Origin of the sequence: Pigmentiphaga sp. NML080357 (assembly GCF_002188465.1) — a bacterium.
Taxonomy (GTDB): Bacteria; Pseudomonadota; Gammaproteobacteria; order Burkholderiales; family Burkholderiaceae_B; genus Pigmentiphaga.
The window spans coordinates 1-109,793 of sequence record NZ_NINW01000020.1; the positions used below are offsets into that span (position 1 = coordinate 1).

Consider the following 109,793-nt stretch of genomic DNA (forward strand, 5'->3'; position numbering starts at 1 on the left):
GCCAGCTTCCACCCGTTTGATGGCTTCGATGATCTGGCTGTCCGTGAATCGTGACTTCTTCATGCTGTAGAACTCCTCAACGAGAAAATTCTACTTCTGGATGCAACGCTTTTGCGGGGGGATTACCGTTGCCGGTCACCTTCACCCCGATCGGGCTCTTGATGCCGGTAGCCAGCATATCGATGCGATTGCGGATAGGGGGAATCCAGATATTGGACAGGCCCGGGATCTTCACGGCACGATCCAGCTCTTCCACGAGCTTCTCGGGCGTCATGCCTGGACGCCATTGTTCCCTGGGCTTGAGCTTAACCGTGGTCTCGAACATCTCCAGGGGCGCCGGATCGGTCGCAGTTTCGGCCCGTCCTGCCTTGCCGAACACCTTGTCCACTTCAGGTACGGTCTTGATCATGCGGTTGCTCAGCTGCAGCAACTCCGTGGCGCGCTGCGCCGAGAGTCCCGGCAGGGCCGAGGGCATGTAGAGCAGGTCCCCTTCGTCCAACCTCGGCAGAAACTCACCGCCGAGCCGCGCCAAGGGCCAGGCCGTGGTCGCCAAGGCCAGCACGGCGATCAGCAGCGTCGCCTTGGGCCGGCGCAGTACCCACTCCAGTGCTGGCCGGTAGGCTGCAATCAGGATGCGGGTGATGGGGTTCTTCTGCTCATCCGGGATACGCCCGCGAATCCAGTAGCCCATGAGTACGGGAATCAGCGTCACTGACAGCCCTGCGGCCGCGGCCATCGCGTAGGTCTTGGTGAACGCCAGCGGGCCGAACAGCCGGCCTTCCTGCGCTTCTAGGGTGAAGACCGGGATGAACGAGAGCGTGATGATGAGCAGCGAGAAGAAGAGCGCAGGACCGACTTCCTCCGCGGCCTGTGTGATCACGTCCCACCGTTCCTTGCCCTGCAGCCGTTGATCTGGGTGCGCGTGCTGCCAAGCCTCCAGCTTCTTGTGGGCGTTCTCGATCATCACCACCGCTGCATCCACCATCGCCCCCACGGCGATGGCAATCCCCCCCAGCGACATGATGTTGGCGTTGATGCCCTGGTAGCGCATGACCAAGAACGCCGTCATCACGCCCAGAGGTAGCGAGATGATGGCCACCAGCGCAGAACGAAGATGCCAAAGGAACAGTGCGCAGACCAGCGCCACCACCAGAAACTCTTCGCCTAGCTTGGTCGTGAGATTGCGAATGGCCCGCTCGATCAGCGCGCTGCGGTCGTAGGTGGTGACGATCTCGACGCCCGGCGGCAGGCTGCCCTGCAGCTCCGCGAGCTTGGCCTTGACGGCAGCGATCGTCTCCTGGGCATTCTTGCCGGAGCGCAGCACCACCACGCCGCCGGCGACCTCGCCTTCTCCGTCGAGTTCGGCAATGCCACGCCGCATCTCCGGGCCTATCTGGAGCGTCGCAACATCCCCCAGCCGCACCGGCACACCGCCGCGTGCCGTCAAGGGGATCTCCCGGAACTCGTCCAGGGTCTTGAGGTAGCCGCTCGCGCGGACCATGTACTCCGCGCCTGACAATTCCAGGACGGAGCCGCCGGTCTCCTGGTTGGCCGCCATCAGGGCATCGCGGACTTGAGCCTGACTGAGGCCATAGGACGCCAACTTGATCGGGTCGAGCACGACCTGGTACTGCTTGACCATGCCCCCCACCGATGCCACCTCGGCCACGTTGGGCAGGCTCTTGAGTTCGAACTTGAGGAACCAGTCCTGCAACGCACGCAGTTGCGCCAGATCGTTCTTGCCCGTGCGATCCACGAGCGCGTACTGGAAGATCCAGCCGACGCCTGTGGCGTCCGGACCCAGGGCCGGCTTCGCCGTGGCGGGCAATCGGCCCTGGACCTGGTTCAGGTATTCCAGTACCCGTGAGCGGGCCCAGTACAGGTCGGTTCCGTCCTCGAACAAGACATAGACGAACGAGTCGCCAAAGAACGAGAAGCCGCGCACGGTCTTGGCCCCTGGCACCGACAGCATGGTGGTGGCCAACGGGTAGGTGACCTGGTTCTCGACGATCTGCGGCGCCTGTCCTGGGTAGTTGGTGCGAATGATGACCTGCACGTCTGACAAGTCCGGCAGCGCATCCACGGGCGTGCTGCGAACGCCCCACACGCCCCATGCCGTGAGCATGGCGGTGGCCAGCAGCACCAGGAAGCGATTGGCCACCGACCATCGAATCAGCTTGGCGATCATGGCTGCACCTTTTCGATGGCGGTGATCACGTAGTCCTCACCTTGCTTGGAGAAGGTGAATTGCACCTGCTGCCGAACCGAAAGACCCGCGGCGAGCTGCGGGCTGCTCATCTTGAAGCCCATGGTCATGGCCGGCCATTGGAGGGCTGGCACGGCCTCGTGCGCCAGCGTCAGCTCGGTGGGCGACATCTCCTCGATCACGCCGCGCACCACGAAAGCGTTGGTGGCCGCGGCCGGTGGCGACGAGGTGTCGTGCCCGTTGTGCGGCGATGCAGGCGCGGACGCCGCGGCACCTGCAGGCAGCACGCCCCGCAGGCTGGCTTCCGAATCGATCAGGAACTGCGCCGAGGCCACCACCTGCTGTCCCGCCGCGAGCCCGCCGTTGACCACCAGTTGATCGCCTACCTCCGCGCCCACCTGGACCTCCACGGGATGGAACTTGCCGGGTCCATCGACCACATAGGCCAGTGCGCGCTTGCCGGTGCGGATGACCGCTTCGCTGGGAACAAGCAGCGCGGGCTGTTCGTTGCCTTTGAGCGCGATCTGGCCGGACATGCCGGCCTTCAGGCGCTGGCCGGGATTGGCCATTTCAAGCCGCACTCGCACCGTACGGGTGTCGCGGTTGGCTTCGGGCAGGATGCTCACGATGCGCGCCTGGAGCACTTCACCGGGAAACGCCGCCAGCCGGACCTGCGCCGTTTGGCCGACCTGCAATGGTCCGCTTTGTGCTTCGGGGACGGCCGCTTCGATCCACACCGTGGCCAAGCCATTCACCCGGGCCAGGCTTTCCCCGGCGGAAACCGTCATGCCCTGGCGCACCATCAGTTCGGCCACCAAGCCGCCTTGAGGTGTTGTGACCGTGTACAGCCCCTTGGGCTCGCCTGTGCGCTCCACCTGGGCGATCAGGGCTTGCGGCATGCCGAGCAGCAGCAGCCGTTGGCGGGCAGCTGCGGTCAACGGTGCGTCGCCCATCGCGCGAACCGAGAGAAACTCGCGCTGTGCGGCGATCCACTCCGGCAGCAATAGGTCAGCCAGCGGTGCCCCTGCTGCGATCACGTCGCCCGCAGCCCGTGCGTAGACACGCTCGACGAAGCCAGCGGTCCGCGCCTGCACGATGCTGACGTCGCGGTCGTTGAGCAGCACGGTGCCCACGACGTTCACATCTGCGCCGATCTTGCCTTGCAGGACTTCGGCTGTACGCAGCCCTAGGGCTTGCACCGCTTGCGCCGACACGCTGAGGCCCGTGCTGTCTTGCGTGTCTTCATCCGCGTACTTCGGCATCAACGGCATGTCCATGTAGGGCGACTTGCCGGGCTTGTCGAACTTCTGGGTCGGCACCATCGGGTCGTACCAATACAGCACCTTGCGCTCGGTCGGAGCGCTTGCAACGGTGACGTTGGCAGCGGGGGAGCCGCTGAGGTGGCCGGCGCGCCATTGGGCGACGCCCCATCCAACGGCAATACCGGCAGCAACCAGCGTCAAGCCGGCAAGGATGTTTCTCGAAGAGGTATTCATGGCGAGGGTCTCCACTCAGTCCGCGATCAGGCTGTTCAGTCGGGCGACGAGGCTGTCGCGCTGCGCTCCAAGGTCGATCAGACGCATGCGCGTCTCCAGCACCTGGGCGCGTGCACTGAGCACGGCGCTCAGGTCCCCCTTGGCGGATCGGTAGTTGCTCAATGCAAGCGCCGCTCGGTTCCGTACCAGTTGCAAGCCGGCGGTCTGCAGGCGGTCGATCTGGCTGTTCAACGCTTGGAGTTCGGCGGCGCTGTCGTCCAGCTCCTGCAAATGCCGCCGCGCCACGTCTTCGCGTTCGGCGTCCAGACGTTCCAACTCGTGCCGTTTTGCCTCGATCATGGGCACTTGGCGTCGATCCTTCTGCCAAGGCAGATCGAATGTCACCTGAAATGACACCATGTCGCCCCATCGGCGATCACGCCGGCTATAGGCTATCTCCCAGGCCCAATCGCCGCGGGTCTCTGATTGGGCTTCGCGGGACTCGGCCCGGGCCATGCTTTGCATCGCCGGATAGAGTTCAAGCTCCGCGTGATTCGCCAGTTCTGTGCGCAGTTGCGCGACGGGGCGAGTGAGCGGGCCTGGATCGCCTTGCAGTGCTTCGTCGGCCCTGGAGCCCACCCAGCGCCGCAATGCGGCCCTGGCCTTGGCCCGGTCCCGCTGTAGATCGTCACGGCGGTCCGTGAGTGTCAGCGCCTCCTGTTGCGCGACCAACAGGTCGCCAGCCTGGGCCGTGCCGCCGGCGACGCGAGCGGGGAGACTGTCTTGCAGGCGCTGGTTCTCCGCGAGCAGTTCCGTCAGCAGTATCTCCCGTTGCTCCACCGCCTGCGCGGCGATCCACGCCAGGCTGAGTTCCTGGCGGATCTGCAATCGCTGCAAAACCAGCGCCGCGCGCTCTCGATCCACACGCGCCTGCGCACTGGCGACCTGGGCGTCGCGCTTGGCCCTGTTGGGCACTTCCTGCATGAGCGCCAGGCGCTGCATCGTCATGGATTCGCGCGTCATGCTCCAGCGATCCATGCCGCTGATGGGATAGTTTTCGATGCCGAGCGAGAGCTTGGGATCGGGCAGCGAGCCTGCTGCCTTCTGCACGGATTCGGCGACGTTGACCTGCAACTGCTGCGCGCTTATGCGCGGGCTCTGCTGCTCCGCGATAAGGCGTGCCTCAGCAAAATCGAGGGCGTAGGCTACAGGCGAAACAAGCGCACTGCCCGCCAACGCGATGCTGATAGCTTTCAGACAATGCAATCGCATCGAGGCCGGCGTTGTGCCTCGGCCGTGCGCCGACGTGCGACCCTCGGGGGCGCCAAAAAAGGGAGTAAACATGGTTGTCCTCGGAATTGGTGTTCACGAAATCACGTGGTCTGCCGCATCGGTGCGCGGCGAGCACGGACACATAAATCAATTCCGCAGGACTTGGAACGTGAGGTAGATCGGCGGAAAGCCCGCGCGGGGATTGGGAGGAATATAGGTAACGTGCCGCCTGAGGGCTACCCGGTCGAGAACCAACCCGGGCAGCGAGTTGGCGAGCCACATCACGTGCGCTGCGAGAAACTGAATGTCCAGCCCCTGCCATGAAAGCGCCGACTCCCGATCGCCACTGCAATGAGCGTGGCACAACTGTGGCGCTTCGCTGTCCATGGAATCAGGCATGCCGGTGCAATCCGACATTGGCAACTTGTCAGCCTGCTGCATCGAGATCGTGGCACGCATTTGCGTGGTTTCCACAGATGCCCTCGGGTCTGGCTTGGGACAGACGTACATCGCCATCGCAACCTGCGAGAAAAGCAAGGTTACGACTAGGCCGCTGGTAATCCAGCGGCTCCATCTTGCGAGAAGGCGCCTTAAGCCGATCATGCGGACATACTATTGGAAGTTGTGGGGAGTTGAATTGATCAAGGTCAGTTTCCAGGATGAATTGATGCGTCTGGACGGCGCCTTGGCCCGAACCGGCACCCACTGCATATCCACCGGCAAGAGCGGGCACCGCACGTGGTTGTCATGCTTTACGCGCCTCGGCAACTCGCAAGGCTCTAAGCTCAAATCGATCAGCTACAAGATTCGTCTGTCCCGAGAGTCGCTGCAGGTGCGTAATGACCTCGTAGGGGCCATCGGCTATTGGACGCGTGCAGATTCCGCACTGGCTAGCGGTTTCGATGCGTGATCGCGAAGAAATCCCTACGCCATATCCAGCTGCGACCCAGAGCAACAACATCTCAAAAGAACTGACATGCTGGACATTCGGCCTTTCCGTTGATGACATGGAGGACAGGTACTGGTCCAGCGAAGGAGAATATTCGGCCTTCCATCGAAACACGGAGTGCTCCTTAAGTTCATCTATTCTGATTGACTGCTGCCGGAGCAGTGGGTATCGCAGCGGCGTGGCAAGAGCTGTCGCCTCAAACCAAAGAGAAAGACTCTTCAGCGAAGAATCGCTCACCTGCTTCAGAGAAAGGCCGACGTCGAAGCGCCGTTTGTAGAGGCCTGTAATGAGATCGCTCGTCGTAACCTCATTAAATTCCATAGAAACATCGGGCTCCTCCGCGCGCTGCAGGGCAAGCAATGCAGCTAGGTTCGAAGAGGCCACACCAGGCGCTATGGCGAGCCTGAGCTGTGGGCGTGGGCTGGTGGCGTCGTGCATGAGAGGCCCCAAGAAGCGATAAGACAAGGATGGAAAGTCTTCATGATAGCTAGTTTGAGTTAAACTTAACGCGGTTAAAGTGTCGGGGCTGTTCGACGCTTCCAAGGATGGAGAAGCGAACTGTCCGACGAGGCCGTCCCCCAGGCACTACCACTTTCGACGCCGAGCCAGCGTTGGCATTCGGAGCGGCCGTTCGTGTCGCCCGCCTGACGCAAGGTATTGCTCAGGAAGAACTGGCTGCGAAAGCAGGGATCGAGCGATCGCACATGGGCAAAATAGAGCGTGGGGAGCACATGCCCACTCTCGCTCTGATCTTAAGAATCGCCGCCGGACTCAAGCTTAGTGCTGCGGAACTCGTCAGCGCAGCAGAACGCAATCTTCGTGCCGCGGCGCACGATTCAGATAGGCATTGACGCTTTAGTCATCCGGAGGTCCTCGCAGACGTTCGATGAAGCGATCCAGCGAAACCGATGAGTTGCTGCTTTCTGGCCGAAGCAGATAGGTTGTGATTACCGCCGTGTCCTGCGCCAGAGGGCGAATCACCACGTCCGGCCTCTGGCTGATGGGAATCTTGGTCGCTGTCATGAAACCAATCCCATAGCCTGCGCCGACCAGCGTTAGCATCATGTCCAGCGACGACACTTCTTCGACAACGTTGAGCCTGTGTTCCAGAACCTGTAGCAGCCGATTTAGTTCTCGGCAGTAGCCTTCGCAGGCCAGTTTGTCGCACAGAACCAGTGGGTGACCCTGAAGTTCGTTGAGCGGAACTTGCTTGTGCGCAAGAAGCGAGTGCCGCGCTGGCACGGCGATCACAATCGGGTCTCGCCAGATCGGTTCAGCCACGATGCCTTCGCCAACATCCGCCGCGTGTGCAAATCCGATCGTGAAGTCGCCAGACCGTAGGCCCCGTATCTGCTCGGTCAGCGGTACCTCGGAGAGACGTATCTCGACCTCGGGCTCTTCCGCGCGGCAACGAGCTAGGAACGCCGATAGTCGTGGGTCCATCGCACCATCGGAAATTGCAATGCGCAGGCTGCCCCTCAGGCCCGCGGCAATGGCTCTGGCATTCTCACGCGCTTGCTCCAGGACAGTGAAGAGTCGGCGGGTGTCCTGCAAGAATGCCGCCCCCGCCACGGTCAGCCGTGTGCCCCTGCGGTCGCGGTCAAACAGCGTGACCCCAAGCTCATCTTCCAATTCCTTGATCGCGCGAGACAAGGGGGGTTGCTCTATGTGCAGCCTCTCGGCCGCCCGCGTGAAATGCAACTCCTCTGCCAAGACGACAAAGCATCGTAGATGACGCAACTCCATAAATCGGGCTCCTCGCAGGTTCTCCTTCGCGCCAGATGTCCCGTGGACGAATCACGGTGGATGGGGAGACTGGATCCATTCCAGGGAAGTTGATGCGCTTGACATCGCAAAAACTGGCATCTGAGCGCTCGTGGTTGCTCGTGACGCGTCCAAAGCGCGCGCGCCCAATCAGGGCGCGCGTCTCTGTCACACTGTGCAGAAGCTTTGAAAAGCACCGCGCACCCGCGGCGTCATCCGCCGTGCTCTTTTTGTAGCAGCGACCCGAGGCGAGCGACTTCATTGCTGGTGATCGCGATGTTGCGCCCATCCTTCGTCGACACCGAAGCCCCGACATTGAGATAGACGGCGCGCCCGAAGCGGCTTTCCTGTGCCATCTTTCCGTCCTTGAAGATGTACAGCGTTCCACCGTCAGCCAAGGGAACCATCTCCTTGGCTGCTTGGGCTGCTGCATGACCGGCGAAGGCTGGCACGGAGAGAGCGCTCAACAGGGCGGCAATGACAATTTGCGATTTCATGATCGACTCCTTTGTAAAAACGACGACAACTTGCGCCGCGTCGTTAAATGTAGAAGCAGGCCGTCTACAGAGCGCTTACCCGTGCATTACATTCAATTCATGTGCTGTCATCTGCCGCCCATGAAGGACTAGGGTCCAGTGGGAGACAAGATGCCAAGCCATGCAACGCTCGCCAGAACCAAAACGGCCAAGGTCGCCTCCGTGAACAGACTCTGCCTAAGCTTGATGACTGCCTGTGCGCGATTGCCTGCCTTCAAAGCAGCCTCCAGGCTCGGGCTCAACCGATACCGATTGGCAGCAGCCAACGCCAGCATGCCTGCGAAAAGCAAGAGCTTTACCATCAGCAGCCGGCCATACAGCGTCGAGATGAGCGGATCAAACGATGGTCCGGCGATCAACAGGTAATTGAGAATTCCACTCACGACGAGTGCAGCCACGATCGCTGTACCTATGCGAGCAAAGCCATTCGACGTCCGACTGAGGACCGCTACCGGGTCTTGCGCGACATCCTGCTTGTGGGATGCCAGCATCAAGAACGCCACCAATGCGCCCACCCAAGCGCCCGCTGCCCAGAGGTGCGTGATATCCGACGCAAGATGGATGTAGCCGCGAACGCCGTCGTCCATCGCGCCGTGGCCTGCCCACGCAAGGGTCGCCAGCGCCACGCCGGTGGAGAGCGCCATCACTGCAAATCGCAAGGTAGCGTTCAATTTCAACATTGCGACGAGCACACACACCAACAGCGCGAGGATGCGAATGCACCAGGCGATGCCCATGTGCGTGCCCGTAATGAGCATGTCGAAGACGTGCGTTGACAGCTCCGCGTAGCTCTGGGCACCGGACATGGCCTTGGCCATGACCGTCATGCCCCACATCGACAGGGCAATGCCGATGGCAGCGGATGCGCCAATGAGGACGCGATAGCGGCGCGAGATCGTCGAGGATCGCTCGTCGTTGCCCAAAGCATAGAGACCGAACATGGCGACGCCAAACGCCGCCGCCAGGTCCAGATACAGCGCCAGGCGCAGGACGATGGTCAACCAATCCCCGGCCATGGGCTTACTTCACCTTGAAGGTGACGTTACCCGTGATCGGATGCGTGTCCGAGGAGACGGCACGCCATTCGACGCGATAGTCACCGGGCTGGAGCGCCTGTGCCGGCGTGATGACCATGGTCTTGCCGTCGCCGGCAGCCGCGACGCTGGCGTTGATCTTCATCGGGCCATGGCTCGCCATTCCCGGCATGCCAGTCATGACAAGGCTCGCGGCGGAGAACTGCGGCACCAGCGTCTCGGAGAACTTCAGTTCGATGGTGGCTGGCGCAGAAACCTGCGACTTGTCGGCCGGCGTTGAAGACACCAGCGAAGGATGCGCGAATGCGGCGGTGGCGAACAGACCAGCAGCGATCGGCGCGACGAGCTTGGCGATGAAATGTGAACGGGTCATAGAAGTTTCTACCTGGATGTGTGAGGTGTGGTTTAAGAACGAAATGCCGAGATAAGGCTTGCACCTTTGCAACGGCGTGGAACGAAAGAAACGGTTTGCTGGGCGATAGCAGGCTCCTGTAGTTTCAGAAGGAAAATCCGGTCACAGTCGGCTCGCTCTCAGGCGCAAGGCGTTGCCAACGACCGACGCCGAACTCAGGCTCATCGCCAATGCTGCGATCAGCGGCGACAGCAGCCAGCCCGTGAGGGGATAGAGAACCCCGGCGGCGATGGGGATGCCCAGCGCGTTGTAGAGGAAGGCGAACATGAGGTTCTGCTTCATGTTGCGCACGGTACTCACCGAGAGCGTGCGAGCGACAGCGATGCCACGCAGGTCACCCTTGACCAGCGTGACCTGGGCGCTGTTCATCGCCACGTCGGTTCCCGTTCCCATGGCGATGCCCACGTCTGCCTTCGCCAAGGCCGGCGCGTCGTTGATGCCGTCTCCGGCCATGGCGACGATGCGTCCTTCTTTCTGCAGTCGCTCGATCAACATGAGCTTGTCCGCCGGCTTGACCTCACCATGCACCTCGTCGATGCCTAGGCGTGCACCGACGGCTTTGGCGGTGGTCTGCCCGTCCCCGGTGGCCATGATGACCCGCAGGCCCGCAGCCTTCAACGCGGCCAGGGCCTCGGGGGTGCTGCCCTTGACCGGGTCGGACACGGCGAGCAAGCCCGCGAGCTGCCCGTCCACCGCCAGGTACATGACGCTGGCCCCTTCGCCGCGCAGAGCTTCGGCCTGGGGTACGAGCGGTTCCACCGATACGCCAGACTGTTCCATCAGCACTGTGTTGCCCAACGCCAGTTGCCGGTGCTCAACCTTTCCGCGCACGCCGATGCCGGTTCCCGATTCAAAGCTCTGAGGCTTCACGAGTTGGAGGCCCTGGGCACGCGCGGCCTGCACGATGGCGTCGGCCAGGGGGTGTTCACTGCCCTGGTCCAGGCTGGCCGCAAGACGCAGCACCTCGTCGTTCGTAAAGCCGGGTGCTGCGACGACCTGATCGAAAGCAGGTCGGCCTTCGGTCAGGGTTCCTGTCTTGTCGATGACGAGGGTATCGACCTTGCGAAGATTCTCGATCGCCGCGGCATCGCGGAACAGCACGCCCTGCGTGGCGCCACGGCCCGTTGCGACCATGATCGACATCGGCGTGGCCAGACCCAGCGCGCACGGGCAGGCGATGATCAGGACGGCCACCGCATTGATCAGTCCATAGACCCAGGTGGGCTGTGGCCCGAAGAATCCCCATACAAGGAGCGTCGTTACCGCAATGGCGACGACGGCCATCACGAAGTAGCCGGCAACGACATCGGCCATGCGTTGCATCGGTGCCTTGGAACGCTGCGCCTGGGCGACCATCTGGACGATCTGCGATAGAACGGTGTCCGAGCCGATCCGCTCCGAACGCATGATCAGCGCGCCGCTGGTGTTGAGTGTGGCCCCGATGACCTTGTCGCCCACGCGCTTGCTGACGGGCAGCGGTTCGCCGGTCAGCATGGATTCGTCAATCGAGCTGCTGCCCTCGTGCACGATGCCATCCACCGGCACCTTCTCGCCGGGTCGGATGCGCAGCAGGTCGCCGACGTGCACATGGCTGAGTGGCACGTCTTCCTCGCTGCCGTCCGCATTGATGCGCCGCGCCGTCTTGGGTGCCAGCCCCAGCAGCGACTTGATGGCTGCCGAAGTCTGGGAGCGGGCCTTGAGTTCCAGCACCTGGCCGAGCAGTGTCAGCGAGATGATGACGGCGGCGGCCTCGAAATACACGCCGACCCGTCCCATGGACATGAAGGAAGCTGGAAACACTTCCGGCGCAACGGTTGCCACAACGCTGTAGATGAATGCCGCACCCGTTCCCAGGCCGATCAGTGTCCACATGTTCGGGCTGCGGTTGACCACGGACAGCCAGCCGCGGGAGAAGAAGGGCCAGCCGGCCCACAGCACGATCGGCAACGACAGCACCAACTCGACCCAGCTCTGTGTAGCCATGTCCATCAGGTGCAGCCGCTCGCCCAGCATCGCCAGCGCCAGGACCACGAGCGTCAGCGGCAAGGTCCACCAGAAGCGACGCGAGAAGTCACGCAACTCCGGGTTGTCGTCATCGAGGTCGGGCAGCAGAGGCTCCAGCGTCATCCCGCACTTGGGGCAGGTTCCCGGATGATCCTGGCGGATCTCCGGGTGCATCGGGCAGGTGTAGATGGTTCCGGGCGCGGTTGGCGATGCCGCCGGGGCCGGTGAAACTGCGGTGCTGGCATGGTGATGCGGTGCATGGCCGCTGCCTGTGCCTATGCCCGCGTCACCGCTGGCATATCGCGCCGGATCGGCGTCGAATTTGGCCTTGCATCCGGTGCTGCAAAACAAGTACGTGTTCCCCAAGTGCGTGGAGCGGTGCTCCGACGCCGCCGTGACCGCCATGCCACACACCGGATCTCGCGTCGCGGCATCGGGCTGCGTGTGGCTTGAGGACCCGCCCGCGTCGTCACTTCCAGCATGGCTGGCGTGATGGTGGTGGGTATGCGGGCCGGACGTTGTGGCACCCGCCGCCATGCCTGCGTGCTCATGTCCTGAAGACTTGCTGGGTGAATTCATAGTGACAAGTGCCCTCCGCCGTTAACTGTTGGTGTCTGGTGATCGCAGCAGGCCGCAGGCGCGCAAGGAGACAAGCGCGGCGTCGCGTGCTCGCACGGTGCGAGTGCCTCGACTTATTGCTTCTGCTCCTTGGAGGCTGCGGCACCTTCCTTACCCTGACGCGCGGCATGATCGTGTCCGCCGTGGCTGTGACCACGGTGCATGAACAGGTGCATCAGCGGACAAGCCGCCAGCAGCAGGAAGGGGAGATAGCCGGCAACATGTGCCGTGTGCTCCTTGAGCAGGAAATACGCGGCGACAGCGGCGATGATGAGGAACGCCACGCCGTAGCGCGATCGCCAGCACCGGGGGCGATCGCTGGGGGTCTGTGTGTGCTGATGCTGCATGGCATATCTCCACGGAGAAGGGTTGATGGATGGTCAGCGATGCGACTGATAGACCGTGCTGCTACCGTTTTTCCCGATCAGCAGCACGTCGTAGGCGTCCTTGCGTCCACCATAGGCCGGACCATCCATGCCGGGCGAACCGACCGGCATGCCCGGCGCCGCGAGGCCGATGGCCTGCGGGGCTTCGCGCAGCAAGCGTTGAATGTCCGAGGCTGGCACATGACCCTCGATGGCATAGCCGCCGATCTGCGCCGTGTGGCAAGAACCGTACTTCTGCGGGATGCCCAGCCGTGTGCGCGCTGCGGTGTTCCCGGTGTCGAGAACCTGCACATCGAAGCCTGCGCCTTGCAGGTGTGAGACCCAGTCCTTGCAGCATCCGCAGCTCGGGTCCTTCCAGACCTTGGCAATCGGTCGGCTCTGCGCCAGGCTCGGTCCTGCGAGTGCCATCACCAACAGGCCAGCGATCAATGCCTGGCGTCTTGGCACTTTGCCCTGGCTTCTGTCGTAGTGCATGTTCATAGATTGCCTCTCATCAGATGATCAAACCCGCTAGGTTCTAGAACCAGAATCGCACGCCAGCCACCCAGCGCGTCTGCTGCGCACGGCCGCCTTCAGCACGCACATAGTCCGCGGTGCGTCCGAAGCTGCCCGCCCGTTCCACGCCGATATAGGGGGCGAACTGGCGACTGAATTCATAGCGCAGGCGCAAGCCAGCAGACGCTTCGGCCAGGCCCTTGCCGATACCGCGTTCCGGGTCGTCCTTGCCATAGAACTGCAACTCGGCGCGAGGCTCCAGAATCAGTCGCTGGGTCAGCAGCAGCTCGTAGCTGCCTTCGACACGCAGCGCCGTACGTCCACCACTTCCCACGTAGCCCGTCGCCTCCAGCTCGAACCAGTAGGGGGCGAGGCCCTGGATGCCGAAAGCCAACCATTGACGGCTCGGGCCTTCCCCGTTATCCACCCGAACGCCGAGCTGGGTGTCCCAGTACGGTGCGACGGCGTGCCCCCAGAGAAGCTCGGTACGCGATTCTTCGAGCTTTCCTTTGGCGATATCGCCTTCGGCCTTCACGACGGCCTTGTTGTAGGTCGTCCCATACCACGCCTGGAGGTCGTAGGCCGTGGAATCGTCCCCTTTGCGCGTGAAGCGGCGTTCCAGGGTTTCGCCGCGCAACGAGAAGAACCTGTGTTCGTCGGCCAGCATCAGCCGCGGCACACCGGGTACGGCGTAGTCGCCCGATCCCAATGTCAGGCCATTGGAGTAGCCATGCGGATCGCGGGCGTCAGGAGGCGCCGACCCGCCCTGCATCTGCATGTTGCCGTGATCCATGGCCGGGGCCGCGGTCGAGCCGCTCGCCGACGCCGCGTGACCCGCGTGCGGGTCGGCGGCAGGAGCCACGGTCTGAGTGGATGGCGCGGCCGTTTGAGAGTCGGCCTGGCCGTGCGCAGCATGGTCGTTCTGTGCTTGTGCCTGTGCGGCGACGCTTACCAGGGCCAGTAGCGTCGTGGCCAGTGCGCGAGTGGGGAGTGCTTTGGACATTCTTGGTCTTCCTTGTGCGCTGGGTTCAAGACACCACGACTTCGCGGAACATGCCGGCATCCATGTGGAACATCAGGTGGCAGTGCCACGCCCAGCGGCCGAGCGCGTCGGCTGTCACCAGGAAGCTGATGCGTTGTGCCGGCTGCACCGGCAGGGTGTGGCGGCGCGCAAGGAAGCGACCGTCGGGGCTTTCCAGCTCGCTCCACATGCCGTGCAGGTGCATGGGATGGGTCATCATGGTGTCGTTGTGCAGAATGACCCGCAGCCGCTCGCCGTGTTTGAAGTGCACCGGCGTGGACTTTCCGAACTCCAGCCCGTCCAGGGACCATGCGTAGCGTTCCATGTTGCCCGTGAGGTGCAGTTCGACCTCCCGGCCGGGGCCTCTCTTGTCCAGCGGCCCCGACGGGGTATGCAGATCCGCGAGGGTCAACACGCGCCGACCGTTGTTGCGCAGTCCGATGCCGGGGTCATCGAGGTTGGTGCGCGCCATGTCAACGCGCATGTCCGTGCTGGCACCATACTCGGTGCGAGCGTGGCGAGCAGTAGTGCTGGGCACAGCCAGTCCCCCCGCAGCCGCGGCGTGTTGGCTGTGATCCATCGCCATGCCACCGTGGTTCATGGCGCCGTGATTCATGCCTGCCATCGCCCCATGATCCATCCCGGACATCGAACCCGAGCCCATCCCGGTCATCCCGGTCATCCCGGTCATGCCCGTCATCCCGGTCATCCCGGTCATCCCGGTCATGCCCGTCATCCCGGTCATCCCGGTCATCCCGGTCATGCCCGTCATCCCGGTCATCCCGGTCATCTCCATGGCCTGGCCGGACCCGCCATGGTCCATGCCCCCCATCATGCCGCCCATCATGTCGTTCATGGTCAGCCATTCGACCGGATCGAGGGCAGGCACGGGAGCTTGAAGACCTTCACGCACGGCCAGCGTGGCACGCGCGTAGCCTGTCCGGTCCATCGCCTGGGCGAAGATCGTGTAAGCGTCATCCCGTGGCTGGACGATCACGTCGACGGTTTCGCCAGGACCGAATCGGAACTCATCGACGGTCACCGGCTCCACGTCAACACCATCGACGTGCACCACCGTGAGTTTCAGTCCTGGAATGCGTACGTCGTAGAAGGTGTTGCCCGCACCGTTGACCATGCGCAGCCGCACGCGCTCACCCGGTCGGAACAGCGCCGTCCAATTGCCGGCGGGGGTGACGCCGTTGGCCAGATAGGTCAGCGTGGCGGCAGACAGATCTGCGAGATCCGTCGGATTCATCCGCATCTCGTTCCACATCTTGCGCTTGTCGATCGCAGCGGCCGTGCCTTCGCGCGAGGCGTCCCGGAAGAAGTCGAAGACGGTAGGTTGGTTGTAGTTGTAATAGTCGCTTTGGGACTTGAGCTTGGTGAACACCCGCATCGGGTCTTCGTCGGTCCAATCCGAGAACAGCAGCACGTGGTCACGGTCGGCGTGGATGGTCTCGGCGCCAGCGGGGTCGATGATGATCGCCCCGTACATGCCCGTGAGTTCCTGGAAGCCGGAGTGCGAGTGGTACCAGTAGGAGCCGCTCTGCTGAACCTTGAAGCGGTACGTGAAGGTCTCGCCGGGAGCGATGCCATTGAAGCTGATGCCCGGCACGCCATCCATCTGATACGGCAGGATGATCCCGTGCCAGTGAATGGATGTGGCTTCACGCAGCTTGTTGGTTACACGGATTGTGACGGTGTCACCCTCGCGCCAACGCAATGTCGGTGCCGGCAGCGAGCCGTTGATGGTCGTAGCCACGCCTGGCTTGCCCGTGAAGTTCACGGGCGATTCGGCGATCACCAAGTCGAACTCGGTGCCCTTCAGCACAGGGGCGGCACCGCGCGTCGCGGAGCCTTGCTGGGCAAATGCCTTGAACGCCGGCGTGGACAGCCCAGCGAGAACGCCGCCGGCGGCTAACCCTTGGACGAAACGCCGACGAGAAAGGCCCTGTGTGGGCACGATAAAAAAGGGTGAACGAGGCGGCATGGCCTGAAATCCTCCATAGATGACTCGGAAGTCGTTCTAAACGCCACCCCATCCTGAGCGGCACAGTTCGACGCAATGCAGGTCATGCTATGGGTTGGGCACTTTCCATCGAATGACCCCTGAATTACATTCATGTAATGTTCGTGTCATGTTCGTGGAAGCTGGCAACCAGTAAATTGCTGATTGAAAGTGGATGAATGCGTACATCGTGAGCGGCTATTTTTCCGCGCCGTAGCGATTTCATGGGACATGCGATGAAACTGCTGGTCGTTGAAGACGAGAACAAGACGGCGGATTACGTCCGCCAAGGTCTCATGGAGGCGGGATTCGTCGTGGATCTGGCGCGCAACGGATTGGACGGACACCACCTGGCCATGGGCGAGACATACGATCTGGTGGTCTTGGATGTCATGCTGCCGGATGTCGATGGTTGGCGCATCGTGCGTGCCCTTCGAGATGCCGGTAAACAGGTCCCTGTGCTCTTTCTGACGGCGCGTGGCGGTGTAGACGACCGTGTCAAGGGATTGGAACTGGGAGCGGACGACTACCTCGTCAAGCCATTCGCGTTCTCTGAGTTGCTGGCGCGGGTGCGGACGCTGCTGCGACGCGGAAGCGCTCCGAGCCAGCCTGATCGCATCCAGGTTGCCGATTTGGTGCTGGACTTGGCGCGCCGGCGCGCAACGCGCGCTGGCCAACGCATCAATCTCACCAGCAAGGAGTTCGCGTTGCTTGAGCTCCTGGCCCGTCGCCAGGGGGAGGTCCTTCCACGTTCTCTGATCGCGTCGCAGGTATGGGACATGAATTTCGACAGCGACAGCAACGTCATCGATGTAGCCATCCGCCGTCTACGCGCGAAGATAGACGATGCGTTCAATCCGAAGCTCATCCACACCGTGCGTGGAATGGGATACACGCTCGATGCGCCCGATGATGCCCCTGCGCCATAAGCCGCGGCAAAGCCGTCCAGCGTCGCTTGCATTGAGGGTCACGGCCCTCGTTGGTATCGCCACGACCTTGGTGTTTCTTGTGTTCAATTGGGTCATTCTCCGGTCGTTGGAGCACCACTTTGCTCAACAGGATGCCCACGAACTGGAGGCAGTGACAACCGCTTTGGCTCAGCCCTTGCACCAGCTTGCAAGTGACATCGCAAGCGACGAACTGAAGCAACACTTGGCCAACGCAGTCGCAGGACATCATGGGATGACGTACGGCGTCTACGATGGGGCTGGCAATAGCATCTATGCCACGCCCGGTCCTGACCTGTCTAAACTTGCCAGTAGCAAAAAGTTGGTCAACCGCATCACCGCTGACGATTTGATCGTGTGGCAGGAGGATCAGAGGTCATATCGAGGTGTGGTGCTGCAACTGCCTGCTGACGATTCAGCGGCGCCCGGCTACCGCATCGTCGCTGCCATGGACATCGGCTTTCATCTCGACTTCCTGGCGGAGTTCAAGCGCATGCTCTGGTGGGCAACCGGCTTGGTCATGTGTCTGGCGCTCGGTGTGGCTTGGCTGGCGGTGCAGTGGGGCCACCTGCCGATTCGCAAGGTCAATGAAGAGATTCGGGCGATTCGCTCTTCAAAGCTGGATGTGAGGCTGGATCCTCGGGATGTGCCGATCGAACTGGCGGAACTGGTATTCGCCTTCAACGATATGTTGGCGAGAATCGAGGAAGGCTTCACCCGGCTATCACACTTTTCCGCAGACATCGCGCACGAGTTGCGCACGCCCGTCACCAACCTGGTCACGCAGACTCACGTGGCGCTTGGCCAGCCGCGCAGCAACGAGGAATACAGAGAAATCCTCTATTCAAATTTGGAAGAGTTTGATCGGATGGGACGCATGATTGGTGACATGCTGTTTCTTGCCCAAACGGAAAATGATCCCCGCAACTTGCGTCTGTCTACCATTGATCTGTCCGAATTGGTGCGGAGTCTGTTCGACTATTTCGAGGCGCTGGCAGAAGATAGCGGCATTACGCTTGGTGTTAAAGGGGCGATCGGCAGCATAGCGGCGGATCGGGAAATGCTCACCCGGGCGCTGAACAATCTTCTCTCGAATGCAATTCGACACACGCCTCGCGGCAAGAGCATCACGGTCTTGCTTTCGCAGGATGAGCAGTGGACAACGATCAGTGTGGTCAATCCCGGTGAGAGAATTCCTGAGCGCGATCTACCAAAGCTCTTCAACCGCTTCTACCGAGTTGATCCGGCACGGCAACGAAATACGGCGGGCGCCGGTCTTGGCCTTGCCATCGTGAAATCGATTGCGGAGGCACATGGTGGCTCCGTTGCCGTGACCTCCAGTGAGCTTGTCACCAGGTTTGACTTGGTATTGCCCCATCTGCGGCAGTAGTCCGAGGGCGCTGCGGTCCGTCCAGCCAACTGGCGTATCTCTTTGCCTGATTCTGGGATCTACCCGGCCGGCCACGTTGCTACGCGAGCGGGACATTTTTTCTCCGTGACTGCCACGTGCCCAGTCCTAGCGGCAGGCGCCGACATCATGCGCTTGTGTATCCCATCGCTACGTCCACACCACACGCGAGGGCCTTTGCTCGGCCGCGATCCGGTCACAGTTCCGGACACCGTTCGTAGATAGCCTCCGATCGGTGCCGAACGTCTGCCTGCTCGGCACATCTGTCGCGCGCTCACTTGGCGGTGTGCGCTGAGCCCCTGAGGTGAGCTGGTCTGCTGGTTCGCTGCGCGGGGTATGTACCCCGTAGCTGGGTACAGAGAGTCTTTTTGATCAAGATCAAGGTACTGCCTTCACCTCAGCTCTATGCTGAGCTTAACAAGCCACATTTGGCACGGATCGATCATGCTCAGAAACTATCGAGGACTTTTTAGCGGGGCCATGGAAATCTCCGGTGTTCAGCCCCATTCTTCTGGCATACTTGTTTTATGGATGGGCCTGATCAGCGCCCTGCACGGCACTCGAATGCGGGAATCTCGCCAATCGACAAGGGTCAACTTCACGAAGGAGCATCGCCATGAATATTCGGCCCGATCGAAGTAAGAGCACAGGAAACGGCCCGAACTGGTCTCGCATCAACCAGTGGCTGCTGTGGCTCGGCCTCGCCGCCGCCGTTGCCTGGATGTTCTACCGCCACAACGCCCATCTTCTGCAACTGCTTCCCTTCCTCTTCATCCTCGCCTGTCCGTTGATGCACATCTTCGGCCATGGCAGTCACGGCGCACATGGCGGTCATGACCATCAAGATCAGCCGCCTCGGGGCGATGAAGGGGGTTCGCCTGCGCGCCAATCAGACGACCGGAGCCGCCCGAAATCCGTCGACCAGTCCGGGCACCACCACTGAAACCACCGGAGCATCATCATGGAAACCATCGAACTCAAGGTTGCCGGCATGACCTGCGCCTCCTGCGCGAACTCGGTCAGCAAGGCGCTCAAGCGCGTAGCTGGTGTGCAAGACGTGCATGTCGATCTCGCTCGCGGCGCAGCGAGTGTCACCGGCGACCAGACGGCCCAGAAGACGCCTGAGCTGATCGCGGCCTTAGCTGCCGCGGGCTACGAGGCATCCGCTGATTCCTCGCCGGGCATTGCGGCGGGTGCCGGTGCCTCCCATGCGCCGGCCGCTGCCCGTTCAAAGGGGCATGGCGGCTGCTGCTGCCGCTGATCGACGCCATGGACGCACGCACGAACTCCCAGGGTATCGCCGCCGCACCGCTTGGGCTCTTTGCTGCCTACTGGGGCGACATGCTGTGGCGGACCGTCGCGTCCGGCGAAGCGCTGAGACAGCGCGCCAACAACATGACCGAACACGAAGCGGCGGGTATGCCGCCGCTGCTCCACTTCGAGTCAGAGCAGGTGGCTGACGGCCACGACTTGCAACCGGCGAGCAACTACCGGCTCCTGCGTGTCACTCGCTGTGGCACCGACGCCTTGGAGAAGCATGTGCGCAAAGGCGCCGCGCCGGTGCTGGTGGTCGATCCACGCGCCGGCCACGGCCCTGGCATTGGCGGCTTCAAACGCGATTCTGAAGTTGGCATGGCACTGCTCGAAGGCCATCCCGTGTACTTCGTAGTGTTCGATCCGGAGCCCGTCGAGGGCCAGACCATGGGCGCAGTCGTCCAGACCCTGGCCACATTCATCGACATGGTGGCCAAGCGCCACCGAGGCAAGGCCCCGATCGTCTACGGCAACTGCCAAGGCGGTTGGGCGATCACGCTGGCGCTGTCGCACTGCGAGCACCGTGCCGCCTTGGCAGTGCTCAATGGCTCGCCGCTGTCGTACTGGGCAGGCGAGAGAGGCATCAACCCCATGCGGCTGCTCGGTGGGCTCACGGGCGGCATCTGGCCGGCGCACTGGGCGTCGGACCTCGGCGCCGGGCGATTCGACGGTGCCTGGCTGGTCCAGAACTTCGAGGCGTTGCGGCCCGAGGGCGTGTTCAAGAAATACGACACGCTCTTCGCGCAGCCGGAGACTGAGCGCGATCGCTTCCTGGAGTTCGAGCGTTGGTGGAATGGCTTCTACCAGCTTGCCCGCGAGGAAATGTTGTCGATCGCAGGCGATCTTTTCGTAGGTAATCACCTGGAGAGCGGCGAGGTCGTGGTCGATGGCCACTGCCGCGCGGATCTCAGCCGCATTGGCGCACCGCTGGTGGTCTTTTGCTCCAACGGCGACAACATCACACCGCCCCACCAGGCGCTCGGCTGGCTCAAAGCGGTATATCCGACGACCGCAGACCTGGTGGCGGCGGGCCAGCGCGTGGTGTACCTGCTGCACCAACATGTTGGCCACCTTGGCATCTTCGTCTCCGCGGGGGTGGCGCGACGCGAGCACCGCGCCATCTTGCATCATGCCGAATCGATCCAGGCACTCAAGCCTGGACTCTACGAGATGGTTCTGGAGGACAGCGCCTCTTCGGAGTCGGCCGCCGCTGCGCAGTTCCAGCCGCGGCGGCTGGAAGACCTGCCTTACGACGCCAACCCGGCGGGGTTCGACAAGGTCGAAGCACTCTCGGAGATCACCGAGCGCTTCTATTCGCAGTGGGTGTCGCCGTGGGTCCGCTTCGCCGTCACCCCCGACTCGGCTCGTGAACTTCGCGCGCTGCACCCCATGCGCGTCAGTCGCAAGGTCTGGTCCGAGCAGGTGACCCCGGCCCTGGCGCTGCTGCCATGGGTGCAACGATGGCTTGAGCAGTGGAGTGCGCAGGATCCCCATCGGGTCGAAAATCCTTGGTATCAGCTTGAGCGAACTGGTGCAGACGCGATTGGGCAGGCCATGGAATCATGGCGCAAGAGCCGGGACCTGTGGGCTGAGCTTGTGTTCGAGCAGGCCTATGCCAACTGAACGACCCTCCACTGTGGCTGCAAAAAGAGACGCTCACGGGTCGCAAGCAGCACGCTCCTTGTCGGAGGCGATGCGCCTGCCACGGCCGATTTCGCTTTTCAGCGTCGTCCAGGCACGGATCAAAGTTGGATTCTCCCGTATCACCACGCCAGCAACGGCGCTACAGCATCGGAAGCATGGGCCTGATCGGCGGCCTCGCGTGCTGCTAGCGCCGAGCGAAACTTGGCAATTCGATCTGATGAACGTTGCCAATGGCGGCGACGTCGGCACTGACCGGCGCTGACGGAGCTCCGACATGCGCGTCCTCGCCATCAATGCCGGCAGTGCGACCCTGAAGTTCGGAGTTTTCGAGTCGGCTCGTACCTTGCCATTGATCGACTCGGCGATTGATCATCCTGCGGTGGATGCTGCGACCTTCGAGGAGATCGAGCGGCACTTGCACAGGGCGGGTGTCACAACGATCGATGGCATTGGTCACCGCGTCGCACACGGTGGCCCACTGTTGAGCAACGCGGTGCTCGTGGATGAAGAAGTCGAACGCGAGATCGGCAAGGCTTCGGCTCTGGCGCCGCATCACAATCCTGCCGCATTGGCCGGCATACGCCTGACCCGTGAGCGTTGGCCCGGCGTGCGCCACGTCGCGGTCTTCGACACCGCTTTCCATGACGACATGCCCGAATACGCCCATTCCTATGCTGTTCCGCCATCGTGGCGCGCGGCAGGGGTACGGAGATACGGCTTCCATGGCCTGTCCCACCAGGGTGTACTGGCCGCCGTCAGCACCGAGCTGAAACGGCCGCCGTCAGAACTTCGTATCGTGAGCTGCCACATTGGAAGCGGCGCCAGCGTCTGCGCGATCGATCGCGGAAGGTCGATCGATACATCGATGGGAATGACCGCGCTTGAAGGTCTTGTGATGGGCACGCGCTGTGGAGACCTCGACCCTGGCGTACCCGGCTTCGTCGCACGCGCACTGGGTTTGACGTTGGCGCAGATCGAGGCGGCGCTTTACAGCGACAGTGGACTCAAAGGATTGTCGGGTGAGAGTTCGGACCTGCGGATTGTGGAGAAGCGCGCGGGAGAAGGAGTCGCAGCCGCCCAACTGGCATTGCAGGTACACGCGTACCGCGTGCGCAAGTACATCGGCGCCTACGCCGCCGCGATGGGCGGTTGCGATGCTGTGGCCTTCACTGGCGGAGCTGGAGAAAATTCGGCCGCGTTGCGTCGGCGCATCGTTGATGGCCTGGAGTTCATCGGCCTGGAACTAGACGAAGAGCGCAATCGCGCCTACTCGCCCAACACTGAAGTCGCCCAGTTGCAGTCATCCCGATCCGCCGTCGCCGTGCTGGTGGTTCAAGCACGCGAGCAGTTAGCGATCGCGCGTGAGACGTTCCGAGCGCTGAATGACCAGGCAAGTGGTTTGGTATAGGCAATGAACTGGGACAAGACCACGATAAGTCTTCCTCCGGGCCGGGAGCCACGCCCGTTGATGCTCGCGCCGATGATGGTCCAGTTGCCCATCCAACCGCACGTTGAAGGAAGAAACGGAGCGGTTCAGACACCGGGCCCTTGACCCATGTGCAGCACCTGGGTTCAAACTCGCTCGAAAGTGAAGGGATTCAAGACAACCTTGCTGGAGGATGGTGATGCAACTCATTGAATGCGCCAAGGCGGCAGGCGTCACACCGGACACGTTGCGTCACTACCTTCGGGTGGGGCTTGTGGTGCCCGATGGCCGGGGCACGAACGGCTACCGCGCATTCTCGGATCGAAGCGTCGCCCGGGTTCGTTTCATACGCAATGCATTGGCCCTCGGCTTCACGCTCAAGGACGCTGCAGAGTTTGTCGAGATGAGCCAGCGCGGTGCATCGCCTTGTCCGCGCGCGCGGGCGCTGCTGAGCGAACGGCTTGACGAGCAGGCCCGGCGGCTGAAGGAGGCGACAGATTTGCATCGCCGCATGCAGCAGGCAGAGCGCGACTGGAAGCGGCTGCCGGACGGCGTCCCGGATGGCCATTCCGTCTGCGGTTTGATCGAAGGAGCGGATGCGGACGTTCAGCGCAATTCGGTGCGCGCGAAGTCCCGTCGTGTACGCGCATGAATCGCTCTGATCATCGTCGACATTCCCCGGCATCACGACGCTCTACGTACATGCGGTGCAGCGGTTGTGGTCGTGCCGATCACGCCAGCGCCAAGTATGAGTCGTCTATCCACTTCGCAGCATCCGCTGCACACGAGCGAGCGAGGCGCCCCCAATGAGCCACCTCACGACACGGGATCGAACCGTATCGCCCGACGGATATGCCGCCGCGCTACGGATCTTGCGCCGGCTGCTGGCCGGCATCGAGCGCCCGCCGGCGTTGCGTCTGGGCGATATGCTCTTGCACGAGCTCGAATCGCACCCGGAATACACCCTGATCATCCGTGACCCGGGTCTGCTGCGTCGCTTGGTCCTGCGCCCGGATCCGCTGCTGCTGGCGGAAGCCTATTTCCGCGGCACCATCGACATTGAGGGAGACCTGTACACCGCGCTCGGGCTCAAGGCGCATTTCGAGAGGTTTTCGCTCTCTTGGCGCGACAAACTGGCCCTGTTGCGCGACGCACTGCTGCTGCGCGTGTCCGACCAGGACGGGTTGAAGCCCTCGCGGAGTCTGGCCTCGCGCGTCGCACGTCGCTTCTCCCATCGCCATTCGCGTCAAACCGATCAGGCCGCGATCTCCTTTCACTACGATGTGTCCAACGCGTTCTATGGACTCTGGCTCGATGCCGAGAGGGTCTACTCATGTGGCTATTTCAAGGCGACGGATGACACGCTGGACCAGGCTCAGTGCAACAAGCTGGAGCACATCTGCCGCAAGCTGCGTCTGCAGCGAGGCGAACGCCTGCTCGACATCGGCTGCGGCTGGGGCGCGCTCGTATGCTGGGCGGCAAGAGAACATGGCGTCCGTGCGCACGGCATCACGCTCAGCCAACAGCAACTCGAATACGCGCGCGAGCGCATCCGCTCGGAGGGCCTGCAGGATCTCGTCACCGTTGAACTGCGCGACTACCGTGACCTCGAAGGCACGGCCGTTTTCGACAAGGTGTCAAGCATTGGCATGTTCGAGCACGTGGGACTCGCGAACCTACCGGCCTACTACGCGGTGGTCCAGCGGGTTTTGCGGCCAGGAGGACTCTTCCTCAACCACGGGATCACCCATGACGAGGAGGGCTGGAGCCGAACCGTCGCGACCGAGTTCATCAACCGCTACGTCTTCCCCGACGGCGAATTGGACTGCGTCAGCAATATCCAGCTAGGGATGGAGCGCTCCGGCTTCGAGATCCATGACGTCGAAGGTCTTCGACCCCACTACGCGCTGACCTTGCGTCATTGGGTCCAGCGACTCGAAGCGCGCCGGGAGGAGGCCTTGCGGGAGGTCGATGAGGTGACCTTCCGCATCTGGCGCTTGTACATGGCGGCGTGTGCACTGGAATTCGAGGCCGGGGGGACTGGGATCTACCAGATCGTCGCGTCCAAACGCGACGGCGGAAGCTGGCCCGTGCCCTTGACCCGCTCTGATCTTTATGGAGAACACCAGCCATGAACGCTAGATGGCCGTGCCGCTGGCGCGCGAAAGACGATCACAGACGCCAGCCTTCCCAATCTCGCCGTCGCGCTTACCTGCGTGCCGGCTCTCAAGGACTTTCCACATGAACCACGAGCTTCCCTGGGTCGCCGAGCGCGTCCGCGTGTTCCGCGAGTCTGATCCCGAGTTCGCCCGCTGGGCGCGCGGCCACGGCCCCATCACCCACAACGATCTCACGCAACTGCGAGTCCACGATCTCGCACAGGTGCTGGTTGCCGAAGGCAAGGCGAGCGACACAACCGCGGTGTATCGCACGCTCTGGTCGGCGGACCGCCTGGCCGTGGCAGGCATGTGGTTGACGGTTCACATGACCTATGCCGACCGGGTCTATCCCGATGGCCGGGAGATGAGAGCCGAGGATTTCAAGGAGACGCCGGAGGGGCATACCGGTGGGGCGCTGAACATCGTGCCGGCCTATGTCGGCTACCTGGCCGCGAACGCGCTCAGTGGGTTGACGCGTGGCTGGTTGATGGGCCAGGGCCATTGCGTCGCGGGCATCGATGCCTGCAACCTTCTGGTGGGCAACATGACGCCGCGCCACGCCGAGAGATACGACCGCAGCGAAAGCGGCCTCACGCGCTTTGCCCGGGATTTCTATAGCTACGCGATCGACGCACAGGGGCGTCCCGCCTCGCCGCTGGGCAGCCACGTCGGCCCGAATACGGCAGGCGGTCTGTCCGAGGGCGGCTATCTCGGCTTTGCCGAACTGCAGTACGTGCACATGCCCTTGCCCGGCGAGCGGCTGGTGGTGTTCCTCAGCGACGGCGCTTTCGAGGAGCAGCGTGGCAGTGACTGGGCGCCGCGCTGGTGGCGGGCAGAAGACAGCGGCTTCGTGGCACCGTTCATGATCCTCAACGGTCGCCGCATCGAACAGCGCAGCACCATGCAGCAGCAGGGGGGCCGAGAATGGTTCCACCAGCATCTGCGGCTGAACGGCTTCGACCCGATGGAGATCGACGGCACCGACCCCGCCGCGTTCGCCTGGGCCGTTCACGCGATGGAGGAGCGGTTGTCGGCCTGCGCGGCTGGAGTTTCGCAGGGCACCGTTCAGTACCCGGTACCCCTCCACTACACCATCGCCGAAGCGCCCAAGGGATTCGGCTTCCCCGGTGCTGGAACCAATGCCGCGCACAACCTGCCGCTGGAGGGGAACCCCCGGGTCGACCAGATAGCGCTTCAGCAGTTCAACGAGGGTGCTCGCGCTCTCTTCGTGCCGTCGCACGAACTCGACGAAGCGGTCGCACTACTGCGCCGGCACGAAGTGCAGCATCGTCCCCTGGAGCGGGACCATGCCCTGGCGCACCGCCAGGTGGCGGCCCCCAGACTTCCGGTTCCGCAGTGGCATGTTGCGGGCCAGGGCGAGGTCTCGCCAATGGCGGCACTCGACGGAGCCTTCGCGGCCCTCGTCCAAGCCAACCCACAGCTGCGTCCGCGGGTAGGCAATCCGGACGAGCTGCGCAGCAACCGCATGGGCCAGACATTGGACCTGCTCAAACACCGCGTCTTCACGCCCGAACCGGGCCTGGCGGAGGCCGTCGATGGCGCCGTGATCACGGCGCTCAACGAAGAAGCGGTGGTCAGCGCGGCGCTGGGCAACAAGGGCGGCATCAACTTGGTCGTCTCTTACGAGGCATTTGCCGTCAAGATGCTGGGCGCGCTGCGCCAGGAAATCCTGTTCGCGCGACATCAGGCGCAGGCAGGCACACCACCCGGATGGCTGTCGGTGGTCACGGTTGCGACGTCCCACACCTGGGAGAACGGCAAGAACGAGCAGTCGCACCAGGATCCGACGCTGGCCGAAGCGCTGTTGGGCGAAATGTCCGACACCTCGCGCGTGTTGTTCCCGGTCGATGCCAACAGTGCCGTTGCGGCGCTGCGCGCGGCCTACGCCTCGCATGGCCAGTTCTGGACGCTGGTCGTTCCCAAGCGGGCCGTCGCCAGCCAGTTGAGTGCCGAGCAGGCCGAACGCTTGGTCGATCAGGGTGGTTGGGTGGTGAAGCCCTGCGACGCCCCCGACGTGTTGCTGGTTGCCATCGGCGCATACCAGCTACAGCAGGCCCTGCTTGCGGCGCGGCGCCTCGAAGCCGCTGGACATCGGACCGCAGTGACCTGCGTCATCGAGCCGGGCCGCTTCAGAGCACCCCGCGACGAACGCGAGCAGGACTTTGTGGCCGGCGACCAGGCCTTGCGCGCCCTGTTCCCGGAGACTGCCGCCGTGCGCGTCATCGTCTCGCACATGCGACCCGAGCCGACGCTGGGCCTGATGCGTCGGATCGATACAGGGGCGCGGCAGACCCGTGCCTTGGGCTACCAGGCGCGCGGCGGGACACTCGATGTGGCCGGCATGCTGTTCGCGAACCGTTGCACGTGGGCGCACGTCGCGGCGGAGGCGGCTCAAGGGCTCGGTGTCGATCCGCAGAGCTTGCTGAGCGCCGAGGAGTGGGCGGCCGTGCAGGGGCGTGGCGACCCGCGCGTCATCACGGTCTCGGCTTAACCCCCTTCCAGCACGACCCACGACCGGACGCTGATTGCGCCGACGCACTCTGCTCTTCATGTGCGTTGCCAGGTCGCACTGGGTTCGGATGTCTGACGAATGGCTGTGGGACCGATGGCCACGTCGCGCCTGAATGTCGTCCTCCCGTGCCAAGTAGCACTTCCTTGTCCGGGCGTTCAGCGCGAGGCGTCAACCATTTTCCCGCGCTGGAGAGGGGATTTGCCAGGCGAAAGCATCCGCGCAATCGCCAACTGAATCGCCCGTCTGCGCGCCTCGTGCTCCTGCGAATCCCTCGCCGCCGGTGCCATGCACCACGTTTGCACGATCGTCGCTACCAGTCGCACGATCTCATCAGGCGTGAAATCCGCGGTGATGCGTCCTTCCGCCTGGGCAGCGGTGATGGCCGCATGTTTGGCTTCCAGTACGCTGTGACCGGCGGGGAGCAGGAGCACTTCTTGGCCTCGCTCCAGGTGGAACCAGGTCATGAGCCGCCATAGGTGCGGCCGCTCGGTGAGCAAATCGTAGGTGCGCCCCGCATAGCCGGGAAGATCGTCCGCATCGAAGCGCTCGTCCTGCGCCGCGGCGAGGATTTCCCGGCTGAGCACGGCGTCGAAGAGAGCCTCCTTGTCCCCGAAATGGACATAAAGCATCGGCTTGCTGATACCTGCAGCCGCCGCGATCCGGTCAATTCGTGCCCCCGCCAGCCCGTTCTCGGCAAATTCCCCCAGCGCAGCATCCAGCAGCATTTGCTGGGTCTCGGCGGGACGTCTCTTGGCCATGGGCCGTTACTCCTCAACAACATTTCACCCGAGCGCCCATCATCGCTTGACACGGGTGCCATCAACTTACAAACTAGTTGGTAAGTAAACCACAGGAGTGCATTTATGTCCAGACATTGGTTCCTCACCGGCGCATCCAGCGGCATCGGTCGCCATCTTGCCGAAATCATCCTGGCTTCGGGGGATGACCTCACGGCCACCGTCAGGCGTCCCGAGACGCTCGACGACCTGGCAGCACGCTACGGTGACCAGCTCGTTGTCGAACGGCTCGACGTGACCGTGAAGGGGGACATCGCACCCGTGGTCCAGCGCGCCGAGGCCCGCCGCCCGGTCGATGTCCTGGTCAACAACGCCGGCGGCGGCATCATCGGCGCCACCGAAGAGTTTTCCGACGCGGACATCGAAGGGCAGATCAGCCTCAACCTGCTGGCGCCGGTGCACGTCACGCGGGCCTTCATTCCCGCCATGCGCACACGGCGAGCCGGTCGGATCATCCAAATCTCCAGCGCCAGTGGCCAAGGCTCCCTGCCGACCAGCAGTCTTTACCACGCCGCGAAATGGGGTCTGGAAGGCTTCAGCGAATGCCTTCGCCAGGAACTGGAGGGGTTTGGGGTCTTCGTCACACTCATTGAACCGGGCGGCGCACGCACGAGCTTCAGCCGCAATTTGCAGTACGCGCTGGCGAACCCCGCCTATCAGGACACGCCTGCTGGACAGATTCGCGCGATGTTCGAGAACGCGGGTGACGAGTTGTACACGCTCGATCCGCAGAAGATCGCGCACCGGATCTTCGACACGGCCACGAGCGAGAAGCCACCGCTTCGGGTGGCGCTGGGCGGTGACGCCTTCGGCGTCATCCAGGCGGCGCTCAAGGGCAGGCTGTCTGCTCTTGAAGCGCAGGAGAGTCTGGCGCGATCGGTGGCCTTCGATAGCTGATCGCTGTTTCAGGTCAAGCCCAGGGCGACGGCAAAGCCAGCAGCAGCCATGGCCGCGTACGACGGCAGCACTCTCCATGCGAGCGCCCTACCGGCCAGCGACATCAACAGGACAAGTTTGGTGACCTGATTGACGGATGCGGCGATGAACAAGGCCAGGGTGGCCGAAGCGGCGGTGACGGCGCCCTCGGTCACCAGGCGGCCAATCGAGAGCGTGATCGCATCGACGTCCACCAGACCCGAGGCAGCGGCGGTCAGCATGACGCCAGCATCCCCGAAGCGATCGGCAAGAAAGCGGCCTGCCAGCATCACCGCGGCCAGGAAGGCTGCGAACTGGAGCGCGGAGCGCAGCTGCAATGGGTTGCCAAGCTGAAGTTCGGGCAAGTCGTCGGCGGGCGACCGCGCCGCCAGGAACGTCCCCAGAACACCGCCAGCCACGGCCATGGCCACGAAGATGACCACCGGGTCCCAGCCGATGCCGGGGGCTGCGATGGCGACGAGAGCCGCCATGCGCGCAAACATGGCTGCGCAGGCGAGCGCCGCCCCCGCCGCTGCCAGTGGACGCCAGCCTGGCGTCTGCCCGGCCCAGCGCGCCAACGTGGCCGTGGTGGCGGTGCTCGACACGATCCCGCCGAGCAGCGCTGTGAATACCAGCCCTCGTTTCCTGCCGAGCGAGCGCATCAGGACGAACCCAGCGAACGACAGCACTGCCAGCAGGACAACGGCCCACCAAAGGCGATAGGGATTCAACGCCTCATAGGGGCCAAAGCCACGATCAGGGAGTACGGGCAGTACGACCACGCTGATCAACAGCAACTGCGTGCCGCTGCTGATCTCCGCCTCGGACAGCTTGCCGACGCCGGCGTGCAAGAGCTGCTTGAAACGCAGCAGCGCCAGCACGACCACGGCGGCGACCGCCGAAACGTGCCAAGCGCCACTGGTCGCCAGCGCCCCGATGGCGAAAGTCGCAAGGGCGGCGACGGACGTGGTCAGTCCCATCACGGCATGCATATGCGCCGTCACCAGGTAGCCCACCACCAGATACACCCCGACGAGTACGAGCAGCGCGATGAGCATGCCGGCTCCCCAGCGCTGGGCCAGCAGCCCGCCAAGGCCGCCGAGCAGGCCGATCAGCGCAAAGGTGCGAACGCCCGCGACGCGATGTCCCTCGGGCCGCTCGCGTTGCTGCCATCCCCGTTCCAGGCCGATCAGAAGTCCCGAAGCGAGTGCCAGCCCGAGCCCGACCAGCGCGGGATCATCGAATTCACTCATCGTCTAACCTGGACGCGGTCACGGATGAAATCACGCTGCAGTCCCAGCGAAGCATCGGTGCGCGCCATCGACACCTGGAGATCGGTCTCGATGCCGCTCAAGGCGCGAATGGCATCGATGGTCTCGGGGATTACGATCGCCTGGTTGAAGACCTGGTAGGTGTAGTACGCCTGATCGCCATCGACCGAAAGCACGTCCTCCCACAACGCGACCTCCCACAGGTCGCCGCGCGGGCGGCCGAGATCGGCCATCAGTTCCACCGTGCTGTTGAGGGCCACGAGACCATCCGAGGATCGCACGAACGCGATCCGTGGCGCAGCGCGAAAGGCAGCCAGCACCTCGTCGCGCGTGGCCGGCCTCGTCAGTTCGACCCACCAGGTGTGCAGGTGGCTGCTGTTGTGCGGCGCCTTGACCGCGATCGTGACGACGTCCAGGTCCGGGATCACAGTGCGCGCGTCCGGTCCCTGATGGCTGGGGATCGTCTTCTCCGGCACGAGCGTGTTGATGATGCCCTCCGCATGCGCCTCCCACGGGTCGGAAGCCCGGCGGATCAGCGTCCCGCGGGCTCGCTTGAGCAGGCCCGCTGTCCGAAGCGCCCCCAGGGTGCGCACGATCGACGTCGTGTTGCAGGACACCACCCGGGTGGAGGTGCGGCCGATCGCGGTTGCGTAGTTCTCCTGCGCGACGAACGAATGACCGGTCAACGCGTGGGACTCGCCGCCATGGAAGATGGACTTCACACCGGCAGCGTCGTACGCCCTCTTGTTGACCGCGGCGACTTTCTTGGGTGTGCAATCGACCACGACGTCCGCGTTGGCGAGCAGGTCGGCCAGATCACCCGCGACAGGAAGCCCCGCAGCACGCATCGATTGTGCGGCTTCAGCGGTCGCCGCGTAAATCGGGAAAGCGCGCTGCGCGGCCACCTGCAGGCGATAGTCGTGCACCACATCCGCGACGCCGGCTAGCGCCATGTCCTCCTGGAGTGCGACCGCATCCGCCACCCGCTTGCCGATCACACCGTATCCGTTCACCGCCACTCTGACCTTGTTCATGCCTGACTCCTTGCTTGATGAGGCGCCTCAGCCGCGGCTGCGCGCGATGGAAAACGTGAACCGGATCGCCAGCGCATAGCCCAGCAGCGCGAGTACCGGGATGTCGCCCCAGCGCGGGCCCACGCCGTGCTGCATCAACAAGCTCGATGCGATGTACAGGCCGAGCGTCACGAGCGCCAGCGCGACGCGACGGCCGAGGCGGTCGATCCCGCTCAGCATCCTGGCATCCGGCTTGATCGACAGTTGCAGCAGGTCACCCTGCCGCAAGACGCTGTGCAGACGCCGCGCCAGCAGGGAGGGCAGGGCGTGGGCCGCGTTCCCCAGTTCATAGGGCAGACGCTGCGATGCCGCAGACTTGGGCTCGTCGAAGACGCCCGTGGTCGTGTGGCGAGAGATGGCTTCGATGATGGAAAACTCGGGTGCCAGCAGGCGCACCGTCCCTTCGAGCAACAACAGGGTACGCGTGAGCACGAGGAGGTCCCTGGGCAGCCGGACTTCCTGGGTCCGGCCCGCCGCCACGAGCTGCGCGAGAGCACCTGAGAGCGACCAGTCCTTCAGCGGCCTCTGTGCGCAGTCTGCGACCAGGGCACGCACGACAGGCACGAACACGGCCCGATCGGTGCCGTCGCCGAGCAGGCCCAGGTCGAGCCAGGCATCGACCACCCATTCGGCATCCTGCTCGACGAAGGCCAGGGCGAACGCCACCAGCGCCCGCCGCATGTTGCCGTCGACCCGGCCCACGATGCCGAAGTCGTGCAGGCAGATGCGGCCATCGTCCATCACGAAGACGTTGCCGGGATGGGGGTCGCCGTGGAAGAAGCCATCGCGGAAGATCTGGGCGACGTAGCTGTCCACGAGTTTGCCCGCGGCCGCCACCGCGGTGGGCGAAGGCAGACCGTGCAGGTGAGCTCCGTGGCTGAACTGCTGGACCATGACGGTCTGCGTGCACAGGCCGTCCACCACGTCGGGGATCACGATGTCGGCAGAGCCGCGCCAGGCGTCGGCGAAACGTCGCACGGAAGCTGCCTCGCGCGACAAATCCATCTCGTAGCGGAAGTTGGCCGCAACCTCGTCCACGATGGCTGCCAGCCCCCAGCGACGCAGCGAGGGCACGAGCCCCTGCATGACCAGGACGATGCGGCGCAGGATGCGCATGTCGGTCTCGGCCTGCTCGGCCGCGCCAGGACGGCGGATCTTCACCACCACTTCCGTTCCGTCCGGCAGGGCTGCACGATGAATCTGGGCGATCGAGGCCGCGGCGAGCGCGTGCATGTCGAAGCGTGCGAAGACCTGCTGCCATGGGCGGCCGAGCGCCGCCTCGACCTCCTGGACCGCCTGCTCGGGAGGAAACGGCGCCACATTGGCCTGCAGGCTGGCCAGAGCCTCTTGCGCATCGGGCGCCAGAATGTCGGCCCGCAGGCTGAGATGCTGGCCCAGCTTCACGAAGGTCGTGCCCAATCGCTGCAGCACTTCGGCGAAGCGGTCGGCCGCCCGGTGGGTATCGCAGCGCATCAGGCCCCGGTGCCAGGCCACCCAGAGCAGGAGCCCGCTCAGGGCCATAGCGATCTGCGTGGCCCGGCGCAGCGCCGAGCGTTGCGTTGGGCGGCCCGCAAGACGCACGGTGGAAACGGGGCGGTTCGGTCGCGTCATGGCTCATCCAACCTGTTGCGCAGGCGGCCCGCATGCCAGGCTGCGATGTTCGAGATGGTCTCGTCGAGGATGCGCGCGATCGCCTCCGACGTATTGAACCCGACATGCGGTGTCACGAGCACACGCGGATGCGTCAGCAGTGGGCTGGATGCCGACCAGCCGGTATCGCAACCCAGTCCGCCGCAGCCCGTGGGCACTTCGGGAGACAGATCCCCTTCCTGTTCCAGCACGTCCAGTCCTGCTGCGGCGACGGTACCTGCCTCCAGTGCGTGCAGCAGGGCGGCCTCGTCGATGAGCGCACCCCGTGCCGTGTTGATCAGTACCATGCCCGGTTTCATGCGCGCGAAGGCCTGCCCATCGAGAAGGTGGTGCGTGGCCTGCGTGGCCGGAACATGAAGGCTCAGAACATCGCTGCTTTGCAGGATCTGCTCCCACGTCACCACGCGGACGCCGGCGATGGGCGCTGCCGTGATGTCGAGCGATGGGGCGAGGGCCGGGTCGTACGCGAGAACTTCCATGCCGAAGCCCAGGGCGATACGGGCCACGTGGCGCCCGATCCGGCCCAGCCCGACGATGCCCAGCGTCTTGCCTTCCAGCTCGAAGCCGGTGAGGCCGCGGTAAGCGAACGAACCTTGGCGCGCCCGCTCGTGGGCTTGTGTCAGATGGCGAGCCACGCCCAGCAGCAGCGCGAAGGCATGTTCGGCGACGCTGGCAGACCCATAGTCCGGCACGTGGCACACGGCAATGCCGCGTCGGCGGCAAGCCTGCAGGTCGATGTGATCGAAGCCCGCGGAGCGCGTTGCCACGAGCCGCACGCGCGGCCGCAACCGGAGCACCGATTCGTCAACGCGCGTGCGCACGAAGACGCACAGCACCTCGGTGTCTTCATCGCCGACATCGGATACCACCAGGCGTTCGTTCTGGACGAAATGCGCGTGCCAGTGGGTCGGAAGCCGTTGCTGCAGCGCGGCCTGGTCCGCCGGTGCGATGTCGGAGAACAGAACGGACAGACGGTTCTGTGCGGTCATGAGCCCTCCTCGATTACCCGGTGCAGGGACAGAATGCAGAACGCGGCGATGAAGTGCCCGATCTTGGTGCCTTGCGCGAGTCCCGCTTGCGCGAATACCGTCGGCAGCCGGCCGGCGACCGCATCGCGCATGGTCTCGAATCCGTCGAGCAACTGAACCGTGAAGAACGCCGCGCGGCGCATCGGGCCCTGCGTGGGACCGCAGTCCGCGTAGGCCAGTGCGGGCTTGAATCTGGCCGGAGGATTCGTCATGGCACGGCCAGCCTCGCTCGGGGCTCACGGAACTGCCACAGCACGATGAAGCTGAGCACAGCGGCAAAGAAGCACCACACCGAGATGAACCAGGTTGCATAGAACATGTAGGCGGCGATTGCGGAGACAAAGGCGGCCACCCCAAAAGCCGCCACGCGCCGGTGGCTAGAAACCATCAGGCTTGCGCAGGTGCCGATCAGATACAGGGCCATCGTGGTCATCACGTAGAAGTGCGGCGAGTCGTAGAGGATGTGCTGGCCGACCACGCGGGCCGTGATGGGCAGCTTCACCAGCATCGCCAGCAGGTACAGACCGACGAGCGCGCCCGCGACTGCAATGGCCACCAGAACCCGACGGCGCCAACGGACGCTCTCCAGCGCCAGCGCAGCCAGCGGGACGTAGATCGGCCACAGGACGTGCGAGAAGAACGAGTAGAGATGCGTCAGCGCCACGTTCAGCAAGGGCGCGCGGTCGGGGAACGTCAGCCACAGCATGCCTTCGAGCAGTTGCTGGACCCCGAACAGCAGCGGGATGGCGGCATACGGCAGTTCGCGCCGTGAGCGGGCCCGGCGCATGGTGACGGTCCCCAGGCCCAGCAGAACCGCTGCGGCCGTGAAACTGGCGGGTGCGGAAAAGCACATGGGCAGTCATCTCCCCTCGATCGTGAGCGTCATGGCGAGCGCGGCGCAGCGGCTCATGGCGCGCCGGCTTCCATCAGTTCCTGCACCGCTGTCGCCAGCGGTGCCACCACGCTGATGCCGTTGGAGACATGCGGCACGGTGTCGCAGGTCACCACCCGCTGGGGCCCTGCCGCAAGAAGTGCGTGGTACGCGTCGGCGGCGAACAGGGCGTGCACCCCGATGCACACCGGTGGCGGCAATCCCACGCTGCGCACACTGGCGATTGCCTGGATCATCGTGCGCGCGCTGGACACGATGTCATCGATGAGCACGGGCTGGCGGTCTGCCAGGGCCGCGGTGTCGGGAAGGCTGACCTCCACGTCCTTGTCGCCCCGGCGGATCTTCTGCAACACCGTGAACGGCGCGCCAGCCAAGCGCGCGACTTCCTGGACCCATTGCTCGCTTTCCGCATCGGGTCCGATCAACACGGGACGGTCCACATGGGCTGCGACCCAGGCCGCGATGGCGGGCGCGGACTGGACCACACGGGTCGGCACCCGGTAGACCTCGCCGAGCGAGCGGTAGCGGTGCAGATGGGGATCGACGGTGACGACACCGTCGAACACCGTCGACACCAGCGCAGCAAACGTGCGGGACGTGATGGCTTCGCCCGTGTTGAAGCGCCGGTCCTGACGCAGGTACGCCAGGTACGGGGCAGCCAGCAACACGCGGGTGGCGCCGAGGTCGCGCGCTGCGTCCGCGGCGAACAACAAGGGCAGCGCCTTGGCGTCCGGCTGTGCCAGGCTGGCCACGATCACGACGGTGCGGCCGGTGACGTCGGCGTCCAGCCGCACCAGCGACTCGCCGTCCGGGAACCGGTGCAGTTGCAGGGCAGCCCGCTGCGCGCCCAACGCCCGGATCAGTCCATCGGCGAAGTCTTCGTCGCCCGGCAGGTGAAAAACGAGAGGTTTCATAGGTTCTCCAAAATCTGGAAGATCGGTGGGCGCGAGCGGACGAACTGCAGCGCATAGGCCAGCTCGCCCGGCGCCTGGGCGTGCAGCGTGAAGAGCGGCTGTCCCGCTTCGACCTGGTCGCCCAGGCGCGCATGCACGTCGATGCCGGCGGCAGCGGCGGTCGGTGCTCCGGCGAGCTTGGCCGCCCGCGCGAGCAGCCGGTTGTCGATTCGGGAGACCCGTCCCGTGGACGGCGATGCGACGGTGTGCCGATGCGTTGCCACCGGGATGCTGCGCAGGCCGCCCTGCTCAGCGCAGATCGCCTGGAACGTGGCCCAGGCGCGGCCGTCGGCCAGCACCTGCGTGGCGAGCGTCAGGCCGCCGCCGGCGGGCGCTGCACCGCCCATTTCGAGGATGTCCGCCGCCAGCCGCAACGCTCGCTCCCGCAGGTCGGCCGGGGCCTCGGGCGTCCCTTGCAGGACGGCCAGCACGTCGCGGGCCTCCAGTGCCGGGCCGATCCCGCGGCCGACCGGCTGCTCACCATCGGTGACGCGCAAGGCCACGTGCAGGCCGATGGCGCTGCCCACCTCCTGCAGGCGCCGACCGAGCGCCGCCGCGGCCTGCGCGCTGCGCACTTTGGCGGTGGCACCCACGGGCAGGTCGATCAGCACATGGGTCGAGCCCGCGGCGGCCTTCTTGGACAGGACCGAGGCGACGAGCTGGCCCTCGCTGTCCAGGTCCAGCGGCCGCTCGACGCGGATGAGGATGTCGTCGGCGGGGCTGAGCCGTACCGAGCCGCCCCAGACGATGCAGCCGCCCGTGCGTTCGACCACGCGCCGCATGCTCGGCACATCCAGGTTCACCGGCGCCAGCACCTCCATCGTGTCGGCCGTCCCGGCCGGCGAGGTGATGGCGCGCGAGGAGGTCTTGGGCATCGTGAGGCCGCAGGCGGCCACGATGGGCACCACGAGCAGGGTCGTGCGGTTGCCGGGCAGGCCGCCGACGCAATGCTTGTCCACCACCAGCGGGCGCCCCCAATCGATGCGGTCACCGACGCCAATCATGGCGTTCGTGAGCGAGACGGTCTCCGCGAGGTCCAGGCGATCGCCGGCGCAGGCGGTGATGAAGGTGGCCAGATGCAGGTCCGAGTAATGGCCCGCCGCGACGTCGGAGATGATGGCGCTGAACTCGGCATCGCCCAGGGCATTGCCGTAGACCTTGGCCCGGACATGGCTGAGCGAATCCAGCGGCGGTGCATGGGTCACCGTGACCAGCTGGCCCGGCTGCGCCCCCAGCGACGCCCATGCCGATTCGGACAGGCCAGCGACGTTCTCGGCCAGCCAATTCCCATCGACGACGCTGAGCGTCGCCACGATGCTGCGGCGGCCGGCCGTCAGCTGCACGCGCGCCTGGGTCGTGAAACCCTCCGACCGGCAGACAGGGCAGTCGCGCCGCATGTAGACCACCGGCTCCTGATGGGTGTCGATGCCGGTGCGCCACGCCTGCAGCGTGTTCACGCCATCCTCTCCGGTGCCGGTCTCGTGCAGGTGCGCCGTCATACCAGATCCACCGTCTGCAGGTACTCGGGCACGGCAACCGACCAGCCCAGTTCATGGTCGATCCGCGCGCGCAGCGCATCGGCCGCCTCCGGCTCGCCGTGGGTCACGAAGGTTCGGCGCGGTGTTTGCGTGAAGCCGCGCATCCACGCGAGGATCTCGTCGGCATCGGCGTGGGCGGAAAGGTTGTCGAGCGAGGCCACCTCGGCGCGGATCGGCACGTCCTGGCCATGGATGCGGACGGTGGACGCGCCGTGCACGATCGCGGCGCCACGGGTGCCGCCCGCCTGGTAGCCGGCGAACAGGATGGTGTTGCGATGGTCGGGCGCGAATGACTTGAGGTGGTGCACCACGCGTCCTCCCGTGGCCATGCCACTGGCGGAGATGATGACCATCGGTCCACGACCGGCGCTGAGCGCCTTGGACTCCTCGACCTTGTTGACGATCTTCGCGGCATGGCACATGCCCTCGCATTCCTCGGGCGAGAGCCGGTGCTCGTCGCGATGGGCGTGGTACAGCCGTGTGGCATCGATGGCCATCGGGCTGTCCAGGTACACGGGCAGGTGCTGGTGGACGCGCCCTTGCTTCTTGAGCTGGTAGATGCCGTACATCAGGCTCTGCGCTCGGCCGACAGCGAACGCTGGGATGACCACGACCCCTCCACGGGCGGCCGTCTTGTTGATGACAGTCTCCAGCTGCGCCAGTGCGTCGGACGCTTCATGCTTGCGGTTGCCGTAGGTGGATTCCACCAGCAGGTAGTCGGCGCCGGGGACCTGCACCGGCGGGCGCAGCACCGGGTCGTTGGGCCGGCCGATGTCGCCGGAGAAGAGCACGGATCGCCGGCCGTCGTTGAGGTGCACGAAGGCCGAGCCGAGCATGTGCCCGGAAGGCGTCAACCGCGCGGTGAGTCCGGGCAGCGCCTCGAAGTCCTGAGAGAACGGACGTGGCGCGAACAGCTTCAGGCAGCGCTCGGCGTCCTCACGGGTGTACAGCGGCAGCGCGGGCTGGTGTTTGGAGAAACCGTGCCGGTTGGCGAACTTCGCCTCTTCCTCCTGCAGATGGCCGCTGTCGGTGAGCAGGATCTTGCACAGCTCGTGCGTCGCGGACGTGCAGTAAACCCGGCCGCGAAAGCCTTGTCGCGCCAGCAGTGGCAGGTAGCCGCTGTGGTCGATGTGGGCGTGGGTGAGCACGACCGCGTCGACGGTCTTGGGCGCGACCGGCAGCGGCTCCCAGTTGCGCAGGCGCAGCTGCTTGAATCCCTGGAACAGGCCGCAGTCCACCAGAATGGTCGCGTCGCCATGGCGCAGCAGGTATTTGGAACCGGTCACGGTGCCGGTGGCACCCAGAAATTGAAGTTGCATGGTAGGTCTCCAAAGATGTTGTCGTTCAAAGAAGGACCGGCCGATCCGGCAACTCGTTGCCGTGGTCCGCGCCCCGCGGAAAGTGCTGCACCAGCAGGTGGCTGACGGCCACGATGCCTTCCAGGGCTCCGGCCTCGAAGCGTCCCTGCGCAAACTGGGCTTCCATGCGCTGGCACACAGCCGACCACCTTTCGGCACCGCAACAGGCATGGATGCCGCGATCGGCCACGATCTCCACGGCCCGGTCGGCCAGCAGCACGTAGATCAGGACGCCGCTGTTGTGCGCCGTATCCCACACACCCAGGCGTGCGAACAGGTCCAGCGCCCGCTCGCCCGGCGATTGGTTGCGCCACAGTGGCGATCCGTCCAGCGCACCCTCGACCACGAAGCGCAGTTGGCCCCCATGCTGGAACTCTCCCGTGCGGATGGCCTGCTCGATCGCATCCAGGGCACGCGGGGGGAAGGCGCGGCGGACTGCGCGATCCGTGGTCGCAAGGTGGCGAAGAAGTCGTTGCATGTTCATCTCACCACCGTCCTGACGCGCCGCCGCCACCGAAGCCGCCGCCGCCGCCGCGGAATCCACCGCCACCACCGCCCAATCCTCCGCCCGGCCAGCCGCCTCCCCGGTGGCGCCCGTGCAGGCCGCCGTGGCCACCCATGCCGATGCCCAGCAGCGTGACGAGGAATCCCGCCAGTCCAGCCACCGCGGCCACCGCGAAGGTGCCCACCAACAGCCACGCAGCGGCACCCAGCACGCCAGCCGTGACCAGGGAGCCTGGAAGGCGGCCGAGGGCGTTGCGCAGCACTCCGCCCAGCATCAGGGCCGCGACGAACAGGAAGGGCCAGGCCTGCCCGATGTCGTTGGTCTGCCCCTGCCGCCGTGGGTCCGCCGCAGGCAGGGCCTCGCCATCGATCACCCGCATGATCTGTTCGGCGCCTGCGGCGATGCCGCCGTCGAAATCGCCCTGGCGAAAGCGCGGCGTGATCACCTCGTCGATGATGCGCCGCGACACCACGTCGCTCAGCCCACCCTCGATGCCGTATCCGACTTCGATGCGCACGGTGCGGTCGTCCTTGGCCACCAGGAGCAACGCGCCGTCGTCCACCTTGCGACGGCCGAGCTTCCATTGCTCTACCACCCGCAGGGCGTACTGCTCGACGGGTTCGGGCCGCGTCGAGCGGACCATCAGCACGGCGATCTGCACGCCCTTGCGTTGCTCGAAGGCCCGAAGCTGCGCATCCAGCGCGGCGACACGATCGGCGGCGAGCGTTCCCGTGAGATCGGTGACGCGCGCCTGCAGCGGGGGAACGGCGACCAACTCCTGCGCGGACGCGACCGAAAGGAACAGGCTCAGCAGCAGCCAGGCCAGAGCGTGGGCCAGCCGAAGAGGGGCCGCCGGAGAGAGCACCGCTGTTCTGGGCGTTCTCATGTCAGGGGCGCGCCGCCGGCGCCGAGGCGCCGAAATCGACCTGTGGCGGCGCCGCCATGGCCTTCTCGTCGGCGACCGAGAAATTGGGCTTGACGTCGTAGCTGAACAGCTTGGCCGTGATGTTGGTCGGGAAGCTGCGCGTGAGCACGTTGTAATCCTGCACCGCCTTCACGTAGCGCCCACGCGCCACGGTGATGCGGTTCTCCGTGCCCTCAAGTTGGGCACGCAGGTCTTGAAAAGCCTGGTTTGCCTTGAGTTGCGGGTAGTTCTCGCTCACCACCAGCAGCCGGCTCAGCGCGCCGGACAGTTCGCCCTGTGCCGCCTGGAACTTCTGGAAGGCCTCGGGGTTGTTGACGAGTTCCGGCGTGGCCTGGATCGAGGTCGCCTTCGCGCGGGCCTCGACCACCCGGGTCAGCGTCTCCTGCTCGAAGTTGGTCTCGCCCTTGACGGTCGCGACGATGTTCGGGATCAGGTCGGCGCGCCGCTGGTACTGGTTCAGCACCTCGGACCAGGCGGACTTGGTCTGCTCGTCCAGCCGCTGGAAGTCGTTGTAGCCGCATCCGCTCAGCGACAGGGCAAGCGCTGCGAGCAGGGACATCAGGATCAGTCTCATGGTTCGGTTTCCGTGGAAGTGAGAAAAGTGCGGGACGGTGAAGCGCTCACCAGGACGGGGTTGGCTGGCCACCAATGCCGCGGAATGAGCAGCAGCGCGAGTGTGGCGGCCAGTGGAATCGACAGCCACGCAAAGGTGCTCTGCATCACAGCGCCGAATAGCCATCCGCTGGTGGCCGATCCCAGTGTTTGTCCGAGGCCGGCTGCCGCGGCGAGCCCTCCCATCGCGATACCGAGCCGCCGCGCCGAGGTGCCGGCAGCGAGGTAGGCCAGGGTGGGGAGCACAAGACCCGTGCCCGCAGCCATGAAACTCACGCCGACGTACAGCCACATCTCGCTGCCATGGCGGGCCAGCATCAGGAGCCCGGCGATGCCCAGGACCATGCCGCAGGCCAGTACGCGGCGTGGGTCGGCGCGCTCCAGCAGGCCGGTGAAGAACAGCACCGCGTTGACGCCCAGCATCACCAGACTGCACTCGGCGAACATCAACGACACCTCTCGGGAGGAGAGATCGGGGTGGCGCTGGCCCTGCAGCACGATGCCGAGTTCAAAGCCGGCAAGCACGAACATGACCACACCGTTGAGAATCCAGAGCGCCAGGGAGCGGCTCCGGGGTGCTCCGTCGTGATCGGCTGCGTCCGCCTCTCCAAGGGAGGAAGGTGCGGGAAGCGTTGCGGCCAGGCCCAGCATCATCAGCGCGCCGAGCGCGGCCGAGAGTGCGATCACGAGCGTGGTCGATGAGCCCTGTACCAGCACGCTCAAGAAGCCCAGGCCGACAAGCCGTTCTGCAGCGGTGTTCAGGCCGGGGCCGAACAGGAACCCGAGCAGCGACATCGCACCCAGCCATGCAAAGCGCCTGGCGCGAATCGATTCTGGGGTGTACTGCGCGACGAGCGCCGGCACCACCGGCACGACCGCGGCCACAAAAAAGCCCGTCGCGCCGCGCAGCGCATAGATGCCGACCACGCCCAGGGACTCGGGGCGCAGCAGCGGGAGCAGGCTGGCCACGTAGCCGATCAGGCCCACCAGCAACACGCGGGCACGCCCCAGCCTGTCCGCCAGCATGCCCCACAGGGGCGCACCCAGCAGGATGCCCGCCGTGTAGATGCCGCTGAGGTAGCCGACATGGCGCGCAAGCGCCGCAGGATCCGCGTCGCCCATCAAGGGCCGCAGCCAGTCGGGGATCAAGGGCATCAGTGCCCCATATCCGGCCGAGACGACGAATACGGCCGCAGCGAGCCAACCCAGCTGCGCGACGCCGAGGTCTTGCTGGCGGGTGGGCCCGGATTCGCGCGGTGATCGCATGGCGCGGCTCTCTACCATGGTGGCCCGCCGCTCAGGCTGACGCGGCCGCTGGGACACTGGCACGCGACGTCACGCGCTTGATCCCCGGCAGGCGCGTGCGCTTGAGCATCAGCGCATTGATCGCGACGATCGCGGAACTGCCCGACATGGACAATGCAGCGACCTCGGGCGACAAGGTGAACGGATACAGCACCCCGGCCGCCAGCGGGAAGGCGAGCACGTTGTAGGCCACGGCCCACCAGAGGTTCTGGTGCATCTTGCGCAGCGTCGCCCGGGACAGTTCGATGGCCCCGACCACGTCGTAGGGGTCACTCTTCATCAACACCACCTGGGCGCTTTCCATCGCAACGTCCGTCCCCGCGCCAATCGCAAAGCCCACGTCGGCCTGCGTCAGCGCCGGAGCGTCGTTGATGCCGTCGCCGACCATGCCGACCTTGTGACCCTGCTGCTGCAGTTCCTTGATCTTGGAGGCCTTCTGCCCGGGCAACACATCCGCAAGCACGATGTCGATGCCCAGTTCCTTGCCGATGCGCTCGGCGGTCGCCTGGTTGTCGCCGGTCAGCATCGCGACCTTCACGCCGCGTGCCTGCAGCTTGGCGATCGTCTCGCGCGAGGTCGGCCGCACGGCATCGGCGATCGCGATGAGGCCGATCAGCCGGCCACCGCGCGCGACGTGGACCACAGTGCGCCCCCCGCCTTGCAGCCGCGTTGCCTCGCTGGCAAGGGGAGCCAGATCCACCTGTTCCGACTGCATCAGCAGCCGGTTGCCCAGGAGCACCGTCTCGCCCCCGATAGTGGCCCGTGCGCCTTGCCCATCGATGTTGGTGAAGTTCTCGGTGACCTCCGTCGGCATGTCTCCCGCACGCTTGAGCACTGCGAGCGCGAGGGGGTGCTCGGAGAACTTCTCCACCGCGGCGGCCGTCGCCAGAAGCCGCGTCTCCTCGACACCGGGCGCGGCCACCATCTCGACGACATCGGGCTGCCCCAGTGTCAAGGTGCCGGTCTTGTCGAACACCACGACCGTCAACTTGGTGGCGTTCTCCAATGCGGCCGCATTCTTGAAGAGAATGCCGTTCATTGCGCCCAGCCCGGTCCCGACCATGATGGCCATCGGGGTGGCCAGCCCCAGCGCATCAGGGCATGCGATCACGAACACGGTGATGGTCAAGGTGAGTGCGAACAGTAATGTCTGTCCCATCACCCAGTACCAGACGCTGAAGGTCAGCAGGCCAATCACGATCGCCGCCAGCACCAGCCACTGGGATGCGTGGTCGGCCAGCAGCTGGCCGGGGGCCTTCGAGTTCTGGGCCTCCTGGACCAGCTTGACAATCTGCGCCAAGGCCGTGTCCGCGCCGACCTTCGTGGCCTTGTAGCGAAAGCTCCCGCTCTTGTTGATGCTGGCGCCTACGACGGTGCTGCCCACGCCCTTCTTGACCGGCATGGACTCGCCCGTCAGCATCGACTCGTCCACTTGTGACGCGCCCTCGACGATCTCGCCATCCACCGGGATCTTGTCGCCGGGCTTGATCACGACCAGTTCCCCGGCTGCAACCTCGGCGGTCGGTACCTTGGTCTCCACCCCGTTGCGCACGACCGTGGCCATGGGTGGGGCGAGATCCATCAACGCGCGAATCGCGTCGGATGCGCCCGCGCGGGCGCGCATCTCCAGCCAGTGCCCCAGCAGGATGAAGACCAGCAGCACCGATGCCGCTTCATAGAACACCTCACCCTCGTAGAAGAAGGTCGCGCCGATGCTGAACAGGTAGCCGGTGCCCACCGACAGCACGACCAACGTGGCCATGTTGGCGACGCCGTTGCGCAGCGCGCGCCACGCCGCCACGTAGAAAGGCCAACCTGGATAGATGATCGCGGCACTTGCGAGGAAGAAAAGAAAGAGCTTGTCGTCCAGCCCGAACGGCGTCTGGAAGTCGCCGAACATCTTCCCCATCGGGGAATAGAAGAACACGGGAATGGCGAAGACCAGGGCCACGAAGAAGCGATTGCGCATGTCCCGAGCCATGTCCTGCATCGAGCCCGACCCGTGGCCCATGTCGTGCATCATGTCGTCCATCGCAGGGTCGCCTGCGTGGGCCTGGTGCGCAGCATGGGCGGCGGGCGTCGTGGCCGCAGCCTTCGCGCGTGCGGCCGTGGCGGGGGCATGCGCGTGGTGCCCCTCATGCCCCATCTCTTGCGCCTGACGTGCGGGTGCGCCGTGATGGCCGTGCACCGCATGGCTGGGGTCGGCAGAGACGCCAGCGGCGGGCGCGCACACGTGCTTGGGCGTCTGCTCGCCACGGCAGTGATAGCCGCATTCGGCGATGCGCTGGCGCAGATCCTCGACACTGAGTTGTCCCTCATCGAGATGGACCGTTGCGCTTCCCGCAACATAGTTGACATCTGCATGATGGACGCCGGGAAGCTGCAGCAGCTTGCGGCGTACTCCCTCCGCGCTCAGGCTCGATACGAGCCCTCCGACTTCAACGTTGATCGACTTCATGGCTGTTCTTCCTGTTCGCTGTGTTCGTGGTCTCAACGAGCGAGTCGGCCCGAGTCCAGGCAGTCCTGCGAGAACTCGAAGACGATCTCCCGGTCGGGAGCGATGACCTTGTGCTTCTTGCCGGCGTAATGCAGCCGGGAGAGGATGTCTCTGATCAGGTTGAGCCTCGCCAACCGTTTGTTGTCGGCGTGCACGACAGACCAGGGCGCCGCGGCCGTATGGGTGCGCATGAACATCTCGTCGCGCGCCCGTGTATAGCCGTCCCAGTGCTTCAGCGCGACGGCATCCACCGGGCTCGACTTCCACTGTTTGAGGGGATCACGGCGGCGTTCCCCGAGCCGGCGGCTCTGCTCCTTCTTGCCGATGTCGAGGTAATACTTCAGCAGCTTGATACCGGAGTTGACCAGCATCTCCTCGAACTTGGGCACTGAGTTCATGAATTCCTCGTGCTCCTCGGCGGTACAGAAGCCCATCACCGGTTCCACGCCCGCACGGTTGTACCAACTGCGGTTGAACACCACGAGCTCTTCGCCAACTGGCAGGTGCGGGACGTAGCGCTGGAAGTACCAGCCCGTGCGATCCCGGTCGGAGGGCTTTCCTAGCGCGACGACCCGTGTTTCCCGAGGACTCAGGTGTTCGACCAGCCGCTTGATGCTGCCGTCCTTGCCTGCGCCGTCCCTTCCCTCCAAGAGGATCAGGATACGGTCGTTGCATTTGATGAAATGCCGCTGCAGTTTCACCAGTTCGATCTGCAGCATGTGCAACTGTGCTTCGTAGTCCTCGCGGCCGATCGAGCGTGTCGCTGTCTCGTCGCGCGCTGAGCCGTGGGCAGTGCCGGTGCCGTCCACATCGGCCTTGTGCTTGGCGCCTTTGGCGCCCTTCTTGTTCTTTGCCATGGGTTCTCCGTTAGGTCTGGTCGCAGGCGATCAGCATAGCGTGTGTCGACGCCCGGCGGGGCGCGGCGCTCATGTCCGCATCCGAGCGGGAGCCGCAGCCATCGCCTTGTCCGTAGGCTGCAGCCAGGTACGGTCGATTGATGCGCTGACGCCAGCGGGTCTTCTTCATGTCAGCCTCGCTGGCGCGTGTCCGAGAGGGAGGGAAGGAAGCGCGGCGTGCGCGCGGCATAGGCGTCGAACTCGGCGCCGAACTGCTTGCGCATGTCCTTCTCCTCGTTGACAGCCAGCCTCGAATACATCACGACGAGGAAGGGGAACATCAGCAGCGTCAACAGCGTCGGCCACTGCAGCAGAAAGCCGAAAAGGATCGCCACGAAGGCCACATACTGCGGGTGCCGAATCCTGGCGTATGGGCCGCTCACGGCAAGTTGGGCGTGCCGTTGCGCGTGGTAGAGCACCGTCCAGGCGCTCGACAGAAGCCAGAAGCCGCCCCCGATGAAGATGTAGCTCGCGATATGAAGCGGGCTGAAGTGAGGGTCGCCGCTCTCGCCCAGCAGGGTCGACCAGAGATGGCCGCTGTTGTGCGACAGCAAGTCCAGACTGGGATACTTGGTCTGAAGCCAGCCGGACAGCACGTACAGCGTCAGCGGAAAGCCGTACATCTCGACGAACAAGGCAACAATGAACGCTGCGAATGTCCCGAAGGTTCTCCAGTCGCGCGAGGTCTGCGGTTTGAAGAAGCTGAAGGCGAACATGATGAAGACCGCCGAGTTCACGAGGACGAGCAGCCAAAGCCCATAAGCGGGCGCATCGTGGTTCATTTGCGCTCTCCCGGGTACGGTGGATTCGCCTTGCTACCGTCGCCTGGTACGGCATGGCGATGCATCAGCACATGAGCGATGACGCAAGTCGCCAGGAGGACCAGTGGCAGCGCGGCCAGGTAGTGCCCGCGGTGTTCCGTCAGCAGCATGTAGATGCTCACGGCCAGGAAGACCAGAAAGCCCAGGAACCATCGCGAGCGCGAAAACCTTGGACCGGTGCGGTGAGAAGTTGTCATGGTCGTCCTCCTCACTTCGCCGGCTCAGGCATCCGGTCCATCATCATCTGCATCATGGACTGGCACATGTCCATGCGCATTTCGAGCATTTGCTGCCGCTCAGCTGTCGGCGCCGACTCGGCTCCATCCTTCATTGCGCCCATCATCGCCATGCCAGCCCGCATGGCCTGCATGTGTTCGGCCATGAGCGCCTTGCGCTGCGCAGGCGTCTTCGCAGCCACCATCCGTTCGTGCATGGCCTGCATCGACTTCAGTTGCGCATCCATGCCCTCGGTGGTCGGCGCCCTTGGCGTCTCGGCCGCGGTCGGACTCGCACCTGCGGGGTGATGGGCCTGATGGTTGTCCTGCGCGAACGCAGACAAGGTGACCAGTGCGGCGCCAACGATGGCCGCGATCGAATGCGTGAATTTCATTTCTCTCTCCTTTAGCCGCGGGTGCCTGCCATTGGGGCGAAACCGATGTCGCCGCAAGCGGACAAAGCCCTATGAAAACTCCGTAGTCGGGTACAGAGTCAAGGCTTATGAGTTGTGCGCCGGGTGTGACCGACACGGCAACTCAAAGGAGGCGCTACAGCGCGAGACGCTCGAACAGCAGCCACGACGGCCGCTTGGGAGGTGGTCGCTGGTGACCCCTCGACGGGATGGCTCGCAGAGCCAACGTCGGAGCCAGCAGCTGGTCTCCATAGGCGGGAGGCGCCAAACCGACGAGGTCGAACGCAAAGGTTGGTGCTTTCTGAATGGCGGACTGGTTGACGTCGCCGCAGAGCTTCAGGCACGGGGCCTTCGACGGGTCGTGGGAACCTTCTTCGTGCTCACCATGGAGGCCTTCATGATTTCCATGCCCGGACGATGGGACATGCTCATACCCGACAGCATGCCGATGTTGCTGCGGAGACTCCAGAAGGCAGGCATTGGCCACCCCGGCCCCGAGCGCAAACAGCCATACCCCGAGCACCATCCACGCGATGGCGCGAATCCTGCGGTGGTTGAGAAGTGTGCGCATGTGCGGCCTATTGACCCATTGACACCTGTGATTCTATTCCCAACTGAGCTGCGGGAAATTGATTTGGATCAAATGGAGGCAAGGGTCAACTACGCGGTACTGCGTTATTCTGTGTTGCTCGTGAATAGACAGTGGATCGCTCGATGAACGAAGGTTTGGGTGATTGGATGACGGTTGGCAGGCTGGCGAAGGTCGCTGGCGTCGGCGTGGAGACAATCCGCTACTACCAGGGACGCGGCCTGTTGCCGATCCCGAAGAACGCCGGCAGCTTCCGGCGCTACCCCGCTTCGATGATCCAGCGGATCGGCTTCATCAAGCGCGCTCAGAGCCTTGGGTTCTCGCTGGACGAGGTGAAGTCGCTCTTGGATCTGGAGGATGGGCGGAATCGCCGGGCTATTCAGACGGTGACACGGCGGCGCCTTGACCAGATCGATGAGAAGGTTGGCGACCTTCAGCGCATGCGAGGCGCTCTGAGAGACATGCTGGAGAGGTGCGAAGACACGGGAGAGGCGCTTCCTTGCCCTATCATTGCTGCGCTCATGGGGCCTTTGAATACGTCCGAATGATTGCGCGCTGTGAGGAACAGACGAGACCCAAGGAAAGCGAACGAGGCCTGTCGCACTTCGTTGGTAATGGTCGTGCGGACTGTTCGCTGCACAAAAATGCCGAATGAATTTTCAGCAATCTCACGGCCGACTTAGACGACGTGAACTGCGGCGGTCGGCGTAGCGGATACATCGCCCTACGTCGACCCTGCCGGCGCGATCCACTCAGTCGACTGTCAATCTCACAAGTCCCGCCTATTCTCGCTCAAGGATACGCGCACCGGGCCCCTGGCCCGCGAGTATGTCGCCCGGATTACGCAACGGGCACTCTTTGAGAGAGAGACAACCGCACCCGATACATCCCCCGAGTTCGTCCCGCAGCCGCATCAACTGCGTAATGCGGTCGTCAAGGTCTTCACGCCACCTAGACGCCACACGGCGCCAATGCGCAGCAATCAGATGAACGCCCGGCTGATACTGCCCGAGAGCGTCGAGCACTTCGTCCAGCGATAGTCCGGCCCGCTGCGCGACTTTGACGATGGCCAGATACCTCAAGATATGGGGCGCGGTGCTGGGGGCACTGATCATGGCGTGCGCCGGTGCGACGGTGCTACTCAACGGCGAGCCCGGCCGCGTGCTGGCGCCCTCGATCGTGCTGGCAATGTGTGTGCTCGCCGGCCTGCTGCACGATGGCGCCCGCACCGTTGGATCCGTTCAGGAGGAAGCTCGACCATGAACGAGCGCAGCCCGCGCATCGCGGCAATCGCATTTCTGCGCAGCCGGCACACTCCGCCAGGGGGAGCCATCCGGTGACCCGGTTGCTTTCTCCGTGCCTGCTGGTTGCCGGTGCCCATGATCCGCTCGGCCGGCGCGTCGTCGAACTGCTGCTGCGCCGCGATGAAACGGAGGTCATCGCCACCAGCCGCCAACCAGTGCACCTTGTGGATCTGGCTGCCCGTGGGGCGCGTATTCGCGGCGCGGATCCCGACGATGCAGCGTCCCTGGATGCCGCCTTCACCGGCGCACACCGCCTGCTGCTCCTGCCGGGCGCTGCCGACGGCTCGTGGTCGCGGCGTCGCCAACTGCAGGCCATGATCGATGCCGCAGCGCGCGTCGGCGTCCGCACCGTGGTGTACGCGGCCCAGATCGAAGTGTTCGACCCCTCGCTGATGACTGTAGCGCGGGAATGCGAGACGGTGGCACAGGCATGCGAGGCTCGCAACCTAGCCTTGTCAGTCTTGCGGGTGAGTTGGCCTATGGAGCGATTGTTTCCGCGGATCATCCTGGCGCTTCGGTGCGGGAAATGGTTTAGCTCAGCGCCGCAAGGCAGACTGCCTTACGTGGCGGGCGAGGACGTGGCGCGCACCGCTGCGGCGGTACTGCGGGCGGCCCCTGTTCCGCCCGGAGAGCTGGCGATCACCGGCCCGCAGGCTCTCACCGCCGAGGCGCTGGTGAACAGCATCAATATCATCTTCGGAGCCAGCATCGACCTGGTGCCCGTCAGTGAGGAAGCCCTGGCGCTGCATCTGCAGGTCTCGGGCTTTCCGAAATCCACGGTGCGAGAGGCGCTGATCATCGAAGAGGTGTCCAAACGCGGGCTGGCGCCGTTCTCCGACGGTGTCATCGAGCAGATGACCGGTCAGCCGCCGCGCAGCATCGAGGCGGTGCTGGTCGAACACCGCCTCGATTTGCTGTTGTCCACCAGCACCCCCCGGCTTTGAGACGAGTCGACTTCTTCGACTCTAGAGGCTGCAGGCGTGCTTGCTGCAGTACATGATCCACGCCGAGACGATGATGAAACAACGATCTGTACGAACAGCCACCCCGACGACGGTGGTCGCCAAGCCTTTTGCCACGGAACGTGTGCCAATTGTTGGCGACGTCGCCAGCCTCGGCGGCGTAACCGTGTCCAACGTTCGTTTCTATGAAGCAGAGAGGTTGATCCATGCTACACGCACGGCAGGCAACCAGTGCCTCTATGGGCCCGTATCTAGCACCTATGCCAGTTTCAAGTAGGGATTGTTCGGTGGCCGCTCATCGAACAGTTGGCCAGGGTCATCGAGTAAGTAGCCATGCAGCTTGCGCGACTTGCGCGGGCCGGTGACCTCGCAGGTCCAGATGTTCAAGCTGCTGGGCTGCTTGCGATGGACCTGCAGCTTCTCGAAGCGCTTCTGGACCCATTGCCAGTCGACAACGGCATCCTGCTTGGCGAGTGCTGGAACTTGAGGATGCTCCTGGACATAGCGCTGAAACACCCCAGGGCTTACCAGGAACACCGTGTCGTCCACGGTATGCACCAGTGCCTTGGCATCGTTGAGAATCAGCTTTCGGCTCTGCAAGCCATGCCTAAGCCAGCCCATGAAGTGCTCGCCCGAAGGCTGCTGTGTCGATGCCGAAGATTTAGACGCTGGCACAGGCAGTACCAGCGAACTCGTTGCGAAGGCCGGGACGGGCTCTGCATCCTGTCGCGTCGCAAGGAGGTGTCCGGAGCCCACCATCGCCAGCATGTCTTCCATGACGTCAGGCAGGGGCTGAACTGCGGGCGGTGAAGCCAAGTTAGCGGGGCTGCTGCCTTCCCAAGGTGGCGTCGTCTGTTCTTCCAAGACAGGCTTCGCGGCAGTCATAGGCGGGGCAGCCTCCGAGCCAGCATCCTTCTCGATTGCCGCAGCGTCGATTGCCACCGTGCCGGTAAACGATGCTGGCCGTTCGCCAGCTTCCCAGATCAGCGCGGGAGCTAGACGCAGCAGGGTAAATGAGTGGGACCAGCCGGTCGCACTGGTCACGGTCGCGCGCCAGACCGCCTTCCCGTCCGACGTCGGCTGCAATATGCCGTGGTCCTGAAGCACGTTGAACACCGCAGTGTTGTTCGTAGGGATGCCATCGATGCCCTCTGACAGCAGGTGCGCACGTAGCTTGTCCGAAACCGTCTTGCTCACCAGCCACAAGGCGTCCTCGGTGAGCCAGCCATCGGAGGCTTCGGGCTGGTTCAGCTTCAACTCTTCCTTGAGCAGGTAGCGCAACCCGTCCAGCAGCTTGCGTTGCAGCGCGTGCTTGGGGGCGGCCATAGCGCGCGCGGGATCGCCTCCCAACTCTTGGGCCACGGAAGCGCGGTCGGCCTGTACGACAAGTTCGCCCAGCACGCCGGCGTGCTCGTACTGGCCGGCCAGGACGTAGAGCAGCGGTCCCCACAGGTCGGGATAGCCACTGAGCCAGTCCAGGGCATCACGGTCGAGGAGTTGGCGGTAGAGCAAACCTGTCGCAGCGCTGTGGAGCCGATATTCTCGATCGTCGCGGTAGCGGAAGCGGTATGGCTGGTGCAGCGGGCCGTGCCAGGGGTGCCACAGCGAGCCGTCGGCCAGTTCGACGTGCAGATCGACGGCGATCTTGCCGATGTCGTGCAGCAGCGCGGCATAAGCGACTGCGGCAGTCCAGGCTTCAGACTGCGCCGCCTGGTCTTCGGGACTGGCGCCAATGGGCAGCAGATGGGACTGCCGCAGCTTCAGGCTGTAGGCGACGATTTCCAGGCCGTGGTCGAGCATGCCGCCGGGGTAAGCGTGATGATGCGCCTCGGAAGCCGGGAAAGCCTGGACCAGCTCGGCGTAGCGTTCCAGTGGCGCCCGGTACAAGGTGGCGAACTGCTTACGTGAGAGCGACGTGCGCTGCCAGATGTGCTCCAGCAGTTTCTGCCGGCGCGGGGTGGCCAGCAGCGATGCGGCCGACTCGGGCCGCATCAACCCTTTCGGGAGGTCGGATGCGGGAGGTGGCGTCGGAGCGGTAGCGACCGCGGGCCGTTTTCGCTGGAACAGAGAGAGCATGCGGATGTCCTGTCGCGGGCCGAGCGGGGTGCCTTTTTGCCTTTTCGAGGTAGGGCCATTCCCCTTGCAACCCATTCCCTCGCCATTTCGACCCTTTACAGCCTTTGGGTATAGGGCGACGGGTGCTGACCGTCCACCGCCAATGCGGGTTGCGGAAGGGCCGTATTGATACAGGAAGGCTGGCTGTTCACGCCCTACGATGGGCCGATTCTTGGACTCGGGAGAACGCTGTGAGGCCTCAGATTGACAAAGTAAGGAAATTTCCTTACCATGCAGGTATCGCAATCAGGAGAGTCGCCATGCCTGCCATCCACGAAGTCGCCACGCTGACCTCTAAAGGCCAGATCACGCTGCCCAAGCCCATCCGGCAGGCGCTCGGCGTCGATGCCGGCGGCAAGCTCGCGTTCGATCTGCGGGGCAGCGAAGTCGTCGTCACCCGTGTTGATGCCGAGCACGAGGACCCCGCCATTGGCGCGTTTCTGAGCCTGCTGGCCCGCGACATCGAAGCTGGCCGGAACGTCCGGGGCCTGCCCGAGGATCTGGCGCGCGCCATGCTGGAGCATGCTGGCCACGGTGTGAACCTGGACGAGGAGATCGACGGGAAAGTGGAACTCTGATGCAACGGCATGGCTGGACGCTGCTCTTCCACGACTGCGTGATCGAGCAGTTGCAGAAACTGCATGCGGCCGCGAGGCGCGCGCAGGAGAATGACCCGGCGGGCTTCGAGTCCAATGCCAACGTCAAGCTCTTCCGGGCCCTGAGCCAGTTGATGTTGGATGTGGTGCCAGGCGATCCGGCACGCGACGAGTACCGCCAGGGCAACACCTTGGGACCTGCCCACCGCCACTGGCGAAGGGCCAAGATCGGACGGCGGTTCCGGCTGTTCTTCCGGTACGACTCGAAGGCGAAGGTCATTGTGTACGCCTGGGTCAACGATGAACAGACCCTGCGGTCTTCGGGTAGCAAATCGGACCCGTATGTCGTGTTCGAGAAGATGCTCGGACGCGGGAACCCACCAGACGACTGGCACGCGCTGATACAGGCAAGCAAGCAGGATTGGAGCAAACTGGAATAGGCATCCCTCAGTAGCAGGAGACGACCATGAACACCACGACACGCATCAGCACCGCAGAACGCCTCGGCCGCACCTTGGGTCGCGGATGGCGTGCCTACGTGCGCGGCGAACGCCGGGCATCGAGTTGGTTGGTGTCCAAGGGGGGGGCGGCGGCCGGTGCCACCGCGCTCGTGTGGGTGGTCAAGCTGGTTGCGCTCGGGGTGCTGCTGTACACCACCTTCTGGCTGGCGGTGTTGCTACTGCTGGGCGTTGCGGCGGTATGGATGGCTGGCAATTCGGCTAGAGATGAAGACCGCTGGACGCAACAGGATGAATTGCGCAATGGCGAGGCGGGCTTTGGCCTGTATTCTTCCAATGGCCAGCGGCTCGACCCTCACGACCCGAACGATCCGTTCGATGACTGAGGTTTGGCCTGTTTGTCACAGAACCTTGCCGGCTACCTTGTTTACACCTGACCCGGCGCTATCACGCGCTTCCTTGGAGCCGACAGCAAGGTTCTGAGCAATCACCCCAGCCTTAACTCCGACCCACCCCAAAGCAGCGACCCAAAACGTCGGCAGGACCAGAAACATCGTGCCTGTGACGAACATCAGGAGCATGTCGCCGAAGGCGTTGTTCAGCCCCACCAGCGGGTCGAAGTTGGTGTGCGGCCGGTTCCAGCCGAACCCCCAGCCATAAAGTGCGTCCAGGATCGTCGAATCGATCCAGCGCGCAAGCTGAAACCAGAAATCCGTGAAGAACAGCGCGAACTGCACGACGCTGACCGTGACGACCGTCTTCAAGTCATAGGTGCCCACGACCAGCACGAGCGGGATGCAGATTACCAATGCCATCTTGAGCAAGGCGAGCACCATCGGCAGCGCCTGCCGCACGACGTCCATCGCGGGAAACGAGGCAATCGCGCCAACTGCCATTCCAACGTCTCCCGTAGCCCGCGTCACGATGTTTGGCAAGGTCTTGTCGATCTGGCCGCCGTAGTCGGTATAGACGCTGCCTTGGTTCAGCTTCTGCTGCCGCGGTGACGCGATCGCGCGGATCACCGAATTGTCCACCTCGGCCCGGCTCAGGAAGCCAGCCCAGCCCGCCAGGCGATTGAGCAGGCTCGGGTCCACCTGTCCCAGCAGCCGTGCCCGCAGGCCATTGCTGCCATCAGCCCACCATTGCCTGCAGGTCGGGTAGCCACCGCCACTGGATACCTGGGCCAGCCCAGCGTCGCGGTTGCTGTCATAGGGCCAGTCATCGCGCGGCGTGCTGGAGCGATACGTGTCGTAGTACCCGTTCGTGTCGGTGAAGAACCGCGATCCGATCCAGGTCACGTCGTGCATCTGCTGCTCATCAAGTTGAGGGCGCTGCATGAACAATTTGGCCCGTGCAGGCCCATAGCAATCCCGAGAGAAATCCGCTACTTCCTGAGCCAGCACCGGATCATCGATGCGCGTGGCGTCGATCTCCATGCGCATCTGCCGCAGGTCCGTGCCGCACGGGATTGCCGCCACCGAAGCGCCCGTGACGGCGCGCGAGAGCGCGTGCATGAACGCCCACCACACCGGCACCTTCGCCGACTGGTTGTTGATGGTGCTGAAGGACTGCGACCAGCCGGTATCCGCGGGCTGCGCCACGCTGACCTGGCACTGGGCCGAGCGCGAGCTGTCGTACTGGATGGTGTTTAGGTCCACGTCGATGAACGGAATGCCGGCGAACATCACCACCACGATGGCGACGAAGACCCGGTTCTCGATGCGGGCGGCGCTCAGCACGCCTTTATTGCCCTCGTCGGCGCCTTCAGCACGAGCTTTCAACCACTCCTGCACGACGATGGCGACGAAAGGCAGCGCGAATACCCCGCTGGATACGAGGGCCGCCCAGATGCCGTTGTTGACGATCCAGGAAACGAGTGTGAGGTAGTACTCCAGGTAGTCGGTCGTGAAAAGCGTCATGGCCTCGATCCCCTCAAGCGGCCTGCATCAACAAGCTGGCTTCCAGCACGACGATGGCGACGACGCCCGCGATCTCGCTGCGCATCAGGCGGCGCCGTGCCTGCCCATCTGCCCCGTCCTGGTCTTCGCGCGCCAGCAGCCGGCGGCGCATCCAGAGCCACCCGTAAACCGTGGCCCCGTACAGACACAGCCGCCACACGAAGAAGTAGCCCGATGCGGCCGCGAGCCACCGCTCCCATCCGGCCACGCTGCCGACCAGGTAGATGCCGGCGATGTTGGCACCCACCGCAGCGGCGACGAGCACCACCGCCCACAGCAGCGCCGTCGCCGCGCGCCGGCTGAAGAGCCAGCGCAAGGGGCGCCAGGCCATGCGCTCCGCGTTCATGGCCTGGCTCCGGGATTGCCCTTCTGCAACTGGTCAAGGCGGTCGGGTACCGGATCGCCCTCGTAGATGCCGCGCGAGCCGGCCGCCCGCGTGCCGTGGCGCTGGATGATGGCCATCGGCGAGTTGTTCGCCAGTTCGCGCCGCAGCTCCAATTCCGTCTTCAGGTTGCGGATCTCCCGGTCGAGCGTGTCGCTCTCATGGTTCACGGCCTGCACCGCAAGTTCGTTGGCTGCGACGTTGGGCTCCTTCTTGCCCGTGAGCAGCGTGCGTTGGAGCAGGAGCGCCTTCTCCAGCACCGATGACAGCGCCACTTCGGACGCGAGGCGCCGCGCCAGCAGGTCCTGGTCCGGCTCGTCGCGCAGCGCCTCGATCACGCCGCGGGTGATCGGCAGCGACGTGCTGCCGGCCTCGCGCAAGTTCTCGAAGGTGGTATTACGCGTGCCGGAAACCAGCTCCTGCAAGACCTCCAGCTTGGCTTCGTACTCCTCCTGGATCAGCGGCGTCAGCCCGACGCCGGGCACCGTCTCGGTCTTAGTGCAGGAGTCGCACGTGCGCTGCACCTGCTCTCCGAGGGCGCGCGTGGCCCATTCGGTCGCCTGCTGCGGCGACGTCCAGGTCTGGCAGGACAGGCTCGCGCAACTGGTGGACGCGATGGAGGAGGTGTCCGTCACGCCGCGACCGTTGACCAGGTTGTAGCCCGCGCGGGTGACGTCGCCGACCACCCGGATGGCGGACTGGCCCGCGCCACCGGCATTGCTGCCGCCCACCCAGGGCACGCCGTCGTTGCCGCGGCGCGTCTCGGCCTGTTCGACGGCCGATACGGCATCGTTGCTGCCAACCGCGTCACGCAGGGCCATGCCTTCGGCCATCTGGCTCCAGCCAAGCTGGCCACCCGCCGTCTCGGCCATCTTCTCCGCCATGGCGCGGCACGTCAGCTTGGAGCGGTCGAAGTCCAGCCGCGCCTGCAGCACGCCGTTAGTCAGCAGGTTGTACAGGCCCGGATCGGCGCGCTGAATGATCAGCGCCGGCAGCGATGCAACCGCGCTGGTCGCGCTCTGGATCACGTTGCTCATGATCTGCTGAAAGCCGTTCGTGATGCCGTTAAGCTGATTGCGCAGCGTGGTCTGGATGCTCATGTCGCCGCAGATCAGGTTGCTGTTCCACCCCACGCCGACCCCGATGGAACGCATGCCGGCCGCGCGGCCCATGGACACCGCACTGCCACCGCCGATCGAGTACATGACGTCATCGCCGAGGACGGGGCCGCTGTTCTGGTATCCGACCTGCGCCCACGCCATGCCGCAGACCAGAGCGAGCGTGCCGGCCAGCGCCGTCGGGCGCAGCAGGCGGCACGCCTTGGCGGAAAGGTTCATCGGTTCAGGACGCTTCATCGTGGCACCTCAGAGGAAATCGACGCTGCCCAGGAACACCTGACCGCGGCGTTCGCAGCACGCATAGGGACGCCACAGCGCCCAGGCGTAGTCGCCTTGCTGGGCCTGGGTCAGCGTGCCGCTGTGCGGGAACACCACGCAGGTGTTGGACAGGCGCGGCGTCAGCTCCTGCCACTTGCCCGTAGAGGCATCACCCTCCATCAGCTCGCCGGCCGGCCAGTAGCCGTCGCGGGCGTTGGCAAGCAGCGGCTGGTACACGTGGATCTGCCCGCGGCGCGTGACGACATCGCCCGCGCGCTGGGCCACCACAGCCCCGGATTTTTGGTCGTCGGTCTGGTGCAGGAAGCCGCCGCGCGGATAGACGTTGCCCCAGAGATTCATCGTGGTGCGCGCACCGACCTCGCGCATGCCCGGAATCAACGCCTCCGGGTAGGCCATTTCAGGCACGTTGTAGCGCCAAGCCAGCGTGTCCAGCGTGCTGAGTAGATACGGCATGAAGGCCGTGCCCGCGCCTTGGCAGAAATAGCCCGACGACGATGCGAACTGGTTGAATACCTCGCCGCCAGGATGGCCGATGACATCGCTGTTCTTGAATTTGGCGAGGTTGTTTTCGTGGTCTTCGTTCGTGGTCCCATCCCCACCTGCCTGTGCGGATGGGTTGGGCGTGCTCATCGCCTGCACTTCGACCCAGGGGTTCTCCCCGGTGTTGCTGTAGCTGGAGACGACCGCATCGGGCACGTAGTGCCGGACCTTGGTGGACGTGCGCACCGTGCAGCCCGTCCAGGTGCAGTAGAGCCAGTAGCAGATGCCCACCACCCGGTATTCCAGGCAGTCCGGCGACATGACGGAGGACACGATGGTGGCGGTGTTCAGGGCGTAGCTGCCGGTGGCGCTGACCAACAGCAGCGAGGCCACGGCGACGCGCAGGCGGCGCAGCAAGTCGAATGGGCGATGGGTCACGGCTGCGTCCTCCGGTACTGCTCGATGCGGGACACCGCCCGGGCCACGTCCGGCTCGCCATAGACCACATAGCGTTGATCTACCACGACGGCCGGGATGGCGGCGACGCCCAGGCTCCATGCATCGGCGACGCCCTGGTAGGCGGTGCCGATGCGGCGCTGAAGATCGGTGCCGCCTTGGTTCAGTCGTTGCCGGACGATGGCTGCTGCCCGCTCGGGGTCGGCCGGCAGATCCGCGGAAAGCTCGGCCTCGATCCGGGGCGCTTCGTCCAACTCGATCAGCCGCTCGCCGCCGGCGGTCTTGACCGGGTGGCGGCTGTCGGTGACGACCACCACGTCGGCGGCGAAGGTGGCCGGGCTGAACACGGCCAGAGATGCCGGCAGCGCCACGGCCAGGCCAAGGGTTCGCCAGCCTGGTGCGAACCGGGTAAAAGCTGCTGGCATGTCATGCGCCCCGGAAGTTGATCAGGGCCATAGTCAAACGCCGAACCCCACGCGGCCCCAACAAACAATGCGCATCGCGGCCACCCCGCATACCTGCTTGCGTCGCTGCGAAGAAAAAGCGGAGGCCGAAGCCTCCGCGCTGATCAACGAAGCAGTGCAACCTTTACAGCAGGCCGGACTCCGCAAAGGAGAACGGGGCACCCTGGCCGACGATGATGTGGTCCAGTACCCGCACATCGATGAGCGCCAGCGCGACCTGCAGTTGCTGGGTCAGCATGCGATCCGCGCTCGACGGTTCGGAGATGCCCGAGGGGTGCTGGTGGCTGAAGACCACCGCGGCGGCATTCAACTCCAGCACACGCTGCGCGACGACACGCGGATAGACCGATGTCGAGTTGATCGTGCCCCTGAACAACGGCTCGTAGGCCAGCACCTGGTGCATGCTGTCCAGGAACACAGCGGCGAATATCTCATTGGGCTCAGCGACCAGTTTCAGACGCAGGTAGTCCCGCACAGCGGCCGGTCGGCTGAGGCACGGTCCAGCTTTGAAGATCCGTCTCTCCAGCAGCACGATGGCTTGCTGGATGATCCAGTCCTCGTGTTGGGTAGCGATGGCGGAAAGCGACTCCAGGTAGGAGTCATTGACGACGAAAGACATGGCGAACCTCCAGACGGTGAGATCGGAGGGCGCGCGCCCTGGGAGGGCAAGCCCTCCTGGGGAACGAACAAGGTGCATCCATCACCGCGGTAGCGGTGATCGTTCGCGGCCAGGACGCGAGGCGAACGGGTTGCGGTCAGCGCAGCGGACTGCGCCGTAGCCTTGAAGACCGGGGCTACCTGGGCATGTCGCCGACGACGTCGGCAGGCATTTCCGATGTGGGTGTGGTGGCGGGATCGCCGGCGGCGAGCATGTCCATGGCTGACAGCAAGGCATCGCCCTCGATCGGACCCTGCAGCAGGATCGCCTTGCCGCTTTCGCGATCGTGCAGCCGCAGCGACGGCGTGGCGGTCACGCCGCTGTTCGTGGCTTCCGCAGTTTGGGTACGAATCGCCGCGTCGGGCCGCTCGCTCGCGATGCACTGCTCGATGGCTGGCGTCAGGTCGGGGTAGCGCAGGTCCTCGGGCAAGCCCTGGCCGTCGCTGCGCGTGTGGGCATATACCCACTCGACGGCTTGCCAGAAGGTGGCATGCCCGCCGGCTTCGCCGGCGCATTCCGCCAGACGCGCTTCGGCAGAAGCGGCCGGTTCATGTGCGGCCAACGGCAGGTGGTGCCATTGCAAGGCCACGTCGGCATTGCCGGCCACCCAACGTTTGAGCACAGGGAAATAGGACCGGCAGAACGGGCATTCGAGGTCCGCGTACAGCGTCAGTGTGAAACGACCTTCCGGATTGCCCATCTGCCACGGAGGCCCTGCCACCTGTGTCTCGCTGACTGGCGCCGAAGTCTGAGGTGTGGACCCGCCTGGCGAACGGGACACGAGCCAGATCAGCAGCAGCGCAACCAGCACTGCAGCCAACGCCCACGGCCAGCGGGTCCCCCAGCGCCGACGGCGGAACGCCTGCACCTGCATCGGGATGGAAGGATGTTTGTGTTCCATGGCGTTCTCCGGCTTACGACAGTTCCAAGGCGGGCGACTCGATGCCGCGTGCCTGGTCGATCTTCTCGGCCACCTTGAAGGCGGCTTCCAGCTCGGTGCAGCCGTATTGCTGCATGAGCTGGTAGCGCTCGGCCTTCTCCTCGGGTTCGGTCTGCGCAAGCGCGAGGTAAAGGCTCGGCGGCACCGCGCGGAACAACACTTCCATCGACTTCGACAGGATCACGCCCTCGGTGAATTTCCCCCCCCTCCTTGCGCGCAGAAAGCATCAGCGCTTTCTGCGCTGGTGAGAGTTCACGGAAGCGTGCAATCTTCTCGACCTCATCGGGCGGCATCGACAGGCAGATCCACCACTCAATCATGTTGAGCATGGGCTCTGCGGCACGCGGCAGGTCGTCGATGTTCTGGGTCGCCAGCCAGAACCAGGCGCCCAATTTGCGCCACATCTTGGTAATTTTCACGACGTAGGGCGCGAGCAACGGGTTCTTCGTGATGATGTGGCCTTCGTCGGTCACATTGATGATCGGACGACCCAGGTACTGGTCGCGCTCGGCGATGTTGTTCACCGTGCTGATCAGGCTGATGTAGGCGATGGAGAGCTGCGCGTTGTAGCCCTCGCGGGCATAGGTCGCCAGATCCACCAGCGTGATGTCGGCCTCGGGCCACGGCGTGCCATCGCGGTCGAACATCTCGCCATCGGTGCCTTGGCAGAACATGTCCATCGCGTCCGCCATCTCCAGCAGCCGCATGCGCCGCATCTCGGGAAGCGTCGAGTCCTGACCGCGGGCGCGCAGCGCGTTGCGCACGTCGCGAGTGAGCACCGTGCGCTTCTCAGCCACGCAGTGTTCGGCGGCGTCGAGGATGCACTGGCGGATCAGCGAACGGTCGGCCCGCGTCATCCGGGCTTCCTCCTTGTCCTCGCCGCCGGTGATCATCAGCCGTGCCGTGATCTCCAACTCGCCCAACACGTCACGCTGTTCGTCTGCCTCCATGACCGAGGCATCCGGTGGCAGGTCTTCGTCCAACGCATCGGCATCGAGCGTCTGCACGTCGCTGGGTGTTTCGATCAGCCGGCGGGCATCCGCGAACGGTGCCAGGCTGATGCCCGATCCGGGGGCCAGCTTGACCCGGTTCACCGTCAGGCCCAGGCGCCTGGCGAAGTCGCTGAACAGCCCGAAGCTGTTGCCGGCTTCCACGATGAAGAGGCGCGGCCGGTAGATGGCCGTGACCTGGTTCAGCAGGTTGTTGAGCGTGGCGCTCTTGCCCGAGCCGGTGGGGCCGAACAGGAATAGATGGGCATTCATCTGCCTGTCTAAGCGGTTCAGCGGATCAAACGTGATCGGCCCGCCACCGCGGTTGAAGAACGTGTTGCCCGGATGGCCCGTACCCTGGCTGCGACCCCACGCCGGCGAGAGATTCGCCACATGCTGGGCGAACATCAGTTGGGTGAACCAGTTTCGCCGATCCTGCGCGGGGTTGTAGCAGCACGGTAGCCAGCGCAGATAGCTGTTGAGCGGCGCGACTTCATCGTCCTCGCGAACGGGCTGCAACCCCGCGTTGAGCATCACGTTGGCGAGGTCCAGACCGCGCCGGTCAAGCTCGGCTTCGTCGCGTCCGCGCAGATAGAAGGCCAGCGTGCCGCGGTAGAGTTTGTGCGCGCTGCCGATGAGCGAGCGCGCCTCCTGCACGTCCTTGAGCGTCTGCTCCGATGCCAGTGTTTCGCCGACTGCCTTCTTCGCCAGGTGGTTCAGGTGCGATTCGAGAATGTCCTGGGGCGTCGCCACCATGGTCAGACACATCGTCGTGTCCTCGGGCATCTGATCGAACAGCGTGTTGATCGCATCGCCCTTGCGGGTTTCGCCAGTCAGGTGTCCCGTTCCGGGCGGCATGCGCAGCCGGTCAGTGACCAACACACGGTGCGGTATGCCGTCGAAGTGCCAGGTGCCATGCTCCACGTCCGAGCGTGGCTGGCTGAAGAAAAGCCGCTGGCTAAAATCCCGCCCGCTCGCCAGTTCGATCTCGCCAGCCTCGGTGTCGGCGGGGTAGCGCGCGAACGCATAGAAGCGCTCCCGGTCCTCGACCCCAGGCCCGAGCAGCGTCGGACGCGGGTTGAACCAGCGCAGCAGCCAGTCATGGACGTCTGCCGCACCCAGGCGGCGAGCCTGGATGCCGGCGTTCGCCAGCCCGCCGCACAGGCGGTCGCAGACGATGTTCAGCATCTGCTCGGGTGTCTGGCCCCGGCGGTTTGCCTGGCCCTGTCCTTGTCCGGTCACGCGGCGATAGACGACCATGCGCACACGCCTCGTCTGGCCGCGCCAGCGCAAGCGTGTGACCACCGTGTCCTGGAACAAGCCACCGGGCTTGGCCACCGCGCGCAGATGGTGGGCAAAGAACCGCAGGTAGAACTCCGTGAACACCGTGCCACGGGCGCGCGGCTGCACGTAGTCGCGCAACGTCTGCATGTACTGGTCGAAGCTCGGTTCGTCCTGGGCGTAGAGCTGCAACACCCAGGGGTTCTCGTCCAGTTCATCGAAGCTGTCCTGGAGCGCGTTTTCTAAGGCGTCGCGGGCGTGCGCGAGCCAGCCGGGTTCCCGGCCCTCGGTCCCCAGCGGCACCAGCTCGAAGAAGGCGGCCACCGATTGGCCGTCCTCCAGGAGCATCGATTTCGACTCGGGCAAGAACTCCACCCAGGGCAGCAGTTCCACGAAGGACGGTGCGACGTCGTACAGCGCCTGCTCGTCGGCCTCCGTCGCCGGCTTGCGGCCCCGGACTGCCGAGCCGGGTTCGGGGATGCCGACCTGCCGCAAGGCCTCGACGTGGCGCTGCCAGCCGTCCGGCTGCTCATCATCACCAGCGCCGGATGCGGCCAGCTTCGGCGCGGCCGGCTTAGGCCAGGGAAGTTTCCACCGCATCAGTAGGCCTCCACGCGCTCGCCTGGCATGGCGTACTGGATGCGCTGGTTGAGCGGGAAGACCGTCGTGTAGCCCGGCACCGGCACGGGGTCCGTGCCCGCCAGGTGCGGATACACGTACATGACGAGATCGGGATTGGGCAGACGCTGGAACTGGCGGTGGACCTCATTGCGCGCGGTGCGCGTGTAGCGCATCTGCTCGACGGGTGCGACCTGCACGTCGGCGTCGGTCAGGGGCCGACGCAGGCTCTGGCGCGCATCGAGCAGCTGGCGGCCGGCGTTCCGTCCGGCTGCGCCACCGCCGTCGCCGGCCTCCTGCTGCCAGATGTCCATCATCGTGCGGTCACCGTGGGTCAGCAGCTTTTCCTTGCTGGTGGCGCAGCCGCCAAGCACCGCGACGGCGAGGGCCAGTGCCAGGCCACGGGCCAGGTTAGTCAAGTTCGAGTGCATGGCTTTCTCCTGCGCGGTGATCGACCTTGCGGCCTTCGGGATCGAAGTCGATGGCGAGCGGCTTTTCGAGGTGGACGGCAACCTTGGCGCCGGGCTGGACATAGACGGCGGCGAACGCCTGGCCGTACAACTTGTTGACCCAGGCCGACATGTCCCGCACGCCGCCCGCCAGAATCTGGCCGACCGCTTCCTGGCCGGTGATGCCCACGGTGCCGATGGAGCCGTCCGAGCCGACATAGGACATGCGGCCGCTGTCGCTCTCGATGAGTGAGGCCACACCGGCGCCGGCCGCGGTGATCAGGGCCTGCGAGCCGAGGTATTGCTGGGCGTTGCTGCGCCGCTCGCCGCTGACGCAAGGAATGCCGTGGGGATCGCTGATCCAGCCCAAGCCATCGCGCTGTTGGTTGTTCTGCTGGTTGCCCTCGCGGTCTTCGGGGATCGTGCGAATCGTGCCGTCGTGGAAGACGAACGTGATGCTGCGCACCTGGCCGCGCACGCACGAGAGCGTCCAGTCGCCCGAAGCGGTGCCGCTGAACACGGCGCCGGCCACGTCGGGAATGTCGATGCCATTGGCGGTCAGGTTGTCCGGCCCGACCAGAACTTTGAACGGATAGGGATCGTTGACCGTGCCGTCGATCGGCACGCGGCCGATCAGCGCTGTCATGGCGACCGAACCCATGAGCGTGGAGTTGGTCGGCACGGTGTAGACCGGCTTGGCACTCTTGACCCCGGCGGCGCGGGCGCCCGCGTTGGCCACGGTTTCCGCAGTGGTTTCGAGCGTGCTCTGCGCCGGGCCGAAGCTCGTGGGGAAGCTCATGCCGCCGCTCGCGCCACGCCCCCCGTTGCGCCCCTCGGCGGGCTTTGCGTCGTCCGGCTCGACCCACCGCACGCCGCCCTCCATGCCTGCCTCGTCGCCGCCCTGCAGCCCCAGGCCCACGGGCAGGTCCGCATGGCCGCCGCCGCGCCCGCCGATGCTGTCCAGACGCCGCTGCAGGTCGGCGAGCAGCCCTTCGGTCTGCTGGCGCGCGCTGGCCGCCTGCTCTTGGTCGCGGCGCAGGTTGGACCGCTCGGATTCGAGCGCCGAGTTGATGCGCTGGTCGATGGAGTTCTCGCGCTGGCGCAGTCGCTGGTTCTCTTCACGCTGCGACTTGTTGTCCGAGAGCGCGGTCTGAAGCTCGGTGCGCAACTGCTTCACTTGGGCAACGAGCGTCGCCACGGTGTCGCGCGGGGTGTCGCCTTCGATGCCCAGCGCCTTCATTTCATCGGGCGTGAGCTGGGCGCCGTTGTCCGCCGCGGGTGGCGCCGTGCTGCCTCCACCCGAGAACAGCCGGATACCGACGAACAGCACCAGGATGGCAACAGGGATCATCAGCCACTTGAGCAGGCCGTTACTGCGCATGGCGGGCCTCCTTGGTGTTCTCGTCGCCGTCCGGCTGCGGCAGATGCACGGCCGGGTCGAAGCGGTGAATCGCCGGCAGCAGCGACTGCGCGAGACCGCGGCCGCGCGTGACCAGGTACAGGACGGTCGTGTCCTCGGGCGTGCCGCGCGGGCCCAGCGCCTCGTGCTGGAAGGTGGCGGTGAGGAAATCGCCTTGCAGCACGCGCGGGTCGAGCGTGATCCAGCCGCCGCTGCCGTTGGTTAGGCGCACGGCAGTGACCCACTGGTCCTCCAGGCGCCACGACGCGAGTGCGACCGCGCGCACGGGCAGCGTTGGCATCAGTGTGTCCAGGTCGAGGTCGCGGGGCAGGTTGACCCGCATGACGCCCGGAAGCGGCTCGACGGTGCGCAGCGGTGCGTAGAGGTTCTGCGCGGCGAAGCGCGTCAGCACGACAGGGACCGGAGTTTCGCGCCGCGCGGTCCGCGCACCTGCTTGGCCCTGGGCGCGTGCCGGGGCCTCGGCACTGTCGGCCTGCTCGCCATAGCGTCCCGGTGCGCTGTCACCCTCGACGATGCGCACCGGCTCCAGCTCGGCTTCCCCGTCCTTGGGTGGTTCGGCTGCGATGTCCAGCAGGATCAGCGCGCCCGTGTCGGCGTCCTGCAGTTGCAACCGCGTGGGCTCGATCGGCTCGCTGGCGCGCAGGTACACCGCGCCCCCCGCACTCTGCACGCGCAGGCGTTCGCCCACGCCCGCGGGCACGCCCACGCGCACGTTGCGGTCGATGAACACGATGCGTTCCTGACCGACCTTCAGCGGCACTGCCAGTGGCATGCGTTCCCAGCGCAGGATTTCCACTGCATGGGCGACGGGTGCCGCGGCCACGGCCAGTAGCCCCAGCAGCGCGAGTACAGGGTGCTTCATGGGGTGTTTCCTCCTTGAGGCGCTTGCGGAGACAGGCCACTCGGCGCCGGGCGCGTCGGCTCCGGTGCACTGATGCGCTGGGGCGCGCCGTCGTAGCAGTCCAGCGCCAGGCCGAACGGGTTACGGGCGGGATCGACGTCCACCCGCGTGACCTTGATCGGATAGCGCACCAGGGCGCGCTTGACCTGCTCGGCGCCGTAGTACTCGTCCGCCGTGATGTCCAGCGTCACCACCCAGTCGCGATCGGACACGGTGCGCACGCGCGCCGTGGGGTCGTCGCCATAGCCGCGGCCGGGAATCTCGTAGATGCCGCGCACGCGCTGACGCAGCTCGCCCGTGGAGCGGCGGTAGTCATAGTCCGCCCGCAGGAAGGCCTGGCAGGACGGGGTGAGGTACGGCGAGAGCGTGTGGAGGTTGCGCGAGTAGTCTTCCTCGCCATTGGTTGGCCAGCGGTTCAGCGTCTGGAACACGTAGAACGTGAACGCATAGACCGATTCGGGCGGCACTTCCCACCACTTGCGGGTACTGCCAGAGCGCAGGTCGGGCGGGACGTGGATGGTCAGGTCGCGCGGCGCGCTCCACCAGCCGCCGCCCATGACCAGGGCGACGACGACCAGCGCGCCCGCGGCCAGCCGCAAGGTCTTGATGTGCGCCTGCAGGTGGGTGATCTCGTTTTTGAAGCGGCTCATCGCATGCTCCTGCGGGTGGACCAGAAGCCCGAGCGCGAGATCAGCACATGGCCACCCACCCAGCCGGCCATCAGCGGATGGCGCGTGGCGATGCGCCATTGCAGTTGCCGATACAGCCAGGTGTCGGGACGCCCACGCTTGAGGCGGCGCAGGATGCCGCCGCCGATGAAGACGCCGAGCGCCACGCCCAGGACGACGAAGGTCGGCGCCAGCGCGATCGTGCGGAACACCCAGGACAGCGGCGCGCCGACCAGCAGGCCGGCGGCACCGGACAGGCCGCAGCAAATCCAGAGTTCGTCAGCGGTGAGGCCGCGCACCACAACGGGATGGCGGTTGAGCCGGTGCGGAAGGAAGGTGACCGTTCCGTCCGCACGGACGTGCTGCTGCTCGGACATACCGGCCTCGCTTACAGGATGCCGGTGGCTTCGGTGAGCAGCCAGATGCCGATCACAAGCAGCACGGCGCCGATAGCGACCGTGAGGCCGAACTGGCCCCACGTCTTGCGGCCGGTGTGGATCTCCGCGTAGGTCCCGTAGGCGTGGTAGCAGACGCCGATGAACATCGACGCCACCACCAGCAGGGCCACGAGCATGATGATGTCGTAGCCGTAGTTGCGGATCGTCTCCATGATGCCGTTGCCGGTGCCGCGCGTGGGGTTCTCCAATTGCGGCAGACCTTGCGCGAACGACAGCGCCGGCAGCGCGGCGGCGCCCAGGGCCACGGCGGCGCGCTGGGCAAAACGGGAAGTGAGGTTGCGGTTGTGCATGGTCGGGCCTTTCAGGTCAGGACAGAAGGAAGAAACTCAGGACGAGGTACATCGCGACGAAGCGGATGCAGACGCCGAGGAACTGGCGCTGGTTGAGGCGGCTCTCGGACCACCCCACGTAGGCCGTTCGGATGGCCCAGACGCCCCACACGAGCAGGACCGCGAACACGACGCCGACCAGAACGGTCGCCATCGCGGAAGGCGCGATACCGCTGTTGGCTTGAAATGCCGAGACCTGGGCGCCGTTCATTGCTTGCCCTCCGCAGTCGTCGCCGGCAGCGGCTCGGTCGCCCGTTCGGTGCGGTATTCGCCGGCCAGTTCGGAGGGGGCGCGCGGTTGAGCGCGCGATGGCGTCAGGTGAAATTGGATGCCGGCGCGCACGCGCGCCAAGTCAGCCTGGAGCCGCGGGTAATCGAAGTGGTAGCGCTCGCCCGGTGTGATGGGGGTATGCGCGGCGCTGTCCGCGACGGTGCGTTCCAGCGCGTCGAGCTGGCGCAGCGCGGCGACCAACTCCTGGCGCTGCGCCGGGGACTCGGCCAAGGCCATCGGGGACCGGCCCAGCACGAGGGCCGTCACGAGAAAAGTGGGCACGCCGCGATGCGCGGCGCGCAGCCAGATCGAAGCCAACATCGCGCCATTCCTGTGTGATCAGCAATGGGTTGATCGTGGAGATCAGGGCTGTTTCAGGCCGCAAACAATAGGAACCCGGAAGCGACCGGATTGATGGCCTAGAGGTACTTTTTGAAGCTGCCCGCGGTCAGGCTCACGGCCAGTCCCAGCAAGGCTGCGCTGGGCAGCAGGATCAGCAGCGGATGCACCGAGATCGGCAGCGCGAGGTAGGTGATCCAGGGCAGCACGGCCAGCGGCATCAGGCTCGCTTTCGCGCGGTGGTAGATGAAGCCGGATTCCCGGCCCGCGCCGAACCGCCGCACGTCCCGCCGCACCAGGCCGTCGATCAGGCCGACGAATGCCGCAGTGAGGATCAGCGGCAGCGTGAGCACCAGGACCAGCAGGCGCACGAGGAACGTGAGCGTCGTGAAGGCCGCGGCGATCAGGTAGCTCTCGGCCCAGACATAGGCCTGGCTGATGTAATAGCGGAAGTTGCGCGTCGGCTCGCGGCTGGGCGCACGGGCGCGCTCGGCGGTCTGGCTCATGCGCTCCAGCAACCCCGAGCGCACGAACACCCACCCGTACCCGGTATCCACCAGCTCGTGCGCCGTGCGCCCGGGCTCCTGCACCACCACGCTGCGCGTGAAGTGGTTCGACAGGTGCCCGAGTTCGTACTGCAGCATCTGCTGGGAGTGGCGCCAGCCCTGGTCCTTCCAGAACAGGTGCATGCCGACGCACTCCACCACGATCGAGAACAGCAGCGAACCGATCAGCACCCCGAGCAGCCTGAACGGCAAGGTGATGGTGCCGACGATCAGCCCCTGGCGCTGGTTCTGCTCCCGCTGCGCGGTCGAGGCGGCATCCTTCATGGTGCGGCCTCGCCGGTGCTGTCGTCGGCGCCGGTGGCCACCGCGTCAGGCTCGGCCGGAGCGGCGTCATCCAGCAGGTCGTCGGGCAAGGCAGCCTCCTGCAAGGCTGGGGAACTGGTGAACTCCCACCATTGCGTGGCCTCGCTGTAGCTCTGACGCATGTACCCAGCCAGTTGCTGCAAGTCCGCCGGCATCACTTCATCGGGGTCAGGCGCTGGCAGTGGCATCCGGACCTTCCAGAGCTGACCACCCTGCAGCAGCGCGAAGCATTGGCCTTTGGGCAGGCCGACGACGTGGGATGGCTCGATCATCGGCACGCTCGACATGCTGATGCGGTCTTGCGTGTTGCTGGTGAAGTCCGTCGTCCCGCGGATGTCCGAGGCATCGGTCGCGCCGGAGACGATGGTGGTGGTATAGACCTCCACCTTGGGCAATTGACGGGTCAACAATTCCGCGGTGGCGGTTTCCCGAACCCGCAGCATGAACAGGTTGTTGAAGTTGCCGATCACCTGGCCGGCCTTCGCGCGGTTGCCGATGCGGGCCTCGATGTCCGAGAGCGTCTGCGTATACGCGGTCACCTGCAGCCCGGCACCGCCGCCCTTGTTGATAAGGGGGATGAACTCGTCGCCCATCAGTTCGTTGAACTCGTCGGCATGGACGTTGATGGGAATGCGCGTGCCAGCCGAGGCACCCGGCAGGCCGTCGTCGATCCCGTGCTTGTAGATGTGCCCGGCTACCGACACCAGGTCGGAGAACATGGAGTTGCCGACCGCCGCGGCGACTTCAGCATCCGACAGCGCATCCAGGCCGACATAGACCACGGCGCGCTTCCTGATGACTTGCATCCAGTCGAAGATCGGGCGCGCGTCAGACAGGTCGGAGTAATTCGGCGCCAGGAGTTGGGCGATCTTGCCGCTGGTGAGCTTTTCCAGCAGCGGCAGCAGCGATGCAACGATCTTGTCGAAGTAGGTCTTGTCGTAGCGCACCGCCGAGCGCAGGCCATCGAGCACAGGGTCGTAGTTGCGCGCCTGGGAGAGGTATTGCTCCAGCGCCACCACACGCTTCTCGCGCCCGATCATGTTCCTTGGGATGTTCTTCTCGTTGAGCTTGGCCTCGATCTGGACGATCACCTCCCAGGTCTTGGGCTCGGTCTTGGCGAAGTAGTGTTGGGCGTACTCCATGAACAGCGCGTCGATGTTGATTACGTGCCGCTGGATCAGCATGTAGTCCGGGCGCTGCCCCAGTTCCACCAATGCGCGCGCAATGATGTTGACGAAGCGCCATGCGAACTCGCGGAACGCTGCACTGTTGCCCTCGCCGGAGAGTTGCCCGGCAATGCGCGTGGCGACTTCACTGATGCGTCCGAAGCGCCCCACCGCGTTGTAGCGTGCAGAGAACTCGGGCCAGCCGAGGTGAAAGACGTAGAACTCGCCCTCGCGACCCGCTCGCTTGGCTTCGACGTACATGCGTTTCAAGAGATCCGCGTCGCCCTTGGGGTCGATGACGATCACGACCTCATGCTCACCGTCTGCATTCGTGCGACGGATGTCCTGGGTGACGAACAACTCGGCCAGCCGCGTCTTCCCCACGCGCGTGGTGCCCAGCACCAGCGAATGGCCGACGCGCTCACCCAGTGGCAGGCTGACGTCGACCTCGTCGGGTTCGATGCCGTGCAATCGCGGCAGGCCGCCTACCGGTGGCAGTGGCCGCACGGGGTTGAATGACACATCCCAGCCCGTGAGCCGTACGAGGCGAGACAGTGGAAACGGTGCGAACTCCAGCCGCTCCTCCAGGCGTCGCGCCAGCCGGTATGCCGGTGTTGGCTCGACGTAGCGGCGAAATTCCGGCCGGTACGTCTGCATCAGCCTGTGGGTGTGCTTCTGTTCCCACAGGAAACCGCGCCCCACGAACAGGCGCTGCTGGCTGACCGGCACGTCCCTGCTCGTCATCACGTAGCGCGGCAGGCGCCGGATGTTGCGGCGGTAGCGCAGGATCACCCGCGCATCGCGGTAGCGGATCGCGCCATAGGCGCCGAACGCCAGTGCGGCACCGACGCCCATGGCTGGGCTCAGCGCGAGCGACCACGGGGCCACCAGGGACAGAAACGCGGCGCCCGCACATGCCGCGACGGTGTATAGCTCCACCGCTGGGCGCAACAGGACTTCGACGGGCTGTTTCCCCGACATGGCCTCATTGCTCGATGCCGGTCGCCGTGATCAGCGCCGGGTAGTGCCGCAGGCCCAGGCGTTCGGCCAGATCATCGCCGGCCACGGGGGCCATCGGCACGCCAGGCGCCAGTGCGCGCAACCGCGCCAAAGCCTGCGCGGTCTCGACATTGACCACCAGGCCGACCGCGCCGCGGTCGTGCAGCGACGCCGCGTGACGGCGCAGCCAGGCTTGCGAGGTCTCATCGTCGCCGATGACCACGAAAGGCCGCAGGCCCGGTGCCTCGATCACGCGCCGCGCGACGAAGCCGGGCATCAGCTTCGCGCTGCGTACCGGCAGCATCGCTGCCTCGTCAGCGGGGGTGGCGGGAATCTGCGGCGTCGGAATGGGAGGCCGCAACGCGCTGTTGGCGCGTGGCTGCAGGTTAAGCGCTTCGTAGTACGGCAGCGCCGACGCGCCGCCGCGGTCCTCGACCACGATCAGCGGTTCGGCGGCATGCGCGACCAACGGCAGCGCCGCCAGCAGCGCGAGCAGGCCCCGCAGGGTCCAGAGCGGTTTCGTCATGGGGTCGACTCCTGACGCACGGCTCGCGCCGTGGCGATTGAGTGCGTGCCCTGCACGCGGGCGAGGTGTCGGGATACGCTGCGTCGATAGCGGGCGGCAGGCTCACCGCCCGCGGGCCGGTGGTAGCGGCCCATGGCCAGCAGCCAGTCTTCACCGGGGGTGTACTGCTCCTTGAGGATCTCGGCGGCGCTGGCGAGATTGCGGTACGGGTCCAACAAGTCGCAGGCATGGGTGTAGCGGTGCGGGTGGTAGCCCAGGTTGATCTGGCCCAGGCCCGCGTCGATGCGCGTGGGTGGCGTAGATCGCATCGCCTGCTGCAAACCGGCGCAGGCATCGGCACGGGTGGCGAAGCGCCGCGACTGGCCGGCGACATTCAGGGTCCACGGCCATGGGACGATGCGTCCATTGCGTCGCATGCCGCTCTCCTGCAAGGCCACGGCGTAGAGCACCGTCGAGGGAATGCCCGCGCGCTGTGCGGCAAGCTGGTAGGCCGGTGGCGGAACCTCCTGGGCATGGGCGGCGCAGGCGAACAGGCCCGCAGTGAGCGCCAGTGCGCGCAGCAGCGCCGTTACGGCTGGCGTTGCCATTGGCCGTTCACTTCGCGCACAACCGCAGGCAAATCGCCGGGCAGGCTCAGCGACAGCCAGCGGCCGCCGTCGTGGTTGAGCGTGATGCCGCCGCTGCGCACCCGGGCCGGGTCGATCTGGGCGCGCTTGGCCCAGTCGCGGATGCGCGCATCGTCCTGGCGGCTGCCGACCATGTAAAGGTCGAACTCGGCACCCGAGGATTGCAGGCGTTGGACGAGTTGCCCGCAAGCCGCGCAGCCGTCCTTGATGAACACTGCCGTGCGACCGCTGCCCCGCGCAGCGGCGGCGCCTGGCCTCTCGTCAGACAGGTTCACCCGCTGCATGCCGGGGTTCAGGCGCTGCCAGGCCTCGTCGTAGGCGCGCTGGTACGCGAGCAGCTTCTCCACGCGGCGCGCTTCGACTTGCACCTGCAGCTCTGCGTAGCGCCGCCGTTCTTCGTCGGTGCGCGCCTCGATGCCCAGGGCGGACAGCGGGTCCAGATTTGGCGAGTAGATGCCCAGCGGCCCATCCATCAAGTCGCGATAGCGCGCCCATTCCTGCGGTTGCAGGCCCCATTCGCCTGCCACCCGGTCGTCCAGGATGCGGGCGGCCAGCGGGCGCTCCTGGCTCTGCGCATTGCGGGCGGGGGTCGTGGCGGGCTGCTGCGCCCAGGCGGGCAACTGCATGGAGCCCAGCAGGAACGCGTACAGGATGATCGACGGCTTCATGTGGTGGGCTCCGGTCAAGGAATCGCCACGCGACGGGTCTGGTCGCCGGCCTGGAACACCGCGGCATTGCCCTCGATCGCCTGCAGGCGCCACGGACCCAGCGCATCACCCGGCAGCAGCACCTGGAGCTGATCGGGCGTGAAATCTCCGGCACTCGGGGCGACGGACACGCTGCGCTGACCCGCGCGCAGCTCAGCGCCGACGACACGAAATGGCAGCGGCGGCGGTTCGGACTTGGCGGTGGCCGGTTGGCTCGGGGTGCGCCGCTGGGTAGGCGCCGCTGCACGCGCAGTCGCTTGGCGCACCTTGATCTGCTCGACTTCGGTACGCAGCGCCTGAACGTCCTCGGCGGTGGCATAGCCACCCAGCGCCTGTTCGGCTTGAACGATGCGCGCCTCCATTGCCTGCCGAGCGTCTTGCAGGCCTGCGGCGGTGGCGGCTGCGGGCTGCTGCTGCAAGGCCCGCGTGGTCTCGGCCAGCCCGGTCACCTGGGCTTCGAGGCGCTGCAACCGGACATCGAGCTGCTGCTGGTCGGCCTGATCGGTCATCGTCTGGTGGCCCAGGATCGCGAAGACACTGAGACCCAGCAGCCAAAGCCAGAGCAGGCTTTGCAACACCACGGCGGCGGTCGGGCGCCGGAGCGGCTGTGCCGCGTTCATGGCTGGCCTCCCGCAAAGGGGAACGTCTGCACGGCCTCGGCAGCAGGCGGCTCGGACACCGGCTCGGCACCGGTGTCGCGACCAGGCCGCTCGAAGCAGACCTGCCGCGTCCGGTCATCGGCGTGCAGTTCCCAAGCCGGACCGGCCAGGGTGAGCAGTGCATCGCGCAAGGTCATGGGGCCGAGATGCAAGTGCGCCGCCGGCAGCGGCAGCGCGTACAGCTCGATCACCGCATGCGGGGTCTCGCAAAGCTGGTAGCCGCTGCGTTTGAGCACATGCCGCAGCCCGTCGCCGACCGTGGCGCGGACCTCCTCGGGCATGGACACGTCGATGGTCTGCACCAGCAGATCGCGCTGCGCCGCCATCGGCGCCAGCTCCACCAGGGTGTAGCGGCCATAGCGCACGACGGGAATGAACTCGGGCGGTGCAGCCTCGGGCGCGGGTGGGACGTCCTCGACGGTGCTGGCGGCCAGCGGCGGTGGCGTGGTCGCGCAGCCGCTGGCCAAGGCTGCGGCCAGGAGGCTGGTACCGACCAGACACCGGGATACATGGATTGCAGGCATGGCATCGGCTCTTCTGTTGCGATGCCGATACCTTGGCTGCGCGCGGCTGCGCGGTCAGTCAGAAATGCGAACTGGGGGGTGCCCGCTTTTGCAGTCCAACACATAGCGCAACCCGCAAATCCAACTGTGGTTTGCACATTAATTCTATAAATGTTGTATTATCGAATCATGAAAGAGGATCAAGCCATTTCCGCCTTAAACGCCCTGGCTCACACCCAGCGCCTGCGCGTGTTCCGCGCCTTGGTCGTTGCTGGCCCGGGCGGACTGACGCCGAGCACGCTAGCTGACCAGCTCGACGTGGCCCGCAACACCTTGTCCTTCCACTTGAAGGAACTGGCCCATGCTGGCCTCGTCAGCATCGAGCAGCAGGGCCGCAACCTGATTTATCGCGCCGAGTACGGCCGCATGGACGGTCTGATCGGTTACCTGACCGAGCATTGCTGCCAAGGTGGCGTATGCGAGGTTTCTCCATCCAAGACCTGCTGCTGACCATGACCGATACCACTTACAACGCCTTGTTCATCTGTACGGGCAATTCGGCCCGCTCCATCCTCGCCGAAGGCATCCTCAACGACATGGGCCAAGGGCGGTTTCACGCCTGGTCGGCAGGTAGCCATCCGAAAGGCGAAGTTCACCCGCTGGCACTCGCCACGCTGGAGCGGCTGCACCTTCCGACAACGGGCTACCGCAGCAAGAGCTGGGACGAGTTCGTGAAGCCCGATGCGCCGGTGTTCGATTTCATCTTCACCGTCTGCGACAACGCAGCCGGCGAGGCGTGTCCGCTGTGGCCGGGCAAGCCGGTGTCGGCGCATTGGGGCGTGCCTGACCCGGCAGCCGTGGAAGGCACCCTGGAACGACAAAGCAAGGCGTTCTTCGATACCGCCATGACGCTGCGCCGACGTATCGAGTTGTTCCTGTCGCTTCCGATCAAGAGTCTCGATGCCATGTCGTTGCAGCGTGAACTGCGCGACATCGGCCGCCAGTGAGGCCCGCCCGATGAGCGCAACCGATACTGCCGGCCCCGCGCCAGCAAACTCCGCCATGAGCGGCTTTGAGCGTTACCTGACGCTATGGGTGGCGGTGTGCATCATCGCGGGGATCGCTCTGGGCCAGTTCGCGCCCGCCGCATTCCAGGCCATCGGCCGCATGGAGATTGCCAAGGTCAACCTGCCGGTCGGCCTGCTGATCTGGGTAATGATCATCCCCATGCTGCTGAAGGTGGACTTCGCCGCGCTTGGCCAGGTGCGCCAGCATTGGCGGGGCATGGGGGTCACGCTGTTCATCAATTGGGCCGTCAAGCCGTTCTCAATGGCGTTGCTGGCGTGGATCTTCATCCGCCACGTCTTTGCCGACTGGCTGCCCGCCGATCAGCTCGACAGCTATATCGCCGGCCTGATCCTGCTGGCTGCTGCACCGTGTACCGCAATGGTTTTCGTTTGGAGTCGGCTGACTGGCGGTGATCCGGTATTTACGCTGTCGCAAGTGGCCTTGAACGACACCATCATGGTGTTCGCCTTCGCACCCATCGTCGGCCTGCTGCTGGGCCTGTCGTCGATCACGGTGCCGTGGGACACCTTGCTGGTGTCGGTGGGTTTGTACATCGTCATTCCGGTCATCCTGGCCCAGCTCTGGCGCCGGGCGCTGCTGCGCAAGGGGCAGGCCGTGTTCGACAGGGCACTGGAACGCATCGGCCCATTGTCCATCGCCGCGCTGTTGCTGACGCTGGTGCTGCTGTTCGCCTTCCAGGGCGAGGCCATCATCCGGCAGCCGCTGGTGATCGCCATGCTGGCGGTGCCGATCCTGATCCAGGTGTTCTTCAATTCCGGTCTGGCGTACTGGCTCAACCGCCAGGTGGGCGAAAAGCACTGCGTCGCTGGGCCATCCGCGTTGATTGGTGCCAGCAACTTCTTCGAGCTGGCCGTGGCCGCCGCCATCAGCCTGTTCGGCTTCCATTCCGGCGCAGCACTCGCAACAGTGGTCGGCGTGCTCATCGAGGTGCCGGTCATGCTGCTGGTGGTGCGCGTGGTCAATCGCTCACGCGGCTGGTACGAACGCCGCGCGACCACTTCGTAACCTCCAAGAGGCATCCATGAGCACCATCACGATCTACCACAACCCAGCCTGCGGCACCTCGCGCAACGTGCTGGGCCTGATCCGCAACAGCGGCGAGGAACCGACCATCATCGAGTACCTGAAAACGCCGCCCGACCGCGACACGCTCCAGGCGCTGATCGCGGCGATGGGCGTGCCGGTGCGAGACGTGCTGCGCGAGAAAGGCACGCCCTATGCCGACCTCGACCTGGGCAACCCGAAGTGGAGCGACGACGACCTGATCGGCTTCATGCTCCAGCATCCCATCCTCATCAACCGGCCTATCGTGGTCACGCCGCTAGGCACGCGCCTGTGCCGGCCTTCGGAAGCCGTGCTCGACCTGCTGCCGCAGCCGCAGCGCGGCGCGTTCAACAAGGAAGACGGCGAGCCGGTGGTCGATCAGGACGGCCGCCGTGTCTGAATCTCGTCTCGACCTGCCGAACATCGACACGGCGCTGTTCCAGCAACCGGACACCGAACATCTGTTCGCGCCGGCACGGGCCACGCACGCGCCGCGCTTCCTGCTGCTCTATGGTTCGCTGCGCGAACGCTCGTTCAGCCGCCTCGCAGCCGAAGAAGCCGCACGCATCTTGCGGGCGCTGGGCGGCGAGACCCGATTGTTCAATCCGTCCGGGCTGCCTCTGGTGGACGATGCGCCGGCCGATCACCCGAAGGTCAAGGAACTGCACGAACTGGTGCAATGGGCCGAGGGCATGGTGTGGAGTTCGCCGGAGCGCCACGGCGCGATGACCGGCCTGATGAAGACCCAAATCGACTGGATTCCGCTGTCGGTCGGCGCGGTGCGCCCGACCCAGGGCAAGACGCTGGCGGTGATGCAGGTATCGGGCGGCTCGCAGTCGTTCAACGCCGTCAACCAGATGCGCGTGCTGGGCCGCTGGATGCGGATGCTGACCATCCCGAACCAGTCCTCGGTCGCCAAGGCGTACCAGGAGTTCGACGAGGCCGGACGCATGAAGCCCTCGGCCTACTACGACCGCGTGGTGGACGTGATGGAAGAACTGATGAAGTTCACGCTGCTCACGCGCGACGTGGCGCCGTATCTGGTGGATCGTTACAGCGAGCGCAAGGAAAGCGCTGAATCACTGTCCAGGCGTGTACGGCAAGGTGCAATTTGACGCTGCGAGGCGCTGAAAAAAGAGCCGACGACCTCTCGGTCGTCGGCATTGCGTGAAGTTCAGGCGGCGACCAGTTGCCGGGCCAGTGCGACCTCGACGGAATCACCATCCTGGTTCAGGACATCCAGCCCCGATTCGGGCACGTCGCCCGAGGTGGACTGCGAGACCATGATCTTCTTGGCCATCAGTTCCAGGCAGGTCATCTGCGAAGAACCGGCGTAGCCGAGGTAGATCACGCGCACCGGCAACTTCTGCCCGATGCGCCAGGAGCGGCGTGCCGCCTGCTGGAGCGAGTACACGTTGTAGCCCGACTGCATGAACACGATCGTCGGAAACTCCAGCAAGTCCAATCCCGTCTTGACCAGCTCGGGATTGGTGATGAGCACGTCGATGCCACGATCCAGTTGCTCAGCGATCCAGTCTTCGCGGCGGCTGGCATCCACGCTTGCGCGCAGCACCGCCACCTTGAAGCCTTCTTGCTCCAGCAGCACCTTCAGGCGCGACGTGGTGTCCCGCGTGCCGGTATAGACCGTGTAGGCCAGAACCTTGCGGCCCTGCGCCTTCTCCGCTTTGCAGATGTCGATCAGCTCACGCTCCTTGGGGCTGATCTCGAACTCGTTGAACTGAGCCGGGACAAACGCCAAGGTGTTGCGCGTGCGCGGATGCACCACGGTCTCCGACCGGAAGCAGCAATCCGGCCAGGCCAGCAGCACGTTGAGGACCACACCCAGCAAGGTCGTATCGCGTCGCGCCAGAGCCTGTTTCAGCTCCGCGGTCAGCCGACCCGCCAGATCGCGGTAGGCCGCGGCTTGCGCCGTGTCCATCGCGACTTCACGGAACTCCTCGTCATACGGCGGCAGGACGTTGCCACCGATGTCCTTGAGCTTGAGAAAGATCGTGAACGGCAGGATGCAGCGCAGCACGCCCTTGGGGCCAAACCCCGGGGCCTTGACCGTGCGCACCGATACCTTGGTGCCCTTGGCCGTCTTGTGCGCCGTGCCGGTGCTCTCGGAGTAGATGTCCTTCAACACCCCGTGATCGCGCATGAACGCCATCGCAGCCGAGGTCATGCTGCCGCTCGTGGTCGGGCGGTAGCCGTCTTCGATCATCCGCCCCGGAAGGGCTCGGAACAGCAGGTGGAACAGGTCGTCCCCGTAGCCGCCCATCAACGTGCCGGTCAGCAGCAAGGTCTTGCGAGCCTTCGCCGCCAGCACGCCCATGGCCTGGCCCTGGGCACTGCCCCCGTTCTTGTACTCATGTGCCTCATCGGCGATGAGCAGGTCGAACGTGCCTTGCGGCAGGTAGCGTTTGATGAACTCGGACGGCTGATAGCCGCCCTCGCCAAAGCCGAACTCCATGTTGGCCATCGCACGTTCCATGCGCGTGGCCTGACGGTCGGAAAACACCAGCTCGCCGTTGCCATCCATGAGGTTGATGAACTCATGGATGTTGTCGCCGAGCATCGACGCCAGGAACCCGTCACCGAACTTTTGCATCAGCTTCTGCGCGGTGACCTCTCCGATGGTCGGTATGCGCTTTAAGGCTTTGAGCACGGCCGAGGACTGGTCGCTGCCGGACAGACTGCGCGGGCGGATCAGTGTCCACAGGGGCGCGGCGCAGTGGCCGCACTTCCTGCGGCACTCCTCGGCTTGGAGCGCGATCGGGTTGACCGGCTCGCCGTCGAGGTCGGTGATGACCGTGCCGCAGTCCGGGCAGGCCGCCACGTCGCCGTGGCGGGTGCGCCGCGTGGTGAAGACAGGCTTCCAGTGAAAGCCCATCCGCATCCTGACGCGCCCCAGGACGAAGAACTCCTGGCCCGTGGGCTGCACGCCCAACTGCTCGCGCAGCTTGATGAGCTTGACGAGCGTATCCGGCCCGTTGAGTACCCACACCTTGGCACCGGCCACCGTCTCCTGGATCTCGCGCCGCCACTTGTAAACCAGGTGGGGCGGCGACAGCACCAGAGTGCGGCGATAGCCTTCGGCGTTGAGCACGGCGGCCGTGGCAATGCCGACGGTCGTCTTGCCGCAGCCCATCTCGCCATTGACGATCGCAGCACGTTCGCCACGGTCGATCAGCAGCTCGGCGGCGGCGTGGACGACTTCGGCCTGGGCTGGGAACAGCTTGCGCTTGAGGCTGGCGACCACCAGTTGCCGGTGCGCCTGCGGTTGGCCGGTATAGACCGGCGGATTAGCGCTGTTGAGGGCGTCGAGTAGTTCGTCGCCGAACTCGCCGACAAAATCCTGAAGGCTCAGGGTCAGAGGGGAAGATTCCGCGTCGAGCAGTTCGCCCTGTACGGGCGCGGATTCAGCGGCAGTGGTTTCGAGATCGAGGGACATGGTGATGCTCCAAAGAAAAATGGGGCATGCACCACCCCCAGCGGGGCAATGGCATGCCCCGTGGTGGGAAGAGAATCGACGCGTGGCTGAGGGTGGTTGAAGGTGCTGGCCTGGGCGGCCCGCAGGTGAACCGTGCTCAGTCTTCGGACGGAAGCACGATGACGGTTGCGCAGCGCTGCGAATCGGTGACGATGCGAATGGCGAGCCCCGGATGGATCACGTAGTGCGATTCCAGCGACGCGCCCGATTGAAGCGCGCTGCTGTTCGTCTGCCATTGCTGGATGTTGACGTCGCCCCAGTCGCCACGGGTGTGGCGCCTGAAGTACGGGATCGGGTCCAGGCGACCCGCGCGGACCAGGCGGTCTACACCTCTGCTGAAGATGAGCGCCCCGATGGGGAACGCCAGCCGCTGGCAGTAGGTTTCGATGCGATGCGATGCCATGGGCTCCTCCTTGATGAGTCATTGAGCCACGACACCCCTGCCGGAGTGAAGTGGCTCCGTCAGGTGGATGAGGATGACGATGTGGGGCCTCAGATCAGGTCCCGCTCTTCGGGAAGCTGGACCACCGTGGTCTGGTGGTCCTCGCTGGTCTTGACGATCAGCGCCAGGTCCGGCGTGATCCTGAACTGCGAGATCATTAGGTTGTCCTGTTGGATCGCCACGTCGTTGGCTTGGCGTGTGGCCTCATCGATCTCGCCCCAGTCCCCGCGCACATGGCGCTGGACATAGGCCAAGGGGTCGATCAGGCCTCGCCGGGCCAGCCAATGCACCTTCTCGCTCAACTTCAACGTACTCGGTGCGAACAACGGTTGCTTGTGCGGCGCAGGCCGCTTGAACGGATTGGGGATCATGGTGTTTCTCCTTCGAGTTGGTACAGCAGGACGGCAGCGCGTCCGGTGGATCAGCGAATGGTCAACACCTCGCCCCGTGTCGCGGAGCCAGGTGTCATGTCCCACGCGCGGATGACGGGAACGAACTTGTCGGTGAGGATGCGGGTCTCGGCGATGGAGCCGTCTTCGCGTTCGGTGAACTCCCGCTGGAGCGTCTTGTCCTTGTGGGTGTCACCTTTGACGACGAGCACGCGCCCGGTCTTGGAGCGCACAACCCCCGAGATCGCACCCGCGGCCAGAGCCAGGGCGAGATGCCAGCGGGACAAGGCCCGCGCCGGTGGACGCAGCGATTGCTGCGCAGCCCCCAGGTGCGTGTCCTGCGATGGCCACAAGCCTTGCAGCCTGCCAACCTCATCGGCGAACTGCTCGGGCTCCATCGTCACGCGGAAGAAATGCTCTGGCTCGGCCGGGCTGGCGGGGACGATGTACGGCAGGAACGGCCACTCGCTCGGCAGTTCCTCGGCTTCGACTTCGCCTTGCCCTACCTGCAACAGCAGATTGCGCACGGCCTTGACGCCATCGGGCACCTGCTCGCGCTGGCGCACCCGGCGTCCGAAGATCACCACCTGCTTGAACTGCGTCTCCACCGCTCGGTAGATGCGCAGGTCCGTGTAGTGGCGCGTCAGCCAGCCGACCAACTCCGCGTCGAGCACGTAGCCGGGGACGATGAAAACCAGCACGCCGCCGTATTGCAGCAGCGAGAGCGTGCGCTGGTAGAACAGCTTTTCAAGGCGGGCACGGCCCTGGCCCTGATAGCCGATGTTGCCGTTGACGTCCTTGGACAGGTCCCCATACGGCGGGTTGAGCCAGAGCAGCCCGAAGGACTGCTTGGAGACCATCGTGTCCATCAGGTCCGCGTGCAGGCAGTGATCGACCAGGCCGCGGGCATGGCGCGCCCGCTCCGCGTCGAACTCGACGGCGAACGCCTTTGCCTGCTCGCGCCCGAGGGCATGGGCGGCTTCGGCGATCGCCACGCCTTCGCCGGCGCAGGGATCGAGGATGCACATCGGCCCGTCGCTGGGCATCAGTGCGTTGAGCGCTCTTTCGAGCGTGGGTTCGTCGGTCGGGAAATATCCGTTCTTGACGAAATTGCGGGCGAGCCGCGGGAACATGAGGGCCATGGAAGTCTCCTGGTTGGCGGGGATGAAACACGGAAGTACGCCAAGGCGTGCCTCCGAGGGTGGGTCAAGCCGCTACCGCTTCCGGCGTCCAAATCTTGGCCGGATACGGATAGGCGGTGAGCGCGTCGCTGCGGATCAGGGAGCCGAGCGCCAGGGTCAGCGCCGGCACGTCGATGGCGAGCCGATGGCCTTCCAGCGGCCCGAGGGCGAACGGAAGGCGGGCCAGCATCTCGCGGGTTTGCAGCAGTTCCAGCACGGTCTCGCGCCAGTGATCGAGCAGCGGCAACGGGCAGGTGTCCCGCACCAGCATCCACAGGCGGTCAAGCCTGTGGGCGCTGTCGCGTGGCAGCAGTGCCAATGCGCTGGCGTTGGCCTTGTCGGGCTTGACGCAGCGCCGGTCGAACAGCCACACGTTGGACAGCGAGCCGAACAGCGTCCGCCGGTACGCGCGCGTGATGCGCTTTTCCAGGCGATCGACGTTGCCGATGAATACCGGGACGCTGCCGCCCTGGTCGGTGATGACGTGGAACTGGTCCAGTCCCTGCTCGTCGCGCCCGAGGGTCAGGCGAGCGAGGAACTGCTGGACGGCGGTGTCCCGCGCCCAGATGGACAGGAAGATCAGGTTGCCCTGGTCATCGCCGACGCAGGCGTCGGCCATCACGTCCGGGCATTCGTCGATGCGGTACAGCGTGGAAGAAGTGTTTGCGGGCATGGTGGTGTCCTCGGATGAACGGGAACAGCACCGCCCGCTGGGGCAAGTACTGCCCCAGGGGGTGGAAGAAAACCGCTCAGTCCGGCTCGAACTGCCGGGTGTGCGGGTTGAAGTGAAGCGGCTCGTCCGCCGAAGTGATCGGCGTGAAGCCTTCCAGGTAGATGTTGTTGAGGTACTGGTCGCGGTAGGTCAGTGCCTGCCGTGCCTGGTCCTCGGTGAGGCCGTTGTCGATGAAGTACGCCAGCATTTCCTCGTCGGAGGACACTTCGTCGTTGGACAAACTCCCTTCAACGAGTGCCAGCAACGAGGGCGGAAGCGTTGCCAGGATCGGGTCCATGTCGGTTCCTCCTGGCTCAGGCCATCGACGCCGCGGCGGATGCCGCGGATGCCGTGGGTGTGCGCCGCCGGGCGTGGTAGGCGCGAACGCCTGCACGCCAGTCGGCGGACTGCTCCGGTGCGAGGTCCAGATAGGACAGCGGGCACGTGTAGTAGTACGGGTGCATGGACTCGTCCAAGGACTTGTAGCCCCACTGGCCGCCGCTTCGTTCAAGCAGATCGCAGCGGATGTAGCGCAGGGACTGGCCCGGTGCGAGATCACGATGCACGCCTTCGACCTTGGCGGTCACTTCGGCGACGGACCACAGCACGTTGCCGCGCAGGGTGTGAGCGATGACCTTGACGCTGGCGCGCTCGGTCTCTTGCGGTGCGATCAGTTCCGCGATCAGTTCGGACCGCGATTGGTTTGAGAAATACCAGCCCATGAGAGGCCTCCTCGAAAAGTTGAGCTGAAGGCCTCCCCGTGGGGAAGAACCCCCAGCGGGTGATGGAATGCCGCATCTGCGGCGAAGGAACCTATGCGTCGCCCTCAATCCCAGTCGTCATCGTCTCGATCACAACCGGCCGGGCAGTAGCCGAACTCGATCCCGTGCGAGCAATAGCCATGCTCCGCATTCCAGTCCTGGGTTTCCTGCCGTTCGGCAGGTGTTGCGTAGTCCCATTCCTGGGCCGCGATTTCGAGAGCCTGAGCACGTTGCTCATCCGGCAAACGATTGGCCTGTGCGTCGATCGCCGAACTGAAGAGCGTCACGTAGTGGTCGTAGGACAAGCCGCAACCGCGCTGGGCGTGTGCGGCGGCCGCTTTGCAAAGGTCCCGCCACGCGGGTTCATCCAGCGTTGAACGCGGGGTATCGCAAGCGATGGTGGACATGATGGAGACCTCCAGAAAATGGCCAGGGCCTCCCCCGCATGGGAAAGGAACCCCGGCGGGTGGATGAAGAACACCGCGCATGCGGCGTCTGCGATCACGCAGGTTTTGGTTCGGCCTGGCGGCTCCACTCCTGCGTCTTGAAGTCCAGCGCGTAGCCCAGCTCGCCCAGGCGGGCGATCTGCGCGCGCAGGGTGCGGCGGTCGATGGTCGAATCCAGTTTCACGGACTCGCCCAGCGGCCACAGCAGGCCGAAGAGCGCGGCGTCACCGTCTTCGGTGCTGCCGGGGGCAGCGGCCGTAGCAGGCGGTGGCGCATCCACGCCGAAGGGCGTGGTATCGACCAGCGGGTCCGCGGACGCCTGCACGGGTGCGGGCTTGGCGGGCCTGGACGCTTTGGTGGGCTTGGCCGGCGTTGCCGCAGGCTGCGCCCCTTGCTCTTCATCGAGCGGATCGACGTCCTGGGTGGCGAAGCTGCGGGCTTCGTCGCGGCTGAGTTTGTCGATGCCGTTGAGCGTCATGCCGTCGAGGCTGGCACGGATCTCGAACCGCATGCCGCCGCCGACCGGATAGGACTTCGGGAAGATGTACCTGATGATGAATTCCCCGTCGTACTTGCCTTCGGGGTACTGCTCCAGCTCCGGGTCTTTGACCTCGAAAGTACCGAGGTGCGTCGCGAGGCGGCCAACCGTGAACGGGCCGTTCTTGCCGCGGATGGTACGCAGCGTGAGCTGGCCGGGGACGACGATGGGCGCAACAGATTTCTCGGAAGCCGATGGGGTTGCCATGATGGTTCTCCTGATGATGAATGACGGGCCGCCGACGGCACCCGGTGGATGAGAGGAAATGGCCTCGCCCGAGGTGGGCGAGGTCCGCGTGGCATCACGCCTTGAGCTGGCGCATGCCTTCGGCCAGCAGCCACAACGCCCGGTTCAGGCGCAGGTTCTGGTCGATGCCTTGCACCGGACGGGTGCGCTGATTGCGGCCGTTGGCCGTGCGTCCGTTCAGGCCCCCTTTGACTAGGTTCTCCTGGACGCGGTTGAAGACGGCCCACAGGTCGTTCTTGCGGTCGTCCCATCGCCGAGGGGCCAGCAGTTGGCTCTCGGTGACAGGCGTGGACTTGGCCGGATCGTCGTACTTGAGTGCGAGCGCAGAGTTCGCAAAGACCTCCGCTTCGCCCTCATCGAGGGTGATGGTGCGCATCGCATCGCGCGCGTTCTGCACGCGCTCGAAACCTTCGAGGACTCCGTAGGCACCTTCGATCACCTGGCTGGCCACGTCGCCCTTGTGGGGAACGCGGATGTCTGCGGTGGTGTCACCGCAAACCAGGCCGTTGTGGCAGACGAACCGGAACATGCCGGCGAGCATCTGATAGCTGCTCGTGCCGTCATGGCTGTTGAGCAGGATGATCTCGTTCGCCTCGTCGCCGTTGATCTGGCTTGCATGGCGAAGTCGGATGAGGTGCTTCGTGTACTCGCGCCGGTCTTCGTTGCGCACGCGCGTCTGACACACCATGAAGGGCTCGAAGCCCTCCTGGCGCAGCTTGGTCAGCACGGTCGAGGTCGGTATGTAGGCATACCGATCGGACCGGCTCCCATGTGGAGCGTCGGCGAAGATCGACGGAACGACGGCACGAATGCGGTCGTCCGAGAGTGGGCGATCAGAGCGCAGGATCGGGGATTGCGGAGCAAAGCGGGATACCAGAGACATGGCTGATCTCCTTTGAGAAATTCGACAACCGCGTGGCCGTGAGACCACGCGGAACTCGGGGGATGAAATGCGCAAGCACGCGTCCTGGGGACGCGGCGTACGTGGGGAGGAAAAGCGACAAGGCCCCGTGAGAGGCCGTGCCGGATCAGAACGAAGCAGCCAATGCCGGCTCCTGCTCCTGGACTTGCGCCTCGGGCTCGCGCTCGGCGGGCTCGGTGGCCGTGTCGATGGCATCGTCGGCTTCGGACGCGGATGCGTCTTCGGCCGGCGGCGCCTCGGCTTGCGCCTGGCTCGTCGGATAGACCTGGGTGCCGTCGATCTTGATGAGACCGATGTGGACCAGCGTCGATTCCAGGCTGGCGGCCGGTTCCCCGGCGTGCTCACCCTTGGTGCGGATGTACGGATCGATCTTCATGTCGTTCAGACGGAAGGCGATCAGCACCTTGCGGTCACCCTCGACGGCCTGAACGCACCGGCGAACCAGGTGCTCGGCTTCCGGGGTGGCGACGATGGTGTCGAAGTACCGATACTCCGGTTCATCGACAGGCCCGGCCAGTGCCGCGACGGTGCAAGAGAGGAACGAGTCGCCAGCTTTTGGGGTGACGTCCTTCACACGATTGAGATAGCCGATGCCGCGGGTGATCAACTCGTGCTGCTCGATCGAAGCCAGTTCGGCCCGGTCGATCAGTTCGGCCTTGAGCAGTCGCGCCTTGAGGGACGCGGCGGCCTGACCCTTCTGCTCACCCTTGTCGCGGATGTACACATCGCCCCACAGGTCACCGAGGCGAAAGCGCACCAGCGGGCGCTGCTTGGGATCGTCAACGCCGATGTAGCGCTGAACGAGCTTCTTGGCCTCGGCACCCGAGACCTTGACGTCGAAGTAGCGGTAGCTGGGGTCCCGGGCGGGGCCGACCAGCGCGGCGATGGTGCATGCCAGGAAAGGCTGCGCACGGCGGCCGCCCCGGACGGGCACTTCACGGACACGCTGGATGTAGCCGATGCCCGAGGTGTGGAGGTCGAAATACGATTTCTCGTTGGACGTGGTGTTCATGGTGAATCTCCATTGGGATGAAGCGGAGACACACCGGCCCACGCATGCGGGGAAGGTGCGTGACCCCGCGGTGGGTTGATAAGGCGAAAGCATCCGCCACCAGAGGCTGGTGGCCGCTCGCGGAAGGATGCGGTGCGAGCTGGCTCGGTCACGCAGTGGGAACTGCGCCGCAACCTCGAAGACCGATGGTTGCCTGGCATGTCGCTGACGACGTCAGCAGGCATGGGGCCAGCATGGCGGGGCCTCGCGCGCGCGGCAGCAATCAATCGGCACCCGGGCGCTTCCCTTTGTCCGCGCCACCCGGCGCCTGTCACAGGCACTTGGCGCCGCGCAGGTGCTCGGGGGTATCGGCGCGCGGACGGCCGGGACGGCTCCAGGCGCCGCCACCGCGCGCGCCGATCAGCCGCCAGCCGGCGGCGCGCAGGCTGGCGCCACCTTCGTCGGGCATGGTGTAGGTGAGCAGGCGTATGTAGCCCAGCGCCCTTGCCGCCTGCCAGGCCGCGCCGTAGAGCTTGCTGCAGGCGCTGGGTGTGCCGTCGGTGCACAGCCGCGTGACTTCCAGCGTCCAGGTGCCGCGCGACCGGGCGGCCGACAATGGCCACGCCGTGGATCAGGTCGCTGTCGCTCAGCGTGACGGCCAGGGCGAACTTCGCGCCCTGGACCGGGCGGTGGTGGCGATGGTGCGACAGAACGAATGCATTGGCCGTGCGCAGCGACACCGGTAGGAGGTGCAGCCTCGGCGAGGTCGATGGCGTGTTCATGCGGTTGTCTCCGGTGGCATGCCGGCGTTGTGGCCGGCGGGGCGTGCCTCGGCGGCTGGAGACAAACGCGCACGCGCGGCGATGGCGGCGGTGCGAACAAAAGAAGGCCCCCGATGCGGGGGCTGCGAGGCGGTTGCCGCGTCAGGCGGGAGGCACCACTGCTAAGGACAGGTGCGTGGCGGTGGCGGAAAGCACGAGATCGTCCGCCGAGTGCTGGAGGCGCGTGAACAGGCCGTCCTTCGGGTCGAAATACTCCGCGAAGTCATCGCCGCCCAGCTCGCGGCCGGCGAGGTGCCACCAGTCATCGAACGGGTCGGTGTCCGGGTTGCATCCGACGGCGTAGGCGAGCAGTGCCTGGCGCCCATCCGGGCGACGCTCCCCACGCTCGGCGAGGAAGTACACGCCCTGATCCTTGACCAGGACAATGCGGCACTGATTGGGGACGTCTCAGAAAACGGAAAAAATCGTACGCTAAGCCGGTTGCAGCGGTCGTAGCGGCCTGAACTTGCCCGCGCCGATCTTGGCGCTGCTGCGCCAGAGGTAATCGCCGGTCAGGTTGATGTGCTCCCAGCCCAGCGGCGACAGGTACTGCAACAGGGCGTCATCGACAGTCTGGCCGTGACCGCGTAAGGCGTTTGAGGCCCGTTCCAGATAGACCGTGTTCCACAACACTATGGCCGCCGTCACCAGGTTGAGGCCGCTGGCCCGGTAGCGCTGCTGCTCGAAACTGCGGTCGCGGATTTCGCCCAGCCGGTTGAAGAACACGGCGCGGGCTAGCGCGTTGCGGGCTTCGCCCTTGTTCAGTCCGGCATGCACGCGGCGGCGCAGCTCGACGCTTTGCAGCCAGTCCAGGATGAACAGCGTTCGCTCGATGCGGCCCAGCTCGCGCAGCGCCACGGCCAGGCCGTTCTGGCGCGGGTAGCTGCCGAGTTTCCTGAGCATCAGCGAGGCCGTCACCGTGCCCTGCTTGATCGAGGTGGCCAGCCGCACCTTGGCGTTGATCGCCTTGCCGGACGCCTGGAACTGCTGCTGATGCTTGTGCTTGGCAGCGTTGAACAGCTTGCCCAGGATGCGGTCGTGCAGGTCGATGATTTCGTCGGTGACGGTGGCCATGCCCTCGATGGCGAGCGCACCAGGGTCGCGTAGCGGCGCTGTGCCTCGAACTTGGCCAGATCGGCGGGCGTCATCTGGCCGCCTTCGCGGGCGATCTTGAGCAGGCGGTTCTGGTGCACCGACCGCTCGATGCCGGAAGGCAGGTCGAGCGCCTGCCAGGCTTTGAGGCGCTCGATGTGTTCGAGTATGTGGCGCGAGTTCGGCTTGACGGGCGACTGGCGCAGCCAGGCCAGCCAGGTCGTCTTGCCGTTGTCGTGGCGCTTGAGCAGATCGTCGAGGCGGTGCCGGTGGGTGGCCGACAGGGGATCGGACAAGGCCGCGTAGATGCGGCGGTTGGCGCGGCTGTAGGCGTTCATCGAACACCTCCCTTTTCCTCATCCGGCGCAACAGGACAGTTGCTTCACGTCCTTGTTGAAGGTCTGCGCCGCGAGCTTCAGTCCCTCGACCATGGTCAGGTAGGGGAACAACTGGTCGGCCAGCTCCTGCACGGTCATCCGGTGGCGGATCGCCAGCGCGGCCGTCTGGATCAGTTCGCCCGCTTCCGGCGCGACCGCCTGTACGCCGATCAGCCGCCCTGAGCCAGCTTCCGCCACCAGCTTGATGAAGCCGCGCGTGTCGAAGTTGGCGAGCGCCCTCGGCACGTTGTCGAGCGTCAGCAGCCGGCTGTCGGTCTCGATGCCGTCGTGGTGCGCTTCCGCCTCGCTGTAGCCCACGGTCGCCACCTGCGGATCGGTGAACACCACCGCCGGCATCGCCGTCAGGTCCAGCGCCGCGTCGCCGCCGGTCATGTTGATCGCGGCGCGCGTGCCGGCCGCCGCCGCCACATAGACGAACTGCGGCTGGTCGGTGCAGTCGCCGGCAGCAAAGATGTGCGGTGCGCTCGTGCGCATGGCGCGGTCGATGACGATGGCTCCCTGCGCATTGACTTCGACGCCTGCCGCTTCAAGGTTCAGGCTGCGCGTGTTCGGCGCGCGACCGGTGGCGACCAGCAGCTTGTCGGCGCGCACTTCCCCCTGCCCGGTGGTGAGCACGAATTCCCCGCCCGCATAGGCAACGTGGCTCGCCTGGGTGTGGTCCAGCACCTCGATGCCCTCGGCGCGGAAGGCGTCTGTTACGGCTTCCCCGATGGCCGGGTCTTCTCGGAAGAACAGCGTGCTGCGCGCCAGGATCGTGACCTGGCTGCCCAGCCGGGCGAAGGCTTGCGCCAACTCGACCGCCACCACGGAGGAACCAATCACGGCCAGCCGCTCGGGGAGCGAGCTGCTTTCCAGCGCCTCGGTGGAGGTCCAGTGGGGTGTGTCCGCAAGGCCCGGGATTGGCGGAAGCGCCGGGCTCGCGCCGGTGGCAATCAGGCAGCGGTCGAAGTTCACCTCGTGCGTGCCGCCGTCAGCGGTCGCCACGGTCAGCGTGCGCGTGTCCCTGAACCGGGCCTCGCCGCGCAGCACGGTGATGGCCGGAGTGCTTGCCAGGATGCCTTCGTACTTGGCATGGCGCAGCTCCTCGACGCGGCCTTGTTGCTGGGCCAGCAGCCGCTCGCGCAGTACAGCGGGCGCTGCGGCCGGCAGGCCAGCATCGAACGGGCTTTCGCGGCGCAGGTGGACGATGTGCGCGGCGCGGATCATGATCTTGGACGGCACGCAGCCGACATTGACGCAGGTGCCGCCGATGGTGCCGCGCTCGATCAGCGTGACGCGGGCGCCTTGCTCCACGGCCTTCAAGGCAGCCGCCATCGCCGCGCCGCCGCTGCCTATCACAGCCACGTGCAGCGCTTGTTCACCGCCAACATGCTTCGTTTCGCCACCGAGCCAGCCCAGCGCCTTGTCTAGCAGGCCGGCAGGCTTGTTCGGCGTGTCGGTAAGCCGTGCGCGATAGCCGAGCGTGGCCACTGCGGCAACCAGCGGGGCCACGCTCACGCCTGCATCCGCCTCGATTTCGGCCTGCCGCTGCGGATAGGACACCGAGGCCGCGCGCACGCCGGGCACGTTCGTCAAAGCCTGCTGGACGTGCTCGGCGCACGACGTGCAGGTCATGCCTTCGATGTGGAGGGTGATCGCCTCGGCCATGATTACGCCCTCACTGCTTGACGCTGGACGGGTAACCCGCGTTTGCGGTGGCCTTGGTCAAGGCGTCGGCATTGGTCTTGGCCTCGTCGAAGGTGACGACGGCCTCCCGCTTCTCGAAGCTGACTTCGGCCTTCTCGACGCCGGCGACCTTGGACAGAGCCGTCTTGACCGTGATCGGGCACGCGGCGCAGGTCATGCCGGGCACCGACAGGGTGACGGTCTTGGTGGCAGCCCAGGCGGGCGCGCTTAGAGCGGCGGCCAGGGCGATGAGGGTGGTGAGGGTGGTGAGTTTCTTCATGGTGATCTCCTTTCAGTAGAACAGCGGCAGGACGTAGGGAAACGCGAGGGCAACCAGAACCAGGGCGGCCACGATCCAGAAGATCACCTTGTAGGCAGTCCGCACTTGGGGCACGGCGCAAACGTCGCCGGGCTTGCAGGCATGGGCTGGTCGGAAGATGCTGCGCCAGGCGAAGAACAGCGCGATGAGCGCTGCGCCGATGAAGATCGGCCGATACGGCTCCAGCACGGTCAGGTTGCCGATCCACGCGCCAGAGAAGCCGAGCGCGACCAGGACAAGGGGGCCGAGGCAGCAGGCCGAGGCGAGGACGGCCGCGACGCCGCCGGTCGCCAGTGCGCCGCAGCCGTTCTTGGGTTCCGACATAAGGTTCTCCTTCCGGGACTTCGCTTGATGCTGTAACGTTACTTCCGTAGTCAACTACGGAGTCAAGCGCCATGGAGAACGCTCAAGAGAATCTGACCATCGGGGCCTTCGCCAAGGCAGCCCGGGTCAACGTGGAGACGATCCGCTTCTATCAGCTCAAGGGCTTGCTACCCCAGCCGGAGCGGCCCTACGGTCGCATCCGCCGCTACGGGCAGGCGGACGTGGCGCGGGTGAAGTTCGTGAAGTCAGCCCAGCGCCTGGGATTCAGCCTGGATGAAGTCGGCCAGCTCCTGAAACTGGAGGACGGCACCCATTGCAGCGAGGCGGCCGAACTGGCTGCTCACCGGCTGGCCGATGTGCGCGCACGCATGGCGGACCTCACGCGGATGGAAGAGGCCCTGTCGACGCTAGTGAGAGAGTGCAACGCGCACCATGGCAATGTTTCCTGCCCGTTGATCGCAGCTTTGCATTGCTGCTAAAGGGCCCACTTCGGCTCTTAGCGTACGATTTTTTTCCGTTTTCTGAGACGACCCCTGATTGGCGATGGCTTCGGTCAGCACGGGGCGCAGGTCAGCGCCTTTGAATCGCAGTGACATGGATGAAATCTCCTGTGTGGAAGAATGAGAAAGGCCTCCATCCGATGGGATGAAGGGCCTGTAGTGCACGCGGCCGGAACGGCTGGAACGCCGTGGCGGATGCCTCGGGTCAGCCGCAGGACCGCCCGGTTTCGCTGCGGGGCGTCATGCCGGGACGGCCTGGCGCTTGCGGGCCGCTTTCGCGTCGAGGATGCTCACGTCGATCTGGCGCCAGCGCCCGTCGTCGATGAGCCTCTCCAGCACTTCGCCGAGCATGTCGAAATACACCTCGTCGTGCCGATCGACCAGTTCGACCGATTCACCGTTCTGACGGTGCAGTTCCACCACGTAGGTGTCTCCGCCGCGGTCGTAGAGGATCGTCACCCGGCCCTCGAACTTCGCGGTCGAGACCGTGAAGCTGATCGCCGGCGGGGTCTCGATGATCTTGGAGGGCGTGGGATCGACCCAGGTGAAGTCGCGGGCACCGGCATCCACCAGCATGTGGGTGATGCGCCGGAAGCGATCGGGGGCCGGCATCTCCTCCAACTGCTCGATGAGCTGGCCCAACTCCATGCACTGCGGCGTGGGAATGGGCAGCTTGGCCGGCGCCGAGCCGAGGATGTGCCTCGTGATGGTGTACGGCGTGCCGTCCGAAGTCTCCTCGGTGATGACCTCCGGCGTGTCCGCGCGCAGTCCGTCGAAGCGACGACGGGCATAGGGTTGGACATGCACCTTGGCGCCTTCGGCAGGAACCGTGGTCACCAGGCTGGGATCGAGCACCGCGAACTCGGAAGGCTTGAGCTTGACGACGATGGCATCGTCGGTCGCGGCGACCACCTTGCCGTCGAAGGGTTGGGGGTCGATGGCGAAGCCCAGCGTTGAGGACAGCGGCTGATCATCGAACACGCGGTACTTGAACGACCGCACGTTGCGGGGCACATGGCCTGCGACCAGCGAAGGCATCATGGATTTGATGAGGGAACGATCCATGGGGAAACTCCTTGAGGAAAAACAAGGGATTCCCCGCCCGCAAGGGAGAGGTCCCTTGTGGGTGGCGTGGATGGACGCGGTAGGTCCGTAGGAAGAAACGACCAGCACGGTTTCCCGCGCTTGCAGCCTCGAAGGTCTCGACTGCCTGGGCATGTGCCGGCAACGCCGACGAACATGGGGCAAGCATGGCCCTGGGGCGGTCTGCCTGCCCGCAGGAAACGGCACCGCACCACAACCGTTTTCCTGTGCTGCGGGCAAGAAAAAGCCCCTCGAAAGGGGCTGGAGGAATCAGGCTTGGTACACGAAGTAGTGCTCGCGCTGACGCGGAAAGAACACGTGTTTCCACGTGTCGCCGCTTGTGTTGCCACCGTCGAAGACGACCATTTCGTAGTCGTCCACGTCGGTGTCCACCAGGTCGGCGCTGGCGATATGGCGCATGTGCAGCGTGCCGCTCATGCGCTCGAATACCAGGATCTGGCCGATGGCATCTTCCTGGCTCATGGCGTTGACGCAGGCTCCGAGTTGGTGCTCGAAGTCGGATGCGGGTGTGATGAGGTCGGGGAACATGGGATCGCTCCTGTGAAAGTGCGCCGGCCCGGCTCTCTGGCGGGAGACCGGGCCGGCATGCGGTGAGGACAAGGAAGGCCGGGGATGTGTGTGGCAGCTATTCGCCGGCCAGCGATAGGCCCGGCAACACGGGTGCGTCGGCATCGAGGATGAGGATGCGCACGTCGGCCTGGCCGGCCAGTTCAAGGATCTGTGCCAGCTCGTCCGGCATGCCCTTGCTGCGGTGCTCCTGCCGAAGCTGCTCGGCGGCGATCCCCTCGACGTCCTGCAGGTGCTGGTCCGTCCAGGGCGTGGAGATCAGCTTGACGCCGATCGCCGGGCTGTAGGGAATCCGGAACGCGATGAACAAAAAGGCCTCCGGCGTCGCGAGGTCAGCCAGGTTGGCCAGGTACTGGCCGGTTTCGCGGCTGATGTGCGCGCTGCTGATTTCCCAGCACCGGCTGTAGTAGCCGGTCTCGAAGCTCAACCGCTGCACGACTTCCCGTGCGGCCTCGGCCGAATAGGTGTCGCCAATGTGGACGGGGCGGCCGTCGAAGTCGTCGCCGTGGATCGCGTACACCACGGCACCCACCATGCCTTCGCCGCTGCCCCCTTCAGCCGCGTCGCATTCGGCGATCAGTGCGGCGCCGACAGGTTCGGTGCCAGTCCTGACCACCGCGAAGTCGCTGGTGATGATGCAAGGAGAAGAAACCAGCGCCGCGTCGCAGAGGTGCTGCTGGCTCGGGTGGATGTTTCGCCAAACATGCGGGCTTCCGTCCTCGTAGCTGATGGACAGCGTGCGGACGATTTTCAGATTCCAGTAGCCGCGTAGAAAGGGATTGGGATTCTGGGACATGGGATTTCTCCAACAGAATAATGATGGAGCAAATCCCCGCCACCGGGAATTGACCCCGGTGGGTGGAAAGAAAGGAAACAGCGTCAGGTGACGCTGATCGTTGGCGTTTGGGCCAATCGCTCGGCGACGCGCCGGCGCAAATTCATGCGGAATGGCTCGTCGCTGACGCCCGCCAGCAGATTGATGGTCTCCAGCGCGATCAGGGCCGAAGCCTCTTCTATGTCGGCGGCCACAATGGTCTTGCGCAATTGGTCGCCGAGCTGGAGGGCCTGGGAGGAGGAGCTGATGAAGCGGACCTCGCGGCTCAGGTAGCAGCCGTTGCCGCCGAACTCGAACAGCCGCGGCTTGCTGCAGTACCAGCAGCCCTCGAACTGGATGGCGGTCAGGTGGTGCCCGTCATCGAACCGGGTGGCGATCAGAAACAATGCGTCGAGATCGGCGGTGTCCTCGAACGAATGACGGTCGATCAAGTTCCCCAGCTCTTCGTCCTCATCGGCACGGAAGTGCACGGCGAGCAGTTCGAGCAGCGGCGGGATCGACAGCCCTTCGTCGTCCGGCATCGGAATACCGAGTTGCGTGGCCAGGTCTTCCAGGCCATCGAGCACGTCCGGCCATTGCGGATTGGTGGTCTCGGCGATCTGGGCGATGTAGGCCTGCCCGTTGCCGGGGTGGCTCTCGTCCAGCGCGAAGGCGCCGAACAGCGCCTGGATGACGGGCGTCACACGGTCGAGCACGAGAACGCCGGTGGCTTCGTAGTAGTTGTTGGCCATGAAGGCTCCTTTCGATGAATGAACGGAGCCAGCCCTTGCGGACGATGGCATCCGCAGGGGAAACCGCCTGATGCCGGATGGCGCTGGGCGGGGAGAAAACGCGAGGGACATGGCCTCGAACGAGGCGCATGTCCCTCATGGGGTCCCGTGAACGCAGTGATGAAGGTGTGCCAGGGACCGGCTCACCAACCGCTGTAGTTCAGCAGCAGGTCGGCGATCACCTGGCGACGTGGCAGATCGAGGCCGTCGAAGTCCGACAACCCGTTGAAGTGGCAGCGCTTGAGCATGGCACCGCCCTCGCGCGCGTTGTAGAAGCTGACCATCGCGGACAGGAACATGCGTTCCCCGCTGCTCAGGACGCCGAGGGCGTCGTTGAGCCGCAGCATGTCGGGACGCAGATCCCACTTGCTCTTGGCCTGGTTCAGACCTTCACGGGTGCCATCGCCAAACCATTGCGGGCCGGCGATTTCGACACCACGCTTCCAGGCCTCAAAAAAGGCTTGGGGCGCAGCGCTGAAATGCCGTTCTTCCCGAACGATCTGATCGACGACTTCCTGCGGCAGTAGCTGGTTCATGACGTGATTCCTCCAGTTGGATCAGGGAATGGCGAGCTGGGACCAGCCGCCTCTTTCGAGGGCACGTTGAGCCGCAGCATGGCTGCGGAAGTACTCACGAGATTCCCGCGAAACGGGACCTTCGGTATCGCGCGTGCCGATGTAGTGGCCGGCGGCGCTGTGCAGGACTTCGAGCGGCAGGAACTTGCCGCAGTAGGTCAAGGCCAATTGACCGAATCGGCCGAAAGAGGCTTGCTGGGACATGGATGGGCTCCTTGGAAAAGCGGGGCCCTGTCCCTCACGGGATGGCAGCTCCCGCACGCGGTTGAAAAAAAAGCATCAGCGTCTTGGGAACGCGCGTCCGCGCAATGGATGCGATGCGGACTGGTGGGTTGCGCGGAGAGAACCCCGCGGCAGCCTGAAACCCTGGCTGCTGGCATGTGCTGACGAATCAGCGGACATGCGGACAGCTTCGTGAGGGTGCCGCGCCACGTCAGTTGGAAATCGGCATCTGGTCCAGCCCCGATTGATGTGCGCAGGACAAAGAAAAGCCCCGCAACGAGTGCGGGGCGGTCATGACGGTGCGGTGAGGCTGGATCAGCGGGGCTTGTCACCCAGGACATGCTGCTTCCAGATGGCGAATGCCTCGTCCGCTGGCAGCTCGGCCAGGATGATGATGGGCTGGTCCTGTCGGCTGCGCAGCTTTGCGAAATACGCCGCGCGGTCGGCAATGGCCTTGAGCTTGATGCCCTTGAGGAACAGCAGCCGGCCGTCCTTGATGAACAGCACCTTGTTGCCGATGTCGCGGTTGAACGCGGTGCGCAGCTTGCGCTCCGCATGCATGGCATCGGCCAACTGGTCCACGAGGAAGTCGAGCGTCATGTCGATGAGAAGCGGCTCGTCGTCCTCGCGTTCGACGTCGAGCGATGCCGGCGGCAGGCTCTTGGCGAATTCCTCGGCCTGGGCCAGCAGCGCGGCCTGGCCTTGCAGCGGGCGCACGAACGTCGAGCCGCCGTGTCCGTCATTGCGGGCTTCGGCGATGGGCCTGCCGTCGAACATGACGGTGGCGGTGAAGCACAGCGTTTCCTCGCTCGCGAAATCCGCGACCTTGAGGTTCTTGAGCGTGATGCGGTCTTGTCGGGTGATGGTGTCCATAGGAAGTCCTGTTATCGACCGGGTTGACGACACGCCCCTGACGGGACGCGGCATACATCCCGTGGGTTGGAGGAAGGTGGCATCGATGCCCGGTGGGCAGCGTTCGCCGGAGAGATGCCGGGGCGAACTGGCGGGTGGCGTGGGAGGAACCCACGGCAGCCTTGACACCCTGGCTGCTGGCTGTTGCCGATGCGTCGGCAATGCAGGAGGGAGGATCACGCGGCCCGCCGGCCGCGTCGTGCATCAATCCGAAGCGCTCGATCCCGTCTTGTGCGGGCACTGCACCAGCCGCTGGCCCAGCCACGCGACACACGGCACGGCCATGGAGTTGCCGATCGCCTTGTAGCGGGGCGCGTCGGCGGCGGGCTTGCCGCGGTACGGCACCAGCGTGTAGTCGTCGGGCATGCCTTGCAGCCGCTCGCACTCCACAGGCATCAGCCGACGTACCCGCCACTGCGACCAGTCGCCCGGGCCGGGGTCGTTCCAGTCGTAGCGGAAATGTGCCTCGAAGTCCGGTGCCAGCACATGGGGCTTGTCGGCACCGCCGCTGCTGGTGCGCAGCGCGGTCGAGACGCCATCGCCCAGTTCAGCGGCCAGGCCTTCGGTGCGACCGCGCAGCGCCACGCCGATCACCATCGGCCGGCCCTGGCCCGGCTTGCCGCCACCCGTGGAGAGCGTCCCGGCAAGCTGGCCGTGGCCGGATTCCAGCCGCAGCTCGCCGCGCGAGTTCTGCGCGAACGCGATGGCCGGCACGACGCCGGCATTCGCGTGGCTGAGGCGATGCCCGCCCGCGCGCAGCGTCGGTGCCCAGGCCATCGTTGCATCGGCTCCGCAGCCCTGGGCGGTGAAGGCGATGATCGGCACACCCTTGCCGGTGCCGTCCTCGCTGCAGCCCTTGCCGCCGTTGGCGGTGCTGAGCGTGTGGCTGATGCTGCCCGCGATGGACTGCGCCACGAAGGTCTCGACCTCGAAGTCGTTCTTCGGGCCAGGTGCCGCGGTCAGGCAGGCCGCGACGTCAATGGGGCCTGCGGTGTTGCCCCCGCCGAATCCGAACGTCACCGTGGCCTTGCCGTAGGGCTGCTTCAGTCCTGCATATCCCGAGTACCCGCCTGCTGCCGCAGCGCCCGATCCAGCAGCGCCGGCAGCGTCTTGCCACGGCACGAAGCCCGGCGAAGAATCCCCGCGCACGCCGTCGCGCTCAAAAAGTACCTCGGCGGGATCGACGCCACCTCCACCACTTGCCACAAGAAACACGCGACGGCGCCGTTGGGCGACGCCGAAATATTGAGCATCGAGCACGCGCCAGGCGATGCGGCGCCGGGGTCCAGACACACAACCTGCGTGCGCCCATTTTTGCCCTGGCGGTTCGAGCGCACGGCTTTCTCCAGCCAGTGCTCCCAGGAAGTGCCCGAAGGCGTTGCTGCGGTCGCTGAGGACGCCGGGGACGTTTTCCCAGACGAGCGTTGCCGCCGGGCGGCGGTCTTGGTGGCGGGTTTGGTCGATGGCATTTGCAAGCTCCACATAGGCAAGGGTCAAGGCACCACGTGGGTCGTTCAGCCCCTGGCGCGCGCCGGCCACGCTGAACGACTGGCACGGCGTGCCGCCGACCAGGATGTCGGGCGCTGGCACGGTGCCGGCGCGGACCTGGCGGGCGATCGCGGTCATGTCGCCCAGGTTAGGCACGCGGGGGTAACGGTGGGCGAGCACGGCGCTCGGGAACGGCTCGATCTCGGCGAACCACGCGGCTTCGAGGTCGAGCGGTTGCCAGGCGAGGCTCACGGCCTCGATGCCGCTGCAGACGCTGCCGTAGAGCAGCGGCGTGTTGCGCGGCGGTGCGCAAAGATTCGGGTGCATGTCGGTCTCCTGTTCGTATGGCGCAGGGCCATCGCCCTGGCCGGGGCGTTGAAAGGCAGGAGAAAGGCGCCGAAGGCCCCAGGGGCCTTCGGCTCGGGAGGAAAGAAGAACCACCCGTGGGCTGATTGGCAGGCCCGGTCGTCGCTAGAACCGTCTGCTCATCAAGCAATCACACCCGGCCCATGTCGTGGCTGGGGCCGGCATCGTCTGGCGCACATCCGCGCACAAAGGGAGCCCGTTTTTGCGCCGGCGGGCACCGGCACCGAATACCGCTGACCACGAAGGGTCTCCGGGTGGCTCGCACAGGCAAGCCATCGGGGGACCCTTCGCAGCGTGCGGAAGAGATGCGGACGGGGAGAACGCGCGGGGTGCGGTTCGCGGAGAAGCTACCTTCAGGTCCCGCGGCCGGGGGCGGCTGAACGGGACGCGCACACGGACAAGAAGGCGTTGCGCGCTGGGCGTCCCGCAGGGCATGCGGAACACGGGCCACGCCGCCGATGGCGGGCACGGCTCACGGGGAACGGGGGTCGGTCAGGAGCCTTTGCGGCCGCTCTTGCGTGGGCGCGAGGCACCACGCTTGGACGTGCCGGTTTCGACCGGCAGCGTGCCTTTGCAGTCGGGATAGCGACTGCACGACCAGAACGGGCCGCTCTTGCCGGTGCGTTGGCGCGTGGGCGCGCCACACTGCGGACAAGCCGGTCCTTGGGGCACCTTGATGGACAGGGACGTGCTGCCGTACTGCGCGATCAACTGCGAAATCCATGCAGCCTGCTTGCCGATGAACACATCCAGGGTGAGTTGTCCGGCCTCGATCATGTCCAGCGCCTGTTCCCAGACGGCGGTGGTGCCGGGGTCGGCAATCGCCGCGGGCACGGCGTCTATCAGCGTGAGCGCCGCATCCGATGCGCGGATGGAGCGTCCCTTCTTCACGATGTAGCCGCGGGCGATCAGCCCGCTGATGATGTTGGCCCGCGTCGCCTCGGTGCCGATGCCCGTCGTGTCCTTGAGCTTCTGCTTCAGGCGCGGGTCGGTCACGAAACGCGCAACGCCCTTCATCGCCTTGACCAGTTCGCCCTGGGTATAGGGCTTGGGCGGCATCGTCTTGAGGGCCTTGATGTCGGCCCCGGCGACCTGACATGCCATCCCGTCGCGCAATGCGGGCAGCACCTGGCTGCGCGGGGCATCGCCGTCCTCGTCGGCGCTGCCTTCACGTTCTGGCTCGGCCAGCACCAGGCGCCAGCCCTTGACGACGACCTGCTTGCCCGTGGCCACCAGCTTCTGCTGGCCGCAGGAGAGGTCCGCCACGGTGCGGTCGAACTCGTGGTGCGGGAGGAACTGGGCCAGGTAATGCGCCCGGATCAGCCGGTACACCGCCTGCTCCTTCTCGCTCATGGCGGAGAGGTTCGCGGGTTCGAGCGTCGGGATGATGCCGTGGTGCGCCGTCACCTTGCTGTCGTTCCAGGCGCGCGAGCGCTGGGTGCGGTCGAGCTGGCCCATGATCGGGGCCAGCGTGGGATCGGTCTTTAGCAGGCTGTCCAGGACCGTGGGCACCTCGGCGAACATGCTTTCGGGGAGGTAGCCCGAATCCGAGCGCGGGTACGTCGTGGCCTTGTGCGTCTCGTACAGGGCCTGGGCAATTTCCAGTGTCTCCTGCACGTCCAGCCCAAGCTGCTTGGAACAGACTTCCTGCAAGGTGCCCAGGTCGAACAGCAGCGGCGGGCCTTCGCGCACGCGCTCGGTTTCGACCGACACCACCTGGGCACTGCCCGCGGCGCGGATCTGCTGCGCGGCCTGCTGTGCGATGGGCTGCTGCAGGCAGCGGCCGGCGTCGTCGGCGCTGGCATCGGGTGCCACCCACTGCGCGGTGAACGTCTGACCGCCTGCGGACAAGGACACGTCGATGGCCCAGTACGGCACGGACACGAAGGCCGCGATCTCTCGGTCACGGTCCACCACGAGTTTGAGCGTCGGGGTCTGTACACGCCCGACCGACAGCACGCCGTCGTAGCCGGCTTGCCGCCCGAGCACGGTGAACAGCCGGCTGAGGTTCATGCCCACAAGCCAGTCGGCGCGCGAGCGCGCCAGCGCCGAGTAATACATCGGCAGTGTCTCGGCCGAGGGCCGCAGCTTGGCGAGCGCGGTGCGGATGGACGCATCGTTGAGCGCCGACAGCCACAGGCGTTCGATGGGACCGCGGTAGCCGCACAGGTCGATGATCTCGCGGGCGATCAGCTCGCCCTCGCGGTCGGCGTCGGTGGCAATGACAAGGTGGGTCGCCTTCGCCAGAAGCGCCTTGACGACCTTGAACTGCGTGGCGGTCTTCGGCTTGACCTCGACCCGCCACTGCTGGGGAATGATGGGCAACTGCTCCAGCGACCAGCGCTTGAGCGCCGCGTCATAGACCTCGGGTGCTGCTGCTTCGACGAGATGGCCGATGCACCAGGTGACCGTGACGCCGGAGCCATTGAGGCAGCCTTCACCGCGCTGGGTGGCGCCGAGAATCCGGCCGATGTCTTTGCCCTGGGAGGGCTTCTCGCACAGAAACAGCCGCATGTCCGTCCATCCGCTTCCCGTTGTTCATGGAGTTGCCGGGATCGAGGATGCCGAGCGCCTGCGGAAGCAGCAGCAAACAAGCCGCATGCGGTGGCGACCGCTTTCACGAGATGGGATGGCTGCGGCGGGGATGGCGTGCAGCCGGTGGTGTGCTGGCCGGGAGCCGCGATGTTCGGGAGCGCGTGGAAGCCGGTGGACGTCGGTGGAGCTATCCCCAGGGGATAGCTCGCGAGGACATGGGGGGCGGCGAAGAGCCGCGGCCGCCCCCATGCTGGGTCACTTCCTGCTCTTGGTCTCCTTCGGCGCAGCCGGTTCCTGGGCGGGCTGGGGCTTGGGCTGCGCGTCCTGCGCGGTCTCCTGCGGTTTGGGGCTGAGGACGACGGACTCGATGCGGAACGGCAGGATGCCGACGCTGCGCGCGTTGATCTGCCAGGTCTCGCGCGGCTGCTCCTCGTTGTCGGTCCAGGGTTCGCGCTCCATGCGGCCGACGACCAGCACGCGCATGCCCTTCTGGTAGAGGTCCTTCCAATGCGCGGCGTCGCGGTGCCAGATTTCCACCGGCGCCCAGAAGCCGCCGCGATCCTCATAGTCGCCGCCCTTGGTGGGAACGGGGTTGTCGAAATAGACGTTCAGCCGCAGCAAGCGCCGCGGTTCGTCGTTGCCGTTGGGGAACTCCCGGTACTCGGGGGGCGAGCCGATGTTGCCTTCGCCGGAAAAATGCGTGCTCATGGTGTGATCTCCGTGGTGGTTGAAATACCCGCGCCTCACTGCCGCCGGGCGCGTGCTGGGGTGCCCGACGCGATCACCGATCGCGCACTGCGGGGGGTATGGACGCGAGCCGGCGCAGGTAGGCGTCTTCCGCCTCGGCGGCCTTGCTGGCGCACTCCTGGGCCTGCCTGCCCAGGGTGTGCAACAGGCTGATCTGCATGTTCAGCGTGATGCGCTGCAGCTCGATCGCGTGCAGGTCGGCCAGCAGGTTGACCGGCGTGCTGGTGCTCGCCATCAGCTCCTGCCACAGGGCCACGCCCATGGCCGAGCGGTCGTGCCTGCGCCAGCGCAGGAACGTCGTTCCCGCGCCAGTGGTCTGCTGGGCCAGTTCCACGGGCAGCAGGTGGAAGGGATGCCCACTGGCCTGTTGCAGCACTTGTCGCTGCGCCAGGCCGATCAACTCGTCGCGCATGGCGAAGCACTGGCTGGCCCAGGCCTCCAAGTCCCCTTTACCTTTAAAAGGCTTTAAAAGGCCTTTTAGAGAGGCCGCGTGCTCCAGGCGCATGAAGGCTCCCTGTTGCAGGCCCCGGAAGTAGCGGGTCGGCTGGTACAGATCGCTCATGCGGATTCGTCCTCGCCGGCAGTGGCTGCGCCTTCGGACGGGTCGGCAGCAGCGGCCGCATCACCATCGGCGCTGGTAGCGGCTGCGGCAGGACTCTCACCGCGCTGTTGTAGACCACGGCGCACGATGGGTGGCGCAAACTTCGAGCGGTGCGTGCCTTCGAGGACGTCCTGCGGCAACTCGCCGAACTTCTCCAGCGCGGCCCGCGCTGCGGCATTCTTCGCCGCGAAGTCGTCGCGCGTGCAGCCCGAGTAGCGGTACTGCTGGGCCAGCGAGAACAGGCTGCGCAGCGCGTGCGCGCCCTCGTTGAGCCAGCGCTCCAAAGTGCTGCGGTCGATCAGCGCGGTGTGGTGGGCGAGGATCAGCTTGCGCGCGATGTCGTCGTAGTCGGCCAGGAGATAGACGGCGGCAAAGCCCAACTGCGCATTGACGAACAGCGGCAGCTTGACGGGCTGCACGTTGAGATTCTCGCCCAGGGTCAACGCGGCGGGCACGCCGGCCAGGGCCTGGTCCACCTGTTCGCGCAGCGTCTGCAGCGTGGTCTTGGTCTGGTCGAGCTTGTCTTCAATGCGCAGCATCCACCAGTCGCTGTACGGGTCGTCCTGCTCCGAGCCGCGCTTCATCTTGTTCATGACGGCGATGTAGCCGTTCAGGCCGACGATGCCAGGTCGCCCCTCAGCGGCGGCGCGGCCATGCCAGATGCGCGAGGCGTGGTGGGTGTGCAGCGTCAGCGACATCGCGCTGCGCAGGGAGCCGAGGTTGAGTTGCAATGGTTCGTTGCTGGTTGCCATGGTGATCGCTCGCTGGTGGACAGGGAGCCGCCAGCATCCGCATGCGGCGGAAGGCAGTCAGTCAACAAACCGAAATGAGCCGGCCCCGGTTCTGTGCGCGCTGGCGGTGCAGCGCGCAACGGTCCCCTGGGGACCGCTCCGCAGATAGGCACTCACGTCGGCGTTCCCGTCCTCGGTTGTTGACGGTATGCGTGCTGCACCGCACGTCGCGCTGCCGTTCGACACGATCCTTCGCCGCGCAGCCGTCCCCAGGGGACCGTTCCGTTGAGCGCCATGGAGGTCTGCTTCATGGCCTTGCCAAGGCGCTTTGCCCAGGTTTCGCGCAGCGGGTCGCGCCGTCGCCCGGCGCTTCACCGCACAGCCGTCCCCTGGGGACCGTTCTGTTGACCGCCATAGACGTCTACTTCACGGCTTTGCCAAGCCCTGCGCTCAGGTCTTGCGCAGCAGGTCGCGCAGGCGCTCGATGTGCTGCCGGGCCACCTCGGGCGGCACGACGTTGCGCGGCGGCTCGGATGGTGGCGCTCGCGCCGCCGATGGTGTTGGCGGTGCCGGGCTGGTCTGCTTGGCCCACGCATTGAACTCGCCGCGCATGGCGCGCTGGATGATGCCGAACAGATATCCGGCGGGGTTGCGGATGCCATGCTTGCCGCACCGTGCGGCCCATTCGTCCAGCACGGCCTGCCGCAGGGCAGCGTCCACCTGCTGCAACGCCATCCTGGCTCCGGCCTGCTGTTCCGCCTTCAGTTCCGCGAAGCGCTTGGGCCATTGCAGGTCGCCCAGCGCACGCGCCTGCGCGGTAGTACGTACTTCATCAATACGACTACTACGTACTGTACGGTCCTGCTTCGGATTCCGAAGAGCGCCGTCTGGCGCGGGTTTCGGCCCTGCTTCGGATTCCGAAGAGGGGCGTTCGCCATTCCGAAGAAGGCTCGCGGGCCCTTCTTCGGAATCGTGGATCGCATCCTCCTGTGGATAACTTTCGGTGGCGGTGATGCCCTGGTCGGCCAGGCGCTCGGCGAGCACTTGCAGCCGCGACGGCAAGGTGCGTCCGGACAACATCGGGTCGTCCGCGATCTCCTGGAGGGTGTTGAGTCCCACCACCTGAACGGCCTTGGCCGAATGCCCCAGCGACTGGCTGACCAGGGCCAGGTAGTCGGCGTCGAGCTGCATCGCCTCGAACGGTGTCAGGGGTTCGTCGTGCAGGACGTAGAGGTTGCCGAGGATGCGGCCGGTCTTGGCGTCGCGCCGTCGTCGCACGAGGCTCAGCCAGCGCGTCAGGCGCAGCAGCGTCAGCGCCCGCGCGACGGTCTCGTGGGAGGCTTGTCCCGCGCAGGGCATGGACGCCAGCCAGGGGCGCAACTGCTCATAGGTCGGGAACGCCGTGACGCCGTCGTCGTTGAGCATCAGCCGGAACACCTGCCAGGCGTTGCGCTCCAGCGGTGTCAGGCGGCGGTCGAGGAACAGCCGCCGCGGCACGCTCTCGTGCCGATTGCCACTGAACAGGAAGGCGTCGCCGGACGCGGCAGGCGTGGGCACTGCCATGGGCGCTGGCGCGCTGGGATTTGGCTTGGGCGTGAGGTCCTTCAGCGCAGCGTCGAACAGGTCGGCGAGTGCGATGGGGCCTTGACGCGGGGCTCGTGGGGCGGTGTCGTCCACGGCCATGGCCTAGCCCAATCCCTGATCGACCCAGTTCCTGATCGCGGCCCAGACCACCGAGAGCGGCAATGACATGCCCTCGGCCAGGTCCATGGCCGCATCGAGAATCGAGGTCTCGTCCTCCAGATCGACGTTCCTGCTGCTGGTCACGGCTTTCCATTGCCGCCACAGTTCGGTGTCCTGGGTCTCGTCCAGGACGGGGTGGCGCCCCTTGCGCTTGGGCAGGCCGAGGATCTCCCGCCGCAGGGCGACTTCCTGATGGGTCAGGCCATAGAAGCGGCTGACCATCTCCGTGCTGGCCCCCAGCCGCAGCATGCGATCGACCGTGGCGATTTCCTTCTCCACGTCCTGTGCCTGGTTGAGCAGGCGCTGCAGCACTTCGCGGTTGACCGTGACCGAGCACCACGAGACGCTGGCGTTGGCCAGCACGCTGATCAGCGCGGGGTGCTTGAGCGCATCCAGCTCGGCCTCGCCGAAGCCCATGGCCTTGCAGCGGCGCAGTTGGCCGTTGCGAAGGTCATACAGCGCCTGGGCAATCACGGCCTGGTTGAGCGGATGCGATGTGGACATGCGGCCTCCCTCGCTCACGTCCCGGGCGCCGTGGTGCCGGCTTCCAGGTCCAGCAGACGCCGGGCGAGGCGCAGCAGCCGAAAGAGCTTGACCAACGCCGTGTCGCTCAAGCGCCTTGCGCCGCTGCCATGGCCTTGGCTCTGGCCGTGCAACAGGGTCGGCAGGTCGGCGGCGAGCTGCGCGCCGTCCAGGCCCGCTTCGGCGACGGGCTGACCCGTCAGGGAAGCGAGCAGCGTCAGCACCGCGCGGCCGAGCGGCGACGGGGCTTGGCCGCGGGCGCGGCACGCAAACCCGATGCCATCGGCGCGATCCTCGATGCACTCGTCCAGGCCTGCCTCCCCGGCGATCTCGCGCGCGAACTGCGCGATGTGGATGCGCAGCCGATCGGGCGTGTCCAGGCCGGCGTCGATGTACCAGACGTCGGAGATCGGATAGAGTCCGCCGGCTTGCACCGGGATGGACTGCAGCACGCTCGCCGAGAAGTCGGGCGGCAGCGCATCGCCCAACTGGTCGGCGACCATGCGCTGGATCGACTGCAGCCGTTCGGTCGTCGGTGCCGGCGAGACGATGTGCTCGCGAAGCAGATCGCTCGGTGCAGCCGCCGGGCTTCCCGTGGCCGCTTCGCCAGCCGCCGTGTCGTCGTGGCGCAAGGTGGGCTCGGACACCGCTGGGCTGGCGGGTGGAGGACCGGCCGCCGCTGCAGGCGTGGCGATGGACGATGCTGCGCCCGGGGGAGTCGGCGTGCTGGCGGTGGGCGAAGGCAACGCCGGCGGCGCCGCAGGTGGCGTCGGGTCGCTGACCAGCGCCCGGTGGCGGCTTTCCGATTCGGTCAGGTCCAGCGCCAACACGTCGTAGCCGACGCCCAGCAGCTCGGACATCTGGCCGATCAGCTCGTCCTGCACGCGCTGCGGCGCGAACTCGTCGCCCTGCGTGTCGAACTGCGCCAGCACCTCCTGAAAGAAGCTGTCAAATTCCAGCGGCAGCGTGCGGTCCTTGGCATAGTGCTCCCAGGTGCGTTTGCAGGCCGTGCGCATGACCGACAGCCGCTCGACCTGGTGGCGCCCCAGGCCGCCATAGAGCACAGTGGGAATGGCGGGCAGCAGGTAGCGCACCGCGTCGGCCATGCGGGTGATGTGTGACCGCTGGACGGGGAAGCCATCGGCCGCCAGGCGACGGGCCAGTTCCGACTGGCTCAGGGCGGCGCTGCTCTCCTGCTCGTAGAACTCTCGTGCCTTCTCGACGCCGAGCGCGCGCTCGATGAATGTGAGGCCGCCGCGCAGTTCGTTCTCCGCAAGATGCCCGGTTAGCGCGACGATTTCACCGCGCTGGGGCCATGGCCGGAACAGGCACGATATGCGGAAGAAGCGTTCTTCCTTGGTCTCCGACCAGAGTTCGCGCAGGATCGCCAGTCGCGTGTTGCCGCCGTTGCGGATGATGTAGTGGTCCTCGCCGGGCCGGCGCGTGATGGCCGGCGCCGCGTCCAGGCCGCGCTCGCGGATGGACGCCTTGATTTCCTCGTAAGCCGGGTTGCGCTTCATGCGCGGGTCATGGTCGTAGGGCCGCAACTGGTCCAGCGTCACGACCATGGGCGTGTCCGCGATCGGGTCGCTCAAGGCCGTAGCCGCTGGGCCGCTGCGCTCGAAGCCGGCCGCGAGCAGCTTGCCGGCCATGTCCTGCGAGGTCATGTCAGCCATGGCCGCACCCCTCGCAGTCCCCACGACCGCCGGCCGGCGCCATGCGGGCCTCTCGCTCGGCGCGGCGGATCTGCGCACGGGCGTTCAATTCGGCCCGGTGGTCACTCGCTGTCGAACTCGTGTAGATCGCCGCGCAGCCGGCCTTGGTGAACTTGAGGTGCCCGCCCGGCGTGCGCTTGACGTGCCAACCCTCACCGACCGCGAACTCGATCAGGGCGCGCAGCCGCTTGTGGCCGCGGGCCAGCTCATGTGCGTTCGCCATGGGGCCTCCCAGGATCAAGAGGTCGCTGCGGGCGGCCGGATACTTGAGCCAGTCGGTCCTGCCATTGCGGGAACAACTCGCTGGCGAGCGCGCGCATCGTGTCGAGCGCGGCAGGGGCGACTCTGCCGGGCGGCTGGCGGTGCTCGACCCGATGCACTGGCAGGCCGCGCGTTGCGGCGCGTGGATACGCTTCTATGGCCGGCACGTCGGTGGCGAGCACGCGGATGCCGGCGCTGTCCTGGAACAGGTCGCGCAGGGCCTGCTGGATCAGCCGTGCGTTGGCGGACACCGGGTGGACGCGGTTGATGAGCAAGTGCAGCGGCGGCGGTTCGATACCCAGGTGCCGGTACGGCGCAATGTCTTCGAGCAACTGCATGGTGCCGCGCCGCAGCTCGCGTGCCGCGAGGATCTCCGGCGTGACGGGCGACAGCGCGAGATCGGAGGCGAGCACCGCCATCTCCAGCAGCACGGAACGCGCGCCCTGGGTGTCGATCAGCACCAGGTCGTAGAGGGGAGCAAGTGCTGGCAGCAGATGCCGCAACCGCAGGCGGCCATCCGGCGCATGCAGCAACAACGTGTTCAGCTCGCCCCGGTGGTCGTTGGACAGCACCAGGTCCAGGCCCGCGATGATCGTGCGGGACACGAGCTGGCCAAGGTCGCGCTCGTTGAAGGCCAACAGCTCATAGATGCCGCCCGGCGCGCGCTGGGTCAGTTCGTAGTAGGAGGACAAGGTGGGCTGCACGTCGAGATCGAGCAGCAGCACGCGCAGGCCCGCGTCCGCGGCGAGCCCGCCCAGGTTGGCGGCCGTCGTGGTCTTGCCGACGCCGCCCTTCGTTGAAATGATGGACACGACCTGCATGGCGCTCTCCGGCTGGGAATGGGAAGTCCGCGGGAGGGCGGGTCAGGTCCGGTGGTTGAGGCGCTCGGCGATCCACTGGTCGATTTCGATCGAATCCCAGCCGACAGCGCGCACGCCCAGGCGCAGCGCCTGAGGGAACTGGCGCTTCTTCATCAGGTTGTAGATGTGGGCGCGTTTGAAGCCGGACTTCGCTTCGACTTCATCGAGCCGCAGGATGCGGCGCTCGTTCGGCGGGAGTACAGGGGTCTGCGACATGGCGGTCACTCCTGAACGCTCGGTGGCGTTTGTTGGCGTGACCTCTATTCAATAGACCTGGCTGCGGAAAGACATTGCAAATGCAATCTCCGCGATTGCACATACAAGCTGGATAACCTCATGCGCTTGCGCTACGGACGTACCTCTTAGCGTTGGCGAACTTTCCGTTTAAGGTGCGCTCAGTGATGCCCATGGTGCCGCCGTAGTGGGCGACCAATGCAGAGACAAGGGCCTCCTGCGTTTTGAAGCTGGAATAGGGCACGCCTGAAGGCGACTGGCTCAGCATCAGCGTCAACATCCCTCCAATGATGTTGAGATAGGTCGTTTCCGCCCGTTCGCTGATCTCGCATTGCTTGGATGCCAACAGCACCGAGGATTGCTTGAGTAGCGTGTCGTGCTGCTCCTGCAGTTCTCGCATCTCACGTCGGGCTTGTTCAAGCGCGGCCTGAAGGGCCAGCCGCTCCACGAGGATCGCCTGTCCTGTTTCCATGGTGATGAAAGGATGCGCCATGCGTTCGCCACGGCTGAACAGAAATCCTGGCCGGTGCTCGGGATAGTGGGTGCGCATCCAGCGTTTTAGATCGACATGGCGAACAGTCAGATCCAGAGAATTGAGCAGCTTCGGATCATTGAGCGTGATCCCGTTCTTGCCGTAGGGCAGCTCTCCGTTGAGGATGCCGTCATAGATACGTTCCGAGTGCAGCCGGCACTCATTCCATCGAGGGCAGTTCAGCGACCGAGGCAGGACACGCGGTGACGCGATCGTGGCCAGGATCATCGGGAGATACCGCAGCAACCCAGCCCATCGGATGGCCGCCTCGATGGGACGATAGAACACCTTTGATGTTGAAATGTCCTTGTGCATGTCTTCGTCTCCTTTCGGGTGCGCTACATCACCGGCTCCTTTCTTGCCCAAGGGCTGTTGTGTCGTTATGGCCTGCGACGGACGCTTGAGGCGATGCCCTAAGCGAAGGCGGAGGAGGCCATTGGCGTCCGCCGCAGGTGGCCTTGTCTTGCTTGATATGCAAGAATCGATCAGTTGCCGGCCCATCGAGCGATGAGGACGCAAGCTCGATATTGGCGCTCACGGTACCAGCGTCATAGGTGGCGCAAAGCCCATCAAGACCGATTTGGTATAGTCTGATATCCAGACGGTTCAAGACCAGCGAGTTGAAGCGTTCGACGCCCCTACGTCCAGTTGGTGACTGGAAATCAGCGGTTAGTGATGCATCGCTCCACATGCTGATATATCGACAAAGTATCTGCCGCAGTACCAGTGACCCTGCCAGGTTGCCCCAGCACATAGGAGACGGAGATGGCTGAACATTCCCATGAACATCAACATCACACATCCGGTCAGATGGGTAAGCACGGCCGACCATACGCCAAGTTCTGGGTGAACATGGTGTTGGGCCTCGTCGTCATGTACTTCGTAATGTTCAGCATGATCGACGGCGCCAGGGACTTCAGAAACAATCTCAACATGCTCTACATGGCGGTCACTATGTGGGCGCCAATGGGCATCTTCATGCTAGCGACAATGCCCGGCATGTTTCCAAACCGGCGGCTCAATCTCGTGCTGTACGGCTTGTTTGCCGTTCTCACACTCGGTTCTTTTGCCGCTACCCGTGCTCAAACCGGAATCGGCGATCGACAGTTCATCGCGTCTATGGTCCCGCACCATTCGGGAGCGATCCTCATGTGCCGCGAGGCGCAGCTCTCAGATCCGGAACTCGTCAACCTATGCCAAGCGATTTCCGATGGCCAGCGCGCGGAGATCGAGCAGATGAACCGGATTGCTGCACGCCTTCGTTGAGGCTGGCTGCCACTACACTGGCG

General features: G+C 65.3%; 116 protein-coding genes and 5 pseudogenes. 25 read left to right on the forward strand and 96 right to left on the reverse strand.

Going from position 1 to position 109,793, the window contains the following annotated elements; all coding sequences use genetic code 11:
• Window positions 1–88: 88 nt before the first annotated feature.
• The 5 genes and pseudogenes from CDO44_RS04935 to CDO44_RS04955 all read right to left on the reverse strand — a co-directional run.
• Window positions 89–2,188, reverse strand: a pseudogene (locus tag CDO44_RS04935) (efflux RND transporter permease subunit); the annotation flags it as partial.
• The gene (locus CDO44_RS04940; RefSeq protein ID WP_003090346.1) at window positions 2,185–3,702 is read right to left on the reverse strand and encodes an efflux RND transporter periplasmic adaptor subunit; all 1,518 of its coding nucleotides are present in this window, start codon (window positions 3,700–3,702) and stop codon (window positions 2,185–2,187) included. The gene CDO44_RS04940 and the pseudogene CDO44_RS04935, both read right to left, overlap by 4 nt.
• Window positions 3,703–3,717: 15 nt before the next feature.
• Window positions 3,718–5,025, reverse strand: a complete 1,308-nt coding sequence (locus CDO44_RS04945) for a TolC family protein (protein ID WP_023108471.1) — start codon at window positions 5,023–5,025, stop codon at window positions 3,718–3,720.
• 75 nt (window positions 5,026–5,100) lie between these two features.
• Window positions 5,101–5,412, reverse strand: a complete 312-nt coding sequence (locus CDO44_RS04950; RefSeq protein WP_006226245.1) for a hypothetical protein — start codon at window positions 5,410–5,412, stop codon at window positions 5,101–5,103.
• A 286-nt stretch (window positions 5,413–5,698) separates the two neighbouring features.
• Window positions 5,699–6,340, reverse strand: coding sequence for a LysR substrate-binding domain-containing protein (locus CDO44_RS04955; protein WP_071659050.1), 642 nt, complete (start codon window positions 6,338–6,340; stop codon window positions 5,699–5,701).
• A gap of 107 nt (window positions 6,341–6,447) precedes the next feature.
• Here CDO44_RS04955 and CDO44_RS04960 point away from each other — a divergent pair, with 107 nt between their 5' ends.
• Window positions 6,448–6,753 (forward strand): helix-turn-helix domain-containing protein, encoded by a 306-nt coding sequence (locus CDO44_RS04960; protein ID WP_071659031.1) that lies wholly within the window; start codon window positions 6,448–6,450, stop codon window positions 6,751–6,753.
• A gap of 4 nt (window positions 6,754–6,757) precedes the next feature.
• Here the strand turns inward: CDO44_RS04960 and CDO44_RS04965 are convergent, their stop codons facing one another.
• The 9 genes from CDO44_RS04965 to CDO44_RS05005 all read right to left on the reverse strand — a co-directional run bounded on the left by CDO44_RS04965 (window position 6,758) and on the right by CDO44_RS05005 (window position 16,162).
• The gene (locus CDO44_RS04965) at window positions 6,758–7,648 is read right to left on the reverse strand and encodes a LysR family transcriptional regulator (protein WP_003097524.1); all 891 of its coding nucleotides are present in this window, start codon (window positions 7,646–7,648) and stop codon (window positions 6,758–6,760) included.
• Between the two features lie 230 nt (window positions 7,649–7,878).
• A complete protein-coding gene (locus CDO44_RS04970; protein WP_003090336.1) occupies window positions 7,879–8,163 on the reverse strand; it encodes a CopK family periplasmic copper-binding protein in 285 nt (94 codons plus the stop codon).
• A gap of 128 nt (window positions 8,164–8,291) precedes the next feature.
• Window positions 8,292–9,218: a copper homeostasis membrane protein CopD gene (gene copD / locus CDO44_RS04975; RefSeq protein ID WP_003090321.1), complete on the reverse strand. Its 927-nt coding sequence runs from the start codon at window positions 9,216–9,218 to the stop codon at window positions 8,292–8,294.
• Between the two features lie 4 nt (window positions 9,219–9,222).
• On the reverse strand, window positions 9,223–9,609 hold the full coding sequence (gene copC / locus CDO44_RS04980; protein WP_003090319.1) for a copper homeostasis periplasmic binding protein CopC: 387 nt from the start codon (window positions 9,607–9,609) through the stop codon (window positions 9,223–9,225).
• 141 nt (window positions 9,610–9,750) lie between these two features.
• Complete coding sequence (locus tag CDO44_RS04985; RefSeq protein WP_228846310.1) at window positions 9,751–12,057, reverse strand: heavy metal translocating P-type ATPase; 2,307 nt, start codon at window positions 12,055–12,057, stop codon at window positions 9,751–9,753.
• A gap of 287 nt (window positions 12,058–12,344) precedes the next feature.
• Window positions 12,345–12,617, reverse strand: a complete 273-nt coding sequence (locus tag CDO44_RS04990; RefSeq protein WP_023108470.1) for a DUF2933 domain-containing protein — start codon at window positions 12,615–12,617, stop codon at window positions 12,345–12,347.
• A gap of 33 nt (window positions 12,618–12,650) precedes the next feature.
• Window positions 12,651–13,136, reverse strand: coding sequence for a DUF411 domain-containing protein (locus tag CDO44_RS04995; protein ID WP_003090303.1), 486 nt, complete (start codon window positions 13,134–13,136; stop codon window positions 12,651–12,653).
• Between the two features lie 37 nt (window positions 13,137–13,173).
• Window positions 13,174–14,154, reverse strand: coding sequence for a copper resistance protein B (locus CDO44_RS05000; RefSeq protein WP_172032658.1), 981 nt, complete (start codon window positions 14,152–14,154; stop codon window positions 13,174–13,176).
• Between the two features lie 25 nt (window positions 14,155–14,179).
• Window positions 14,180–16,162, reverse strand: coding sequence for a copper resistance system multicopper oxidase (locus CDO44_RS05005; RefSeq protein WP_087779340.1), 1,983 nt, complete (start codon window positions 16,160–16,162; stop codon window positions 14,180–14,182).
• A 254-nt stretch (window positions 16,163–16,416) separates the two neighbouring features.
• Here CDO44_RS05005 and CDO44_RS05010 point away from each other — a divergent pair, with 254 nt between their 5' ends.
• The 9 genes from CDO44_RS05010 (at window position 16,417) to CDO44_RS05050 (ending at window position 27,590) form a co-directional block, all read left to right on the forward strand.
• Window positions 16,417–17,109, forward strand: coding sequence for a heavy metal response regulator transcription factor (locus CDO44_RS05010; RefSeq protein WP_003097513.1), 693 nt, complete (start codon window positions 16,417–16,419; stop codon window positions 17,107–17,109).
• Window positions 17,081–18,517, forward strand: a complete 1,437-nt coding sequence (locus CDO44_RS05015; RefSeq protein WP_003097498.1) for a Cu(+)/Ag(+) sensor histidine kinase — start codon at window positions 17,081–17,083, stop codon at window positions 18,515–18,517. Before CDO44_RS05010 ends, CDO44_RS05015 begins: the two co-directional genes overlap by 29 nt.
• A 634-nt stretch (window positions 18,518–19,151) precedes the next feature.
• Complete coding sequence (locus CDO44_RS05020) at window positions 19,152–19,478, forward strand: DUF2933 domain-containing protein (RefSeq protein WP_031687135.1); 327 nt, start codon at window positions 19,152–19,154, stop codon at window positions 19,476–19,478.
• Between the two features lie 18 nt (window positions 19,479–19,496).
• Window positions 19,497–19,796: a heavy-metal-associated domain-containing protein gene (locus tag CDO44_RS05025; protein ID WP_003090284.1), complete on the forward strand. Its 300-nt coding sequence runs from the start codon at window positions 19,497–19,499 to the stop codon at window positions 19,794–19,796.
• 8 nt (window positions 19,797–19,804) lie between these two features.
• Window positions 19,805–21,472, forward strand: a complete 1,668-nt coding sequence (locus CDO44_RS05030; RefSeq protein WP_023098518.1) for a DUF3141 domain-containing protein — start codon at window positions 19,805–19,807, stop codon at window positions 21,470–21,472.
• Between the two features lie 295 nt (window positions 21,473–21,767).
• On the forward strand, window positions 21,768–22,901 hold the full coding sequence (locus CDO44_RS05035) for an acetate/propionate family kinase (protein WP_031687137.1): 1,134 nt from the start codon (window positions 21,768–21,770) through the stop codon (window positions 22,899–22,901).
• A 217-nt stretch (window positions 22,902–23,118) separates the two neighbouring features.
• On the forward strand, window positions 23,119–23,571 hold the full coding sequence (locus CDO44_RS05040) for a MerR family transcriptional regulator (protein ID WP_009516039.1): 453 nt from the start codon (window positions 23,119–23,121) through the stop codon (window positions 23,569–23,571).
• 154 nt (window positions 23,572–23,725) lie between these two features.
• The gene (locus CDO44_RS05045) at window positions 23,726–25,054 is read left to right on the forward strand and encodes a cyclopropane-fatty-acyl-phospholipid synthase family protein (protein WP_087779341.1); all 1,329 of its coding nucleotides are present in this window, start codon (window positions 23,726–23,728) and stop codon (window positions 25,052–25,054) included.
• A gap of 106 nt (window positions 25,055–25,160) precedes the next feature.
• Window positions 25,161–27,590 carry a D-xylulose 5-phosphate/D-fructose 6-phosphate phosphoketolase gene (locus tag CDO44_RS05050; RefSeq protein WP_003090278.1) on the forward strand — a complete coding sequence of 810 codons (2,430 nt, stop codon included), beginning with the start codon at window positions 25,161–25,163 and terminating at the stop codon, window positions 27,588–27,590.
• Between the two features lie 176 nt (window positions 27,591–27,766).
• On the opposite strand, the gene CDO44_RS05055 is transcribed toward CDO44_RS05050, so the two are convergent.
• Window positions 27,767–28,369: a TetR family transcriptional regulator gene (locus tag CDO44_RS05055; RefSeq protein WP_009516037.1), complete on the reverse strand. Its 603-nt coding sequence runs from the start codon at window positions 28,367–28,369 to the stop codon at window positions 27,767–27,769.
• A 105-nt stretch (window positions 28,370–28,474) separates the two neighbouring features.
• Between CDO44_RS05055 and CDO44_RS05060 the strand changes: the two genes are divergently transcribed.
• Window positions 28,475–29,305: an SDR family oxidoreductase gene (locus tag CDO44_RS05060; protein WP_003090276.1), complete on the forward strand. Its 831-nt coding sequence runs from the start codon at window positions 28,475–28,477 to the stop codon at window positions 29,303–29,305.
• Between the two features lie 8 nt (window positions 29,306–29,313).
• Here CDO44_RS05060 and CDO44_RS05065 read toward each other — a convergent pair whose 3' ends face one another.
• From CDO44_RS05065 to CDO44_RS27575, 20 genes are all read right to left on the reverse strand, one after another.
• Window positions 29,314–30,576, reverse strand: a complete 1,263-nt coding sequence (locus CDO44_RS05065) for an MgtC/SapB family protein (RefSeq protein ID WP_003090275.1) — start codon at window positions 30,574–30,576, stop codon at window positions 29,314–29,316.
• Window positions 30,573–31,628 (reverse strand): type II glyceraldehyde-3-phosphate dehydrogenase, encoded by a 1,056-nt coding sequence (locus CDO44_RS05070; protein ID WP_003090274.1) that lies wholly within the window; start codon window positions 31,626–31,628, stop codon window positions 30,573–30,575. Before CDO44_RS05070 ends, CDO44_RS05065 begins: the two co-directional genes overlap by 4 nt.
• 27 nt (window positions 31,629–31,655) lie before the next feature.
• Complete coding sequence (locus CDO44_RS05075) at window positions 31,656–33,188, reverse strand: AarF/UbiB family protein (protein ID WP_198951304.1); 1,533 nt, start codon at window positions 33,186–33,188, stop codon at window positions 31,656–31,658.
• Between the two features lie 86 nt (window positions 33,189–33,274).
• Window positions 33,275–34,306, reverse strand: a complete 1,032-nt coding sequence (locus CDO44_RS05080; RefSeq protein ID WP_023098526.1) for a hydroxyacid dehydrogenase — start codon at window positions 34,304–34,306, stop codon at window positions 33,275–33,277.
• Window positions 34,303–34,557 (reverse strand): hypothetical protein, encoded by a 255-nt coding sequence (locus CDO44_RS05085; RefSeq protein ID WP_023098527.1) that lies wholly within the window; start codon window positions 34,555–34,557, stop codon window positions 34,303–34,305. The genes CDO44_RS05080 and CDO44_RS05085 overlap by 4 nt, the downstream gene beginning before the upstream one ends.
• Window positions 34,554–35,198: a DUF6629 family protein gene (locus CDO44_RS05090; RefSeq protein ID WP_003121541.1), complete on the reverse strand. Its 645-nt coding sequence runs from the start codon at window positions 35,196–35,198 to the stop codon at window positions 34,554–34,556. Before CDO44_RS05090 ends, CDO44_RS05085 begins: the two co-directional genes overlap by 4 nt.
• A gap of 53 nt (window positions 35,199–35,251) precedes the next feature.
• Window positions 35,252–36,151 carry a ribose-phosphate pyrophosphokinase gene (locus tag CDO44_RS05095; RefSeq protein WP_062798561.1) on the reverse strand — a complete coding sequence of 300 codons (900 nt, stop codon included), beginning with the start codon at window positions 36,149–36,151 and terminating at the stop codon, window positions 35,252–35,254.
• Entirely contained in the window at window positions 36,148–37,689 is a 1,542-nt protein-coding gene (locus CDO44_RS05100) for a thymidine phosphorylase family protein (protein WP_062798563.1), read from the reverse strand. The genes CDO44_RS05095 and CDO44_RS05100 overlap by 4 nt, the downstream gene beginning before the upstream one ends.
• Window positions 37,686–39,047: an MBL fold metallo-hydrolase gene (locus tag CDO44_RS05105; protein WP_062798565.1), complete on the reverse strand. Its 1,362-nt coding sequence runs from the start codon at window positions 39,045–39,047 to the stop codon at window positions 37,686–37,688. The genes CDO44_RS05100 and CDO44_RS05105 overlap by 4 nt, the downstream gene beginning before the upstream one ends.
• A gap of 25 nt (window positions 39,048–39,072) precedes the next feature.
• Entirely contained in the window at window positions 39,073–39,570 is a 498-nt protein-coding gene (locus tag CDO44_RS05110) for a TPM domain-containing protein (RefSeq protein ID WP_003121538.1), read from the reverse strand.
• 1 nt (window position 39,571) lies between these two features.
• On the reverse strand, window positions 39,572–40,477 hold the full coding sequence (locus CDO44_RS05115; protein WP_087779343.1) for a YgcG family protein: 906 nt from the start codon (window positions 40,475–40,477) through the stop codon (window positions 39,572–39,574).
• 1 nt (window position 40,478) lies between these two features.
• On the reverse strand, window positions 40,479–41,090 hold the full coding sequence (locus CDO44_RS05120; protein ID WP_023087277.1) for a LemA family protein: 612 nt from the start codon (window positions 41,088–41,090) through the stop codon (window positions 40,479–40,481).
• Entirely contained in the window at window positions 41,087–42,394 is a 1,308-nt protein-coding gene (locus tag CDO44_RS05125) for an MFS transporter (RefSeq protein WP_082819040.1), read from the reverse strand. The genes CDO44_RS05120 and CDO44_RS05125 overlap by 4 nt, the downstream gene beginning before the upstream one ends.
• 31 nt (window positions 42,395–42,425) lie before the next feature.
• Window positions 42,426–44,891, reverse strand: a complete 2,466-nt coding sequence (locus CDO44_RS05130) for a cation-translocating P-type ATPase (RefSeq protein WP_062798571.1) — start codon at window positions 44,889–44,891, stop codon at window positions 42,426–42,428.
• Window positions 44,892–44,923: 32 nt separating this feature from the next.
• Entirely contained in the window at window positions 44,924–45,787 is an 864-nt protein-coding gene (gene ppk2 / locus CDO44_RS05135; RefSeq protein WP_003090242.1) for a polyphosphate kinase 2, read from the reverse strand.
• A 10-nt stretch (window positions 45,788–45,797) separates the two neighbouring features.
• Window positions 45,798–45,956 carry a hypothetical protein gene (locus CDO44_RS27800; RefSeq protein ID WP_010791738.1) on the reverse strand — a complete coding sequence of 53 codons (159 nt, stop codon included), beginning with the start codon at window positions 45,954–45,956 and terminating at the stop codon, window positions 45,798–45,800.
• Window position 45,957: 1 nt separating this feature from the next.
• A complete protein-coding gene (locus CDO44_RS05140; RefSeq protein WP_003090238.1) occupies window positions 45,958–46,608 on the reverse strand; it encodes an isoprenylcysteine carboxylmethyltransferase family protein in 651 nt (216 codons plus the stop codon).
• A complete protein-coding gene (locus CDO44_RS05145) occupies window positions 46,605–46,844 on the reverse strand; it encodes a DUF2933 domain-containing protein (RefSeq protein ID WP_003090237.1) in 240 nt (79 codons plus the stop codon). The genes CDO44_RS05140 and CDO44_RS05145 overlap by 4 nt, the downstream gene beginning before the upstream one ends.
• Before the next feature lie 11 nt (window positions 46,845–46,855).
• Window positions 46,856–47,257, reverse strand: a complete 402-nt coding sequence (locus tag CDO44_RS05150) for a hypothetical protein (RefSeq protein ID WP_003090236.1) — start codon at window positions 47,255–47,257, stop codon at window positions 46,856–46,858.
• 154 nt (window positions 47,258–47,411) lie between these two features.
• Window positions 47,412–47,846, reverse strand: coding sequence for a hypothetical protein (locus tag CDO44_RS27575; protein ID WP_079279895.1), 435 nt, complete (start codon window positions 47,844–47,846; stop codon window positions 47,412–47,414).
• A 143-nt stretch (window positions 47,847–47,989) separates the two neighbouring features.
• On the opposite strand from CDO44_RS27575, the gene CDO44_RS05160 reads away from it, so the two are divergent.
• The gene (locus tag CDO44_RS05160; RefSeq protein WP_003090234.1) at window positions 47,990–48,412 is read left to right on the forward strand and encodes a MerR family DNA-binding protein; all 423 of its coding nucleotides are present in this window, start codon (window positions 47,990–47,992) and stop codon (window positions 48,410–48,412) included.
• Between the two features lie 234 nt (window positions 48,413–48,646).
• Here CDO44_RS05160 and soxR read toward each other — a convergent pair whose 3' ends face one another.
• Window positions 48,647–48,979 carry a redox-sensitive transcriptional activator SoxR gene (soxR, locus tag CDO44_RS05165; RefSeq protein ID WP_231909631.1) on the reverse strand — a complete coding sequence of 111 codons (333 nt, stop codon included), beginning with the start codon at window positions 48,977–48,979 and terminating at the stop codon, window positions 48,647–48,649.
• On the opposite strand from soxR, the gene CDO44_RS27805 reads away from it, so the two are divergent.
• From CDO44_RS27805 to CDO44_RS27995, 3 genes are all read left to right on the forward strand, one after another.
• Window positions 48,930–49,127, forward strand: a complete 198-nt coding sequence (locus CDO44_RS27805) for a hypothetical protein (RefSeq protein WP_023108461.1) — start codon at window positions 48,930–48,932, stop codon at window positions 49,125–49,127. The genes soxR and CDO44_RS27805 overlap by 50 nt on opposite strands.
• A 73-nt stretch (window positions 49,128–49,200) precedes the next feature.
• Complete coding sequence (locus tag CDO44_RS05170) at window positions 49,201–50,112, forward strand: NAD(P)H-binding protein (protein WP_158213205.1); 912 nt, start codon at window positions 49,201–49,203, stop codon at window positions 50,110–50,112.
• 73 nt (window positions 50,113–50,185) lie between these two features.
• Window positions 50,186–50,407, forward strand: a complete 222-nt coding sequence (locus tag CDO44_RS27995) for a MerR family DNA-binding transcriptional regulator (RefSeq protein WP_099459023.1) — start codon at window positions 50,186–50,188, stop codon at window positions 50,405–50,407.
• Here the strand turns inward: CDO44_RS27995 and mobH are convergent.
• Window positions 50,389–52,206 (reverse strand): MobH family relaxase, encoded by a 1,818-nt coding sequence (gene mobH / locus CDO44_RS05180; protein WP_031687146.1) that lies wholly within the window; start codon window positions 52,204–52,206, stop codon window positions 50,389–50,391. The genes CDO44_RS27995 and mobH overlap by 19 nt on opposite strands.
• A gap of 299 nt (window positions 52,207–52,505) precedes the next feature.
• Here mobH and CDO44_RS05185 point away from each other — a divergent pair, with 299 nt between their 5' ends.
• From CDO44_RS05185 to CDO44_RS05195, 3 genes are read left to right on the forward strand one after another with little or no spacing between them, the layout of a single operon-like run.
• Window positions 52,506–52,823, forward strand: coding sequence for a type II toxin-antitoxin system PrlF family antitoxin (locus CDO44_RS05185; protein ID WP_023098543.1), 318 nt, complete (start codon window positions 52,506–52,508; stop codon window positions 52,821–52,823).
• Window positions 52,823–53,281: a type II toxin-antitoxin system YhaV family toxin gene (locus CDO44_RS05190; protein WP_009518525.1), complete on the forward strand. Its 459-nt coding sequence runs from the start codon at window positions 52,823–52,825 to the stop codon at window positions 53,279–53,281. Before CDO44_RS05185 ends, CDO44_RS05190 begins: the two co-directional genes overlap by 1 nt.
• Window positions 53,282–53,307: 26 nt before the next feature.
• Complete coding sequence (locus tag CDO44_RS05195; protein ID WP_087779345.1) at window positions 53,308–53,685, forward strand: DUF3742 family protein; 378 nt, start codon at window positions 53,308–53,310, stop codon at window positions 53,683–53,685.
• A 15-nt stretch (window positions 53,686–53,700) separates the two neighbouring features.
• Here the strand turns inward: CDO44_RS05195 and CDO44_RS05200 are convergent, their stop codons facing one another.
• From CDO44_RS05200 to CDO44_RS05310, 23 genes and pseudogenes are all read right to left on the reverse strand, one after another.
• Entirely contained in the window at window positions 53,701–55,218 is a 1,518-nt protein-coding gene (locus CDO44_RS05200; protein ID WP_013391811.1) for a conjugal transfer protein TraG N-terminal domain-containing protein, read from the reverse strand.
• 13 nt (window positions 55,219–55,231) lie between these two features.
• On the reverse strand, window positions 55,232–55,603 hold the full coding sequence (locus CDO44_RS05205; protein ID WP_013391810.1) for a hypothetical protein: 372 nt from the start codon (window positions 55,601–55,603) through the stop codon (window positions 55,232–55,234).
• The gene (locus CDO44_RS05210) at window positions 55,600–56,994 is read right to left on the reverse strand and encodes an integrating conjugative element protein (protein WP_013391809.1); all 1,395 of its coding nucleotides are present in this window, start codon (window positions 56,992–56,994) and stop codon (window positions 55,600–55,602) included. The genes CDO44_RS05205 and CDO44_RS05210 overlap by 4 nt, the downstream gene beginning before the upstream one ends.
• A 9-nt stretch (window positions 56,995–57,003) precedes the next feature.
• Window positions 57,004–57,954 (reverse strand): TIGR03756 family integrating conjugative element protein, encoded by a 951-nt coding sequence (locus CDO44_RS05215; RefSeq protein WP_003116802.1) that lies wholly within the window; start codon window positions 57,952–57,954, stop codon window positions 57,004–57,006.
• Entirely contained in the window at window positions 57,951–58,397 is a 447-nt protein-coding gene (locus CDO44_RS05220; protein ID WP_003116803.1) for a TIGR03757 family integrating conjugative element protein, read from the reverse strand. Before CDO44_RS05220 ends, CDO44_RS05215 begins: the two co-directional genes overlap by 4 nt.
• 163 nt (window positions 58,398–58,560) lie before the next feature.
• A complete protein-coding gene (locus tag CDO44_RS05225) occupies window positions 58,561–59,055 on the reverse strand; it encodes a JAB domain-containing protein (RefSeq protein ID WP_003116804.1) in 495 nt (164 codons plus the stop codon).
• A 175-nt stretch (window positions 59,056–59,230) separates the two neighbouring features.
• Complete coding sequence (locus tag CDO44_RS05230) at window positions 59,231–59,995, reverse strand: thioredoxin domain-containing protein (protein WP_003116805.1); 765 nt, start codon at window positions 59,993–59,995, stop codon at window positions 59,231–59,233.
• A 13-nt stretch (window positions 59,996–60,008) separates the two neighbouring features.
• Window positions 60,009–62,904: pseudogene (locus CDO44_RS05235) on the reverse strand (conjugative transfer ATPase).
• Window positions 62,904–63,353: a TIGR03751 family conjugal transfer lipoprotein gene (locus tag CDO44_RS05240; protein WP_003116807.1), complete on the reverse strand. Its 450-nt coding sequence runs from the start codon at window positions 63,351–63,353 to the stop codon at window positions 62,904–62,906. Before CDO44_RS05240 ends, CDO44_RS05235 begins: the two are co-directional and overlap by 1 nt.
• Window positions 63,334–64,752 carry a TIGR03752 family integrating conjugative element protein gene (locus CDO44_RS05245; RefSeq protein WP_003116808.1) on the reverse strand — a complete coding sequence of 473 codons (1,419 nt, stop codon included), beginning with the start codon at window positions 64,750–64,752 and terminating at the stop codon, window positions 63,334–63,336. Before CDO44_RS05245 ends, CDO44_RS05240 begins: the two co-directional genes overlap by 20 nt.
• The gene (locus CDO44_RS05250; protein WP_003116809.1) at window positions 64,742–65,653 is read right to left on the reverse strand and encodes a TIGR03749 family integrating conjugative element protein; all 912 of its coding nucleotides are present in this window, start codon (window positions 65,651–65,653) and stop codon (window positions 64,742–64,744) included. The genes CDO44_RS05245 and CDO44_RS05250 overlap by 11 nt, the downstream gene beginning before the upstream one ends.
• Complete coding sequence (locus tag CDO44_RS05255; RefSeq protein WP_003116810.1) at window positions 65,650–66,342, reverse strand: PFL_4703 family integrating conjugative element protein; 693 nt, start codon at window positions 66,340–66,342, stop codon at window positions 65,650–65,652. The genes CDO44_RS05250 and CDO44_RS05255 overlap by 4 nt, the downstream gene beginning before the upstream one ends.
• Window positions 66,339–66,737 (reverse strand): TIGR03750 family conjugal transfer protein, encoded by a 399-nt coding sequence (locus CDO44_RS05260; protein WP_003050133.1) that lies wholly within the window; start codon window positions 66,735–66,737, stop codon window positions 66,339–66,341. Before CDO44_RS05260 ends, CDO44_RS05255 begins: the two co-directional genes overlap by 4 nt.
• 11 nt (window positions 66,738–66,748) lie before the next feature.
• Window positions 66,749–67,108, reverse strand: a complete 360-nt coding sequence (locus CDO44_RS05265; protein WP_003090173.1) for a TIGR03745 family integrating conjugative element membrane protein — start codon at window positions 67,106–67,108, stop codon at window positions 66,749–66,751.
• Window positions 67,109–67,124: 16 nt separating this feature from the next.
• Window positions 67,125–67,358, reverse strand: coding sequence for a TIGR03758 family integrating conjugative element protein (locus tag CDO44_RS05270; RefSeq protein WP_003050225.1), 234 nt, complete (start codon window positions 67,356–67,358; stop codon window positions 67,125–67,127).
• On the reverse strand, window positions 67,355–67,738 hold the full coding sequence (locus CDO44_RS05275) for an RAQPRD family integrative conjugative element protein (RefSeq protein WP_013391806.1): 384 nt from the start codon (window positions 67,736–67,738) through the stop codon (window positions 67,355–67,357). The genes CDO44_RS05270 and CDO44_RS05275 overlap by 4 nt, the downstream gene beginning before the upstream one ends.
• A 98-nt stretch (window positions 67,739–67,836) precedes the next feature.
• Window positions 67,837–68,586, reverse strand: a complete 750-nt coding sequence (locus CDO44_RS05280; protein ID WP_013391805.1) for a TIGR03747 family integrating conjugative element membrane protein — start codon at window positions 68,584–68,586, stop codon at window positions 67,837–67,839.
• On the reverse strand, window positions 68,583–70,772 hold the full coding sequence (gene traD, locus CDO44_RS05285) for a type IV conjugative transfer system coupling protein TraD (RefSeq protein WP_013391804.1): 2,190 nt from the start codon (window positions 70,770–70,772) through the stop codon (window positions 68,583–68,585). Before traD ends, CDO44_RS05280 begins: the two co-directional genes overlap by 4 nt.
• A gap of 4 nt (window positions 70,773–70,776) precedes the next feature.
• Window positions 70,777–71,316 (reverse strand): integrating conjugative element protein, encoded by a 540-nt coding sequence (locus tag CDO44_RS05290; protein ID WP_013391803.1) that lies wholly within the window; start codon window positions 71,314–71,316, stop codon window positions 70,777–70,779.
• The gene (locus CDO44_RS05295; protein ID WP_013391802.1) at window positions 71,313–71,903 is read right to left on the reverse strand and encodes a transglycosylase SLT domain-containing protein; all 591 of its coding nucleotides are present in this window, start codon (window positions 71,901–71,903) and stop codon (window positions 71,313–71,315) included. Before CDO44_RS05295 ends, CDO44_RS05290 begins: the two co-directional genes overlap by 4 nt.
• Window positions 71,885–72,610, reverse strand: coding sequence for a TIGR03759 family integrating conjugative element protein (locus CDO44_RS05300; RefSeq protein ID WP_013391801.1), 726 nt, complete (start codon window positions 72,608–72,610; stop codon window positions 71,885–71,887). The genes CDO44_RS05295 and CDO44_RS05300 overlap by 19 nt, the downstream gene beginning before the upstream one ends.
• Before the next feature lie 14 nt (window positions 72,611–72,624).
• Window positions 72,625–73,269: a hypothetical protein gene (locus CDO44_RS05305; RefSeq protein WP_013391800.1), complete on the reverse strand. Its 645-nt coding sequence runs from the start codon at window positions 73,267–73,269 to the stop codon at window positions 72,625–72,627.
• Window positions 73,266–73,832, reverse strand: coding sequence for a PilL N-terminal domain-containing protein (locus tag CDO44_RS05310; RefSeq protein ID WP_013391799.1), 567 nt, complete (start codon window positions 73,830–73,832; stop codon window positions 73,266–73,268). Before CDO44_RS05310 ends, CDO44_RS05305 begins: the two co-directional genes overlap by 4 nt.
• A gap of 150 nt (window positions 73,833–73,982) precedes the next feature.
• Here CDO44_RS05310 and CDO44_RS05315 point away from each other — a divergent pair, with 150 nt between their 5' ends.
• From CDO44_RS05315 to arsH, 5 genes are read left to right on the forward strand one after another with little or no spacing between them, the layout of a single operon-like run.
• Window positions 73,983–74,321, forward strand: a complete 339-nt coding sequence (locus CDO44_RS05315) for a helix-turn-helix transcriptional regulator (RefSeq protein WP_013391798.1) — start codon at window positions 73,983–73,985, stop codon at window positions 74,319–74,321.
• 2 nt (window positions 74,322–74,323) lie between these two features.
• Window positions 74,324–74,818 carry an arsenate reductase ArsC gene (locus tag CDO44_RS05320; protein WP_013391797.1) on the forward strand — a complete coding sequence of 165 codons (495 nt, stop codon included), beginning with the start codon at window positions 74,324–74,326 and terminating at the stop codon, window positions 74,816–74,818.
• Between the two features lie 10 nt (window positions 74,819–74,828).
• Complete coding sequence (arsB, locus tag CDO44_RS05325; RefSeq protein WP_013391796.1) at window positions 74,829–75,905, forward strand: ACR3 family arsenite efflux transporter; 1,077 nt, start codon at window positions 74,829–74,831, stop codon at window positions 75,903–75,905.
• Between the two features lie 16 nt (window positions 75,906–75,921).
• Window positions 75,922–76,344, forward strand: a complete 423-nt coding sequence (arsC, locus tag CDO44_RS05330) for an arsenate reductase (glutaredoxin) (protein ID WP_013391795.1) — start codon at window positions 75,922–75,924, stop codon at window positions 76,342–76,344.
• Complete coding sequence (gene arsH / locus CDO44_RS05335) at window positions 76,337–77,059, forward strand: arsenical resistance protein ArsH (protein WP_013391794.1); 723 nt, start codon at window positions 76,337–76,339, stop codon at window positions 77,057–77,059. The genes arsC and arsH overlap by 8 nt, the downstream gene beginning before the upstream one ends.
• Window positions 77,060–77,118: 59 nt before the next feature.
• Here arsH and CDO44_RS05340 read toward each other — a convergent pair whose 3' ends face one another.
• The 17 genes and pseudogenes from CDO44_RS05340 to merT form a co-directional block, all read right to left on the reverse strand.
• The gene (locus CDO44_RS05340) at window positions 77,119–79,398 is read right to left on the reverse strand and encodes a helicase-related protein (protein ID WP_013391793.1); all 2,280 of its coding nucleotides are present in this window, start codon (window positions 79,396–79,398) and stop codon (window positions 77,119–77,121) included.
• A 136-nt stretch (window positions 79,399–79,534) separates the two neighbouring features.
• Window positions 79,535–79,840 (reverse strand): hypothetical protein, encoded by a 306-nt coding sequence (locus tag CDO44_RS05345; RefSeq protein ID WP_003116817.1) that lies wholly within the window; start codon window positions 79,838–79,840, stop codon window positions 79,535–79,537.
• Window positions 79,841–79,929: 89 nt separating this feature from the next.
• Window positions 79,930–80,250, reverse strand: a complete 321-nt coding sequence (locus CDO44_RS05350) for a hypothetical protein (RefSeq protein WP_003116818.1) — start codon at window positions 80,248–80,250, stop codon at window positions 79,930–79,932.
• Window positions 80,251–80,300: 50 nt separating this feature from the next.
• Window positions 80,301–81,434, reverse strand: coding sequence for a DUF6094 domain-containing protein (locus CDO44_RS05355; protein ID WP_223224654.1), 1,134 nt, complete (start codon window positions 81,432–81,434; stop codon window positions 80,301–80,303).
• Window positions 81,435–81,474: 40 nt separating this feature from the next.
• Window positions 81,475–82,122, reverse strand: coding sequence for a hypothetical protein (locus tag CDO44_RS05360; RefSeq protein WP_003116820.1), 648 nt, complete (start codon window positions 82,120–82,122; stop codon window positions 81,475–81,477).
• 76 nt (window positions 82,123–82,198) lie between these two features.
• Window positions 82,199–82,459: a hypothetical protein gene (locus CDO44_RS05365; RefSeq protein WP_003090124.1), complete on the reverse strand. Its 261-nt coding sequence runs from the start codon at window positions 82,457–82,459 to the stop codon at window positions 82,199–82,201.
• A 16-nt stretch (window positions 82,460–82,475) separates the two neighbouring features.
• Window positions 82,476–82,883 carry a hypothetical protein gene (locus tag CDO44_RS05370; protein ID WP_003116821.1) on the reverse strand — a complete coding sequence of 136 codons (408 nt, stop codon included), beginning with the start codon at window positions 82,881–82,883 and terminating at the stop codon, window positions 82,476–82,478.
• A 104-nt stretch (window positions 82,884–82,987) separates the two neighbouring features.
• Window positions 82,988–83,329, reverse strand: a complete 342-nt coding sequence (locus tag CDO44_RS05375) for a hypothetical protein (protein WP_003116822.1) — start codon at window positions 83,327–83,329, stop codon at window positions 82,988–82,990.
• Between the two features lie 94 nt (window positions 83,330–83,423).
• The gene (locus tag CDO44_RS05380; protein WP_003116823.1) at window positions 83,424–84,113 is read right to left on the reverse strand and encodes a DUF3275 family protein; all 690 of its coding nucleotides are present in this window, start codon (window positions 84,111–84,113) and stop codon (window positions 83,424–83,426) included.
• A 94-nt stretch (window positions 84,114–84,207) separates the two neighbouring features.
• The gene (locus CDO44_RS05385) at window positions 84,208–85,035 is read right to left on the reverse strand and encodes a DUF932 domain-containing protein (protein ID WP_013391792.1); all 828 of its coding nucleotides are present in this window, start codon (window positions 85,033–85,035) and stop codon (window positions 84,208–84,210) included.
• Between the two features lie 145 nt (window positions 85,036–85,180).
• Window positions 85,181–86,086, reverse strand: a complete 906-nt coding sequence (locus CDO44_RS05390) for a DUF3577 domain-containing protein (RefSeq protein WP_003116825.1) — start codon at window positions 86,084–86,086, stop codon at window positions 85,181–85,183.
• Between the two features lie 397 nt (window positions 86,087–86,483).
• Window positions 86,484–86,847 (reverse strand): annotated as a pseudogene (locus CDO44_RS28000) (XF1762 family protein); the annotation flags it as partial.
• 141 nt (window positions 86,848–86,988) lie between these two features.
• Window positions 86,989–87,291, reverse strand: a pseudogene (locus CDO44_RS05400) (DUF3085 domain-containing protein); the annotation flags it as partial.
• 27 nt (window positions 87,292–87,318) lie between these two features.
• Window positions 87,319–88,325 (reverse strand): annotated as a pseudogene (locus CDO44_RS05405) (Tn3 family transposase); the annotation flags it as partial.
• A gap of 9 nt (window positions 88,326–88,334) precedes the next feature.
• Window positions 88,335–90,023, reverse strand: coding sequence for a mercury(II) reductase (merA, locus tag CDO44_RS05410; RefSeq protein ID WP_003098932.1), 1,689 nt, complete (start codon window positions 90,021–90,023; stop codon window positions 88,335–88,337).
• A 10-nt stretch (window positions 90,024–90,033) separates the two neighbouring features.
• Window positions 90,034–90,321, reverse strand: a complete 288-nt coding sequence (gene merP, locus CDO44_RS05415) for a mercury resistance system periplasmic binding protein MerP (RefSeq protein ID WP_003116826.1) — start codon at window positions 90,319–90,321, stop codon at window positions 90,034–90,036.
• 12 nt (window positions 90,322–90,333) lie between these two features.
• On the reverse strand, window positions 90,334–90,684 hold the full coding sequence (gene merT / locus CDO44_RS05420) for a mercuric ion transporter MerT (RefSeq protein WP_003116827.1): 351 nt from the start codon (window positions 90,682–90,684) through the stop codon (window positions 90,334–90,336).
• 71 nt (window positions 90,685–90,755) lie between these two features.
• Here merT and merR point away from each other — a divergent pair, with 71 nt between their 5' ends.
• Window positions 90,756–91,163 (forward strand): Hg(II)-responsive transcriptional regulator, encoded by a 408-nt coding sequence (gene merR, locus CDO44_RS05425; RefSeq protein ID WP_003098939.1) that lies wholly within the window; start codon window positions 90,756–90,758, stop codon window positions 91,161–91,163.
• 261 nt (window positions 91,164–91,424) lie between these two features.
• Here the strand turns inward: merR and CDO44_RS05435 are convergent, their stop codons facing one another.
• The 19 genes from CDO44_RS05435 to CDO44_RS05525 form a co-directional block, all read right to left on the reverse strand.
• Window positions 91,425–92,249: a hypothetical protein gene (locus tag CDO44_RS05435; RefSeq protein WP_003098941.1), complete on the reverse strand. Its 825-nt coding sequence runs from the start codon at window positions 92,247–92,249 to the stop codon at window positions 91,425–91,427.
• A 288-nt stretch (window positions 92,250–92,537) separates the two neighbouring features.
• Entirely contained in the window at window positions 92,538–92,816 is a 279-nt protein-coding gene (locus CDO44_RS05440; protein ID WP_003116828.1) for a hypothetical protein, read from the reverse strand.
• Window positions 92,817–92,913: 97 nt separating this feature from the next.
• Complete coding sequence (locus CDO44_RS05445) at window positions 92,914–93,651, reverse strand: hypothetical protein (protein ID WP_003116829.1); 738 nt, start codon at window positions 93,649–93,651, stop codon at window positions 92,914–92,916.
• An 83-nt stretch (window positions 93,652–93,734) separates the two neighbouring features.
• On the reverse strand, window positions 93,735–94,421 hold the full coding sequence (locus CDO44_RS05450) for a hypothetical protein (protein ID WP_003116830.1): 687 nt from the start codon (window positions 94,419–94,421) through the stop codon (window positions 93,735–93,737).
• A gap of 182 nt (window positions 94,422–94,603) precedes the next feature.
• Window positions 94,604–94,996 carry a hypothetical protein gene (locus tag CDO44_RS05455; protein ID WP_003050375.1) on the reverse strand — a complete coding sequence of 131 codons (393 nt, stop codon included), beginning with the start codon at window positions 94,994–94,996 and terminating at the stop codon, window positions 94,604–94,606.
• Window positions 94,997–95,017: 21 nt separating this feature from the next.
• Entirely contained in the window at window positions 95,018–95,239 is a 222-nt protein-coding gene (locus CDO44_RS05460; protein ID WP_003120032.1) for a hypothetical protein, read from the reverse strand.
• A 333-nt stretch (window positions 95,240–95,572) separates the two neighbouring features.
• Entirely contained in the window at window positions 95,573–96,130 is a 558-nt protein-coding gene (locus CDO44_RS05465) for a hypothetical protein (RefSeq protein ID WP_041652386.1), read from the reverse strand.
• Between the two features lie 243 nt (window positions 96,131–96,373).
• The gene (locus CDO44_RS05470) at window positions 96,374–97,984 is read right to left on the reverse strand and encodes a DNA cytosine methyltransferase (protein WP_087779346.1); all 1,611 of its coding nucleotides are present in this window, start codon (window positions 97,982–97,984) and stop codon (window positions 96,374–96,376) included.
• 531 nt (window positions 97,985–98,515) lie between these two features.
• Window positions 98,516–100,537, reverse strand: coding sequence for a DNA topoisomerase III (locus CDO44_RS05475; protein ID WP_087779347.1), 2,022 nt, complete (start codon window positions 100,535–100,537; stop codon window positions 98,516–98,518).
• A 276-nt stretch (window positions 100,538–100,813) separates the two neighbouring features.
• Entirely contained in the window at window positions 100,814–101,266 is a 453-nt protein-coding gene (locus CDO44_RS05480) for a single-stranded DNA-binding protein (RefSeq protein ID WP_013391788.1), read from the reverse strand.
• A gap of 73 nt (window positions 101,267–101,339) precedes the next feature.
• A complete protein-coding gene (locus tag CDO44_RS05485; RefSeq protein ID WP_023087321.1) occupies window positions 101,340–101,867 on the reverse strand; it encodes a DUF3158 family protein in 528 nt (175 codons plus the stop codon).
• Window positions 101,864–102,658: a PFL_4669 family integrating conjugative element protein gene (locus CDO44_RS05490; protein WP_023087322.1), complete on the reverse strand. Its 795-nt coding sequence runs from the start codon at window positions 102,656–102,658 to the stop codon at window positions 101,864–101,866. The genes CDO44_RS05485 and CDO44_RS05490 overlap by 4 nt, the downstream gene beginning before the upstream one ends.
• Window positions 102,659–103,087: 429 nt before the next feature.
• Window positions 103,088–104,320 carry an STY4528 family pathogenicity island replication protein gene (locus CDO44_RS05495; RefSeq protein ID WP_042178611.1) on the reverse strand — a complete coding sequence of 411 codons (1,233 nt, stop codon included), beginning with the start codon at window positions 104,318–104,320 and terminating at the stop codon, window positions 103,088–103,090.
• 3 nt (window positions 104,321–104,323) lie between these two features.
• Complete coding sequence (locus CDO44_RS05500; protein ID WP_003090097.1) at window positions 104,324–104,884, reverse strand: DUF2857 domain-containing protein; 561 nt, start codon at window positions 104,882–104,884, stop codon at window positions 104,324–104,326.
• Between the two features lie 14 nt (window positions 104,885–104,898).
• A complete protein-coding gene (locus CDO44_RS05505) occupies window positions 104,899–106,578 on the reverse strand; it encodes a ParB family protein (RefSeq protein ID WP_042178612.1) in 1,680 nt (559 codons plus the stop codon).
• A complete protein-coding gene (locus CDO44_RS05510) occupies window positions 106,571–106,840 on the reverse strand; it encodes a hypothetical protein (RefSeq protein ID WP_003050422.1) in 270 nt (89 codons plus the stop codon). The genes CDO44_RS05505 and CDO44_RS05510 overlap by 8 nt, the downstream gene beginning before the upstream one ends.
• On the reverse strand, window positions 106,824–107,699 hold the full coding sequence (locus CDO44_RS05515; protein ID WP_003090095.1) for a ParA family protein: 876 nt from the start codon (window positions 107,697–107,699) through the stop codon (window positions 106,824–106,826). Before CDO44_RS05515 ends, CDO44_RS05510 begins: the two co-directional genes overlap by 17 nt.
• 42 nt (window positions 107,700–107,741) lie before the next feature.
• Complete coding sequence (locus CDO44_RS05520) at window positions 107,742–107,954, reverse strand: AlpA family transcriptional regulator (protein WP_003090093.1); 213 nt, start codon at window positions 107,952–107,954, stop codon at window positions 107,742–107,744.
• Window positions 107,955–108,072: 118 nt separating this feature from the next.
• Window positions 108,073–108,819, reverse strand: coding sequence for a hypothetical protein (locus CDO44_RS05525; protein ID WP_003120040.1), 747 nt, complete (start codon window positions 108,817–108,819; stop codon window positions 108,073–108,075).
• Window positions 108,820–109,269: 450 nt separating this feature from the next.
• Between CDO44_RS05525 and CDO44_RS05530 the strand changes: the two genes are divergently transcribed.
• Window positions 109,270–109,770, forward strand: a complete 501-nt coding sequence (locus CDO44_RS05530; protein WP_003098996.1) for a DUF305 domain-containing protein — start codon at window positions 109,270–109,272, stop codon at window positions 109,768–109,770.
• Window positions 109,771–109,793: the final 23 nt, after the last annotated feature.

Excerpts from the sequence above, each read along its gene's own strand:
- arsB (WP_013391796.1), top strand. The coding sequence starts at position 74,829 with ATGAGCGCAACCGATACTGCCGGCCCCGCGCCAGCAAACTCCGCCATG.
- CDO44_RS05340 (WP_013391793.1), bottom strand. The coding sequence starts at position 79,398 with ATGTCCCTCGATCTCGAAACCACTGCCGCTGAATCCGCGCCCGTACAG.
- CDO44_RS05505 (WP_042178612.1), bottom strand. The coding sequence starts at position 106,578 with ATGGCTGACATGACCTCGCAGGACATGGCCGGCAAGCTGCTCGCGGCC.
- CDO44_RS05275 (WP_013391806.1), bottom strand. The coding sequence starts at position 67,738 with ATGTTGGCTTCGATCTGGCTGCGCGCCGCGCATCGCGGCGTGCCCACT.
- CDO44_RS05435 (WP_003098941.1), bottom strand. The coding sequence starts at position 92,249 with ATGGATCGTTCCCTCATCAAATCCATGATGCCTTCGCTGGTCGCAGGC.
- CDO44_RS05315 (WP_013391798.1), top strand. The coding sequence starts at position 73,983 with ATGTTGTATTATCGAATCATGAAAGAGGATCAAGCCATTTCCGCCTTA.
- CDO44_RS05070 (WP_003090274.1), bottom strand. The coding sequence starts at position 31,628 with ATGAACAAGGTCAGAGTGGCGGTGAACGGATACGGTGTGATCGGCAAG.
- CDO44_RS05205 (WP_013391810.1), bottom strand. The coding sequence starts at position 55,603 with ATGAACGCGGAGCGCATGGCCTGGCGCCCCTTGCGCTGGCTCTTCAGC.
- CDO44_RS05050 (WP_003090278.1), top strand. The coding sequence starts at position 25,161 with ATGAACCACGAGCTTCCCTGGGTCGCCGAGCGCGTCCGCGTGTTCCGC.
- CDO44_RS05455 (WP_003050375.1), bottom strand. The coding sequence starts at position 94,996 with ATGAACCAGCTACTGCCGCAGGAAGTCGTCGATCAGATCGTTCGGGAA.
- CDO44_RS05490 (WP_023087322.1), bottom strand. The coding sequence starts at position 102,658 with ATGGCAACCAGCAACGAACCATTGCAACTCAACCTCGGCTCCCTGCGC.
- CDO44_RS05385 (WP_013391792.1), bottom strand. The coding sequence starts at position 85,035 with ATGTCTCTGGTATCCCGCTTTGCTCCGCAATCCCCGATCCTGCGCTCT.
- CDO44_RS05300 (WP_013391801.1), bottom strand. The coding sequence starts at position 72,610 with ATGAAGCCGTCGATCATCCTGTACGCGTTCCTGCTGGGCTCCATGCAG.
- CDO44_RS05195 (WP_087779345.1), top strand. The coding sequence starts at position 53,308 with ATGAACACCACGACACGCATCAGCACCGCAGAACGCCTCGGCCGCACC.
- CDO44_RS05280 (WP_013391805.1), bottom strand. The coding sequence starts at position 68,586 with ATGAAGGATGCCGCCTCGACCGCGCAGCGGGAGCAGAACCAGCGCCAG.
- CDO44_RS05495 (WP_042178611.1), bottom strand. The coding sequence starts at position 104,320 with ATGGCCGTGGACGACACCGCCCCACGAGCCCCGCGTCAAGGCCCCATC.
- CDO44_RS05515 (WP_003090095.1), bottom strand. The coding sequence starts at position 107,699 with ATGCAGGTCGTGTCCATCATTTCAACGAAGGGCGGCGTCGGCAAGACC.
- copD (WP_003090321.1), bottom strand. The coding sequence starts at position 9,218 with ATGGCCGGGGATTGGTTGACCATCGTCCTGCGCCTGGCGCTGTATCTG.
- CDO44_RS05295 (WP_013391802.1), bottom strand. The coding sequence starts at position 71,903 with ATGGCAACGCCAGCCGTAACGGCGCTGCTGCGCGCACTGGCGCTCACT.
- merT (WP_003116827.1), bottom strand. The coding sequence starts at position 90,684 with ATGTCGGAACCCAAGAACGGCTGCGGCGCACTGGCGACCGGCGGCGTC.
- CDO44_RS05220 (WP_003116803.1), bottom strand. The coding sequence starts at position 58,397 with ATGCCAGCAGCTTTTACCCGGTTCGCACCAGGCTGGCGAACCCTTGGC.
- CDO44_RS05305 (WP_013391800.1), bottom strand. The coding sequence starts at position 73,269 with ATGAACGCGGCACAGCCGCTCCGGCGCCCGACCGCCGCCGTGGTGTTG.
- CDO44_RS04985 (WP_228846310.1), bottom strand. The coding sequence starts at position 12,057 with ATGGCGGTCACGGCGGCGTCGGAGCACCGCTCCACGCACTTGGGGAAC.
- CDO44_RS05230 (WP_003116805.1), bottom strand. The coding sequence starts at position 59,995 with ATGGAACACAAACATCCTTCCATCCCGATGCAGGTGCAGGCGTTCCGC.
- CDO44_RS05460 (WP_003120032.1), bottom strand. The coding sequence starts at position 95,239 with ATGTCCCAGCAAGCCTCTTTCGGCCGATTCGGTCAATTGGCCTTGACC.
- CDO44_RS05125 (WP_082819040.1), bottom strand. The coding sequence starts at position 42,394 with ATGCGATCACCGCGCGAATCCGGGCCCACCCGCCAGCAAGACCTCGGC.
- CDO44_RS05015 (WP_003097498.1), top strand. The coding sequence starts at position 17,081 with ATGCGCCCGATGATGCCCCTGCGCCATAAGCCGCGGCAAAGCCGTCCA.
- CDO44_RS04940 (WP_003090346.1), bottom strand. The coding sequence starts at position 3,702 with ATGAATACCTCTTCGAGAAACATCCTTGCCGGCTTGACGCTGGTTGCT.
- CDO44_RS04970 (WP_003090336.1), bottom strand. The coding sequence starts at position 8,163 with ATGAAATCGCAAATTGTCATTGCCGCCCTGTTGAGCGCTCTCTCCGTG.
- CDO44_RS05290 (WP_013391803.1), bottom strand. The coding sequence starts at position 71,316 with ATGACGAAACCGCTCTGGACCCTGCGGGGCCTGCTCGCGCTGCTGGCG.
- CDO44_RS27805 (WP_023108461.1), top strand. The coding sequence starts at position 48,930 with ATGGCCAGATACCTCAAGATATGGGGCGCGGTGCTGGGGGCACTGATC.
- arsC (WP_013391795.1), top strand. The coding sequence starts at position 75,922 with ATGAGCACCATCACGATCTACCACAACCCAGCCTGCGGCACCTCGCGC.
- CDO44_RS04965 (WP_003097524.1), bottom strand. The coding sequence starts at position 7,648 with ATGGAGTTGCGTCATCTACGATGCTTTGTCGTCTTGGCAGAGGAGTTG.
- merP (WP_003116826.1), bottom strand. The coding sequence starts at position 90,321 with ATGAAGAAACTCACCACCCTCACCACCCTCATCGCCCTGGCCGCCGCT.
- CDO44_RS05500 (WP_003090097.1), bottom strand. The coding sequence starts at position 104,884 with ATGTCCACATCGCATCCGCTCAACCAGGCCGTGATTGCCCAGGCGCTG.
- CDO44_RS05040 (WP_009516039.1), top strand. The coding sequence starts at position 23,119 with ATGCAACTCATTGAATGCGCCAAGGCGGCAGGCGTCACACCGGACACG.
- soxR (WP_231909631.1), bottom strand. The coding sequence starts at position 48,979 with ATGATCAGTGCCCCCAGCACCGCGCCCCATATCTTGAGGTATCTGGCC.
- CDO44_RS05085 (WP_023098527.1), bottom strand. The coding sequence starts at position 34,557 with ATGACGAATCCTCCGGCCAGATTCAAGCCCGCACTGGCCTACGCGGAC.
- CDO44_RS05360 (WP_003116820.1), bottom strand. The coding sequence starts at position 82,122 with ATGCCCGCAAACACTTCTTCCACGCTGTACCGCATCGACGAATGCCCG.
- CDO44_RS05365 (WP_003090124.1), bottom strand. The coding sequence starts at position 82,459 with ATGGACCCGATCCTGGCAACGCTTCCGCCCTCGTTGCTGGCACTCGTT.
- CDO44_RS05010 (WP_003097513.1), top strand. The coding sequence starts at position 16,417 with ATGAAACTGCTGGTCGTTGAAGACGAGAACAAGACGGCGGATTACGTC.
- CDO44_RS05145 (WP_003090237.1), bottom strand. The coding sequence starts at position 46,844 with ATGACAACTTCTCACCGCACCGGTCCAAGGTTTTCGCGCTCGCGATGG.
- CDO44_RS05150 (WP_003090236.1), bottom strand. The coding sequence starts at position 47,257 with ATGAAATTCACGCATTCGATCGCGGCCATCGTTGGCGCCGCACTGGTC.
- CDO44_RS05075 (WP_198951304.1), bottom strand. The coding sequence starts at position 33,188 with ATGGCCCTGAGCGGGCTCCTGCTCTGGGTGGCCTGGCACCGGGGCCTG.
- CDO44_RS05185 (WP_023098543.1), top strand. The coding sequence starts at position 52,506 with ATGCCTGCCATCCACGAAGTCGCCACGCTGACCTCTAAAGGCCAGATC.
- CDO44_RS05035 (WP_031687137.1), top strand. The coding sequence starts at position 21,768 with ATGCGCGTCCTCGCCATCAATGCCGGCAGTGCGACCCTGAAGTTCGGA.
- CDO44_RS27800 (WP_010791738.1), bottom strand. The coding sequence starts at position 45,956 with ATGAAGAAGACCCGCTGGCGTCAGCGCATCAATCGACCGTACCTGGCT.
- CDO44_RS05100 (WP_062798563.1), bottom strand. The coding sequence starts at position 37,689 with ATGACGGCGCACCTGCACGAGACCGGCACCGGAGAGGATGGCGTGAAC.
- CDO44_RS05160 (WP_003090234.1), top strand. The coding sequence starts at position 47,990 with ATGAACGAAGGTTTGGGTGATTGGATGACGGTTGGCAGGCTGGCGAAG.
- CDO44_RS05255 (WP_003116810.1), bottom strand. The coding sequence starts at position 66,342 with ATGAGCCGCTTCAAAAACGAGATCACCCACCTGCAGGCGCACATCAAG.
- CDO44_RS05260 (WP_003050133.1), bottom strand. The coding sequence starts at position 66,737 with ATGTCCGAGCAGCAGCACGTCCGTGCGGACGGAACGGTCACCTTCCTT.
- CDO44_RS05005 (WP_087779340.1), bottom strand. The coding sequence starts at position 16,162 with ATGCCGCCTCGTTCACCCTTTTTTATCGTGCCCACACAGGGCCTTTCT.
- CDO44_RS05115 (WP_087779343.1), bottom strand. The coding sequence starts at position 40,477 with ATGAGAACGCCCAGAACAGCGGTGCTCTCTCCGGCGGCCCCTCTTCGG.
- CDO44_RS05475 (WP_087779347.1), bottom strand. The coding sequence starts at position 100,537 with ATGCGGCTGTTTCTGTGCGAGAAGCCCTCCCAGGGCAAAGACATCGGC.
- CDO44_RS04995 (WP_003090303.1), bottom strand. The coding sequence starts at position 13,136 with ATGAACATGCACTACGACAGAAGCCAGGGCAAAGTGCCAAGACGCCAG.
- CDO44_RS05485 (WP_023087321.1), bottom strand. The coding sequence starts at position 101,867 with ATGAGCGATCTGTACCAGCCGACCCGCTACTTCCGGGGCCTGCAACAG.
- CDO44_RS04955 (WP_071659050.1), bottom strand. The coding sequence starts at position 6,340 with ATGCACGACGCCACCAGCCCACGCCCACAGCTCAGGCTCGCCATAGCG.
- CDO44_RS04945 (WP_023108471.1), bottom strand. The coding sequence starts at position 5,025 with ATGTTTACTCCCTTTTTTGGCGCCCCCGAGGGTCGCACGTCGGCGCAC.
- CDO44_RS05055 (WP_009516037.1), bottom strand. The coding sequence starts at position 28,369 with ATGGCCAAGAGACGTCCCGCCGAGACCCAGCAAATGCTGCTGGATGCT.
- merA (WP_003098932.1), bottom strand. The coding sequence starts at position 90,023 with ATGGCCGAGGCGATCACCCTCCACATCGAAGGCATGACCTGCACGTCG.
- merR (WP_003098939.1), top strand. The coding sequence starts at position 90,756 with ATGGAGAACGCTCAAGAGAATCTGACCATCGGGGCCTTCGCCAAGGCA.
- CDO44_RS05045 (WP_087779341.1), top strand. The coding sequence starts at position 23,726 with ATGAGCCACCTCACGACACGGGATCGAACCGTATCGCCCGACGGATAT.
- CDO44_RS05480 (WP_013391788.1), bottom strand. The coding sequence starts at position 101,266 with ATGAGCACGCATTTTTCCGGCGAAGGCAACATCGGCTCGCCCCCCGAG.
- CDO44_RS05380 (WP_003116823.1), bottom strand. The coding sequence starts at position 84,113 with ATGGCAACCCCATCGGCTTCCGAGAAATCTGTTGCGCCCATCGTCGTC.
- CDO44_RS27995 (WP_099459023.1), top strand. The coding sequence starts at position 50,186 with ATGAAACAACGATCTGTACGAACAGCCACCCCGACGACGGTGGTCGCC.
- CDO44_RS05065 (WP_003090275.1), bottom strand. The coding sequence starts at position 30,576 with ATGAGTGAATTCGATGATCCCGCGCTGGTCGGGCTCGGGCTGGCACTC.
- CDO44_RS05510 (WP_003050422.1), bottom strand. The coding sequence starts at position 106,840 with ATGGCGAACGCACATGAGCTGGCCCGCGGCCACAAGCGGCTGCGCGCC.
- CDO44_RS05320 (WP_013391797.1), top strand. The coding sequence starts at position 74,324 with ATGACCGATACCACTTACAACGCCTTGTTCATCTGTACGGGCAATTCG.
- CDO44_RS05020 (WP_031687135.1), top strand. The coding sequence starts at position 19,152 with ATGAATATTCGGCCCGATCGAAGTAAGAGCACAGGAAACGGCCCGAAC.
- CDO44_RS05025 (WP_003090284.1), top strand. The coding sequence starts at position 19,497 with ATGGAAACCATCGAACTCAAGGTTGCCGGCATGACCTGCGCCTCCTGC.
- CDO44_RS05390 (WP_003116825.1), bottom strand. The coding sequence starts at position 86,086 with ATGAACACCACGTCCAACGAGAAATCGTATTTCGACCTCCACACCTCG.
- CDO44_RS05090 (WP_003121541.1), bottom strand. The coding sequence starts at position 35,198 with ATGTGCTTTTCCGCACCCGCCAGTTTCACGGCCGCAGCGGTTCTGCTG.
- CDO44_RS27575 (WP_079279895.1), bottom strand. The coding sequence starts at position 47,846 with ATGCGCACACTTCTCAACCACCGCAGGATTCGCGCCATCGCGTGGATG.
- mobH (WP_031687146.1), bottom strand. The coding sequence starts at position 52,206 with ATGCTCTCTCTGTTCCAGCGAAAACGGCCCGCGGTCGCTACCGCTCCG.
- CDO44_RS05120 (WP_023087277.1), bottom strand. The coding sequence starts at position 41,090 with ATGAGACTGATCCTGATGTCCCTGCTCGCAGCGCTTGCCCTGTCGCTG.
- CDO44_RS05245 (WP_003116808.1), bottom strand. The coding sequence starts at position 64,752 with ATGCGCAGTAACGGCCTGCTCAAGTGGCTGATGATCCCTGTTGCCATC.
- CDO44_RS05465 (WP_041652386.1), bottom strand. The coding sequence starts at position 96,130 with ATGGACACCATCACCCGACAAGACCGCATCACGCTCAAGAACCTCAAG.
- CDO44_RS05105 (WP_062798565.1), bottom strand. The coding sequence starts at position 39,047 with ATGCAACTTCAATTTCTGGGTGCCACCGGCACCGTGACCGGTTCCAAA.
- CDO44_RS05525 (WP_003120040.1), bottom strand. The coding sequence starts at position 108,819 with ATGCACAAGGACATTTCAACATCAAAGGTGTTCTATCGTCCCATCGAG.
- ppk2 (WP_003090242.1), bottom strand. The coding sequence starts at position 45,787 with ATGGCAAAGAACAAGAAGGGCGCCAAAGGCGCCAAGCACAAGGCCGAT.
- CDO44_RS05370 (WP_003116821.1), bottom strand. The coding sequence starts at position 82,883 with ATGGGCTGGTATTTCTCAAACCAATCGCGGTCCGAACTGATCGCGGAA.
- CDO44_RS05265 (WP_003090173.1), bottom strand. The coding sequence starts at position 67,108 with ATGCACAACCGCAACCTCACTTCCCGTTTTGCCCAGCGCGCCGCCGTG.
- CDO44_RS05240 (WP_003116807.1), bottom strand. The coding sequence starts at position 63,353 with ATGCACTCGAACTTGACTAACCTGGCCCGTGGCCTGGCACTGGCCCTC.
- CDO44_RS05095 (WP_062798561.1), bottom strand. The coding sequence starts at position 36,151 with ATGAAACCTCTCGTTTTTCACCTGCCGGGCGACGAAGACTTCGCCGAT.
- CDO44_RS05200 (WP_013391811.1), bottom strand. The coding sequence starts at position 55,218 with ATGACGCTTTTCACGACCGACTACCTGGAGTACTACCTCACACTCGTT.
- CDO44_RS04960 (WP_071659031.1), top strand. The coding sequence starts at position 6,448 with ATGGAGAAGCGAACTGTCCGACGAGGCCGTCCCCCAGGCACTACCACT.
- traD (WP_013391804.1), bottom strand. The coding sequence starts at position 70,772 with ATGTCGGGGAAACAGCCCGTCGAAGTCCTGTTGCGCCCAGCGGTGGAG.
- CDO44_RS05060 (WP_003090276.1), top strand. The coding sequence starts at position 28,475 with ATGTCCAGACATTGGTTCCTCACCGGCGCATCCAGCGGCATCGGTCGC.
- CDO44_RS05250 (WP_003116809.1), bottom strand. The coding sequence starts at position 65,653 with ATGAAGCACCCTGTACTCGCGCTGCTGGGGCTACTGGCCGTGGCCGCG.
- CDO44_RS05210 (WP_013391809.1), bottom strand. The coding sequence starts at position 56,994 with ATGAAGCGTCCTGAACCGATGAACCTTTCCGCCAAGGCGTGCCGCCTG.
- CDO44_RS05440 (WP_003116828.1), bottom strand. The coding sequence starts at position 92,816 with ATGTTCCCCGACCTCATCACACCCGCATCCGACTTCGAGCACCAACTC.
- CDO44_RS04990 (WP_023108470.1), bottom strand. The coding sequence starts at position 12,617 with ATGCAGCATCAGCACACACAGACCCCCAGCGATCGCCCCCGGTGCTGG.
- CDO44_RS05000 (WP_172032658.1), bottom strand. The coding sequence starts at position 14,154 with ATGTCCAAAGCACTCCCCACTCGCGCACTGGCCACGACGCTACTGGCC.
- CDO44_RS05225 (WP_003116804.1), bottom strand. The coding sequence starts at position 59,055 with ATGTCTTTCGTCGTCAATGACTCCTACCTGGAGTCGCTTTCCGCCATC.
- CDO44_RS05310 (WP_013391799.1), bottom strand. The coding sequence starts at position 73,832 with ATGCCTGCAATCCATGTATCCCGGTGTCTGGTCGGTACCAGCCTCCTG.
- CDO44_RS05030 (WP_023098518.1), top strand. The coding sequence starts at position 19,805 with ATGGACGCACGCACGAACTCCCAGGGTATCGCCGCCGCACCGCTTGGG.
- CDO44_RS05530 (WP_003098996.1), top strand. The coding sequence starts at position 109,270 with ATGGCTGAACATTCCCATGAACATCAACATCACACATCCGGTCAGATG.
- copC (WP_003090319.1), bottom strand. The coding sequence starts at position 9,609 with ATGACCCGTTCACATTTCATCGCCAAGCTCGTCGCGCCGATCGCTGCT.
- CDO44_RS05350 (WP_003116818.1), bottom strand. The coding sequence starts at position 80,250 with ATGATCCCCAATCCGTTCAAGCGGCCTGCGCCGCACAAGCAACCGTTG.
- CDO44_RS05110 (WP_003121538.1), bottom strand. The coding sequence starts at position 39,570 with ATGAACATGCAACGACTTCTTCGCCACCTTGCGACCACGGATCGCGCA.
- CDO44_RS05345 (WP_003116817.1), bottom strand. The coding sequence starts at position 79,840 with ATGGCATCGCATCGCATCGAAACCTACTGCCAGCGGCTGGCGTTCCCC.
- CDO44_RS05190 (WP_009518525.1), top strand. The coding sequence starts at position 52,823 with ATGCAACGGCATGGCTGGACGCTGCTCTTCCACGACTGCGTGATCGAG.
- CDO44_RS05450 (WP_003116830.1), bottom strand. The coding sequence starts at position 94,421 with ATGGCCAACAACTACTACGAAGCCACCGGCGTTCTCGTGCTCGACCGT.
- CDO44_RS05375 (WP_003116822.1), bottom strand. The coding sequence starts at position 83,329 with ATGTCCACCATCGCTTGCGATACCCCGCGTTCAACGCTGGATGAACCC.
- CDO44_RS05470 (WP_087779346.1), bottom strand. The coding sequence starts at position 97,984 with ATGCACCCGAATCTTTGCGCACCGCCGCGCAACACGCCGCTGCTCTAC.
- CDO44_RS05080 (WP_023098526.1), bottom strand. The coding sequence starts at position 34,306 with ATGACCGCACAGAACCGTCTGTCCGTTCTGTTCTCCGACATCGCACCG.
- CDO44_RS04950 (WP_006226245.1), bottom strand. The coding sequence starts at position 5,412 with ATGCGTGCCACGATCTCGATGCAGCAGGCTGACAAGTTGCCAATGTCG.
- CDO44_RS05140 (WP_003090238.1), bottom strand. The coding sequence starts at position 46,608 with ATGAACCACGATGCGCCCGCTTATGGGCTTTGGCTGCTCGTCCTCGTG.
- CDO44_RS05130 (WP_062798571.1), bottom strand. The coding sequence starts at position 44,891 with ATGAAGTCGATCAACGTTGAAGTCGGAGGGCTCGTATCGAGCCTGAGC.
- CDO44_RS05270 (WP_003050225.1), bottom strand. The coding sequence starts at position 67,358 with ATGAACGGCGCCCAGGTCTCGGCATTTCAAGCCAACAGCGGTATCGCG.
- CDO44_RS05520 (WP_003090093.1), bottom strand. The coding sequence starts at position 107,954 with ATGTCGCAGACCCCTGTACTCCCGCCGAACGAGCGCCGCATCCTGCGG.
- CDO44_RS05445 (WP_003116829.1), bottom strand. The coding sequence starts at position 93,651 with ATGTCCCAGAATCCCAATCCCTTTCTACGCGGCTACTGGAATCTGAAA.